Raw genomic sequence first — 115,343 nt, forward strand, 5'->3', positions numbered from 1 at the left:
TGCTTCAGATAACGTTCTTCGAAGGTTTCTGCGGGTACAGCACGGGCATAAAGGAAGCCCTGCCCGATTTCAACGCCCGCCTGCGCCAGCCATTCACGCTGTGCTTCGGTCTCGACGCCTTCCGCTACCATCTGCAGATTCAGGCTACGCGCCAACAGGATAATGGCCGAGATCATGCTGTTATCGTCGGGCAGACCCTCGACAAACATTTTGTCGATTTTCAGCACGTCGACTGGCAGGGATTTCATGTGATGGAGCTGGCGCAGCCCCGCGTAACCCATGCCGAAATCGTCCAGCGCGATACGCACGCCTGCGTTACGCAACGGACGCAGTATCGCCACGGCGGCATGCGGGTCGTCGATCCGCCGACTCTCTGTCACTTCCAGAATGAGCGTGCCCGGCTGGATTCGGTAGCGGTTTAACAGTTCCAGCATGTCTGACACCATATTCGGGTGCATCAACTGGAGCGCCGACAGATTGACCGACAGCGGCAGCGTAATCCCTCGCGCCTGCCAGGCTGCGAGCTGGCGGCAGGACTCCTCCAGCACCCAGTGACCCACGGTAACCATCAGGCCGCAGGACTCAATCCGCTCAATCAGCCCTTCCGGCAATTCCCAGCTTCCGTCCGGCTGTTGCATGCGCAGCAACGCTTCGGCGCTCACCACCTTGCCGCTGCTCATCTCCACCTGAGGCTGTAACCACAGGGCAAAGCGGTGGTTGTCCAGCGCAGTGAGAATATCGCTCTCTTCGGTCAGTCGTTTCTGGGCCGCTTCCATCTGCTCAGGGTCGAAGAACTGAATCTGGTTTTTACCCTTGCGTCGGGCGGTAAACGCCGCAGAGACCGCGCGTCCGTAGAGCTGTTCGGCGCTGAGATCGCCATAATACATCGCCACGCCAATGCAGCAGCTCGGGCGGAGTTGGATCCCCTGCACTGGCAGTCGTTCATTAATGATAGTGAGTACTTGCTGACCTAACGTAATCGCGTGCCACGGCTCTTTGACGCCGTGGGCGATAATAGCAAAATCGTAACCACTGATCTGTGCAAGCACCATTCTCGGCGACAGCACCGATTTTAGCTTCTCCACCAACGTCAGCAGCAGGATTTCCCGCTGTGCCTCTTTCAGCACGCCCGCCGTGTCGCGCAGCGTTTCACAGGTGATAATCATCAGCGCCGTGGTCTGCTGACGCGCTACGACCTGCTCGAGCAGCCCCATCAGGAACGCTTTGTTCGGCAGTTCGGAGACCGGAAAACGCATCGCGTTGTCCGTCTGTTCTTCACTGTGGCGTTGGACCAGTTGCTGGTTGAGGTTGTAGCTGCGCACCAACAGGCCAATCTCATCGTCATGATGCAGACGCGGCAATGCCAGCTGATGACCAATCAACTCCTGTTGCGGAATGTTATTCAGCTCGCGGGCGATGTTACGCAGCGGGTGCAAAATCAGGCGATTCACACACCAGCTAATGGCCACCGTCAGCATCAGGGATAAAAGTAAGTAAATGGTCACTAACGTAGACAGCGTGCTCATCACAAACTTATACATGCGAAATGAGTCGGCCTGGAGCACCAGATACGCCAGTGGCTGTGGATTCGCAGGACGCTCAAGCGAATAGACGGGAAGCGAGATCTGCACCGGCAGTTCAAAGAGTCGGGTTACCATCACCGGCACGGGCCGTTCGGGGATAAAGCTCATGCGCAGCGCCTGAAACTGGTTCGGTAGCACCACATCGGCCCGTTGCACTACGCCGGCGGGTTTGATACTGGCGAGAATCGCTTCGGCTCCGGGGATATCGGCTTTTAAAATTGAGGCAGACAGCGGTTCACGTACCGAACGGGCAATACTTTCCAGTTGTGTCGCCGTGTTATAGCGGTTCTGCTGTACCAGATGAAACAGTAAAACGGTGCAAAACAGAAAAACAAACACCATGACAACGGCAGCCACCATTGCCATCTGCTTAATTGTTAACGAGCGACTGACGCGCAATATTGTCTCCCCCCGGATATCCCAGATTGCCGCCCGAGTATACCCGATCGCGGCGGCATTGAGAGAGGCTGTGTCGGAAAAGGACTTTTCTGATTATTGACTGCCGGATAGCACAGCGCGTATCCGGCCTGCAATCATAACGCTTACCAGTCCGCGTAAGGCACCAGCGGCTGCGGCGGTAGGTCCATATCACCCTGCCATCCTGCGGCGGAATAGCGAACGTACAGCAGCAAATGGCTTGGCGCGTAGTCTTTTGCCTGCTGGATATCCACTGCGGTCCCGATAAACCAGTTAGAGGTCACCCGACGCTCGATCAGCGCCCGCGCGGTATAACCAAAGCCCTGACTGCTGCCGCCAGCGTTGGTTTGTTCGCTGGCTTCCTGACGGTAATCCGATGGAATCAGATTCAGTAACGGGTAACGCGGCATCGTTTTGGTGCGCGAATGCGACCAGGACACCGATCCGCCCAGTTCCCAGGACCAGTTTTCCGTCCGCTGGCGCCACATCACCGGCACCGCGAAGGACAGGTATTCCTGCGGACTGTAGTAGCCGCCGTGGCCCAGTGAATACCCGCTCAGATCTTTGTCGTAGTGCCAGATCATATTGTTCAGGCCCACGGTCACGCGGCGGTTATTCTCGTTGATGATTTTGTAGTAGTAACCGGTCATCCAGCGGACGCGCCAGTTATCCTCAACATTTTTCCCGGTTAACTGATCGGCGCCGAGTGAAGCCCAGACGCCGTTGGCTTCGCCTTTGTCGTAGCTGAGGCTAATCCCGCCGCCATCGGCACGGACGCCGCCCCATTTTTTACCGGTGTTAATGTCGTTGCTGTCGCCATTGTGGCTCTGCGCATCTTTCTGTCCGCCAAAGGCCAGCAGCGAACTGGAAATCGGACGGCGGTGCGCGTTCAGGGTATACCCCAGCGGCCCAATGTCATTGCTGTAACTGACGCCGCCGACCACATCGACGACGTTGAAGCCCATCGGCGTGGTGCCGATATCCCAACTCCAGGTGTCATTCTTCCAGCCAACGGCGACGCTCGCCCCTGTATCCGACTGACTGCGGCTGCCGCTACAGTCTTCCAGCGTACAGGTGCCCCAGTTATTGTCGTAGCGGCCATTCGCATCGGTCGAGAAGCTGCCCACGTTCATGTTGACCAGATCGGTACGGAAGAACATGCGACCGTCTGAATACGGCGCATCCACATGCAGCATGGTGGTGTGCGCTTTCAGATCAGAATAGCCGCCGGTGCCGCTCGATCCCCAATAGTCATGCTCCAGCGTGACGTTCAGATCCTGCTGGCGATATAAATCCGCCGCATCGCTGCGCACGCCGCGCTTGAGCCAGTCATCTTTTTCATCGTTACGGGTCAGACGGGTAAAGGTGTCGTTATCCTGCGGACGCGTTGGCGTGATGCCGGACGCCACCATCGCGTCTTTGTACGTATCCAGCGCCTGCTGCGGCTCGCCGCTCTGCGCCTGGAAATTCGCGGCGTCACGCAGCACCATCGCACTTTCCATTGACGGCGGCTGCGCTTTGGCCTGCGGAATCAGAGTCGCGAAGGTCTGTGTTGCGGCAGCGGTGTCGCCAAGCTGCACCTGCGCCAGCGCTATTCGCCGTTGCATGTTGATCGACGGGGTCTGCGTTGCGGGCAGTTTCGCCAATTGCGCTCGTGCGGCGGGCTTGTCGCCCTGGGCGATGTACACTTCCGTCAGACCCAGCATTGCATCAACGTTGTCCGGTTCACGCGCCAGCACGGCGTCGTAAGAGCCTCGCGCCGCATTGTATTCCCCGCGCTGCTGTGCCCAGTCGGCCAGCGTTAAGTCGAGACGGGTCGACGCGGGCTGTTGGCGTAACAGCGCTTCGGCCTCGGCTTCCCGGCCGCTGTCGCGCAGGCGGTTAGCCGTTTCCAGCACCTGGTTGCTCTGCAACCGGTCTGCCAGTTCCTGAATATTGCTGTTCCACTGACTGCGTGGCAGGCTGTTGATATGCGCCAGCGCCGCCCGATCCTGATTATTGCCGGACAGGTACAGCCCATACGCATAAACCTGTTCCGGGTCGTTGGGTTTCTGACGCGCCAGCGCACTCATCTGTGCGTCAGCCTGGCTGCGCTGTCCGGCCTGCCACAGATCGCGTGACAGACGATAGGTTATCCAGACGCTGCCCGGATCCAGCGCCAGTCGACGGCGTTGCAGTTCCGCCGCCTGAGCCCAGTTGCCCTGGTTCTCCAGCGTTTCGGCCTGCTGCGCCAGGCGATCGTTTTCCAGACCCCGTTCAATATCATCAATGCTGCGGCGCTGACTGGCAGAGAGGGTGGCGATAAACGCGGAGGCTTTCTCCGGCGACTGCGCGCGATAGAGGTTTGCCAGACCGCGTACGGCATTGGTGTTGCCGCTGTCCATGCGCAGCGTCTGCTGATAGTAGCGCTCGGCAGCCGGATAATCTTTGCGCGCCATTGCCGCATCACCCAGCCCCAGTACCGCATAGCTATCGGTATTGTCGATGTTTCTGGCCTGCTGATAGAGGCGTTCCGCCTGGTCAATATTGTTGGTTTTCAGCGCGGCGTCGCCCTGCTGAATCGCCAGCCAGTAGCTGTTCACTTTCAGCAGGCTTTCCCACTTGCTGCGGCTCCCACTTTGCGGATCCATCGCCAGCGCTTTCTTAAACTGCGCAACGGCGCTGGCGCGATCGCCACGCTGAGAATAGGCCTGTCCCAGCGCGCCCACGGCTTCGCTGTCGCTTTGGTTTGCTTTCACCGCCTGCTGTAGTTCTGAGATAGCCTGTCCGCCCTGTCCGGCTTCGACTGCCGCCAGACCCTGCGCACGCGCGCGGAATGTCGGATCGGAGAGCTGTTTTTGCTGTTCGCTAAGCTTGCTGCGCGCAGCGACTACGCTGTCCCCCTCACTGAAGACCGTGAGGTATCTTTGCAGCGCCTTCACGCTGGCGTCGCTGACCGGCAGATCTTTAATCTGGGTGTACCAGATATTCGCGGCGGCATTGCGCCCGGCGTTGGATTTCGCCATCTGCTCCAGAATCACAAAGCCTTCGTCCGGGCGATCGTTATCAAACAGTAACTGCGCCAGCGTATTTTGCAGCGTGTTATTGCCCGGACTGCGGGTGTTAATCGCCTTCAACTGATTGATAGCCTGATTGCGGCGGGCAGGAATTTTGGCCACCGCGCTCCAGTATTCCACTTCCAGGTCGCCTTCCGGCGGGTTGCCCTTGAACAACTTATCGTAGGCGGCAACCGCCTCCTCAGCATGCCCGGTCGTCGCCTGTAGACGCGCCTGTTGCAAAGACTGGCGTCCTTCCGGCGTCGCCAACAGCATGGTCGTGCGGGAAGATTGATAGGCATTGGAGCTCGGCGCTAACTGAGAAAGTCTTTCAAGCTGCTTCTGCGCGCCGTCGTTATCGCCCTGACGCAGCAGGTAGCGAAAACGGGCGGCGACCACATCCGGATTATTCGGGTCAATCAATTCGAGGCGATAGAGTGACTGACGCACCAGATCTTCACGGTGCGTGGCTTCCCCCAGCCGCACCTGCTCCAGCAACTGCTGTTGCGCCGACGGCGCCGCGTCGGCAAAGGGCATCAGGGCAATGCCGAGTGAGACCCCGAGTAAACTTAATTTGAACTTGCGCATTCCTGGCCCCAGTCAGGTAATAGCTCACCTTTAGCGGTGAAGCGATAACGATGCTGATCCCACCCTTCTCCGAAGAGGGTTAGCACGTAGCTATAGTAGGCATCGCTGCCAGGGAAGTGGTCTGTCACGCGCTGTCGCTGCACCGCTTGTGCGTCGCGGTTTTGCAGGAAAGGCAGTAAGGCCGCAGAAAAGCCCACCGGGCCATTGCCCTGCGCTTTGCCGCTGGCGACGTCCACTTTCTCCGGCGGGAGACCGTTTTTAGTTGTCAGGGTGGCCATCGGTTTGAATTTTGCCAGCAGCCGCGCTTTCTGCGGGTCGCCGTCATGCATCATGCCCGCCCACAGGTAGACGCGAATCGCGTCGTAACTGCTGACCAGCGTTTTCTCTGGCTTCAGTTGCCAGCCTTTGTTTTTCTCGTAGCGGACCCAATCCGGCGAGAAACCTTTCGGGGCCGTTTCTAACAGCAGTCGCTGGTTGGTTTCGCGCAGGGTCGACCACGGCGCGCCAAAGCGGGTGAAATACTGCGCCAGTTGCGGCGGCAGATAGCTTGGATTGAAGCGCCAGGTGTTGGCTTCAGCAAAACCAATCTTGCCGGGTAGCAGCATCGAGCCCAGCCCCGGCACCGTCACCACTTCTTCGCTGGCAATCCGTTTCAGCAAGGCTTTGCCGATGTCGGTGTAGCGCGGTTCTTTCCACAAGCGTCCCGCCTCCAGCAGCGACCACGCGATCCAGATATCGCCATCAGAAGCGGAATTGCTATCCAGCACCGCCCAGATGGAAGGATCTTTCTGTCCCCACAGCCAGGCGGGTAGATGCTCCTGCAACGACCCTTGCGCGAGGTTGTTCTGCGTCCAGTCCAGTAACGCATCAAAGGTCTGGCGATCGTTAGCGGCGAGGGCAAAGAACATCGCATAACTTTGCCCTTCCGAGGTGGTGATTTTGCGTGCATCGCTGGGATCAATCACCCGCCCTTCCTGGCTGATGTAATCCTTTTTAAATTGATCCCATGCAGGCCAGGTACAGGCCGCCTGTACACTCAGCGCGGCCAGCATTAACACCATGACTATCCCACTACGCAACGCGTTCATTATTCATCACTCATGATCCGGATCGAGACGGCGGCGACTGATGATGCGCAGCAGACGCCACAGTACCCAGGCCAGTAACACCACGCTGATGGCCGCCAGTACCGCTAACAGCACCGGATGGTTGGCCAGCGCGTACCACAGACGTTCAAACCACGGCAGGTGGCCCACGTAGTAAATATCGCCGACGCGTAAACTGCTTACGCCAGATTCGCGGATCACGGAGACGGAACCAAACATCGTCGCCCGTTTACCGCTGTCATTGATGGCCTGATTCAGTAATTCATAGCCACGCGGGCTGTCTGCCAGCAGTGCCACCACGCTACGCTGATCGTTGAACGGTGACTGGAAGCCGATGACCGCAGCCATCGGTCCACTTGACGTCACCGTCGCCTGCGCATCCGCTTTGCGATCGGCTTCATCCGGCATGATGCTCGGGAACGTCGTCTGGCGCATTGGGGTTTTCACCCAGCTCTCCGCTGCCTGAACTAACAGGTCAATACGCTTGTCGTCTTTCAGTTTGTCCGGGATCGAGCCGATAATCAGGATGTCTGCTTCTTTGCCCTGAATCTGGCTACTGTCATCGGTGATGGTCAGGTTAATCGCCGGGAAACCGGTTTGCGCACCGATAGTCCCGGTCGCGTCGAGCAGGGTTTCCATCTGCGCTTCGTTCGGGGTTTTCGGCATCACGGTGATGGTTTCTGACAGGTCCGCCATACGGCTGAACGGGAAGCCCGCGTTCGCAAACGCACGCAAATCCGGCATCGCAATGAAGTGGTAGTACTTCGAGAAGTCGATGGTGGAGTCGTCGCCAATCACCACGTGGTTCGGCACCGGCTGGAAGGTAATACAATTATCAATCGAGCCGCCCGGCATCGGGTTCATGTACTCGAAGTCAAACCGCAACTGGTTCATCGCACCCAGCTTCAGCGCCGGGATGGCGACATCCGTTTTCCCGTCCAGCAGCCCTTGCAGCACCGGCAGACGCAGCAGCAGACGATTGCTCTTCTCATTGCTGGTCAGACTAAAGGCTTGCAGGAACTGGTTGTTCAGGCTGATATCCATGCGCGAGCTGTCTTTGGTCGGCGGCGTGGTGTAACGGTAATTGAGGTTCATATCAATACCGGTACTGCGCAGCAGATAGAGATCCGGCGGCAGGTTCAGAGAGACGTTGATGGCGGCAGGTTCCATCCCGGTGGACTGCAGTTGCTCTTCATAAGTTTTCAGTTCGCCGAAGGTCACCGGACGATCGGTACGCACCCAGTTTGGCGCATCGTACGGTTTACGCGCCAACAGCGGCTTCACGTCGTTCACTTCCACACTGCTACCGCGGAAGAGGATATTGCCCTGAGCAATCCCTTTCGCCGCCTGCAGCAGATCGTTATCGTCACGACCGAACACCACCAGCAGTTTCACATAAGGGTTATTCGGATGGCTGATCATTTCGATCACCGGCGCTTTCACCGGCGGATGTTCGCGCAGGAAATCAGGACGTTTGTCGTTGGTGGCAAAGACGATCGCATTACGATCCGGCAGCGCGTTGTACAACACCGGGAAGTGCTGACCCCGCCAGCCCGCCCGTGAACCGAACCAGGAAGAAACGATCGACGCCGCCTGTTGCAGGGTTCCGCCTGGCGCCCCGGCAAAGACCATCGGCAGCGTTACCGCACGGTTGTCACGCGGATCGAAGAACGGTATTGGGAAGTGCGAGAGATCGTTTTGCACTTCCAGCGTCTGATAGGTGAGGTCCAGCATGCTGCTGCGCCCAACGTCCAGCCACAGCGTGCTGCTGGCGGGGTTTTCACAAATCTGCTGGTAGTGGCCGACAAACTCCAGCCGCACGCGGTTGAAATCGGTGATAAACAGCGGGTCGATCGGCATTTGCGCCAGCGTCTTTTTACCCAGCTGTTCCTGGGTGACCGGCAGCACGCCCATCAACTCATCATTCAGGTAGACCTTGAGCTGCGACTGTACCGGCAGCAGTGAGGGCGACGGCGTGTACTCCAGGTTCAGTACGGCTCTGGAGACCACCTCATCGCTGCGCATGCCAAACTCAATGCTTCCGTTTGGGTTCACGCCACGTAGCACCATGCTGCCCGGCGGCGGCGCGATCTGCGCAAACGTCAGTTTCACGTCACGGGAAGGGCCATTCTGCGCCACAATCGGCGCATCCGCTCCCGGTACGCCCGGCATCACCTGACCCACCGGCTGATTTGCCTCTGCCTGTGCAGGTTCGGCCGCAGCCGGGACCACCGTTGGCTCAGCATTCATCAGTGGCTGCGTTGCAGGCGTCGCATTCGTCATGAAAGAAGGGATTGCGCTCATCCCCATAACCACTGCACCAATCCAGGAAAGTTTTCTTTTCATCGCGTTATCATCATTGTTGAGCCATAACCTGATCCGGCTGTTGCACCGCCACCTCGTCCTGCTCCGGACGACGTGGAATGAACGACACAACCCAGGAAACCAGAGAAGTCAGAGACCGGAAAATTATTTTGACCGAAGACGGGGAGAACTCCGCAAGATGGCGATAGCCACGGAAACCCAGCTTCAGAATATCCAACAGGCTTTCCAGCGGCTTATCTTCCGGATAGCTGTCCTGCCAGAGCGCCCATGTATCGGCACGGGCAAACGTACACTGCACAAAATCGATATGTTGTTTGGTGGTTAACGGCATCAGTTGTAGCCCCACCTGTTCACCCCAAACGCGCGCCACCTGCGTCGGGAAGACATACTCCTGCTGACCGCGTTTGAGCAGTAAATTTACCTTCTGCCCTTCCAGCACCTGAGCCTGACCGTTGATCTTGATCCCCAGACCACCGTCGGAGAAATCATGAACGGTGCACGAGAACAGGTGTCCGTCTTCACGGGCAATTGCCGCCGGCATGGAAATTTCGACACGGTGTGAGCGGCGAACCTGCTTACTTTCTACCGACACCGCCACCGCGCCGCCGAGGATGATCAGGTTGTAGAACACCCACACCAGGCTGACGATAACAGTCAGCATTTCATTTTCCGGCCCGTAGAAGTAACGCCAGACGCCCACCGCCACGCCGAACAGGTTAATCAGCACGAGGTAGATGTACGGACGGGAAATCACCCAGTCGACATACTCTTCTTCGACCAGCCCGCCCTTCGCGGTGACGTTGAACTTCCCTTTATGCGGGTTGATCAGCGCCACCAGCGTCGGCGGCGCGATATACCAGGCCAACACCGTTTCGTAGATCTCACTCCAGAAAGAGTGACGATACTTACCCTGAATTTTCGAGTTGGTCAGGCTGGCGTGGACCATGTGCGGCAGGACGAACAGCGCAATCATCAGCGCTGGCGCATAGATGATATAGGCATGCAGCAGCAGGAACGCCAGCGGGGCGGTCAGGAAGATCAGCCGTGGAACACCCGACAGGAAGTGGAACATGGCGTTGACGTAACATAATCGCTGGGCGAACTTCAGCCCCTTGCCGGTCAACGGGTTATCGAGACGGAAAATCTGTACCATCCCGCGCGCCCAGCGAATACGCTGACCGATGTGAGCAGACAAACTTTCGGTCGCCAGCCCCGCCGCCTGCGGAATACGCATGTACGCGGAGGTATAACCGCGACGGTGCAAACGCAGCGAGGTATGCGCATCCTCAGTCACGGTTTCAACGGCAATGCCGCCGATTTCATCGAGCGGTTTACGGCGAATCACCGCACAGGAGCCGCAGAAGAAGGTGGCGTCCCACATGTCATTACCGTCCTGCACCAGACCGTAAAACAGCGTGCCTTCGTTCGGCGTCTTGCGAAAACGCCCGAGGTTACGTTCAAACGGGTCCGGCGAGAAGAAGTGGTGCGGCGTCTGCATCATTGCCAGATTCTTGTCTTTCAGGAACCAGCCCATCGTCATTTGCAGGAACGAACGCGTCGGCACGTGGTCGCAGTCAAAGATCGAGACAAACTCGCCTTTGGCATATTTCAGCGCGTTGTTAATGTTCCCGGCTTTGGCGTGTTCATGGGTGGTACGGGCGATATATTTCACCCCCACGGTCTGGGCGAACTGGCGGAACTCTTCACGTCCGCCATCGTCAAGGATCCAGATATTGAGCTTATCTTTCGGCCAGTCGATACCCAGCGACGCGTAAATGGTGTTTTTCACCACGTGAAGGTCTTCGTTGTAGGTCGGCACGAAGATATCGACCGTCGGCCACAGCGACATGTCTTTTGGCAGCGGAACCGGCTGGCGGTTCAGCGGCCAGACGACCTGGAAGTAGCCCAACACCAGCACAATCCAGGCGTAGGTTTCGGCAAACAGCAGGATCAGTCCGCAGACCAGACTCACCGGGTCATCCCAGTTCAGTGTGGAGGTATAGCGCCACCAGATATAACGGCACGATACCGTCAGCGACAGGACAATCAGCATCAGCGCAGAGAAGCGCCCCGGCATGCGGCGCACGATCAGCGCAACGCCCCACAGCAGCATCAGGAAGATAAATTGCGCCAGCGGGTTAAACGGTTGAGTCACACAAATCAGCGCCAGAATCAACGAGAAGGTGACGATAATCCCGATGATAAAGCGACGCGCGCCAGGGCTCAGATGGCCGAGCTCTTTTTGTTTATCCAGATGCGTGGTGTTCTGCGTCACGCGTCCCGGTAGCGCGTCCATCCACTTATGGTAACGCGTTATGAAGCCTTGCAGACGGGAAACGGTCTGCCAGCGGGGCTGCGTCGTCTCCTGACGTGGCGAGGTCGCCATCAGCCAGAGCGTCTGAATAGCGTAACGGGCAGGATCTAAAGGACGCGGTCGCGCGGCGTTAATATGGGGATAGAGCGCCTTACGTTCGGCACGGATCCGCTGCCAGCGCGGATGTTCCAGCGGGATGAAGACCCACGCGAGAATCACCCACAGGCAGCCCAGCGCCGCGCTTAAAGGCGACGCGCCATGACGACGATAACCCTGATAGCGCTCGCTTAAACGGGCGCTGACCGGTGGGATAAGCAACCACCGGGACAGGACACTCATGATGCGCTCCCGACAGGGGTTTTATGGCCTGAGTAATGTAATAAACACCAGTTTGCCAGCGTCAACACTTCTTCTGCAGCCAGCGAGTCGCTGCGGTATTCACCCAAAGGCTGTTTTGTCGCCATGCACTCCGCCACGGCTTCATCACGATGAATCACCATCGGCAGCAGACGACGCTGACTCTGTAGCCAGACCTGGTAGAGATCGTCTTGCAACTGGCTGCCAACGCGTAAATCATTAATCAGAATATGCGCTCCCGCCGGCAGCGACTGCTGATGCAAACGGACATGGCAGTTGGTGTCGGCGTTGACAATCGTCAGCGTATGGTCGCACTCATTGACCAGTTGCCGGGTCAACGGCGCGCACCCCGGGGGCAGATCCAGTAAAATCCACGAGTATCGACCACTCTCTTTCAGAGCACGAATGCCCGCTGCGATGCCGCCCAGTTGTTCCAGCCAGCGGTCGGGGTATTCCCGTTCCTGAGCCGTCAGTTGACCAAACGGCAGTAAATCAAGTTGCGAGGTATAGCGCATCCCCCCTTCCTGCCAGTCACGACCATCGAGCATCGCTCTGGCCCAGCCGTCACGATGGCTGAAATCGACGTTGAATGACAGGCGCAACAAATTATCGGGGCTGGTATCAACAACCAGGACGTTTTCCCCGAGTAATTGCAATGACCAGGCCAGCGCAGCAGCGACCGACGTCGTGCCTACCCCGCCTCGTATGCCCTGAAGTCCCAGAATGGCCATTCATGGCTCCCTTATTGTTGTTGCGCAAATTCAGCCAATAGCGGCCAGCGTTTAATCGCGGCGGCTAGCTGTTCGCGTTGGGAAATATCGGTGTAATCAAATTCTGGCAATGAAAAAGCCTGGCTTAATGCCAGGAAATCGTTTTGAAAGGTATAGCCCAATGTTGAATCAGTTTGCGTGCCGGGTTCGTTGTCAGACATTTCGTTTTATCCCTTTGAATAGACTCGCCATGCTTCAAACATTTTTTTCTTTTCGCATTCCGCTTCATTCTCACCGAAATTCGGCGAGGTCAAATGTTGCTCATTTTCTGACTTGTTGTTTCGTGAGAATACGCGTCATGGAATCGGAAAGGCCGATGTTACAAGGCTTCTTACTCGCCAAATCGATTCACATGCTAAATCTGATACGTTTTAATTTCAATGTTAGGTTTATTTCCTGGCTTTCGCTAGTAAACTGATAAACAGATAAAATAGCGACCCGAGGAACGCTGTGGACCCTGTATTTTCAATTGGCATCTCATCATTATGGGATGAACTACGCCATATGCCAGCCGGTGGAGTCTGGTGGATTAACACTGATCGCATTGAAGATGCTATCAGTCTGGCGAATCAAACGATTGCTTTTCAGACCGGGACTGCAAAAGTCGCGGGCATTTCTATGGGCAGCGATCCCGGAAAAATATTCAAATTAGATGAATCTCACGGCCCGGAAAAAATTCAGCTATTTTCTATGCCAAATTCTGAGAAGGGTCTATACTTTATGACCCGCGATTTGCTCTGTTCTCTGGATCCGACGCATTACTTATTCATTCTTATTTGCGAAAATAACAGTTGGCAAAATATACCAGCTGAACGTTTGCGTCTGTGGCTGGACAAAATGAATAAATGGACGCGTCTCCATCACTGTTCTGTAGTGGTGCTTAACCCCGGGAATAATAACGATAAACAATTCTCTCTTTTAATGGGGGAATATCGTTCGTTGTATGGTCTCGCCAGCATGCATTATCAGGGCGATCAGCATCTGTTTGATATTGCCTTCTGGTGCAACGAGAAAGGCGTCAGCGCTCGTCAGCAACTCACCATCCACCATCATGACGGTCAGTGGGAACTGGCACAGAAAGAAGAAGCTGAAATCCAACCCCGTAGTGATGAAAAACAGATCCTGAGTAATGTCGCCGTGCTGGAGGGGGCACCACCGCTCTCCGAACACTGGAAATTATTCGATAACAACGAAGCTTTATTCAATGAGGCGCGTACTGCCCAGGCGGCAACGTTGATCTTCTCGCTTCAGCAAAACAGCCAGATTGAACCCATGGCGCGTAGCATTCATACCCTGCGTCGCCAGCGGGGAAGCGCGCTGAAAATCCTCGTGCGGGAAAACATCGCCAGCCTGCGCGCCACCGACGAACGTCTGCTGTTAGGCTGCGGCGCCAATATGGTGATTCCGTGGAACGCCCCGCTCTCACGTTGTCTGACGCTGATTGAAAGCGTTCAGGGTCAGCAATTTAGTCGCTACGTGCCAGAAGACATCACGACGCTACTGTCGATGACCCAGCCGATGAAACTGCGCGGTTTCCAGAAGTGGGACGTGTTCTGTGAAGCAGTGAATAACATGATGAGCAACACCCTGCTGCCTGCTGACGGGAAAGGGGTGATGGTCGCGTTGCGACCCGTTCCGGGTATCCGTGTTGAGCAAGCGTTAACGATGTGTCGTCCGCACCGTACCGGCGATATCGTCACGATTGGCGGCAACCGTCTGGTGCTGTTCTTGTCGTTTTGCCGCGTGAACGATCTCGATACCGCGCTCAATCATATCTTTCCACTCCCGACCGGCGATCTCTTTTCTAATCGCATGGTCTGGTTTGAAGATAATCTCATCAGCGCTGAACTGGTGCAGATGCGCCTACTGGCGCCAGAACAGTGGGGACAACCACTGCCACTGACCCAAAATGTGAAACCGGTCCTTAATGCCGAGCATGACGGCAAGACGTGGCGTCGCATTCCACACCCGCTACGCTTACTGGACGATGAAACGGAGCGTTCATCATGATGACCATCAGCGATATCCTGCAAATCATTGTTGTTTGTGCGCTGATTTTCTTCCCGCTGGGGTACCTGGCGCGTCATTCATTACGCCGGATCAGCAATACGACCCGGCTGTTATTTGCAAAACCTCGTTATGTTAAACCGGCCGGAACCTTGCGCCGCACGGTGATTTCCAGGGCAACGAAAAAATGACTCAACAAACGCAAAATGCATCACTGCCTTCACCACTCTGGCAATACTGGCGCGGCCTTTCTGGCTGGAACTTCTATTTTCTGGTGAAGTTCGGCCTGCTCTGGGCGGGCTATCTTAATTTTCACCCGCTGCTGAACCTGGTCTTTATGGCCTTCCTGCTGATGCCTATTCCGCGTTACAGCCTGCATCGCATTCGTCACTGGATAGCCATTCCGATCGGTTTTGGTCTGTTCTGGCACGACACCTGGCTGCCAGGTCCGGAAAGCATTATGAGCCAGGGCTCGCAGGTGGCCGGCTTTAGCGCGGACTATTTACTGGATCTTGCCACCCGCTTTATCAACTGGCAGATGATAGGCGCCGTGTTTGTCCTGCTGGTCGCGTGGCTGTTTTTGTCACAATGGATTCGGGTGACCGTCTTCGTGGTGGCGATCCTGGTCTGGCTGAACGTCCTGACGCTGGCAGGCCCCAGTTTCTCTCTGTGGCCAGCGGGCCAGCCGACGACTACGGTGACTACCACGGGCGGTACGGCGGCAGAAACGGTCGCAACCGCCGGAGGAACGCCGGTCGTCGGTGATATCCCGGCGCAGACCGCGCCGCCGACGTCGGCGAATCTCAACGCATGGTTGAACACGTTCTACAATGCGGAAGCCAAGCGCAAAACGCCTTTCCCGTCAGCGCTTCCTGCGGATGCGCAGCCGTTTGAGCTGCTGGTCATCAACATCTGCTCACTCTCCTGGTCCGATATTGAAGCCGCAGGGTTGATGTCGCACCCGCTGTGGTCACATTTTGATATTCAGTTTAAGCACTTCAATTCTGCCACTTCGTATAGCGGCCCGGCGGCGATTCGTCTGTTACGCGCCAGCTGTGGACAGCCTTCGCACACCAATCTGTACCAGCCGGCAGGCAACGAATGTTATCTGTTTGATAACCTGTCAAAACTGGGTTTCACGCAGCATCTGATGATGGGGCATAACGGCGAGTTCGGCGGCTTCCTGAAAGAAGTCCGTGAAAACGGCGGGATGCAGGCTGAGCTGATGGATCAGAAGGGCTTACCCGCACCGCTGTTGGGCTTTGATGGTTCTCCGGTTTATGACGACACCGCCGTGCTGCAACGCTGGATGGAGACCACGGAGAAAGATAAGGATTCCCGCAGTGCCACCTTCTACAACACGCTGCCGCTCCACGACGGTAACCACTATCCGGGCGTCAGCAAAACGGCGGATTACAAAGCCCGCGCACAAAAATTCTTTGATGAGCTGGACGCGTTCTTCACTGAGCTGGAGAAATCGGGGCGTAAGGTGATGGTTGTGGTTGTTCCAGAACACGGCGGAGCCTTGAAAGGCGACAGAATGCAGGTCTCTGGTCTGCGTGATATCCCGAGCCCGTCGATCACGAATGTCCCGGCAGGGATAAAATTCTTCGGTATGAAAGCGCCGCATCAGGGTGCGCCGATTGTCATTAACCAGCCAAGCAGCTACCTGGCAATTTCTGACCTGGTGGTACGCGTGCTTGACGGCAAGATCTTCACCGAAGACAGCGTGGACTGGGCGAAACTCACCAGCAACCTGCCGCAGACGGCGGCGGTTTCGGAAAACGCCAACGCGGTCGTTATTCAGTATCAGGACAAACCGTACGTCCGCCTGAACGGTGGCGACTGGGTGCCGTATCCGCAATAACGAAGAAGGCCGCAAGGATCGCCCTTGCGGCCTGGTTCGGGCGCATGTTGCCACTGCGGCAGGCAGACGCCCATTAGCGCATTACTTCCTGTTACGTAGCCAGTTCACGACCATTCCCGCAATAATACCGGCAATGGCTGGAGCCGCTAAATCGTGCCAGAAGGCAATGCCTAACTGAGTCAGCGTCATATCGCCGCCTGTGTTGCAATGGCAACCGTTCGCGGCTATCCTTGAGTTGTTCAGGTTCAAGTTTAGCCCCCGTTTAGTTGCCAGGTTTTTACCAAACAACGTGCGGGGGTTTTCTCTTTCCAGCAACTCACGCCGCCAGGGATCAAGCCCCCGCAACGTTGCGCCTCACCGGATCTCCCGGCTTGGGGCAGATTCTACGATAACCCGCCTTGTCCGACATCCGGCACGCTTGAGCTTTGCGTGACGCCTCGCAATCAGCCAACTGGCAGAGACCCACACTCTTCTGTAGAATTGCGTCCCCTCGCGGTCATCAAGCCGTGACGGCTATTTTTGGCAGGGGACTCCATGCAGCACGACACATCACCATTTTCCGTTCACCGCGCATCCGGCAAACCGGCGTCGCAGACGTTACCGTTTACCCGTTACGATTTTGGCTGGGTTTTGCTGTGTATTGGCATGGCGATTGGCGCAGGAACGGTATTAATGCCGGTACAGATTGGACTGAAAGGCATCTGGGTCTTTATTACCGCCTCTCTGATTGCCTATCCAGCCACCTGGATAGTACAGGATATCTATCTGAAAACGCTCTCCGAGAGCGAAACCTGTCATGACTATACCGACGTCATCAGCCATTACCTGGGGAAAAACTGGGGGGTCTTCCTCGGCGTGATTTACTTCCTGATGATTATCCACGGCATATTTATCTACTCGCTTTCCGTGGTGTTCGACAGCGCGTCGTATATCCGCACCTTCGGCCTGACTGACGTCGACCTTTCACAGTCATTAGTCTATAAAGTGGCGATTTTTGCAGCCCTGGTGGCGATCGCCTCCGGCGGTGAGAAATTGCTTTTTAAAATTTCCGGCCCGATGGTGGTGGTGAAAGTCGGTATCATCGTGGTGTTTGGGCTGGCGATGATCCCCCACTGGAACCTGAGCAATATCACCGCCTTCCCGGAGGCCCCGGTGTTCTTTCGCGACGTGTTGCTGACGATCCCCTTCTGCTTCTTTTCGGCGGTCTTCATTCAGGTTCTCAACCCGATGAATATTGCCTATCGCAAGCGTGAAGCGGACAGAGTACTGGCAACCCGCATGGCGATCCGCACTCACCGCATCAGCTACATCACGCTCATTGCGGTGATTCTGTTTTTCTCCTTCTCGTTCACTTTCTCTATCACCCACGAAGAGGCGGTCTCTGCCTTTGAGCAAAACATTTCCGCACTGGCGTTAGCCGCGCAGGTCATACCGGGCCCGATTATTCACATCACCTCGACGGTGCTGAATATCTTTGCCGTACTGACCGCGTTCTTTGGGATCTACCTGGGGTTTCACGAGGCAATGAAGGGCCTTATTTTGAATGTACTGGGTCGCGTCGTTAACGTCGGGGACATTCCTTCGCGCGTGATTACGCTTGGGATCTGCGCCTTTATCGTCACAACGCTTGTTGTCTGGGTTTCGTTTCGCGTCTCCGTGCTGGTGTTTTTCCAGTTGGGCAGCCCGCTGTACGGCATCGTCTCCTGTCTCATCCCGTTTTTCCTGATTTATAAAGTCGCCTCACTGGAAAAGTTGCGCGGTCTGAAAACCTGGCTGATTTTGCTCTACGGGATCCTGTTGTGCCTGTCGCCGCTACTGAAACTGATTGAATAAAAAAAAGCCCGAGAGCGTAACCGCATCCTCGGGCCTGGAGACGTGACGAATTTACGCGACGGGTTTCTGCGTATTTTCATCCTGGTCAACCGCGAAACAGGCAACCAGTTGACCGCTGTAGTCTTTCAGCTGCGGCTGCAACTGGGTGCAGGGTCCGAAACGGCGACGGCAACGGGCGTTGAAAGCGCAGCCCGGCGGCGGATTCAGCGGGCTGGGGAGCTCACCGGTCAGCTTGATACGCTCACGGCGATCGTCCGGGTTCAGACGCGGCGTGGCGGAGAGCAGCGCCTGAGTGTACGGATGGCGCGGGTTGTTGAAGATCTGGTCCTTCGTCCCTTTCTCCACGCAACGGCCTAAGTACATCACCATCACTTCATCAGCAATGTGCTCGACGACCGACAGATCGTGAGAGATAAAGACGTATGACAGCCCCAGTTCCTGCTGCAAATCCATCATCAGGTTCAGTACCTGCGCACGGACGGAAACATCGAGCGCGGAGACGGGTTCATCGGCAATCACTACATCCGGATCCAGCATCAGCCCGCGAGCGATAGCAATACGCTGGCGCTGGCCGCCGGAGAACATATGCGGATAGCGGTCGTAGTGCTCAGTTTTCAGCCCCACTTTCGCCATCATCGCCAGCGCTTTTTCACGGCGCTGTTCTTTGTTGAGCGAGGTGTTGATCAGCAGGGGTTCTTCCAGAATCTGCCCCACTTTCTTACGCGGGTTCAACGAACCGTACGGGTTCTGGAACACAATCTGGATTTTCTGCCGGCGCAGTTTCTGCGCATGCGGATCGTGCTTAAGTAAATCCTGTCCCTGGTAATACAGTTCGCCGCCCGTCGGCGTTTCAATCATCGTCAGCAGACGGCCAAGCGTGGATTTCCCACAGCCAGACTCGCCCACCACCGCCAGCGTTTTACCGCGTTCAAGGGTAAAGGATACGCCGTCGAGCGCTTTCACCAGACGTTCCGGGGAGAAAATCCCCTTCTTCACCGGGTAGTATTTTTTCAGGTCGATTGCCTGCAACAACAGTTGTTGCGAGGTGGCCTCATGCGTACTCATAGTGTGGGCCTCCCGGCATCATCGAGTGGGTAATGACATTTCGACTGGCGACCACCATCCAACTGGGCCAGTTCAGGTTCTTCGCTGCGGCATTTGTCCGTCGCATAGGGGCAACGCGGGTTCAGCAGACAGCCCAGCGGGCGGTCATATTTCCCCGGCACCACGCCTGGCAGCGAGGCCAGTCGCGCTTTATCCTGAGCGAACTCCGGCAGGGCACGCAACAGCGCCTGGGTATAAGGGTGACGCGGTGCGCGGAAAATATCGTGCGCTGCCCCCGTTTCCACCACCTGACCAGCGTACATCACAATGATTTTGTGCGCGGCTTCCGCCACCAGCGCCAGGTCATGGGTGATGAGCACCAGCGCCATGTTCTCTTTCTGCTGCAGTTCCAGCAGCAGTTCGATGATTTGCGCCTGGATGGTCACGTCCAGCGCCGTCGTTGGCTCATCGGCAATCAACAGCTTCGGTCGACAGGCAATCGCCATCGCGATCATCACGCGCTGGCTCATCCCACCGGAAAGCTGGTGCGGATACACGTCCAGGCGCGAGGCCGGATCGGGGATCCCCACCTGGTTCAGCAGGTCAATCGCCCGCTGACGACGGGTTTTCTTGTTGCCGCCCTGATGCACCTTGATCGCTTCCATAATCTGGAAACCGACGGTGTAGCACGGGTTCAGGCTGGTCATCGGGTCCTGGAAAATCATCGCCACTTCGGCACCCACCAGATTACGTCGCTCTTTCTCAGAGATACGCTTGAGGTCCTGACCGTTGAACAGCAGGTTCTCCGCCATCACGCGGCCCGGATAATCAATCAGCCCCATAATCGCCAGTGAACTGACCGATTTCCCTGAGCCAGATTCACCGACAATACCGACCACTTCACCCTGATTCACACTGTAGCTGATGCGGTCTACGGCGCGGAATTCGGAGCCAACATCGCCGAAATGCACCGATAATTTATCTACATTTAATAACGCCATCTCGAGCCTCTTACTGCTTCAGTTTGGGATCGAGCGCGTCACGCAGACCGTCACCCATCAGGTTAAATGCCAGCACCGTCAGCAGGATCGCCAGACCCGGGAAGGTCACGACCCACCAGGCGCTTTGCGCAAACTGCAACACATCCGCGAGCATTGTGCCCCACTCTGGTGTTGGCGGTTGCGCACCCATGCCCAGGAAGCCAAGCGCGGCCATATCGAGAATGGCGTTAGAGAAACCGAGCGACGCCTGAACGATCAGCGGCGCAAGGCAATTCGGGAAGATGTTGATAAACATCTGGCGCATCGCACCGGCACCCGCCACGCGGGAGGCGGTCACGTAATCGCGGTTGACCTCCACCAGCACGGCGGCGCGCGTCAGTCGCACATAGTGCGGCAGCGCGACGAACGTCAGCGCCAGCGCGGCGTTACCAATTGAGGGCCCGAAGACCGCCACCAGCACCAGCGCGAGCAGCAGGCTCGGCAACGCCAGCATGATGTCGACGATACGCATAATGATGTTATCAACGATGCCGCCAAAATACCCGGCAACAAGGCCCAACACCACGCCCATCACCAGCGACAGCACCACCACCAGGCAGCCCACCAGCAGCGACAAACGCGCGCCGTACATCAGGCGCGACAGGACATCGCGACCCACATCGTCGGTCCCCAACAGATGCGCCATGCTGCCGCCTTCCTGCCAGGCAGGCGGTGCCAGCAGGACATCGCGGAACTGGTCTGCCGGGTTATACGGTGCCAGGAAGTTGGCGAATACCGCAATCAGGATCATGATCGCGACGTACACCAGTCCCACCACGGCGCCCTTGTTGCGTTTAAAATAGTGCCAGAACTCCTGCATCGGCGTCATCGGCACCGGTGCAGCAACAACTTTATTTTCAGTAACCTGTGACATGATGGCCCCTTACTTCTTATGTCGAATACGCGGGTTCACCACGCCGTACAACAGGTCGACCAGCAGGTTGACGAGAATAATCATCGTCGCCACCAGTAACACCCCACCTTGTACAACCGGATAATCGCGACGTTGCAGCGCATCAATCAACCAGCGCCCAAGGCCAGGCCACGAGAAAATGGTTTCGGTCAGAATGGCGCCCGCCAGCAGCGTTCCCACCTGCAGACCAATCACGGTCACCACCGGCAGCATGGCGTTACGCAGCGCGTGAATGATGATGACGCGCATACGCGTCAACCCTTTGGCGCGCGCGGTACGGATGTAATCTTCGCCCAGCACTTCCAGCATCGACGAACGGGTCATACGCACAATCACCGCCAGAGGGATGGTGCCGAGCACCATTGCCGGCAGGATCATATGCGCCACGGCATCAATGAAGTTGCCCTCTTCGCCCCAGATCGCCGTGTCTATCAGCATAAAGCCGGTCAGCGGATTAGAGTCATCAAGGAACACCATATCGCTGACGCGTCCGGAGACAGGAGTCAGGTTGAGCTGTACGGAGACCAGCATGATAAGCATCATGCCCCACCAGAAAATCGGCATGGAGTAACCGGTCAGCGCCAGGCCAACAGCGGTATGATCGAAAATGGAACCGCGCTTAACGGCAGCCAGGACGCCCACGGGAATGCCCACGGCGGTGGCGAAAATCATGGCGCAGACACCCAGTTCCAGCGTCGCTTTAAAGCGAGGCACGAACTCGTCCCACACCGGTAAACGGCTTTTCAGCGAGATGCCTAAATCGCCATGCATAACCCCCCAGATGTAATGGAGGTACTGCTGCCACATCGGCTTATCGAGACCGAGTTCAGCCAACAGTTGAGCATGACGCTCAGGGGAGATACCACGCTCACCTGCCATGATCATCACCGGATCGCCGGGGATCATATGGACAAAAGCAAAGGTGAGAAGGGTGATACCGATAAACGTGGGGATGACGAGTCCCAAACGTCGGAGAATGAACTGCAACATAACCCGGATTCTCTCTCATGACACACGGCCTGGAACCGTGAGTCTGTATTGCTCACAAATCTTATCCCCTCCTCAATGAGAAGGGGATAAAGCATTACTGCCAGGTGGCGCGACGCGAACCGACTTAACGGTGCGTAGCGCTCACCTGACGTTGCTTTTAATTATTCGACTGAGACGTTTTCGAAGTGGTGTTTACCTAATGGATCAACCACATAGCCTTTGACTTCTTTACGCACAGGTTCATACACGGTGGAGTGAGCCACGATCAGCGCCGGAGCCTGGTCATGCATCACCACCTGAGCCTGTTTGTAGAGCTCAATACGCTTGTTGTGGTCGTCGGTCGCACGCGCCGGTTGAATCAGGTCTTCAAACGGCTTGTAGCACCAGCGAGAGTAGTTGGAACCGTCTTTCGCCGCAGCGCAGCTGAACAGGGTCGCGAAGAAGTTATCCGGATCCCCATTGTCGCCGGTCCAGCCCATCATTACCGCCTGATGCTCACCCGCTTTGGCGCGTTTCAGATACTCGCCCCACTCGTAGGTCACAATCTTGGCCTGAACACCAATCTTCGCCCAGTCAGCCTGAACCATCTCGGCCATACGGCGAGCGTTCGGGTTGTACGGACGCTGCACTGGCATTGCCCACAGCTCAACGGTAAAGCCCTTATCCTGACCGGCTTCTTTCAGCAGGGCTTTCGCTTTCTCAGGATCGTAGGTGTAGTCTTTAATGTCGTCGTTATAGCCCCACATGGTTGGCGGGATCAGGTTCTTCGCGGCCACGCCCGCACCCTGATAAACGGCTTTGATGATCGCGTCTTTGTTCACCGCGTAGGTCAGCGCCTGACGCACTTTCACGTCATCGAACGGTTTTTTCTCGGTATTGAAAGAGAGGTAACCGACGTTCAGACCTGCCTGTTCCATCAGGTTGATGTTTTTGTCCTGCTTCATGCGGGCGATGTCAGCCGGGTTCGGGTACGGCATCACCTGGCACTCGTTCTTCTGCAGTTTGGCGTAACGCACGGAAGCGTCAGGCGTGATGGAGAAGACCAGACGGTCGATCTGCGGCTTGGTGCCCCAGTAACCTTCGAACGCTTTATAGAGAATACGGGAGTCTTTCTGGTACTGCTGCAACTGGAACGGACCAGTACCGATTGGGTTCAGGTCTACTTTCTCCGGCGAGCCGGCTTTCAGCATGTTGTCGGCATATTCTTTAGAAAGAATAGAGGCGAAGTCCATCGCCAGGTCGGCAAGGAACGGCGCTTCCGGACGCGTCAGCACGAACTGAACGGTGTTGTCGTCCACTTTCTTCACTTCACTGATCAGGTCTTGCAGGCCCATGCCTTCAAAGTATTCATAGCTGCCGCCAGATACTTTGTGGTACGGGTTTTGTGCGTTTTTCTGACGATCGAAAGAGAACACCACGTCATCGGCGTTGAAATCACGGGTCGGTTTAAATTCTTTATTGTCCTGCCACTTCACGCCCTGGCGCAGGTGGAAGGTGTAGGTTTTACCGTCTTCACTGATTTCCCACTTCTCAGCGAGGCCCGGAATCACTTCCGTTGTCCCGGTTTTGAATTCGACCAGACGGTTATAGATGGGTACTGAGCTGGCGTCATAGGTTGTGCCAGAGGTAAACAGCTGCGGGTTGAAACCTTCAGGAGAACCTTCTGAACAATAAACCAGAGTTTTAGCCTGTACACTTGCTGCGACAGTCATAGCCAGAAGGCTCAGACCAAGCTTCAGCATCCCTGACTTCTTCAAGGAAATACTCATTCTTCTGCTCCAAATGTGATGTTGTTGTTTTACCCTTTGCAATGGGTTTGCACCGCCTGGCCTTTTTTGTTTTTTAACCGGCTGGGTCGGCGTGAAGAGGATGGGGATTCCGTTCACATAAGCAACTGAGTAGCAGCGCGGATTCTCCATGAAATGCCCCTCATGCCCTACAATCTGTCAACAGAATGTGAAAACGTCAATACAGGTAACCATGATTTACAACAACGGTGAGAATTAGCAAACAAAGATTAAAAAAACTTCAGGCGGGTATTTTCAGCAGAGAAATTTATGCTACGCCCTGAATGCCAGAATAAATACCTTAATATTTATCAACATTTAGTGATTAACAATTGTGCAGAATAAAAAAAATTTCTGACGAAATGGTGCATATCTGAGCGATAAATCCCACGAACGTTAAAACGCACAGTTGAAAATGCTAGCGCCAGCCATAAGTAACGCAAAAAAAGATCCACGCATAGATAAAAAAAGACAATGGAATATGTCACAAAATCGTTAATGGATAGTGAGAAGTGGTGCGCATTTTTTGTAGCAGAAATGAAGGTCATCCCCAGGGCGGGTAAGGTGCAACCAATTGCCTGATGGCGCTTCGCTTATCAGGCCTACAAATGCAAAAAAACCGGCTCAAAAGCAACGCCACCATTCAAGATGTTTTGAGTGAACGGGATACTGATTTTTTGAGATATGGACGCTCCTCCCATTCAGCCGTCTTCTTTTCTTCGGCAGGATAAACCACTGTGTATTTTCCTCAGCATTTTTGAGATCGTCCCCGGCTTACCTCTCAAACACCGGATAAGTTCATCCTGCATCAGTCTCATTGCCATCACAATGCGAATACCCAGAGGCGCGACTTTCGCTTCCCGCGTTCTCTGGTTCATTGCCACTCTTATCAGGTTACATGCGGTCAACAACCGCCTTCAGAATTCCTGATAAATGCCTTTCTCTAACCCAGAACACTCAATCTATTTATATACAGTAGAATTTAAGAATTAATTTATTATCGCCTTCTAAATCATTCGCATAATTTATATTTCAAGCTTACCAATAATGACTAAACCCGCCTGAACACCTGCTTTCCAGAATTAGACGATTAAATGCTTTTTGTCTGGATAAAAAGCATTACACTAATATTTCCTATTGATGCAACCACTTAGATAGACTCATTTCGATACTCACTCAAACTGAGACGGTATACTTAACGGAAATGTAGAATCTATTTCAAACATTAAATACATAAGGATTGTATATGAATAAGAGTATTATAGGATTAGTTGTATCCACATTATTTATGGTCGCCAACGTACATGCGGAAGACACTTCCGCTGTCGTCAGTATTGCAGGTTCGGTGACAGGTAGCGCGGATATTACCGCGTCATGCACGGTCAACGTTTCGAAGACAATGATTAATCTGTCGACCGATGTGACCAATCTGCGTGAGCAGGGCACGGCAGAGCTTCCTTCAGAGACTATCCAACTGACGATGTCGGGCGATCAAGGTTGTGAAGATCTGATTCTGGCGGGTCGTATTGCCTATAAATTTACCGGCGTAGCGGATGAAGCAACAGGCGAAGTACTCGCGAATACGGATACTTCCGAAGAGGCGGCACAGGGCGTAGGCGTTGGCCTTTATGATTTTTCGGGTAACGCTGTTGATTTAGATGATAATACCTACAATGCCACCGTGGCCGCAGCAATCCTTGGCTTTAACCTGGTAAAATTAACCGGGCAAACACCGACTCAGGGCAATGTGAAAAGCGCATTAACTATCGAAGTTGAACGTCTGTAAAATCACTCCCCCTGCAAAAAGCCGCAACGGATAACGTTACGGCTTTTTTTACTGCTCTTGGGTAGAAGATGGCCGCACAGGAAGTTTGTGCCCCTGTCATGTTGCGATAGACGCCCTTTATTAAATCGAACCTCTGCCCCCGGAGGTTCTTATCCTCTCGGGTTCTGAATGCAAAAAAACCTGCTCGTTGAGCAGGGTTTTGAATTTGGTCGGTGATAGAGGATGACTCGCCACGTCATGGCTTGCCCTTCGGGCCGTTGCTGGCGCAACGTTCTCTCGCTCCGCTCGAGTCGAACCTCTGCCCCCGGAGGTTCTCATCCTCTCGGGCTCTGAATGCAAAAAACCCTGCTCGTTGAGCAGGGTTTTGAATTTGGTCGGTGATAGAGGATGACTTGCCACGTCGTGGCTCGCCCTTCGGGCCGTTGCTGGCGCAACGTTCTCTCGCTCCGCTCGAGTCGAACCTCTGCCCCCGGAGGTTCTCATCCTCTCGGGCTCCGAATGCAAAAAACCCTGCTCGTTGAGCAGGGTTTTGAATTTGGTCGGTGATAGAGGATTCGAACCTCCGACCCCTTCGTCCCGAACGAAGTGCGCTACCAGGCTGCGCCAATCACCGAATGCGGGGCGCATCTTACTGCGCAGGTGCGCCCCCGTCAATCCCTTAGTCGCAAAATGCCATTTGATCGGCGAGAAAGTCGTCAGCCCTTTTACTGAGCGACGCTTTTCGATCCATCAGGGATATGACACCAGTTGTTGTTCTCATTAATTCCGCCATTCGGCGAGGTATAGCCGAGACAACCCATGATGGTGTCGTATAGCTCCACATGACGGCGCGGCACCTTCATTTCCGCTTCCTTCTTCAGATGCGCGAACGCCTGCGCGTTAGTCGGGTTCTCCAGATATTTATCCGACATCCAGACCATCATCGGCACGCGGAACTGCTCCGGTGGCGCCATCTTGCGCGGCGTACCGTGCAGGTGCTCCCGCTCGTTGATCGACTCACCGTGATCGGCTGCGTAGAACACAATTGCTTTCTTATCACGCACCTGATCAATCACCGTATCGATAAAGTGATCGACGTAGGTAACTGAGTTATCGTACGAATTAATCATCAGGTCTTTCGGACACTTACGATCGATAGCGTAACATTCCGGCTTCCACTGGGCGAACTCGCGAGGATAACGCTGGGTGTAGTTGTAGTGAGAGCCCTTGGTGTGCAGCACAATCAGATGCTTACCCTGCGGATTTTCCTGCAGCGAACGATCAATCTCATTCACCAGCAGCATATCATCCACGGCTTTACCCCGGTTACGCGGCTCAGCGGCAATCTGTTCACGATAGGCAATGTTGTCGGCCATCGTGTTGCTGTAGAACCACATCTCACTCTGCATCGCGAAGAGATCGGAGCTAAAACCTAACTGTTTAAGCACCGCAAAGACGTTCTGTTCTTTCAGCGTACGCTGGGGGTTGTCCTCGGCTCCACCCTGACGAACGAACATGCAGCGCAGCGACAGTTTCGTCGCGGTATCGCAGGAATAGCCTCGATACATCACCAGGTTCTTCTCTTTGGCGAGCTTCGGCGTGGTGTCGCGTTCATAACCCAACATCCCCATATGATCCCAACGCGTGGTTTCACCAATGATGAAAATCACGTAGGTGTCATCCAGATTCTGTGTCGGGGTATAGGTGAACTTCTTCGCCGGGTTGATGAGCGATTTGTTATCGGACGATTCATCCACCTGCGCCCAGGCATACAGGCCAAGGGCAGACAGCCAGTTTGACGGCAGATAGGAGTTCGCCAGCACGCCGCCGTAGCTCGGCATATCTACACCAGCAATACGATCGGCACGTTTCTGATGCATCTCCAGAAGACGAATCGGCACCCAAACCAGCAGCCCCGCCATCAGCACGATCAGCGCGCTACGCCAACGCACTTTAGGCGTACAAAGTTGACGCCAGAGGGTATCCGTCGAGCGGTTAAACCAGATAAATATCAGCGGGATAATACTCACCGCCACCAGCCAGAGGACGAACGTCCAGCCGACCACTTCTTTAGAGAGGTCGATATCCGTGGTCATGACCGAGGCCACGATACCGTAACCAATCATCACGTTCATAAAGGTCATGTAATAACTTGCGCCCGCTGAAATCAGCACCAGCAACGAAGCCAGAACACGCCATACTGCCCTGCCGGACAGTGACAGGAGTCGTAAAAAGAAGAACGTTGCCAGCACTGTGCCAGCCAGTTCAACCACCGCGGAGATTCCATTCCAGAGGGTAAAGTCTTGCGCGTAACCGTCAAACCGACGGAGGTAAACCGCGCCATTCATAAACAGACCGATATAGATCGCGAGCAAAAAACTCAGCTTTTGCTGCGACATCGACGTAATGTATCTCATGCAAGCAGGCCCTGGAAATCGAGGGGTTAACACCGCCTGCGCGCGGCGACATCCGCCGGGCAGGTGAAATTGCGAAGGTAGTCAAATAGTAAAATCGACACGCGCGGCTAAGTAGACCACATGCAGCAAAGAAAGTGGCAACAGAGAATGTGATCGAAAGAGATATTTACAAAAAATCAAGTTTGAAAGCGGATTATTCACAGCAAAAATCACAAAAAAGGCCAGCTCGTCGGCTGGCCTGTGGAAAACCTTAGCGGATATCAGGCGTGCGCCATTTCCAGCACATTGCGTGTTGGCTGACGAATGGTGGTGGAGAGCGCCAGTGAGAGAATCAGCAGCGCGAAGATGACGCAGAAGGTAATGTAGAACCCGCCGAACAGCGACGCGATAATCGAACCGCAGATGCTGCCAATCCCGAAGCCCAGGTAAATCACACCGTAGTTTTTCGCCAGGTTGTTCAGACCGAAGAACTCGCTGACCAGTGACGGGAAGACGGTGATAGTCCCACCAAAGTTAAAGGCAATACAGGCAATGGCTGCAAAGAAGGTCAGTGCATTCAGTGGCGCAAACAGCAGAGCGGCCATCCCCACCAACGACACCACCTGACCAATGGTGATCACACGGATACGGGCAATTTTGTCGGACAGGATACCCAGCACCAGGCGACCAGACAGGTTGGCAATCGAAATCACCGTCACCGCATTGGCCGCCGAAGCCACATCCATATGCGCCAGCCCCTGAGCGATATCTTTCGCCACGCCAATCACATACAGCCCGCTCATGCACGCCGTCAGGAACATCACCGCCAGCATCCAGTACTGCGGTTTACGCATAGATTGCGCCAGGGTGTAGTCGTTTTCCACCACGCCGTTTTGCGTTTTGACTTCCTGATTGGGTGCATCTTTCATCAGCGTGGAGCCGAAGACGATCATCACCAGCACAATCGCGCCCCAAATCACAAAGGTGTTTTCCAGACCGACGGTCGCCAGAAGTTGGCTATCGATGAATTTGAACCCCAGGCTTCCGAGACCATAAGAGCCAATGGCAAAGGCGGAGATCAGCCCTTTTCGCTCCGGGAACCACTTCACACAGTTAGACAGCGTTAACAGATAGCCCGCGCCATCCGCCAGTCCCACCAGTACGCCCGCGCTCAGCCACAGCATCGTCAGATTACTGGAGTGTGCGGTCAGGAAAAAGCCCAGCCCGAGCAGTATACCGGACGCCATCGTGACGCGTTTCACGCCAAAACGTTCCTGCAACTTCCCGGCGACAGAAGAGGATATCGCCAGACCTAAGCTCAACAAGCCAAAAGAAAAGGCCACCTGGCTGACGGGCTCACCCAATTTTTCGGAAAGCACGCCATTAAACAGGCTCCAGGTATACACAGAACCTAAGGCGAATTGCGTAATGATAGTACCGATAAGGGTCAACCAACGGGTGCGCTGATACGATGCGGTTTTCATGGCAGTCTTCCTGCATAAGCAAAAGGGAAAATTCTCTGCCGACAACCATAACGAAATGCATTTTATGCAGGGAGAAAACGGCATGAAGTGCCATCAGAACGGAATGAAATGCCTGGAATGCGGAATGAATGACGAGACAAATATTCATTGAATAAATTTTTGCCCCGTCAGTTAGTGCGTACTATCGCCACAGATACTGTTATCACTGGGTTTAAATTGTAAATGACAGGTTAAAACCTGGCACTCACCCCCATCGTGTAGAGGTAGTCGGTACTGTTGGTGGTGTTTTCCGCCTGCGAGAGTGCGGCATAGGCCGCCATATGCTGATTAAGTAGCATATCGGCACCCACGGTCACGTCCAGCCAGTTACTGTCCTGAGTGGTCGCCGTCATTCGACTGAGTCCCGACTGCGCCTTCCAGACATTGTCGCCAAACTGCTGGTTGTAGCTGATTTGCGCCCACGGCCGCAGATCGCCAAATTGCGAATTCACCCGCCAGCCCAGCGTACTGACGCTGGCATGCCATAGCGGGTCGGACGATTGGCTGGTCACACTGTCGCCAAATTCGTTATAAATGGAGGACGTGGTGCCATCGTAATGCAACGCCGCGACTGGCCCGGTTGTTACGCCGCCAGAGACGGGAAAATTCCAGCCCATACTCATGCCGCTGGTTGCCTCCATCGGCGAAGCCTGCTCAAGATTAACGGCCAGACCCGGCACACTTTGTGTCGTCCGGATACGTTCAGCCAGAATGTCGTCATAGCGCGGTTGGTGATCGCTGTCCCATGTATAGCGTTCAGTCGTATATCCAGACGTGGTATCAACGATATATTCTTGCTGCCAGGCGCGGGCTGTGTTGATGTAAAGCGAACAGACCACGACGCTCGCCAGGAGAATGATTTCCCGGCGACCACTGCATTTTTTTATCATCATCAATGCGACTCCAGAAGAGAGCCGAAATCGGCGATATTATTGTCATTGTAATTTAAGGATGACAGGCGAAAGCCCTGTATTAAATATTGTCTTTTTCGCTGGCGCGTCAAGGTGCCCGGAACGATATTTTTATGGCAAGTCAAAGAGCGAGGGAAAGTATGGAACGTTGCGGTTGGGTCAGTCAGGACCCGCTTTATATTGCCTACCATGATAACGAATGGGGCATGCCCGAGCACGACGGTAAAAAACTGTTCGAAATGATCTGCCTGGAAGGTCAGCAGGCCGGACTTTCGTGGATTACCGTCCTCAAGAAGCGCGAAAATTATCGCACTAACTTCCACCACTTCGATCCCGTACGCGTGGCAGCCATGCAGGAAGACGATGTGGAAAGATTGCTGCTTGATGCCGGGATTATCCGCCATCGGGGGAAAATTCAGGCCATCATCGGTAATGCCCGGGCGTATCTGGCGATGGAACAAAACGGCGAACCGTTTGCCGACTTTGTCTGGTCATTTGTGGAAAATCAGCCGCAAATCACCCGCGCCGCCACGTTGGGCGAGATCCCAACCTCCACTCCCGCCTCGGACGCCTTGTCAAAAGCGTTAAAAAAACGGGGATTTAAATTCGTCGGTACGACCATTTGCTACTCCTTCATGCAGGCCTGCGGACTGGTCAATGACCACATCACCGGTTGTTTCTGTCATCCAGGAGATAAAAATGATTCGCGAGTTTCATAATGCTGACATGACGGCACTGCTGGAGCTATGGCTGGAAAGTACCATCTATGCGCATCCTTTTATCCCTGAACGTTACTGGCACGAGAGCGAAGAGGTTGTGCGCGATGTTTACCTACCCGCTGCCAGAACCTGGGTCTGGGAAGAGAAAGGGACGCTGAAAGGGTTTGTCAGCGTCATGGAACAACGCTTTCTCGGGGCGCTGTTTGTCGCCCCGGATACGTTACGCAGTGGGATTGGTAAAGCGCTGGTGCAGCATGTTCAGCAGCGTTTTAGCGTACTGAGCCTCGAGGTATATCAAAAAAATCAGAACGCGGTGAATTTCTACCATGCGCTGGGCTTTCGTATTGAAGACAGCGCATGGCAGGAAGATACCCAACATCCCACCTGGATTATGGGCTGGCGGGCGGATTAAACGCAGTAAGCGTAAGCGCTGGTCCGCTGTATTTCTCCAGCCACGCCAGCGCGGTATTGCCCGCACAGCCGTTCCCCAGACGCGAACTGGGCAGATCCTTAGTCAGTACGTTCACCGCGCCATTTTTACAGATGCCGCCGGCCGTCGGGTCGAGATCCGGCCATGCCCCTTCATGAATGCAGATCACGCCGGGTTTGATGCCGTCGGTAACCACTGCACCCGCAAGGATCTGACCACGGTGATTCCAAATACGCACCGTATCGCCCTCGCGTATACCGTGCGCCTGCGCATCCTGCGGGTGAATCGTCACCGGCTCGCGGTTCGCGACGGCGTACCGTTCACGCAGGTGACTGTAGTTAAGCTGGCTGTGCAGACGATGCGCCGGGTGCGCCGACACGACCTGTAGTTGCCCCGGTTCGGCATTGCCGTGCCACTCATCCGGCTCCAGCCACATCGGATGTCCGGGGCAGTCCGCATAGCCGTAACTGGCAATCCGCTGCGAGTAAATCTCAATCTTACCGCTGTCGGTTTTCAGTGGATGCGCGTCCGGGTCACGACGAAAATCAGCAAAGCGGATGAACTGCGCGTTGGCCGGATTATCCGGCATTTCAATCAGTTGGTTAGCAGCCCAGAATTCGGCAAACGGCGGCAGCGTCACCTGCTGGCTGGCCCCGCGCTGCCCGGCAATAGCATAGAACGTTTCCAGCCATTCCAGTTCGTTCTTCCCTTCTGTGAAGCGTTGATAACCGCCCGCTTCCCAGCGCTCGCTCAGTTCGGCAAAGACGTCAAAATCATTGCGCGCTTCACCCTGCGGCGGCACAACCTGCTTCATCGGCACCAGATGCTGGTTGCTGTAATCCCCGGTCATGGTGAGATCGTTGCGTTCAAAAGAGGTCGTCGCCGGCAGCACAATATCGGCATGCTTCGCGGCAGCGGTCCAGAAGCATTCCGAGATGACCACCAGCTCCGGTTTTTGCCAGGCGCGAATCAGTCGATTCGTGTCCTGATGATGGGTAAAATTCGCCCCGCCCGCCCACCAGATGAAGCGGATATCCGGGAAGTGGCGATTCATTCCGTTGTGCTGATACGGCGCACCGGGGTTTTCCAGCGCTTCCACAATGCGCGCTACCGGGATTTTCTCCACCGCGTCAGTACCGCCTTGCAGACTGCCCTGCATTGACGCCAGTACGGCAGAACGACGCGTCGGGTTGCCGCCGTTGGCAAAGTGATAGGAAAGGCCAAAACCGCCGCCGGGTGTACCTGGTTGTCCCAGCATGGCGGCCAGAGTGACAATCATCCAGTGCTTTTGTTCGCCAAACTGCTGACGCTGCATGCCCCAGCCAACCATCAGCATAGTGGTATTTTTATGGAATAATTCCGCCAGTTCACGGATTTTCACCGCCGGAACGCCGCAAATCGTGGCCGCCCACTCGGCCGTTTTAGCGATCCCGTCGCTCACACCCAACAGATAGTCTGAGAAGACCGCATAACCCGTGGTACAGCGGGCGAGAAACGCCTCATCATGCCAGCCATTTTCCACCAGTGTATGCGCGATGCCGAGCATCAGCGCCACGTCGGTGCCCATATGCGGCGCAATCCATTCCATCTTGTCGCCGAAGAAATCGACACTTTCCGATCGCATGGGATCAATACAGATCAGTCGTTTTCCGCTTTCGCGCAGTGCATCGAAGTAAGGTATCCCCTGCTCATCCGACGCGTTCCAGGCAATCTTCAGTGTATTCAGTGGGTTGGCACTCCACAGCACCACCACATCGCTGTGTTCCAGAACCACCGGCCAGCTGGTCTGCTGCTGGTAAACTTCACTGCCGCCCACCACGTACGGCATGATGGCCTGCGCCGCGCCGGTAGAATAGTCGCCCAGATGTCCGGTGTACCCACCCGCCAGCGCCATATAGCGTTGCAACAGCGTCGCCGATTTGTGCAGGACGCCGTTGGAACGCCAGCCGTAAGAACCGGCAAAAATTGAGGAGGGTCCCCAGGTGTCGCGGATCCGCTTATGCTGCGCATGAATCAGCGCCAGCGCATCGTCCCAACTCACGCGCACAAACTCATCCTGTCCACGTACGCCCTGCGGCTGTGCAGGCGAGGCAAGAAACCCTTTACGCACCATCGGATAACGCACCCGGGTTTTACTGTGTACCTGATCGTGGACCGCGCTTTGCAGTGAATTCGGATGCGAGGTGGGCAGCGCGCCACGGGAGGAGAGCACCTTTTCTCCGTCCGTTTCGACAAGAATGGGTCCCCAGTGGGCGGCGGTTAACACCAGATTGCGCGTCGTCAAGCCAGGTACTCCTGCAGATGTATTACGGCGTTCAATGTTACTTACAAATTTCGGAGAGATCCCTGGAATTTTCTTCATCTTCACACGTCATAATCAACCGCCACGGTCGCTGTGGCAAAAAATAATAATGTCATTAAGGAATTAAGATGAAGAAACGTGTTTTAGTCATTGCCGCTATCGTGAGCGGCGCCCTGGCGGTTTCTGGCTGTACAACCAACCCTTACACCGGCGAACGCGAAGCGGGTAAATCCGGCATTGGCGCGGGCATTGGATCGCTGGTCGGCGCGGGTATCGGCGCCCTCTCTTCCTCGAAGAAAGATCGCGGTAAAGGCGCACTGATTGGCGCAGCGGCGGGCGCGGCGCTCGGTGGCGGCGTCGGTTATTACATGGACGTGCAGGAAGCAAAACTGCGCGACAAAATGCAGGGAACCGGCGTGAGCGTGACGCGAAGCGGTGATAACATCATCCTGAACATGCCGAATAACGTCACCTTCGACAGCAGTAGCGCGACCCTGAAACCGGCGGGCGCAAACACGCTGACCGGTGTGGCGATGGTGCTGAAAGAGTACGAAAAAACGGCCGTCAATGTGATCGGCTATACCGACAGTACCGGCGGCCAGGACCTGAATATGCGTCTGTCGCAACAGCGTGCGGACAGCGTGGCCAGCTCGCTCATCACTCAGGGCGTTGCCGCCAACCGCATCCGCACCAGCGGCCTGGGCCCGGCAAATCCGATCGCCAGCAACAGCACGGCGGAAGGGAAAGCTCAGAACCGTCGCGTCGAAATTACCTTAAGTCCGATTCAGTAACGGTCGTGCCGGGTGGTGACGTTACTACCCGGCATGAATCAACTTGCCATCGTCAATTTTCGCGTTAAGGTGTTCTCACTTTCAGGCGAGAGAACTTCCCATGGCAAAATCAACACGCCCCACCATCAGCGATGTCGCGAAAGCGGCAAAAACCGGTAAAACCAGCATTTCGCGTTATCTCAACGGCGAAAAACACCTGCTCTCTGATGCCCTGCTGGCGCGTATTGAAAAAGCTATTGCCGATCTCGACTATCGCCCCAGCCTGATGGCTCGCGGCCTGAAACGAGGTCGCACCCGCCTGATTGGCCTGATCATTGCCGATATCACCAACCCCTATTCCGTCCACGTCTTAAGTGGTATCGAAGCCGCCTGTCGCGAGAAAGGCTTTACGCCACTGGTCTGTAACACCAATAACGAGGTGAACCAGGAACTGCACTATCTCGATCTGCTGCGCAGTTATCAGGTAGAAGGCATCGTGGTCAACGCCGTGGGGATGCGCGAAGAGGGGCTGAATCGCCTGCAACAGTCTGCGTTGCCAATGGTATTGATCGATCGCAAAATCCCTGACTTCGCCTGCGACGTCGTCGGACTGGACAACACCCAGGCCGCCACCACGGCCACCGAGCACCTGATTGAACAAGGCTTTGAGGCCCTGCTGTTTCTCAGCGAACCGCTGGGCATGGTCAATACTCGCCGTGAACGGCTGAGCGCTTTTCGGGCAACGCTGGCACGCTATCCGGGCGTTGTCGCCGAAAACGCCGAAGTCCCGCTCAGCGAGAATATGAAGCTCGATAACACCTTACGCCAGTTCCACCAGCAGCATCGTGGGATGCGCAAGGCGGTGATCTCTGCTAATGGCGCGCTCACCCTTCAGGTCGCCCGCTCGCTGAAACGCATTGGTCTCAACTGGGGCAGCGATATTGGTCTGCTGGGGTTCGATGAGCTGGAATGGGCCGAACTGGCTGGCGTCGGGATTACGACCCTGAAACAGCCCACATGGCAGATTGGTTATGCCGCCGTCGAACAGGTGGTACGCCGGATTGAAGGCAGTAGCGATACTATTCATGAACAGGTTTTTTCCGGCGAACTGATCGTTCGCGGTTCCACCGCCCGCTAATTTTCCTTCGTGATGGTGATCATAATTTCGACACATCGCGCTTTTCTTTGGAACCGGTTCCATCTAGCGTAATCACAATAGCGTTAGTTCTGGAGTTCCCATGCAGAGAAAAATTATGGTGGTTACCGCCGCCTATGGCTACGACACCGTCCGCGCTGCCGGCGGACAAACCGCAATGCTACCGGTCATTGCCGGTGCAGGCGCAGACGGCGTCGAGATTCGCCGCGAACTGTTTACTGACGCTGAACTCAGCGCCCTGCCCACACTGGCTTCAGCCATCGAACGCGTCGATCTGCTGGCCTGCTATTCCGCGCCACAGCCGCTGTTCATGGAAGATGGCCGCCTTAATCCGCAACTGCCGTCGCTGCTTCAGGAAGCGCAAACGCTGCGCGCGCTGTGGCTGAAGGTTTCACTGGGCCATTTCGTCCATGCAGATCAGTTTGACACCCTGCGCGACTGGCTGGAAAGCAGCGGTATGGCTCTGGTGGTAGAAAATGACCAGACCTCCTGCGGACAACTGATTCCCATGCAACGTTTTAACGCTGCCTGTCAGCAACATGCGCTGCCGATACAACTGACGTTTGATATGGGCAACTGGCTGTGGGTGGGCGATTCGCCGGAAGAGGCCGCGCGTCAACTGGCCGCGTCAGTCGGTTATGTCCACGTCAAAGCCGCCATCGCGCACCACAACAGCTATCGCGCCGTCCCCCCGGACGACGCCGGGTCTCGCTGGCTCGAACTGCTCAACCAATTGCCCACCGACGTTCCACGCGGCATTGAATTTCCGCTGGAAGGGGCCGATCTGACTGCGGTCACCCGCCACTACGTCGAATTGTTACGTAAGGAGTAAGGCATGAAGCATTCACTGGATGTCATCACGATCGGCGAAGCGATGGCGATGTTTGTCGCGACACAGACCGGCGATCTGGCCGAGGTCGAGCCGTTTATCAAGCGCGTCGCCGGTGCCGAACTGAACGTCGCCACAGGCCTGGCGCGACTGGGTCTGAAAGTGGGCTGGGTGAGCCGCGTAGGCAACGATAGTTTTGGTCGCTTTGTTCTCAACTCGCTGAAAAAAGAGGGGATTGATGCGCAAGGCGTGACGCTGGACGAGCGTTACGCGACAGGCTTTCAGCTGAAATCTAAAGTTGAAAATGGAACCGATCCCATTGTGGAATATTTCCGCAAAGGCTCCGCCGCCAGCCATCTGTCCGTGGAGGATTATCACGACGCGTACTTCTCCAGTGCCCGCCATCTGCATCTGAGCGGCGTCGCAGCGGCACTTTCCGCCAGCACCTATGAACTACTGGCACACACGGCGCGCACCATGAAAGCCCAGGGCAAGACGCTCTCTTTTGACCCCAACCTGCGCCCGGTGCTGTGGAAAAGTGAAGCCGAGATGGTTGAGAAACTGAACCGTCTCGCCTTCCAGGCCGACTGGGTGTTACCCGGCCTGAAAGAAGGGATGATTTTAACCGGACAACAGACGCCGGAAGGGATTGCGGATTTCTATCTCCGCCACGGCGTGAAAGTGGTGGTGCTGAAAACGGGCGCAGACGGTGCCTGGTATAAAACCGCCGACGGTGAAAAAGGCAGTGTCGCCCCGGTAAAAGTAGACAACGTGGTCGATACGGTCGGTGCCGGCGACGGCTTTGCAGTCGGCGTGATCAGCGCTCTGCTGGAAGGCCGTACGCTGCATCAGGCCGTCACTCGCGGCAACAAAATTGGCGCGCTGGCCATTCAGGTACAGGGCGACAGCGAAGGCTTACCCACACGTGAAACGTTAGGCGAATAACGTTACGTAATGATAACAGCCCCCTGTACCCTACAGGCAGCGGCGGCAGAAACCACAGAGGTTGATTATGGCAAACTCAACAAATGCAGCAAAACGCTGGTGGTACATCATGCCTATCGTGTTTATCACGTATAGCCTGGCGTATCTTGACCGTGCAAACTTCAGCTTCGCATCCGCTGCGGGCATTAATGAAGATCTCGGCATCACCAAAGGGATCTCCTCCCTGCTCGGCGCCCTGTTCTTTCTCGGCTATTTCTTCTTTCAGATCCCCGGCGCGGTGTATGCCGAACGCCGGAGCGTGCGCAAACTGATCTTTGTCTGCCTGATTTTATGGGGCGGTTGCGCGTCGCTGACCGGGATGGTCAGCAATATCCCGGCACTCGCCGCCATTCGTTTTATTCTCGGGGTGGTAGAAGCCGCCGTCATGCCAGCGATGCTGATTTACATCAGTAACTGGTTTACGAAATCGGAGCGTTCGCGCGCGAATACCTTCCTGATCCTCGGTAACCCGGTGACGGTCCTGTGGATGTCAGTGGTGTCCGGTTACCTGATCCAGGCGCTCGGCTGGCGTGAGATGTTCATCATCGAAGGGGTTCCCGCCATCCTGTGGGCCTTCTGCTGGTGGGTGCTGGTGAAAGATAAACCGGCGCAGGTCGGCTGGCTGACCGCGTCAGAAAAAACGGCGCTGCAGACACAGCTCGAACAAGAGCAGCAGGGTATTAAGGCGGTACGCAACTACAGCGAAGCATTTCGCTCTCGCAACGTGATCCTGCTTTGCATGCAGTACTTCACCTGGAGTATTGGCGTCTACGGCTTTGTGCTGTGGTTGCCGTCAATCATCCGCGAAGGCGGCGCGAATCTGGGGATGGTCGAAGTGGGCTGGCTCTCTTCTGTACCGTATCTGGCAGCTACCGTGGCGATGATTGTCGCCTCCTGGGCCTCGGATAAACTGCAAAACCGCAAGCTGTTCGTCTGGCCTCTGCTGCTGATTGCTGCGTTCGCCTTTATTGGTTCTTGGGCCGTCGGTACGAATAACTTCTGGGCGTCTTATACCCTGCTGGTCATTGCCGGTGCGGCGATGTACGCTCCGTATGGCCCGTTTTTCGCTATCATTCCGGAGATGTTGCCACGCAACGTTGCCGGTGGCGCGATGGCGCTTATTAACAGTATGGGCGCGCTCGGTTCGTTCCTCGGATCGTGGTTTGTCGGTTACCTCAACGGTGCGACCGGCAGTCCATCCGCCTCGTACATTTTTATGGGAGTGGCGCTTTTCGCCTCAGTATGGCTAACTCTAGTCGTCAAACCCGCGAATAATCAGCAAGTACCCGCTGGCGCACGCCACGCGTAAACGTTACCTCATGGAGAGTCGTATGAAGCCGTCCATTATTCTCTACAAAGCGTTACCCGACGATTTACTGCATCGCCTGGAAGAACATTTCACCGTCACGCAGGTGCCGAACCTGAGCCCGCAGACGGTTGAACAACACGCGCAAGCCTTTGCCAGTGCCGAAGGTCTGCTGGGCTCCAGCCAAACCGTCGATACCGCACTGCTGGAGAAAATGCAGATGCTCCGCGCGACCTCAACAATCTCCGTGGGGTATGACAACTTCGATGTGGATGCGCTGAACGCACGCAAGGTGCTGCTGATGCATACGCCTACCGTACTGACGGAGACCGTCGCCGATACGATCATGGCACTGGTGCTGTCGACCGCTCGCCGCGTTGTAGAAGTGGCCGAGCGCGTGAAGGTTGGCGAATGGACCTCCAGCATTGGCCCCGACTGGTTTGGTATCGATGTGCACCACAAAACGCTGGGCATTGTCGGTATGGGACGCATTGGCCTTGCGCTGGCGCAGCGCGCCCACTTCGGCTTCAACATGCCGATTCTCTACAACGCCCGCCGCCACCATCAGGAAGCGGAAGAACGCTTCAACGCCCGCTACTGCGACCTTGATACGCTGCTGCAGGAATCGGACTTTGTCTGCCTGATCCTGCCGCTGACCGACGAGACGCATCATCTGTTTGGGGCAGAACAGTTCGCCAAAATGAAGTCCTCTGCCATCTTCATCAACGCCGGACGCGGTCCGGTCGTCGATGAAAATGCGCTGATTACCGCACTGCAAAACGGCGAGATCCACGCTGCGGGTCTGGATGTGTTCGAACAGGAGCCGCTGCCGGTTGACTCACCGCTGCTGTCGCTGAACAACGTCGTGGCGGTACCGCACATTGGTTCGGCTACGCATGAGACGCGCTACAACATGGCGGCCTGTGCGGTCGATAACCTGATTGATGCGCTGCAAGGAAAGGTCGAGAAGAACTGCGTGAATCCGCAGGTCGCGGGATAACAACACTGCCGGGAGGCGCTATCGCCTGCCCGGCAACTTCATTACTGGATGGCGTTTACCGCCGCAGTCCAGGCCTGATTAAATGCCTGATGCTGCGAAGCCAACGGCCCAATCAATGTGTTGTACTGACTTGCCTGTTGTGACGTCGGGAACTGAATGCCATTCGCCACAAAGCTAACCTGCGTATCCTGCTGCGCGACAAAGTCACCCACCTGGACAAGTTGCTGAGTAAAGATCTGCGCGGCCGGGATCAGCGGTTGTAATGCATCTGCTGGCGTTGTCACCACTTTCTTATACACCTGGTCAAACACCGGCTTCAGGTCTTCGGTCTGTTTCAGTGCGCCATGCGCCGCATCCGCCTGCAGTTTCGCATTTTGCAGCTGCTGGCCCAGTACGCCGAGGGAGCCGTTCAGGTCGCGTAGCGGCCCACGTTGCGTCACATAATCCTGTGGTACACGGATGGCGTTAACGCTATCAACGACCGGACGCAAAGCGGAATCCATCGCCTGGTTTACCTGCTGCGAGTAGCCATACAGAATCGCGTAATCAGAAACAAACGGGCCGAACTGTTTTTTCTGATCGGCAGTCAGAGTAGGTAGACGTTCGCCGCTACGCATCACCGTATTCTGTAGAAAATCGACAAATGCTTTACGCTGATCGCCTTCTTTATCAAAACACCCACTCAGGCTAACAACCATTAATAACGCCGCAAGAGGCGCAAACCAGCGAGAGCAGGACTTACCTGTCGCCATTTTAATACTCCTTTCACCCAAAAATGCGCACAACGCAACGCGCGTGCCTTACGGCTTACAAGGATAGTCCAGGTCAGGCTCGCAGGATACCCCTTACGCGTAATCTTGTGGCGGAAATTCGCATGGCAGAACGGCGATCGTTTATTTGTTACTTTATTGTTAATCGCATCACATTTACCGCCTCTGCCATGCGGGCATTACCATAAGGTAGTTCTATGATTTTAATAGAATTTCATCGTTATCTCAGTCAGTACAGGAGCAATTCGTACGATTATCGCACGCTTACCACGGCGGGATGATTGCCGAACAAGGGCTTCGATGTTTTGATTAGTTGAACGATTACCGAATAAACGTTCGATAATCGCACAATTAATCCAAACGCTTGCGGTGGAGAAAATAAAAACGCCCTCTGTCCCCCGCTTTGCTTTCGCAGGAATGACCGCATGACAAACAGAACGACTGATATTCAAGCGTTTATTAACGAGCATCCCTTTTCAAAATACCAGTGGATGATTCTCGTGCTGTGTTTTGTGACCGTCGCGATGGACGGGTTCGATACCGCGATTATCGGGTTCATCGCCTCCGATCTCGTTCAGGAGTGGGGCGTTGAAAAATCCGCGCTCGGCCCGGTCATGAGCGCCGCGCTGGTGGGACTTGCCGTGGGAGCGCTCACCGCGGGTCCACTGGCTGACCGCGTCGGTCGCAAAAAAGTTCTGATCATGTCGATTCTGGTGTTTGGCGGCTTCAGCCTGCTTACCGCCTTTGCCGGCACGCTGAACCAACTGACGGCGCTGCGCTTTTTAACCGGCCTGGGTCTGGGGGCCGCGATGCCCAATGCCGCGACCCTGATGAGTGAATACGCACCAGAACGCCGTCGCGCGTTGCTGGTGAATCTGATGTTCGTCGGATTCCCGATTGGCTCGTCGATGGGCGGGTTTGTCTCTGCCTGGCTTATCCCGCATTACGGCTGGCAAAGCGTGCTGATCCTCGGCGGCGTAATGCCACTGGCGCTGGCGGTGGTACTGATCTTCCTGCTGCCCGAATCCGCCCGTTATCTGGTCGTAAAGAATAAATCACAACAGCAGATCGGCACGATTCTGCGCCGTATCGCCCCGCTGCCGGAAGCAACGCACTTTGTCCTGCGTGAAACTGGGCAGATTAAAGAGAAATCGGCGCTGGGCGTCATCTTCTCGCCGCGTTACGCGCTGGGTACGGTGATGCTGTGTCTGACCTATTTTATGGGGTTGCTGATCTTCTATCTGCTGACCAGTTGGCTGCCGTTGCTGATCCGTGAAACAGGGGCCACGCTGAGTCAGGCGTCCATCATTACCGCCCTGTTCCCGCTGGGCGGCGGGATTGGCGTTCTGGTGCTGGGTGCGCTGATGGACAAATTCAACCCGAACAAAGTGGTCGCGGTCGGTTGGTTGCTGACCGGGGTGTTCGTCTGCCTGGTCGGGTTCTCCACCAGTAGTCTGATGCTCATGGGAGTGATGGTCTTTATCGCCGGGACGATCATGAATGGCGCACAATCGTCCATGCCCGCGCTGGCGGCCGGTTTTTACCCCACGCAAGGCCGCGCGACCGGCGTAGCATGGATGTTAGGTCTGGGCCGTTTTGGCGGTATTCTCGGCGCGTTTAGCGGCGCCTTCCTGATGCAGGCACAGCTCGCGTTCGAAACCATCTTTACGTTCCTTGCGATTCCGGCACTGGTGTCCGCATTGGCTTTGATGGTGAAATACTGGGTCGGTAAACGCCAACTCTCTGCTTCCTCAACACTTGCAGAGTCGCCGACTCACGCCGCGCAAAAAGCCTGATCTCCCCTTCCAGGCAGGTAACCGCCTGCCTGGAAATAGTCAGATTTTCGTAATCTTTACAATTCTTTTTACGACGCGGGATATAGTGCCCGTTATCAGATCGTTAGCAAGCTACAAATCCGCCGTCTCCTCGTCGCTGAAACGAGTCTTGTCCCCCTCTTAAACTGTGACGCCCACCGCGCTTTCTCATTTACGACTATTCTTAACTGGCTTCGATGAAATTCACGATCCCGCAGTGTGATTTAGAGGAGTTCTCAATGGAATCTAAAGATCCGATGTTTGAGCTGCTGAGCAGCCTGGAACAAATTGTTTTTAAAGAAGAATCATCAAAAATCGCCCTGACACATAAGCCAAGCCCCTTTAGCGAATTTGAACAGCTACGACGGGGTAGCGGACTTGAAACAGATGATTTCGCCAGAGCGTTAGGCGTAACGGTTGCACTGGTACAGGAGTGGGAATCAAAACGCGTTAAACCCTCCAGTACAGAATTGAAGCTGATGCGACTGATACAGGCTAACCCGACGTTGAGTAAGCAGTTGATGGAATAGTCGACAATCGTTGATGAACGGTCCTGATACAGGGCCGTTTTCTGACCACTTAAGCTGCCTGGAGCAAAATAACAGTTGCATCAACTGGCGTTACATGAGTTAATGCGTCCCACGGTTTGACGTACAGACCATTAAAGCAGTTTAGTAAGGTAGTCCCCTTCAAGAGTTATCGTTGATACCCCTCGTAGTGCGCATTTCCTTAACGCTTAAAAAATCTGTAGAGCACGCCATATCGCCGAAAGGCACACTTATTTTTTAAAAGGTAATACACTATGTCCGGTAAAATGACTGGTATCGTAAAATGGTTCAACGCTGACAAAGGCTTCGGCTTCATCACTCCTGACGATGGCTCTAAAGACGTGTTCGTACACTTCTCTGCTATCCAGAACGAAGGCTACAAATCCCTGGACGAAGGTCAGAAAGTTTCCTTCACCATCGAAAGCGGCGCTAAAGGCCCGGCAGCTGGCAACGTAACCAGCCTGTAAGCTTAAAAAGCTCAGAATTCAAGATCCCTGCCAGACGGCGGGGATTTTTTTTATCTCTCCCCCCACCTTTTGCCATCCCACTTCCCCTTCTTTGCATTACTTTACCTGTTCAGGCTTTGACCTTTCCCTAAGGGTAAGCTTTATAGTAAAAACCCTGTTTTACACATGGAATTGACGCTATGTCCAGACTCCCTTTGTTCCTTACGTTAGGTTTGCTCACCAGTGGTACCGCGTTTGCTGCATCACCAGAAGCCGCGTTCCTTGCCGAACATGGTCTTGCCGGTAAGTCAGTTGAACAGATCGTGGATACCATCGATCAAACGCCGCAGTCCCGTCCGCTGCCGTATTCAGCTTCCATCACCAGTACCGAGTTAAAACTCGCCTCTGATGGGCAGATGTATACCCTGCCGCTGGGCGAAAAGTTCTATCTCTCCTTTGCGCCTTACCAACAACAGACGCATCCGTGCTTTAATCACAGCCTTTCCGGCTGTCAGGGCGAAATGCCGGATACCACGTTCAACGTTAAAGTGACGGATAAGAAAGGCGATGTGTTGATTCAGAGACCGATCAAAAGCTATCAGAACGGGTTTATCGGCGTCTGGTTGCCGCGCAACATCGAAGGGACAATAGAAGTGAGCTACAACGGCAAAACGGCGTCACACGCGATTGCCACGAAGGATGACAGTCAGACCTGTCTGACGGAACTGCAGTTGCAGTAACTCTTCCTGTCCGTCCATAAAAAAACCTGCCCGAGGGCAGGTTTCAGCGCGTTGAAAACACATGCGATAGTTTTTGCCGGATGATGGCTGACGCCTTATCCGGCCTACACTGTGTTCTGTAGGCCCGATAAGCTTGCGTCATCGGGCGCTTCAGCGTTTGTATGCGGTGGTGACTTGCGCGATGTTTACTGCAGCAGCGAAATATCCGCCACGCGCAGGAACAGCTCGCGCAGTTTCTCGAGCATCGAGAGACGGTTAATACGCAGGTCTTTATCCTCGACGTTCACCATCACTTTTTCGAAGAATAAATCAACCGGCTCACGCAGTTCAGCCAGTTCCACCAGCGCGTCCTGGTAACGACCTTCGGCAAAGTACGGTTCAAGCTTGTCACGCAGCACGACAACCTGCATCGCCAGCGCAATCTCTTCCGGCTCTTTCAGCACCGCGGCGTTAACACGCTCGTTCAGCGTCTCATCAGACTTCGCCAGAATGTTGGAAACACGCTTGTTGGCAGCCGCCAGCGCGGATGCCGCTTCCAGAGTGCGGAAGTGGGAGACCGCCTTCATGCGCGCATCGAAATCAGCCGGACGGGTCGGACGACGCGCCAGCACCGCCTGGATGATATCCACCGTGTAGCCTTCATCCTGATACCAGGCACGGAAGCGACCGAGCATAAAGTCGATGACGTCATCAACGACGTTAGCGTTGGTCAGCTTATCACCGTACAGACGCACTGCTTCTTCGGTCAGCGTCTGCAGGTCGAGGTTCAGGTTCTTCTCGACGATAATGCGCAGCACGCCCAGCGCCGCACGACGCAGAGCGAACGGGTCTTTGTCCCCTTTCGGGTGCTGACCGATACCGAAGATACCCGCCAGGGTATCCATCTTGTCCGCAATCGCCAGTGCGCAGGCAACCGGGTTAGACGGCAGGTCATCACCGGCAAAGCGCGGTTGATACTGTTCGTTCAGGGCAACAGCCACATCTTCCGCTTCGCCATCGTGGCGGGCGTAGTGCATCCCCATCACGCCCTGGGTGTCGGTGAACTCGAAGACCATGTTGGTCATCAAGTCACATTTCGACAGCAGGCCCGCACGGGTAGCATGGTTAACGTCTGCGCCAATCTCACGGGCGATCCAACCAGACAGCTCCGCGATACGATCAGTTTTGTCACGCAGCGTACCTAATTGTTGCTGGAACAGCACGGTTTGCAGACGCGGCAGATTGTCTTCCAGACGTTTTTTACGGTCGGTATTGAAGAAGAACTCGGCATCCGCCAGACGCGGGCGCACCACCTTCTCGTTACCGGAGATGATTTGCTGCGGATCTTTCGATTCGATATTCGCAACGAAGATGAAGTTCGGCAGCAGTTTGCCGTCGTTGGCGTAGACCGGGAAGTACTTCTGGTCGCCTTTCATGGTGTACACCAGCGCTTCAGATGGCACCGCGAGGAATTTCTCTTCAAATTTCGCCGTCAGTACCACCGGCCATTCCACCAGCGAAGTCACTTCTTCCAGCAGACTTTCGCTCAGATCGGCATTCCCGCCAATGGTACGCGCCGCGTCTTCCGCATCCGCTTTGATTTTGGCTTTACGCTGTTCGTAGTCGGCAATGACCTTACCGCGCTCCAGCAGGATCTGCGGGTACTGATCGGCGTTGTCGATGGTAAATTCCGGCTCGCCCATAAAACGATGGCCACGAATCACGCGATCGGACTGGATGCCCAGAATGGTAGCCGGAATGACTTTATCGCCCAGCAGCAGGGTAACGGTGTGCACCGGACGCACGAAGTGCACGTCGCTTGCTCCCCAACGCATCAGTTTCGGGATCGGCAGTTTCGCCAGCGACGTGGCAATCATGTTCGGCAGCAGCGCTTCGGCGCTTTCGCCTTTCACGTGCGCACGATACAGCAACCATTCGCCTTTATCGGTCGTCAGACGCTCGGCCTGATCAACGGTGATGCCGCAACCCCGTGCCCAACCTTCTGCCGCTTTACTCGGTTTGCCTTCGGCATCAAATGCCTGGGCTATCGCCGGACCGCGTTTTTCAACTTCGCGATCGGGCTGGGATTCTGCCAGATTAGCGATTTTCAGCGCCAGACGACGCGGCGCCGCAAACCATTCAACATGACCGTGCGCGATGCCAGCGTTGTCCAGCTCCGCAGTCACATTCGCAGCAAAGGATTCCGCCAGGCTGCGCAGGGCTTTTGGTGGCAGCTCTTCAGTGCCGATTTCCACCAGGAAAGTTTTCTCAGACATGGCCGCCTCTTATTTGTCTTTATTGCACATCGGGAAGCCGAGGGCTTCACGGGAAGCATAGTAAGCTTCTGCCACTGCTTTGGTCAGGGTACGGATACGCAGAATGTAGCGCTGACGTTCCGTGACGGAGATGGCTTTACGCGCATCCAGCAGGTTGAAGCTGTGGGCGGCCTTCAGAATACGCTCGTAGGCAGGCAGCGGCAGCGGGGTTTCCAGCGCCAGCAGTTGCTGCGCTTCTTTCTCATACTGCTCAAAGCAGGTGAACAGGAAGTCCACATCCGCGTATTCGAAGTTATAGGTGGATTGCTCCACTTCGTTCTGATGGAACACATCGCCGTAAGTGGTTTTACCCAACGGGCCGTCGCTCCAGACCAGGTCGTAAACGCTGTCTACGCCCTGAATGTACATCGCCAGACGTTCCAGACCATAGGTGATTTCACCGGTGATCGGCTTACATTCCAGTCCGCCAACCTGCTGGAAGTAAGTGAACTGCGTCACTTCCATCCCGTTCAGCCACACTTCCCAACCCAGACCCCAGGCACCCAGCGTCGGGTTTTCCCAGTTATCTTCCACGAACCGAATGTCGTGAATGGTGGGATCCATACCCAGCTCTTTCAGCGACCCGAGATACAGCTCCTGGATGTTGTCCGGAGAGGGCTTAATCACCACCTGGAACTGATAGTAGTGCTGTAAACGGTTCGGGTTTTCGCCGTAGCGTCCATCAGTGGGACGACGAGAAGGTTGCACATACGCGGTTGCCATCGGTTCTGGCCCCAGCGCGCGCAGGCTGGTCATCGGGTGCGAGGTACCTGCGCCCACTTCCATGTCCAAAGGTTGAACAATGGTGCAGCCCTGACGGGCCCAGTAATCCTGTAATGTCAGGATCAGGCCCTGGAAGGTCTTGGTATCAAACTTTTGCATAGTATTTCGTGCTGGATACGTGTGGTTTTAAAAGGAAGGGATCAGTATACCCGCTGACTGCAAGATATACAGTACGAAACGGGAAAAAGGCAGGGCTCAACGCATGGAAAGATGTAAAAACTGCCCATCCGCGTCAAAAGAGCAGACAAAACTCTCTTTACGGAAGGTAGCGCCGCGCATCTCATAACTCCCCTGAAATTGTTCAAAACCTGTGACATCAATTTTCTGTGCGCCGGTGTTATAGCGTCGGGCGGCCTGATCTTTGCACAACGCTTCCATATCCAGCGTGCGCGTGGGGCTGACTTTCACTTTCTGCGCCTTTTGCATCGGCGGTTGTTGGGAGGTGGTGCATCCTGCCAGCAGAAGCATCACCATTGCCGGAAAGAAAGATTTCATCATCATTTTATTACCGTCTAATTTACTGATCAGTCTTATTATTATTACGTTCGATGTGACAGACGCATTTTGCGAATCTCATCGGACCATCACAAGCTTTAGTGTAAAAACTCAGATTAATCCAGCGAGACAGGCTGCCGAAATGTGAGTCAGACCATTTTTGAAACGAAAACAGAGGAACTGATGCAGCCCAAAATTTTCTGGATTGATAACCTGCGAGGGATCGCCTGTCTGATGGTGGTTATGATCCACACCACAACCTGGTACATCACAAATGCACAGAGTGTCAGTCCCGTTAGCTGGGATCTTGCCAACATACTGAATTCGGCATCACGCGTCAGCGTACCGCTGTTTTTTATGATTTCGGGTTATCTCTTTTTTGGCGAGCGCAGCGCGCAATCGCGCCATTTTTTACGCATCGCGCTGTGCCTGTTGTTCTACAGCGCCGTCGCCCTGCTCTACATCACGCTGTTTACCTCGATTAACGCCGGACTCTCCTTAAAAAACCTGCTGCAAAAACCGGTGTTCTATCACCTGTGGTTTTTCTTCGCGATCGCCGTGATCTACCTGGTCTCACCGCTGATTCAGGTAAAAAACGTCAGTGGCAAAATGCTGTTGGTACTGATGGTGGTCATTGGCATCCTCGCTAACCCAAATACCGTGCCGCAAAAAGTGGGCGGGTTCGAATGGCTCCCCATTAATTTGTATATCAACGGCGATACCTTTTACTACATTCTGTACGGAATGCTGGGGCGCGCTATCGGCATGATGGAGACACAAAAAAACGCGCTTTCCTGGCTATGCGCGGGACTCTTCGTGGTTGCGGTGTGGGTCATATCGCGTGGGACGCTGCATGAATTGCAGTGGCGCGGTAACTTTGCCGATACCTGGTATCTCTATTGCGGACCGATGGTTTTTATCTGCGCCGTCGCACTGCTGACGTTGGTCAAAAACACGCTGAACAGACGAACCGTCCCTGGACTGGGATTGATCTCCCGCCATTCGCTCGGCATTTATGGTTTTCATGCGCTCATTATTCATGCGTTGCGCACTGGCGGACTGGAAATCAAACGCTGGCCGCCGCTGGATATGCTGTGGATCTTTAGCGCCACCCTCGCGGGCAGTTTACTGCTTTCAATGCTGTTACAACGACTCGATACGCGCAGACTGGTCAGTTGACGTTGAAATGCCCGGTCTTTTGAACCGGGCATTGGGGGGAAATCAGGTTGAGCGGCGAAACAGAGAGCAGGCCGCAGCAGCGTGCTGTTATTTAATGACCAGAGACCCGAACCACGCGTGCGAGTCCCAGTAAACCCACGAACAGCGCCACGAGATAGATTGCCCGCTCACTCAGCGAAAGCGGCGCATTGATAACCCCAACCAGAAATAAGCCAAGCGTAATCAGCGCCACCATTTGACACGTGGAGACAAAGCGGTGGTCGAGCTGCTCACGTTTTGCTTCACGCAGATAAACGTACGTAACAAACATTGCGGTCACCAGGACACTGAGAAAGTAGCCCTTTCCGCTCAGAGACGGACATGCCATCCATAAGCCGATAACGTAAGTCGATGTGCCAGAAATGAGCAACAACCATGAAATTAACGTTGAGCTTTTCACTGAATCCCCTTAGCCAATAGGGGATCAGATTAGGGATAACCCCGTAAAGACAGCAACGAAAAATAGCATTGTCAGGAGAATTCAGAATTCATTCATGCTGTTAATCTATGAGTTTGTTTTTTTATCGATTGGGTAAATCCCTCCTGTGACCAGGAGGGATTCAGGCTCAGGACATGAGCGGAAGTAATTGCTGATAAAGACGACGGAAGGTTTCGCGACGCTGTTGATAAACGTGATGGCGTTGCGCATCGGGCCTGTGCGTCTGCTCAAGCGAGAGTTGTGGCAGCAGTTCCACTAGCGGTATCTCCGGGTTCATCGCAATTTGCGCCAGACGAGCAGCTCCCAGCGCCGGCCCCACATCGCCGCCGGTACGATAATCCAGTTGCAGACCGCTGATATCCGCCAGCATCTGCCGCCAGTATGCGCTGCGTGCTCCTCCTCCTATCAGCGTGATGCTACGCGGCTTAACGCCACAGGCGTGTACCACGTCCATTCCGTCAGCCAGCGCATATCCCACGCCTTCCAGCACTGCCCGCGCCAGTTCAGCCGGTCCATGCTGATGGGTCAGACCAAAGAAAACGCCTTTCGCCTGAGGATTGTTATGCGGCGTACGCTCACCTGAAAGGTAGGGCAGAAACCAGACAGGGTCTGCGGCATCATCAGCCTGCTGCGCCGCATTAATCAGCGCTGGCACCGTCTCCAGACCGGTTAACGTCGCCGCCCAGTCCAGACAGGAGGCCGCACTTAACATCACCGACATCAGATGCCAGCGCTCAGGCAACGCATGGCAAAAGCTGTGCACCGCGCTTTCAGGCTTGCTCAGGAAACCGTCGCTGACGGCAAAATAGACGCCAGACGTTCCCAGTGACAGCATGGCCTGATCGGCATTGATCATCCCTACCCCCACCGCACCGGCGGCATTGTCGCCACCGCCCGCAACGACAGAAACCGCGGGCATATCCCATGCCAGCGCGACATCAGGCAGCAACCTGCCGGTAATCTCATTCCCTTCGAATAGCGCGGGCATATGGTCACGGGTCAGGCCACAGGCATTCAGCATCACGTCACTCCAGTCACGTTTTTCCACATCCAGCCACATCGTTCCCGCAGCATCAGACATGTCGCTGGCAAACTCGCCCGTCATGCGTAAACGCAGATAGTCTTTCGGCAGCAGCACTTTCGCCACCTGGCGGAAAACCGCCGGTTCGTGACGCTGTACCCACAGCAGCTTCGGTGCCGTGAATCCGGGCATCATCAGGTTACCGGTGATGGCCCGCGACTGCGGCACCTTTGACTCCAACAACGCGCACTCCTCGCCGCAGCGTCCGTCATTCCACAGAATGGCCGGTCGCAGTACCTGCTGCTGGCTGTCGAGCAGCGTCGCGCCGTGCATCTGCCCGGCAATCCCCAGCGCTTTCACTTTGCTTAATGAATGCTGTTTGCCTAATGCTTTCAGCGCGCGGTCCGTCGCCAGCCACCACTGTTCGGGATCTTGTTCCGACCAGAGCGGATGAGGACGGGAGACGGTGAGTTTTTCCGTTTGCGATGCGACCACCTCGCCTTGCTCATTGAGCAAAATCGCTTTCACGCCCGAGGTGCCAAGATCGATCCCGATATACATAACGTGGGTTCCTTAAACTGAAAATGCCCGGTGGCACAACGCTCACCGGGCCAGTAAAAAACGACCGGCCGGGAAAACGCAGCGCCACCCGGCAACGTCGATTACTTATCGAACAGGTAATGATTCACCAGGTTTTCCAGTTGCTCCTGATGGCCACTCTGATGCACCGGTGCCAGGTTGTGCTGTTCAGCATAATGTGCCAGTTCGCTTAGCGACATCTGACCTTTCAGGATCTGCTGGCCCAGTTCGCTATTCCAGCCGGCATAACGCTTCGCGACGCGCTTATCCAGTTCGCCACCCTCAATCATGCGTGCCGCGATTTTCAGCGACAGCGCCATCGTGTCCATCGCACCGATATGGCCATAGAACAGATCGTACTTATCCGTGCTCTGACGGCGTACTTTGGCGTCAAAATTCAGACCGCCGGTAGTGAAACCGCCCGCTTTGAGGATTTCGTACATCACCAGCGCGTTCTCTTCTACGCTGTTCGGGAACTGGTCGGTATCCCAGCCCAGCTGTGCGTCACCCCGGTTGGCATCCACAGAGCCAAACAGACCCAGCGCAATTGCCGTCGCGATTTCGTGGTGGAATGAATGACCCGCCAGCGTCGCGTGGTTAGCCTCGATATTCAGTTTGATCTCTTTTTCCAGACCGAACTGCTTGAGGAAGCCGTAAACGGTCGACGCATCGTAGTCATACTGATGCTTGGTCGGTTCCTGCGGCTTCGGCTCGATCAACAGCGTGCCCTGGAATCCCGTTTTGTGTTTGTGCTCAACCACCATCTGCATGAAGCGGCCAATTTGCTCGCGCTCCTGACGCAGGTCGGTATTGAGCAAGGTTTCGTATCCTTCGCGACCGCCCCACAGCACGTAGTTTTCACCCCCCAGCTTGTGCGTGGCATCCATCGCCGTCACCACCTGAGTGGCCGCCCAACTGAAGACTTCCGGATCCGGATTCGTGGCCGCCCCGGCGCCATAACGTGGGTTGGTGAAGCAGTTTGCCGTGCCCCATAGCAGCTTCACGCCGCTCTGTTCTTGCTTCTCAGCGAACACATCCACCATTTGGGCGAAGTTATTTTTGTACTCTTTCAGCGACGCGCCTTCCGGCGAAACATCCACATCGTGGAAACAGTAGAACGGAACGTGCAGCTTGTGGAAAAACTCAAACGCGACATCGGCTTTACGCTTCGCTAACGCCAGCGCATCGCCCGGTTGCTGCCACGGACGATCAAACGCCCCGACACCAAACATGTCAGCCCCGTTCCAGCAGAAGGTATGCCAGTAGCAGGCTGCAAAACGCAGATGATCTTCCATCCGTTTACCCAGAACGATCTCATCAGGATTGTAATGACGGAATGCTAACGGATTAGTGGAACGGGGGCCTTCATAACGAACGCGATCGAGTTGGTCAAAATATGCCTGCATAATGAACTCCATAATCAGGGAATACGGCGGTGATAGGTTATGCAGTAATATTGGGCACTCCATTCCCGTTGCTCAATTATGTTATTTCACACTGCTATTGAGAGAATTCACAAGTGTGCGCCACCTCGCAAAATAAAAATATCCATTTGCAAAAAATGGCTACTCTGCTGGCATAAGTGCAACATTCAGTCTCCACGGTAAAAAGTAAGATCCTGGTCATAATTCAGGAAATAAACCAAATTTCGTAACTGCAAGATAAAAATCTGTAATTGTCTTCCCCGTATGAATTGCTAAATTCTGCAACGTCTAATGCTGTGATTGTTACTTTTATTGTTGCTCCCTCTAACAAAAGGCATCACGATTATGAAGATGAAGAATCTCTTACTCACCGTCTGCACCTCTCTTTTGCTTACCAGCGTGGCAGGACATGCCAAAGAAATAAAAATCGGTATGGCGATTGATGACCTGCGTCTCGAGCGCTGGCAGAAAGATCGCGATATTTTCGTCAGCAAGGCCGAATCGCTTGGCGCAAAAGTTTTTGTGCAATCCGCGAATGGGAATGAAGAGACCCAGATGTCGCAGATTGAAAATATGATTAACCGAGGGGTGGATGTCCTCGTTATTATTCCTTATAACGGACAAGTATTAAGTAACGTGGTTAAAGAGGCGAAACAGGAAGGAATTAAAGTTTTAGCTTACGACCGCATGATCAACGACGCTGACATTGATTTCTATATTTCATTTGATAACGAAAAAGTTGGCGAATTACAGGCTAAGGCATTAGTTGAGCACGTCCCTCAGGGAAATTATTTTTTGATGGGTGGCTCGCCAGTCGATAATAATGCCAAACTCTTCCGCGCCGGGCAGATGAAAGTCTTAAAACCGTATATTGATTCCGGAAAAATAAAGGTAGTTGGCGATCAGTGGGTTGACGGCTGGCTGCCGGAAAATGCGCTGAAAATTATGGAAAACGCCTTAACCGCGAACAATAACAACATTGATGCCGTGGTCGCCTCCAATGACGCGACGGCAGGCGGGGCGGTTCAGGCGCTCACTGCGCAGGGGCTCTCAGGAAAAGTCGCGATTTCAGGTCAGGACGCCGACCTTGCGGGTATCAAGCGCATTATCGCGGGAACACAAACCATGACCGTCTATAAGCCGATTACGCTGCTGGCCAATACCGCTGCCGAAATCGCCGTTGAACTGGGTAACGGACAGCAACCTAAAGCCGACGCCACGTTAAATAACGGTCTGAAAGAGGTTCCTTCCCGCTTATTGACGCCGATTGACGTTAACAAAAACAACATTAATGAGACCGTGATTAAAGACGGGTTCCATAAGCAGAGCGAACTGTAAGCGCAGCGCCCCGGCAACCGCTGAGGGCGCGCATTTCCCACCACGCCGGGATCTCTCATTGGCTAATGCGGAGTCGCTATGTCCTGTCTACTTGAAATGAAGAACATCACCAAAACCTTCGGTGTCGTCAAGGCGATTGATAACGTCAGCCTCAGACTGAATGCCGGTGAAATTATTTCATTATGCGGCGAGAATGGCTCAGGTAAATCGACGCTGATGAAGGTGCTGTGCGGTATTTATCCCCATGGTAGTTATGAAGGTGAAATTACATTTGCCGGAGAAACGCTACAGGCCACCCATATTCGTGATACCGAACGCAAAGGGATTGCCATCATCCATCAGGAGCTGGCGCTGGTTAAACACTTAACCGTGCTGGAGAATATTTTTCTCGGCAGCGAAATAAGTCGTCATGGCGTCCTTGATTACGATCTGATGACCCTGCGCTGCCAAAAACTGCTCAATCAGGTCAACCTGTCTATTTCACCCGATACCCGGGTGGGCGATCTGGGCCTCGGTCAGCAACAGTTGGTTGAAATAGCAAAGGCGCTAAATAAACAGGTGCGTTTGCTGATTCTGGATGAGCCGACAGCGTCACTCACCGAGCAGGAAACAACGGTGTTGCTGGAGATCATCCGCGATCTGCAACAGCACGACATCGCCTGCATCTACATTTCACACAAACTGAATGAAGTGAAAGCCATTTCCGACACGATCTGCGTGATCCGCGATGGCAAGCATATTGGCACCCGTGACGCGGCTGGCATGAGTGAAGACGATATTATCACCATGATGGTTGGTCGTGAGCTCACTGCACTCTACCCCAGCGAACCTCACCTCACGGGTGAAGAGATTTTACGCGTTGAGCATCTCACCGCCTGGCATCCCGTTAATCGCCATATCCGGCGCGTAAATGACGTTTCCTTCTCGCTTAAGCGCGGTGAAATCCTGGGGATCGCCGGTCTGGTGGGCGCAGGACGCACGGAACTTGTCCAGTGTCTGTTTGGCGTATGGCCCGGGCGCTGGGAAGGTGAAGTCGTGATTGACGGCCAGTCCGTAAACATCCGCAACTGTCAGCAAGCCATCGCCCACGGGATCGCCATGGTGCCGGAAGACCGCAAGCGTGATGGCATTGTGCCGGTCATGGCGGTGGGGAAAAACATTACCCTCGCCGCACTCGATCGGTTTACCGGCAAGGCGAGCCAGCTGGACGATGCTGCCGAACACAAGTGCATCCTCGAATCCCTGCAACGTCTGAAAGTCAAAACCTCCTCGCCTGAGTTGGCGATCGGACGTCTGAGCGGAGGGAACCAGCAAAAAGCCATTCTGGCGCGTTGCCTGTTGCTCAACCCGCAAATTCTCATCCTTGATGAGCCTACCCGGGGTATCGACATCGGCGCAAAATATGAAATCTACAAACTCATTAACCAGCTCGTTCAGCAGGGCATCGCCGTTATCGTCATCTCGTCGGAATTACCCGAAGTGCTGGGGCTCAGCGACCGCATTCTGGTGATGCACGAAGGAAAACTGAAAGCCAACCTGGTCAATCATAACCTGACGCAAGAGCAGGTGATGGAAGCCGCTTTGAGGAGCGAACAACATGTCGAAAAACAATCCGTCTGAAGTCAAACTCTCCGCCCCACTGACGGGCGTTTTTCCCGGGGTTAAATCGCTGAATCTCCAGGTGTTCGTGATGATCGCGGCCATCATTGTGATCATGCTGTTCTTTACCTGGACAACGGACGGCGCGTATCTCAGCGCGCGTAACGTCTCCAACCTGCTTCGCCAGACCGCGATTACGGGGATCCTGGCGGTCGGCATGGTGTTCGTCATCATCTCAGCGGAAATCGATCTCTCTGTCGGTTCTATGATGGGACTGCTGGGCGGTGTCGCGGCTATCTGCGACGTCTGGCTGGGCTGGCCGCTGCCTTTCACCATTATCGTGACGCTGGTGCTGGGATTACTGCTCGGCGCCTGGAATGGCTGGTGGGTCGCCTACCGCAAAGTCCCGTCGTTTATTGTGACTCTGGCCGGGATGCTGGCGTTTCGCGGTATCCTGATCGGCATCACCAATGGTACAACCGTATCGCCGACCAGTTCTGCTATGTCGCAAATTGGGCAAAGCTACTTATCCAATGGGTTGGGCTTCACCCTCGGCGCGATCGGGTTGATGGCGTTTATCGGCTGGCAGTGGCGTGGACGCATGCGCCGACAGTCCCTGGGTCTCGGCGCTCCTGCATCAACCAGCGTCGTGGGTCGCCAGGCGTTGACCGCCATCATTGTGTTAGGCGCCATCTGGTTGCTGAATGATTATCGTGGTGTGCCGACGCCCGTTCTGCTGCTGGTGTTTTTGCTGCTCGCCGGGATGTTTATGGCCACGCGAACCGCATTTGGCCGACGTATTTATGCCATCGGGGGCAATCTGGAGGCCGCCCGTCTTTCCGGCATTAATGTCGCACGGACCAAACTGGCGGTATTCGCCATCAACGGTCTGATGGTGGCGATTGCCGGGCTTATCCTCAGTTCGCGTCTCGGTGCCGGGTCGCCATCGGCGGGAAATATCGCCGAGCTGGATGCTATTGCCGCCTGTGTTATTGGCGGAACCAGTCTGGCTGGCGGTGTCGGCAGCGTTGCAGGCGCGGTCATGGGCGCATTTATTATGGCTTCTCTGGATAACGGAATGAGTATGATGGATGTCCCAACCTTCTGGCAGTACATCGTGAAGGGCGCGATTCTGTTGCTGGCAGTATGGATGGATTCAGCGACAAAACGCCGCGCCTGAACTGCAGAAAAATAGGGCTATTTTCATGCCGGTCGCCACTGTCCGGCATTGTCGTTTATGAAAGATTGAGCAGAGACAGAAACATGTTTGATAAACGTCACCGTATTACCCTGTTATTTAATGCCAACAAAGCCTACGACCGTCAGGTGGTGGAAGGGGTCGGTGAATATCTGCAAGCCTCGCAATCCGAATGGGACATCTTCATTGAGGAGGACTTCCGCGCCCGCATTGATAACATCAAAGAGTGGTTAGGTGACGGCGTTATTGCTGACTATGACGACGATGAGATCGCGCGATTGTTAGTTGATGTCCATGTACCGATCATCGGCGTGGGAGGCTCCTATCATCTGGCGGAAAATTATCCCCCCGTCCATTACATTGCCACCGATAACCATGCCCTCGTTGAAAGCGCCTTTCTGCATCTGAAAGAAAAAGGCGTCAACCGTTTTGCCTTTTACGGCTTGCCCGCCTCCAGCGGAAAGCGTTGGGCTGCGGAACGCGAGCATGCCTTTCGCCAGTTGGTGGCGGAGGAGAAATATCGTGGCGTGGTGTATCAGGGGCTGGAAACAGCGCCTGAACTCTGGCAACACGCGCAGAACCGCCTGGCGGACTGGCTGCAAACCCTGCCGCCGCAGACGGGCATTATTGCGGTCACCGACGCCCGCGCCCGTCATGTGCTTCAGGTCTGCGAACACCTGCATATTCCAGTACCCGAAAAACTGTGCGTCATTGGCATTGATAATGAAGAACTGACCCGTTATCTGTCTCGGGTTGCGCTGTCATCGGTGGCTCAGGGCGCGAGGCAAATGGGTTATCAGGCGGCAAAGTTGCTGCATCGCCTGCTGGCAAATGAAGAACTGCCGCTTCAGCGCATTCTGGTCCCTCCGATACGCGTCGTTGAACGCCGCTCGACAGACTACCGTTCCCTCTCCGATCCCGCCGTCATTCAGGCGATGCACTATATCCGTAACCACGCCTGCAAAGGCATCAAAGTGGATCAGGTTCTGGATGCGGTCGGAATTTCACGTTCCAATCTGGAGAAGCGGTTTAAAGAAGAAGTGGGAGAGACGATTCACGCGGTGATCCACGCAGAAAAGCTGGAGAAAGCGCGCAGCCTGTTGATTTCCACGACGCTTTCGATCAACGAAATCTCGCAGATGTGCGGCTATCCTTCGCTGCAATATTTCTATTCCGTCTTTAAGAAAGAGTACGACACAACGCCGAAAGAGTATCGCGATCTGAACAGTGAAGTATTGGTGTGAGGCGGTAAGTCGAAACAAAAACGCCTTCTGCGAAGAAGGCGTTCGGGGATTACATATGGGCTGCGATTAATCGCTGGTTATCCTGGTACATCGCGAACAGATAGTTGTTGTAACTCTGTCCCTTCGTTGAATAACCCTTCAGCTTATGAATCATTGCCGTCGCCGTCACTTCCTGATCCGCTTTGCGCAGTTGCGCGCGCGATTTACGGAAAGAGGCGTAAGCCGGATGCGTATTCAGGTTGATCACATAGGCGGTGACCGACTCTTTGACGGAATCGAACTGAGAGTAACCTTTCACTTTACCTGGCGCATTGTTACAACTCCCTTTCGCACACTTCATGCCGAACAGGTTGTTATTGCTACGCGCAAGCTTAGAGGTACCCCAACCGCTTTCTGCCGCAGCCATCGTCGCCACCATGCTGGTCGGGATAATGTCTACGCGTTCCAGCAACGTATTCCACGGAATGCTCCGCGTGTTGCCAGACCATTTCACCTTGTAGCGCTTCGCGATATCTTTCATACGCGCACGCTCGGTCGGTGACCAACGGTTCTGATACTGCTTTGAAATCAGCCAGTTACGATCGGCCGTGATCGCAGCATTTTGACTGGTAATATAAGGCATCACGGTCCGGAGAAACGCTTTTTTCCTTGGTGTTCCGGAAGGGTATTTTCGCAAATCAGGAAGTGAACTGCTCTTTGCACTATTGCGAGAATACTCTTGTTTACTGCTTACCTGTTTATTACTTGTCTTGGTTACGTGGGACTTCTGACTCGATGTTGTTGTGTGCGTCTTTGCCAGCACCTCACCCGAAAATACGATGGTGAGTAACATAAGAATCATTGCCCCATATCGTCGCATGGGAGTCAATATCATTAGGTCTCCTGGTCGGATTGAATCATTCCAACACCTTTTATTTTTCACAATTTTGAGAGTTGAATCTCAAATCATATCAAAAATAGCGATCAAGAGCACGCTAATGAATAGGCCAATTCCGAAACCATGTCACGCACAAACTATCCCGCAAGGGACTAATTCGAAAGATTTGTGGTGGTTATCGCAAATTAAGGTTATTTTTTGCCCAAAATCACTCATCCGTACCCCTCATCCTGGCTGAATGCGGTTGAAGGATGAGTTTCGTCAGCGGGTTCTCAGGCAAACTGGTTAAAATCGCCGCAAAAAGGACCGCACAATGAAACTTGCCGCCATTGCTCTCGCGCTGCTGCCAGGTATCGCGAGCGCCGCAACATGGACGTCTCAGGGCTTCCCCTCCTTCACCGCCGAGGGAACCGGTAAGTTTGCTAGCCACGCTGAGTTAACGAAGGGTACTCGCTCATTAACGCTAAATTTTGACCAACAGTGCTGGCAGCCGGCTAACGCGATAAAACTCAATCAGATGCTTTCGCTTACCCCATGCGAAGGCACCCCGCCACAGTGGCGTTTGTTCAAAGACGGCAATTACACGCTGGAAATCGATACCCGCTCTGGCACGCCAACATTGATGATTACGGTGCCGCGCGAGGCCGAACCAACAGCAAATGTGGTGCGCCAGTGTCCGACGTGGGATGGTTCGCCACTGACGTTAGAGGTCGCGCAGACCTTCCCGGAAGGCAGCGTGGTGCGCGATTTTTACAGCGGACAGACCGCCACGGTTAAAAACGGACGGATAACCCTGCAACCCGCTCCCGCCAGTAACGGTCTGTTACTGCTGGAACGGGCAGAGACCGACGCCCCAGCACCGTTCGACTGGCACAATGCCACGGTCTATTTTGTGCTGACCGACCGCTTCGAAAACGGCGATCCCTCTAATGACCAGAGTTACGGTCGCCATAAAGACGGCATGGAGGAAATCGGTACGTTTCACGGCGGTGATTTGCGCGGTCTGACCCGCAAACTGGATTATCTGCAACAACTGGGCGTGAATGCGTTGTGGATAAGCGCGCCGTTCGAACAAATCCACGGCTGGGTGGGCGGCGGCACAAAAGGCGATTTTCCACACTATGCCTATCACGGTTATTACACTCAGGACTGGACCACCCTGGATGCCAACATGGGCAACGAGGCCGATCTGCGCGCGTTGATTGACGGCGCACATCAGCGCGGGATCCGCATCCTTTTTGATGTGGTGATGAACCATACCGGCTACGCGACGCTTGCAGATATGCAGGAATATCAGTTCGGCGCGCTGTACCTTTCTGGTGATGAGTTGAAAAAAACGCTCGGCGATCGCTGGACAGACTGGAAACCCGCTGCCGGACAAAGCTGGCACAGCTTCAATGATTACATCAACTTTAGCGATAAGGCCGCCTGGGAAAAATGGTGGGGGAAAGCGTGGATCCGCACTGACATTGGCGATTATGACAACCCTGGCTTTGACGATCTCACGATGTCGCTGGCTTTTCTGCCGGATCTGAAGACCGAATCGACGATCCCCTCCGGATTGCCGGTGTTTTATCAACATAAAGCCGATACGCGCGCGAAGGCCATTGAGGGCTACACGCCCCGGGATTACCTGACCCACTGGCTGAGCCAATGGGTGCGCGATTACGGTGTCGATGGATTTCGTGTCGACACGGCGAAACACGTCGAACTTCCGGCCTGGCAACAGTTAAAAACGCAGGCCAGCGCGGCGCTGGTGGAATGGAAAAAAGCCAACCCGGACAAAGCGCTCGATGATAAGCCGTTCTGGATGACCGGCGAGGCCTGGGGCCACGGCGTGATGCAGAGCGATTACTATCGCCACGGTTTTGACGCAATGATCAACTTTGACTATCAGGAGCAGGCCGCAAAAACCGTCGATTGCCTGTCTGGTATGGATCTCACCTGGCAACAAATGGCGGAAAAATTACAGGGTTTTAATGTGCTGAGTTACCTCTCTTCGCACGATACTCGCCTGTTCCGCGAAGGTGGTGATAAAGCGGCTGAGTTGCTGCTGTTAGCCCCCGGCGCCGTTCAAATATTCTATGGCGATGAATCCTCGCGGCCTTTCGGCCCTACCGGTTCCGATCCGCTACAGGGCACGCGTTCAGATATGAACTGGCAGGATGTCAGCGGTAAAGTAGCCGGCAATGTCGCCCACTGGCAGCGCCTCGGTCAGTTCAGAGCCAGACATCCGGCTATCGGCGCGGGCCGACAAACCACGCTCTCGCTCAAACAAGGGTACGGCTTTGTGCGCCAGCACGGCGACGACACCGTGATGGTCGTCTGGGCGGGTCAGCGTTAACGTGAACCGGCGTCTGAGGGCTGAAGTCCTTCAGACGCCGCAAAATAAAATACCACTTTTACATAAATTATAAGCATAAAACTTCAAAACCCTTGTTTCCGCTCGATTTGCACCCTGCCAGTGCTAGCGTTAAGGTAACTCACTTCGACTCAGCGTTTGACAGACCATCCGTTATGACATTTTCACTTTTTGGCGACAAATTCACCCGCCATTCAGGCATTACCCGCCTGATGGAGGACCTCAACGACGGTTTACGCACCCCAGGCGCAATCATGCTGGGTGGCGGAAATCCGGCACAAATCCCGGCGATGCAGGATTACTTCCATACGCTCCTGACGGAGATGCTGGAAAACGGCAAACTCACTGATGCGCTTTGCAATTATGACGGTCCGCAGGGGAAAACCGATCTGCTGACCGCACTCGCTTCGCTACTGCGTGAGAATCTGGGTTGGGATATCGAACCACAGAATATTGCGCTAACAAACGGCAGTCAGAGCGCATTTTTCTACTTGTTTAATCTTTTTGCCGGCCGTCGCGCCGACGGGACCACCAAAAAGGTGTTGTTCCCTCTCGCGCCGGAATACATCGGCTATGCGGATTCCGGGCTGGAGGAGGATCTGTTCGTCTCAGCGCGACCGAATATTGAGCTGTTGCCAGAGGGCCAGTTCAAGTATCACGTTGACTTCGAACATCTGCACATTGGTGAAGAGACCGGGATGATCTGCGTCTCCCGACCAACCAATCCGACGGGCAACGTCATTACAGATGAAGAGCTGATAAAACTCGACACGCTTGCCAACCAGCACGATATTCCGTTGGTGATTGATAATGCCTATGGCGTGCCGTTCCCGAGTATTATTTTTAGCGAAGCGCGTCCGCTGTGGAATCCCAACATTGTGCTGTGCATGAGCCTCTCCAAGCTGGGACTGCCTGGCTCGCGCTGCGGTATCATCATCGCCAATGAAAAAATCATCACGGCTATCGCCAATATGAACGGCATCATCAGCCTCGCCCCTGGCGGGATTGGCCCGGCGATGATGTGCGAGATGATTAAGCGTAATGACCTGATGCGACTATCAGAAACGGTTATCAAGCCGTTCTACTTACAGCGCGTTCAGCAGACCATTGCGATCATCCGCCGCTATTTACCTGAAAGTCGCTGCTTAATTCACAAACCTGAAGGGGCGATTTTCCTCTGGCTGTGGTTCCAGGATCTGCCCATCACCACCGAGTTGCTCTACCAGCGCCTGAAAGCGCGCGGTGTGCTGATGGTTCCGGGACATTACTTCTTCCCGGGACTCGATAAGCCCTGGCCGCACACGCACCAGTGTATGCGCATGAACTATGTTCCCGATCCGGAGAAAATTGAAGCTGGGGTGAAAATTCTGGCTGAAGAAGTAGAACGCGCCTGGACGGAAAATCAGTAACGCGGTCCCGGCCCAACCAGGCCGGGTGACGCGCTTATAAAGGCTGAGCGTGTAGGCGCTGACGTTGCACGCTCGCCGCATCCAGACAGTTCAATGCCCCCGTCGGACAAGCCTCCACACAGGCAGGTCCCGTATCACGATGCCAACAGAGATCGCATTTCACCGCCTGAACCTGTGAGGTTTGCGCAACGACGTTCATTGCGCCGAACGGGCAAGCCAGCATGCAGCTTTTACAGCCGATACAGCGCGCCTGTTCAACAAAAATGTGTCCGCGATCGCGACGAATGGCCTGTGTCGGGCAGACATTGGCGCACGGCGCATCTTCACACTGGTGGCAGGCAACGGCGGTGGTAAAGGTATTTTCCTTAATAACCCGGATGCGTGAGACAAAGTGCCCTGCTGACACCGCGGCACAGTCCTGATTCTCCTGATGCGAAACCACGCATGCGACTTCGCAGGTACGACAACCAATACACTTTGCCGCATCCGCCATGATAAACCGGTTCATTGCTCCCTCCCCCCGCCGTAAAACCACAGAGTGCCAGAGAGAATGGCGCGGCTGCCTTGATCAAACAAGGGAAATGGTCGAATTTTGTCAGATGCCTGAAACGTTCAGGGAATTCGCCTTATACTGGCGCCCCACTTTCTGCCTGACGTATAAAAAAAACCCTGGGCGTTGACGTCCAGGGGTAATAATCCGCAGGCGACATCACGCTACGGAATAAGCTGGCACCCGATTGAGTGATATCTATATTTGATAATCTGCCTCATCGACCACACTGTAGAGCGGTTGAATATTATCCAGTGCCAGTATGTATCCACTTCCTTTTACGCTGACGATGGAATGCTGGGGTAATCCCAGCAAATATAATTTATTGTTGAGATTTTTTACCATCGTGGACAAACGCTGTGTGGAAGCACTTAATTCATTTTTTTCCCAGACGTTGACGAGTAACTCATCTTTTGAAACATAATGGGTCCGGGCGTTCAGTAAAAGATAAACAAACAAGCGTAACATCGTGTGGTTAAAAAACACGCCACCAAATGCAATTACACTGTCCATTTTATTTACCGGAAGCCTGAAAATTCTCGACTCATTGATGTCAAAAAATATTTCCCGACCTATCATAAATCCATGTAACTGGTATTCCATCATTACATACTCACGTTTTACTGAACTATCGATAGCTAAACATGTGTAAGTCCTTGTAGATATTGTCTTACGCAAGTTTAAAAAAAATAGAGTTAATTTCAATAGATACCTGAAGCGATCATTTTAATCGCGCTGCAGGCAAAGTGTAGACTGAATATCTGAAGGATAAATCCAGGCGCTGTTAAATAATATCTAAAAACAAATTATCAGTGCGTTACTCTATTTCAGTGCGAATATTCGACAGTGCAAGTTAAACGGGCATATTTATCACAAACTACAGATTAATATGCTGCATGGATCAACTATGCTTTATGGAGAGGGAACGTGAATCCCGGCAACAGGCCGTTCCGGGACAATAACTATTACAGTGTAGTTCTCTTATCAAAATAGCGGTAGAAATATGCCGAATGGCGGCAGACCTGTGGATTGAATCAATCCCAGGCCGGGGCAATGGCCGCCACCCGGCAAGTCGTCTCACATCTTTAGAAGCGCCAGCTCACGCCTGACACGAAGGTGAAACTGTCGTCGCGGTCAATCATCGGACTGTCTTTAATTTCATCCGGCAGCGCGCTGTAAGCTGCGCTCGCCATCAGAACGATATTGTCGGTGACGGGGTATTTTGCGGTCAGACTGACGTAAGGAACCCAACTGTCCTGCGCGGAATAACGGTCTAAACCGCTGCGGCGGGATTCGCTGCCTGACACACCATAATAGTAGTCGTTGAAGTTTTCATCGTAGTAGAGCACGCCGACGGACGGGATCAGAGAAAGTTGGCCGACTGGAATTTTGCGGAACAGAGATAATTCCCCTATCCAGCCATTGCTGTTATCCAGGACATCGGCAGCCGCAGAAACCTTCACGCTGCCCCAATTCTCGTGGTGATACCATGCCGCGCCCGCCATCATCGTACTATCACGCTTGTCGAGCTTTTTCATGGCGTGGTCGTCGTTATCGGAAGGATCAAATTCCAACGGCATCCAGGAAGCGGTCAGGCTGAATTCATTTTGTTCACTTTTAGACAAAATGTAGCCCAGCGTGGTCTGGCGGACATAGAATGATTCACCTTCATAACTAATGAGGGGAATGACATGGGTATTTTCATTATACCCGCGATAGGGAGATTCATTATATACCGCCCCCGCACCAATGGATAATTCTGAAGCCGATGCACTGGCGATAAAGGATAAAGAAAATAATGCCACTATATTTCGTTTAATTAACATGCCCGACATTCCATTTTAAATAAGCCACAAAGCGTCGGAAATAATAATGCTTACAAATTCTTCGGTGCAAGGCACATATTTATATAGTAATATATAAAAACTTATATATATTGGGCTGCTGTGATGAATAAATTACAACTCAAGCACCGGGAATTAAAGATCATCTCGGTAATAGCTGCCAGTGAAAACATCAGTCATGCCGCTACCATTCTTGGCATCGCGCAGGCCAATGTCAGCAAGTATCTTGCTGATTTTGAATCAAAAGTTGGTCTTAAGGTCTTTGACAGGACAACCCGGCAACTGACCCTGACGCCTTTTGGCGCGGCGCTTCTACCCTACATTAATGACATGCTCGACAGAAACGAGCAGCTTAACCATTTCATTGCTGATTATAAGCACGAAAAGCGGGGGCGGGTAACGGTGTACGCGCCGACAGGCATCGTCGCATACTTGTCAAAAAAGGTTATCGCCAGAATTAAAGACATTGGCGACATCTCTCTGTCGTTGAAAACCTGCAACCTCGAGCCAAAAGCTTTTTACGAAGGCGTCGAATTTCCTGACGACTGTGACGTGTTAATCACCTACGCCCACCCGAAAGATGAATCACTGGTCGCCAGTTTTATTACTCAATACGCGGTAACGGCTTTTGCCAGTCGCTCCTATCTGGATAAGCATCCGCTGAGCCACCCGGAAGACCTGGAGCACCATTCCTGCATCCTGATCGATTCCATGATGATTGATGATGCCAACATCTGGCGCTTCAACAACGCCGGCAGTAAAGAGATGCGGGATTATCGTGTGACGGGGAACTACGTTTGTGACAATACGCAGTCGGCGCTGGAACTGGCGCGTAACCATCTGGGTATTGTGTTTGCGCCAAACGAAAGTGTGCAAAACGACCTGAAGGCCGGGACGTTAGTCCCCTGTTTTTCAGAGCAGCACGAGTGGTGGCTGGACCTGGTTGCGATCTTCCGCAAGCGGGAGTACCAGCCCTGGCGAGTGCAGTATGTACTTGATGAGATGCTGCGTGAAATCCGCAACCAACTTGCTCAGGCGCACTTATTGCGGCCCGAGCAAACATCCGTCAGCGACAATTAATGGTCGAGATAGAGGTAATGTACCCAACTTGTCATGCGTAACAGCACCTTACGCATGACAGAGACATGGCTGAAATGGTCAGAGTAGACCGCTACCTGCGCATAGATCCCATCCGGTAGCGCGCTTAAATCAGCATGTTCGTTCAACTCGATCGTCGCAATAACGCCTTCCGATCCCGGCACCGTATTCAACGACTGCAACGTTCCGCCTGGCTGGTACGTCCCGCCAGGTACCGCCGGGCTGATGGCGGCCAACTTACCGCTGAATACCTTGCCCGGCAAGGCATTGAATACCACTTCCGCTTCATCGCCGGGTTCCAGTCGCAGCAGTGAATTCTGGCGGAATTGCGCGACAATTTGTCGCTTCTGAGCAGGAATAAATACCATCACCGGGCGCAGAGGCAACGAGGCCGCATAGGTTCCCGGGCGAATCAGCACCTGGGTTACATAGCCATCGCTCGGCGCGCGAACGATGGTCTGTTCAAGGTTGTATTCCGCCTCGGCCAACTGCGCTTTCAGGCTGGCGATTTGCGAGTGCTCTCCCAACACCAGGCTGTCTAACTGGCTTTGAATCTGCTGTTGCTCCGCCGTTGACGATTTCACCGAGGCCTCTTGTGCCAGGTAGTTCTGCCGTGCGACATCAATATCGCGCTCAGAAAACGGATTCACCTTCGCCTGACTCCCCTGCGCATAGCGTTGATACTCTTTCGCAAACTTGTCCCGCGTGGCTTTTGCCTGCTGTGTATTGGCGGCCATTTCATCCAGTTCAGCACCTAACGCATGCTGCTTATGCTGTGCCGTCACAATATCCGCTAACAGACGATCCACCCGGGCCTGATAACGCGTGGGATCAAGCCTGAACAGCACTTCACCTTTTTTTATCAGCGTATTTTTCTTGTCCGTCACGTCAATCACCACGCCTGTGACCTGCGGAACAACAGGAATAGACACCACCGCTTTTTGCGCTTTAAACGTATAAGGGTGGTTATAATTCATTAATAAGATTAAGCCGCTGACAATAAATATCCCACCCAGTGCCGCCGTCGGGATCGTCCATTTATTAGCGGGAATTTTGAAGATCTTAAAAATCGCCCATGCTAAAGCCACATAGGTCAGAATAATCAGTAAATCCATAATTAATACCCGGCAGTGGAGGATTTCAGGTCAGCCAGCTGTTTTTCCAGACTGGTAATACGTTCCTGGAGTTGCACAACGCCAGTCTCAGGGCCTTGCATTCCCCACCCGCGCTCCGGGCGATAGAGCGTTGCCCAAATCCACAAGAAAGGCCAGATAACATGTAAAGTAAACAAACTTACCCACCCCGCGACATGAATGGCATCGGCATGAGGATGATTGCGCTTTTTCGCAATTAAATAGGGAATATCATGTAAAATAATAATCCCATAAAAAATGACCAGGAATACAAAAATCAGCACCCCAAGTGCAAAATAGTCGAGAAACATATTCCCCCCCAGAGAATATAATAAAAAAGAGTTTAAGAATGATAGTGGAATGACCAGATGCCATGCAATTCTCATATTTATATATCGACATATGGTTTTTTATATACTGTACTTTTTTTAGTGTATTGTTTTTTATGCAAGTCGCAGTTTATTATGTTTTAACACCAGGACAACAGGAACAAAAATGAACAACACGGAAGCCTCATCCACCGTCAGCCTCAAGCGTATCAAAGCGGCCATCATCTACCGTTTATTACTCATTGGTTTGGGTATCCCGATGATATCCTTCAGTTTTGTTTGCGGTGTTCTGAGTCTCTTTGGTTTCGACCTGGTGAAATGGAACGATCAACCCGTACACGGTTTGCTGGCTATTCCTGCCGCGCTGTTCAGCGGTGTGTTTATCACGGTACTGTTCACCGTTTTCATCGGGTCGATTGCTTGTCTGGGACTGTGGGTCTACAGCCGTTTCCGTCCGTTACAGGTTAAGGTGATAGATTAATCGTTATGCCCGACAAGCAAAGCGCCATCGGGCATAACGCCGTCAGTTAAAAAAGTCCCAGCGGTTTATCGGAGTAGCTCACCAGCAAACATTTCGTCTGCTGATAGTGTTCCAGCATCATTTTGTGGGTTTCGCGTCCGATCCCCGACTGCTTATAGCCGCCAAAGGCCGCGTGGGCCGGATAAGCATGGTAGCAGTTGGTCCATACGCGTCCTGCCTGAATGCCGCGTCCCATTTTATACGCCAGATTGCCGTTACGGCTCCAGACGCCTGCACCAAGACCGTACTGGGTATCGTTAGCTAACTCCAGCGCCTCGTCCATGGTTTTGAACGTTGTTACCGCCAGTACCGGGCCAAAGATCTCCTCCTGGAACACGCGCATATTGTTCTTGCCAAACAGGATGGTCGGTTCGAGGTAATAGCCGTCTTTCAGCTCACCTTCAAGCTGCTTACGCCGCCCGCCGGTCAGGACATCCGCTCCCTCTTTCTTGCCGATATCGATGTAATTCAGGATGGTTTCCATCTGCCCATGAGAGACCTGCGCCCCCATTTGCGTCACGCTATCCAACGGGTTACCGCTGCGGATGCTTTCTACGCGGCGAATGGCGCGCTCCATAAAGCGTTCATAGATGGATTCCTGCACCAGTGCGCGACTCGGACAGGTGCAGACCTCCCCCTGGTTAAAGGCAAAGAGCGCAAAGCCTTCCAGCGCCTTATCGAAGAAGGCATCTTCTTCGTCCATCACATCGGCGAAGAAAATGTTTGGCGACTTCCCGCCCAACTCCAGGGTGACCGGGATGATATTCTGCGTGGCGTACTGCATGATCTGCTGCCCGACTTCCGTCGAGCCAGTGAAGGCCACTTTGGCAATGCGTTTCGAGGTCGCCAGATACTCACCAATCTCACCGCCAGCGCCGTTCACTACGTTCACCACGCCGGGTGGAAGGAGATCGCCAATCACTTCCATCAGCAGTAAAACGGACAGCGGCGTCAGACGCGCGGGCTTAAGCACCACGCAGTTTCCTGCCGCCAGCGCGGGTGCCATCTTCCAGCTCGCCATCAATAAGGGGAAGTTCCACGGGATAATTTGCCCGACCACACCGAGCGGTTCGTGGAAATGATAAGCCACAGTATCGCTATCCACTTCACTGATCCCGCCCTCCTGGGCGCGAATACAGGAGGCGAAATAGCGGAAGTGGTCGATCGCCAGCGGAACATCCGCCGCGCAGGTCTCACGGATCGGTTTACCGTTATCCCAGGTTTCCGCCGTCGCCAGCAGTTCGAGGTTCTGCTCCATACGGTCAGCAATCTTGAACAGAATCGCCGCCCGATCCTGAACAGAAGTATGCGCCCACTTGTCTTTCACCTTGTGAGCCGCGTCGAGCGCCAGGTCAATGTCCCTTTTACCGGAAGAAGCCACTTCGCATAACAGTTGCCCGGTAACGGGCGTCAGGTTCTGGTAATACTCGCCATCACTCGGGGCAACCCAGCCGCCACCGATAAAGTTGTCGTAACGGGCCTTTAACTTCAGGGGAAAACCATACTCGCCGGGTTGAATACGGGGGGGATTATTGGTCATGATCGTCTCCTTGCTACAGGGGTATAACAAGGGTAGTCGCCGCTGGCGATTTTTTCGCCAGGGTGTGATAGCTTTACGACTGTGGTCACGTTATCCGGCCTGCAAATCCAACCCGATCGGCAAGCCAGATAATCAGCTAAACGAATTACATCGCCGCGTGATAGATAGCCATGATTTCGTCATGTGTGGCCTGGATTGGGTTGGTCAGACCGCAGGCATCTTTCAGCGCATTGGTCGCCAACATCGGGATATCCTCTTCTTTCACGCCCAGGTCGCGCAGGCCTGCCGGGATATTGACCTGCCGCGCCAGCGCGCGGATCGCATCGATACAGGCTTTAGCACCTTCGGCGTCGGTCATCCCCGCGACATGCACGCCCATTGCTGCCGCGCAGTCACGCAGACGCGCCGCGACCACCTGACTGTTGAACACCTGAACGTGCGGCAGCAGAACGGCATTACACACGCCGTGCGGCAGGTCATAGAAACCGCCTAACTGGTGCGCCATTGCGTGGACGTAGCCTAATGACGCGTTATTGAAAGCCATACCCGCCAGGAACTGCGCATAGGCCATCGCTTCACGCGCATGCACATTGCCGCCCGATTCCACGGCGATGCTCAGATTGTCAGAAATCATGGTCATCGCCTTCAGCGCGCAGGCATCGGTGATCGGCGTGGCGGCCACCGAGACATACGCTTCGATAGCATGGGTCAGTGCATCCATGCCGGTCGCCGCCGTTAACGATTTCGGCATGCCGATCATCAGCAAAGCGTCATTCACCGACAGCAACGGCGTGACGTGTTTATCCACTATCGCCATTTTGATGTGACGATCGACGTCAGTGATAATGCAGAACCGCGTCATTTCAGACGCAGTCCCTGCCGTGGTGTTAATTGCAATCATCGGCAACTGCGGCTTTGCCGAACGATCAACACCTTCATAATCACGAATATCTCCCCCATTCGCGGCCACCAGCGCAATCCCTTTGGCGCAATCATGCGGGGAACCGCCGCCCAACGAAATAACGCTGTCGCAGTCATTTTCTTTCAGGATCTTCAGGCCGTCGGCGACGTTTATTGTCGTCGGATTAGGATGTGTACCATCAAAAATGACGCTGAAAATATCGTGTTCCTGCAATGACTTTTGAATATCACCCGCCATGCCTAACTGCGTCAGCACGCTGTCCGTAACAATTAGCGTCCGGCGAAAGCCATATTCCGCCATTGTATTCATTGCATCTCTTAATAAATCAGACCCTATTATATTCACCGAAGGAATATAAAATATTGAAGCGGCCATATGATCAATCCTTAATAATTTTAGTAGGGATTGCAGCATACGAACGAATTTCAGGAGAAAATATGATCGCAGTAGTTATTTATTTAATGAAAAAATAAAAGAGCACATTAGGCTACAAATTAATGGGCTCTTTTCGTTTCAAACTATTTATTGTATCAATTCATTTTTATTTTAATAAATTGCATTATCCTTTTGCCGGAAATAATAATGCATCACGTAATAGATGATCATTTCCACGGCGACGAGTAAAGCCAATCCGGTCAAAGTATTCCAGTATTTGAATCGCCAGTTTTCGTCCTACGCCCAATCGATCGCGAAAATCTGCTGCGCAGGTTGAGCCTTTCTCCAGATCCAGTTCGCGGATCATGCTGGCGAAAGCCACAATGCGATCGTTACGGTAGTAACGATCTTTTACGATCGCCGTAATCATCCCCTGCTGCGCTGCCTGTCGCAACACCAGACGCATTGTTTGCTCATCGGTGGCGGTTTCGCGGGCGAGATCGCGGACCCACCAGGGTTCGTCACCAAATAACGGCGCGGTCTTAAGCCAGATAGTCTGCTGTTCGTCAGTAAATCCGGCCTTGTGATCCGGCAGATGCAGCCAGCCGTGGTGGCTGTGAATATCGCCGCTGTCGCGCATTTGCTCAATCAACAACAGCACCAGCGCTTCATCTTCCATCGGCAGCGCCATGCGGCGCAGGCGTTCACGCCCCGGGCCTGGCTCATCACGATGCTGTTCATGGTAAGTCGCCAGCGTGTCGAGAATTTTGCGCTGCCAGCGCGCGGCGACCGCCGCATTCAGCAGGCTGTAACCCGCCTGAATAAAACCATGCTGGTGAATGAGTGAGCGCATGCCGTCGCCATTCAACTGGCGCGCCCACGCAAAGTCAGGCAAATTTACCGCCCCACGTTGCAGATGCACAGCCAGTGCGGCACTGTCATCTTTCGCCGCCGCCAGTGATGCCAGCCATTGCAGATACTCCGGTTTACGTTTACCGCGACGTGGCGGATTAAGCGCAACCACCCGCGCTCCGGCAAGCGTCGCGCGCGCGGAGATATCACGCAGCACCAGGCGGTCGTTATCAGCCAACAACAGCGGTGCATCAAACACCAGTTCCGCCAGATTATCTTCCAGCAGCGATACGCGCCCGGTCACATGGCTGGCTGCATGGTGAATATGTAGCGGCTGCCACTGCGTAAGCGGAACGTGGCTTTCCAGCGCCACAATCACCCGCGTAAACGGTTCAGGCGGGGCGTCTGAAAGCAACCAGTCACCCCGGTTAAGCTGTTCTTTTTCGGCATCGCCGACGATATTTAACGCAATGCGCTGCCCGGCATGGGCATGCTCGCTCGCCTGGTTTTGCGCATGAATCCCGCGCACACGCACAGACGTATTCACGCCAGTCAGCCACAACGTATCCCCGACGTTCACTTCACCGCTCAGCGCGGTGCCGGTCACCACCAACCCGGCACCTTTTACGGTAAAGGCGCGGTCGATAGCCAGGCGGAACGTCTGATCCCGGGCGTGTTCGCGGGCGGGCAATTGCTGCAAATGTTCGCGCAACGCGTCAATTCCACGGCCTTCATTAGCGGCCGTCACAAATAACGTCGCCTGGGCAAAGCCATACTCGCGCAGAACTTCCTGCACCTGCTGTTGAACCTCCTGCACCCGCGTGTCATCCACGCGGTCGGCTTTGGTCAACGCCACTGTCAGCGTTGGATTCCCCGTCAGTTGCAGAATCGCCAGGTGTTCACGCGTTTGCGCCATCACGCCATCGTCGCAGGCCACCACCAGCAAGGCATGATCGATACCGCCCACGCCCGCCAGCATGTTTGAGAGAAATTTCTCGTGACCGGGGACATCAATAAAACCCAGCACGCGCCCGTCCGGCTGCGGCCAGTAGGCATAGCCCAGGTCAATGGTCATTCCGCGCTTTTTCTCTTCCGGCAGGCGGTCGGCATTTACGCCGGTAATGGCCTGTAGCAGCGTCGTTTTCCCATGGTCGACATGTCCGGCGGTCGCAATAATCATTTCAACAACATCTCCATAAACCGGGTTTCATCTTCAAGACAACGTAAATCCAGCCACAGGCGACCTTCGTAAATCCGACCGATGACCGGAACCGGCAACTCACGCCAGCGGGTCGCCAGGGCTTCAAGACGGCTTCCGCGACCGTCGTGCGGTGTAAAGGTTAATGCCGCGCTGGGGAGCCTATCAACCGGTAAAGAACCGCTGCCGATTTGCGACAGGCAGGGCAACACCTTTACCGCAAACTCGGCGTCGTAGTGCGCGGCTAACGGCGCCAGAAGCCGCTCCGCCTGAGCCAGAATCGCGTCTTTGCTTCGGGTTAACAGACGCAACGTCGGCAGTCTCTCGGCCAGCGCTTCCGGGTGCAGATACAGACGCAACGTCGCTTCCAGTGCCGCAAGGGTCATTTTATCCGCTCGCAGCGCGCGCTTAAGCGGATGACTCTGCAATCGTGCAATCATCTCTTTCTTACCAACGATGATCCCGGCCTGCGGACCGCCCAACAGCTTGTCGCCCGAGAAGCTCACCAGGCTAACGCCCGCAGCAATCAACTGCTGCGGCATCGGCTCTTTCGGCAGACCGTACTGACTCAAATCGACCAGCGAGCCGCTGCCAAGATCGGCCACGACCGGAATATCCAGCGTCTGGCCGATTTGGGCCAGTTCCGTTTCATCAACCGTGTGGGTGAAGCCTTCGATGCTGTAATTACTGGTATGCACCTTCATCAGCAGCGCGGTGTTTTCATTCACCGCTTGACGATAGTCGTCGGCATGCGTCCGGTTGGTGGTTCCGACTTCATGCAGCGTGCAACCCGCCTGACGCATCACATCCGGGATACGAAACGCGCCGCCAATCTCCACCAGCTCACCGCGTGAGACCACCACCTCTTTACCGGCGGCGGAGGCCGCCAGCATCAGCAGCACCGCCGCCGCGTTGTTATTTACAATACAGGCATCTTCCGCACCGGTGATGCGGCACAGCAATTCTGCCAGCGCGCGGTCGCGATGCCCGCGTCCCGCACCGTCCAGGTCATACTCCAGCGTTACCGCCGAGCGCATGGCCTGTGCGACAGCCGCAACGGCCTCTTCGGCCTGTAAGGCGCGTCCCAGATTCGTGTGCAACACCGTGCCCGTCAGGTTAATCACCGGACGCAGCGCACTCTGGGCCTCTTTTTCCAGCCGGAAATTCACTTCCTGCGCCCAGTCTTCGCACCACGCAGGCAACGCGTGCGTATCGCGGATCACTTCTCTCGCTTCATCAAGCAGTTGGCGGAGCAGGTCAACAACACGGGTATGTCCGTGAGTCTCACGGAGGGTAAGAAATTCACTTTCACGCAATAAGCGATCAATGGCGGGGAGCTGACTGTAGAGCGAACGCGTTTCGGTCGTCATGAAAAGGCCTGGCTGTTGGTGGCCCTCTCCACAACGGAGAGGGATATCGACATAGAAGGGATTGTAACGTGAGATTGCTCAGACGGACATAATACGCATCAAGCCTTTAGCGAATAGGCTTCAAGTCTTTGGCGGTTCAGTTCGGGCAAAACTTTCGCGCTGGAACAGCGTCTCCACCAGCTTGACCAGGTGGGGTCTGCTCACGCACCAGCCCGGTGAGACGCGGCGGAAATTGAGATAGCCCACCGCGCAGGCGATAGCGATAGTTGCCAGATTGACCGTGTCAGGTTTAATCGTCCCGTCCACCAGATACCCTTCCAGCGCATCCAGACTGCGGTTAATTTTCTCGCGCTGGCGCAACAGTTCGGTTTCCGATTGCTGCGCGGCAGGACGCGCCTGTTCTCGCACCGACACCAGACCGGCATCCATTACGCCATCGGCCAGCGCCTCAAGTTGTCGGACTCTCAGCGAGGCCAGCGAGTCGCGAGGCAGCATTGCTGGCGCAATATCCAGCAGTTCAATGTATTCCGCGATAATCGGCGAATCGAACCAGTACTCTCCATCGTCAGTCACCAGCGCCGGGACTTTTCCTAGCGGGTTGTACTGCGCGACACCGTTTTCCGCGTTATAGGGCAGTTCATTAACAAATTCGAAAGTGATGCCTTTTTCCAGCAGCAGGATCGAAATTTTACGTACAAACGGGCTGGTGTAGCTACCAATGAGTTTCATGATCGGTCCTTTTCGCCAACACAAAACAATGAGTATGGCTCACGCAGCGGGAAAAGGCAGGTGACAGAGTTCTCAATGATCCAAATAAAGGTAGTGCATCCAACTGGTCATGCGCAGCAACACCTTGCGCATCACTGAAACATGGGCGAAATGGTCGGAATAGACCGCCACCTGTGCGTAGATGCCGTCGGGTAACGCATCCACATCGGCATTCGGATCCAGTTCAATCGTCGCCAGGACGCCATCGGTCCCGGGTACCACCGTCAGGGATTGTAGTGCGCCCTGAGCCTGATACGAACCGCCCGGTACCACGGGCAGTATGCTGGTCAATTTGCCGTGAAAAACCTGACCTGGCAGCGCGTTAAACACCACCTCCGCGTCATCGCCAGGTTCAAGGCGAAGCAGCGAGTTTTGCCGGAACTGAGCGACAATTTGCCGTTTTTGTTCAGGGATAAAGACCATCACCGGACGCAATGGCAGCGCAGCGGCGTAAGTACCGGGCCGGATCAGCACCTGGGTAACGTAGCCGTTGCTGGGGGCACGAATAATGGTCTGATCAAGATTGTATTTGGCCTCTGTCAGTTGCGCCCGCAGGCTGACAATCTGCGACTGTTCGCCGTTGACCATGCTGTCCAGTTGGCTTTGGATTTGCGCCTGCTCAGCCACAGAACCTTTTACCAGCGCATCCTGCGCCAGATAGTTTTGCCGCGCCGTATCAATATCGCTTTCCGAGAAGGGGTTCACCCGAGCCTGACTGCCTTTCAGGTAACGCTGATAATCTTTATACAACCGATCGCGCTCGGCAGAAACGCGCGTTGTATTGGCCTGCGCTTCTGCCAGTTGGGCTTTAAGCGTCTGGATATTGTGCGTTGCGGTGACCAGATCGGCCTGTAGCCTGTCCACGCGCGCCTGATAGCGAACAGGGTCGAGTTTAAACAGCACTTCCCCCTTTTTAATCAGCTGGTTATTTCTCTCGGTAACCTCGCTGACAACCCCGGTCACCTGCGGCGTAATGGGAATGGAAATCACGGCTTTTTGCGCAGTAAAAGTGTACGGGTGGTTATAATTCATTAACAGGATCAGACCGCTTACCAGAAATACGCCGCCTAATGCCGCCGTTGCCAGAGTCCATTGATTTACCGGAATACGAAATAGCTTGAAGACCGCCCACGCCAGCGCCACATAGGTTAATACAATCAACAGATCCATGGTCAGATCTCCGGAAACGTCGTCTCATCAGCCGTTTGAACCCCGGCCAGTTTTTTTTCGAGTTGCGTAATACGTGCGGATAACGCCGCGATTTCCGGATCGGTCTCCTGTCCTGCAGGCGTAGCATGAGACTGCATGCCCCAACCGCGTTCTGGCTGGTAGAGAGTTGCCCAAATCCACAAAAACGGCCAGATCACATGGAGCGTAAACAAACTCACCCAGCCTGCGGTATGAATAGCATCGGCATGCGGGTGGTTGCGTTTCTTCGCAATTAAATAGGGAATGTCATGAATGGCAATAACGCCGTAAAAGATCACCAGAAAGACAAAGATCAGCACACCCAACGCGAAATAATTTAGAAACATATCTGCCCCGGCTTCACGCTAATCAGAATGTTAATTGCAGGCAGCCGAAAGCAAATTGGCTGATGATTTGAACATAATTCGAGTTCTGCATTTTCGCCATCACGCCAAAGACTATTTTTCACACTGAATGGTTACTTAATGACATCCGGCGATGTCACGGCGAGAAGAATCTGCTCAGGATCACATTGGGGCAAAGCCAGACGAAAGTTTCTTGTGATTAAGATCACAAACATTCAACAAATCGTCGAAGATAAAACGTGATGTTCATCACAAATTAATGTCAACAATGGGTTAAAACTGAGGTTTGTTGTTTTTATACACAACCATTTTGTGATTCACATCACATCAATTACCTCCCTACCCCCTATATTTATGTGACATATATCACACCAAAGACCGTTGACTGGACAGTTTACCGATTCAGTGCCAGATTTCGCAGTATCTACAGGGTCCGGCTACCTCTGCCGCTACATTAACAAAACCTCGGGCTTTCAGCCTGCGCGTCAGCAAACACATAAGAAGGGGTGTTTTTATGTCATCCGATATTAAGATCAAGGTGCAAAGCTTTGGTCGATTCCTCAGCAATATGGTGATGCCAAATATCGGCGCGTTTATCGCGTGGGGTATTATCACCGCACTATTTATTCCGACAGGGTGGTTGCCAAACGAAACGCTGGCGAAGCTGGTCGGCCCAATGATCACCTATCTCCTGCCGCTGCTGATCGGTTTCACCGGCGGTAGACTGGTGGGCGGCGATCGTGGCGGCGTGGTGGGTGCAATCACCACCATGGGCGTTATCGTCGGCGCAGACATGCCGATGTTCCTCGGCGCGATGATCGCCGGTCCGCTGGGCGGCTGGGCAATCAAACATTTCGATAGCTGGGTAGACGGTAAGATCAAATCCGGTTTTGAGATGCTGGTGAATAACTTCTCCGCTGGCATCATCGGTATGATCCTCGCCATTCTGGCATTCCTCGGCATTGGTCCGGCGGTTGAAGTTCTGTCAAAAATACTGGCAGCGGGCGTTAACTTCATGGTTGTCCATGAGATGCTGCCGCTGGCGTCTATCTTCGTTGAACCGGCGAAAATCCTGTTCCTGAACAACGCCATCAACCACGGTATTTTCTCACCGCTGGGTATTCAGCAGTCTCATGAGATGGGTAAATCCATCTTCTTCCTGATTGAAGCCAACCCGGGTCCGGGGATGGGCGTTCTGCTGGCGTACATGTTCTTTGGTCGCGGTAGTGCTAAACAGTCTGCGGGCGGTGCGGCAATCATCCACTTCCTGGGTGGTATCCACGAAATTTACTTCCCGTATGTGCTGATGAACCCGCGTCTGATCCTCGCCGTTATCCTCGGCGGTATGACTGGCGTGTTCACGCTGACTATCCTGAACGGTGGTCTGGTTTCTCCGGCTTCTCCGGGTTCTATCCTGGCCGTGCTGGCGATGACGCCAAAAGGGGCTTACTTCGCTAACATCGCGGCAATCTGTGCGGCAATGGCGGTCTCCTTCGTTATCTCTGCCATTCTGCTGAAAACCAGCAAAGTGAAAGAAGATGACGATATTGAAGCCGCGACCCGTCGTATGCAGGACATGAAGTCAGAATCCAAAGGCGGTACTCCACTGTCAGCTGGCGATGTCACCAACGACCTGAGCCACGTACGTAAAATCATCGTTGCCTGTGATGCCGGTATGGGTTCCAGCGCAATGGGTGCCGGCGTACTGCGTAAGAAAGTGCAGGATGCGGGTCTGAGCCAGATCTCTGTCACCAACAGCGCAATTAACAACCTGCCGCCGGATGTTGACCTGGTCATCACCCACCGCGATCTGACCGAACGCGCGATGCGTCAGGTCCCGCAGGCGCAGCATATTTCGCTGACTAACTTCCTCGACAGCGGCCTGTATTCAAGCCTGACCGAACGTCTGGTTGCCGCTCAGCGCCACACTGACAACGAAGTCAAAGTCCGCGACAGCCTGAAAGACAGCTTTGATGAAGGGGAAAACAACCTGTTCAAACTGAGCGCGGAGAACATCTTCCTCGGCCGCACAGCAGCCACCAAAGAAGAAGCGATTCTTTTTGCTGGTGAACAACTGGTGAAAGGCGGTTACGTTGAGCCGGAATACGTACAAGCGATGCTGGATCGCGAAAAACTGACCCCAACCTATCTGGGTGAGTCTATCGCAGTGCCGCACGGTACGGTTGAAGCGAAAGACCGCGTACTGAAAACCGGCGTCGTGTTCTGCCAGTATCCGCAAGGCGTTCGCTTCGGTGAAGAAGAAGACGACATCGCCCGTCTGGTGATTGGTATCGCTGCCCGTAATAACGAGCACATTCAGGTGATTACCAGCCTGACCAACGCGCTGGATGACGAATCCGTCATCGAACGCCTGGCTAATACCACCAGCGTGGATGAAGTGCTGGCGCTGCTGGCGGGTCGTAAGTAAACCCCGTAAGCCCGATGGTGCTACGCTTATCGGGCTTACAAAATCCTCTCCCTCGTGGAGAGGGTTTGGGTGAGGGCCTTCCCCCTCACCCCAGCCCTCTCGGGTAAAAACATTAATGAAGGTTAATACTATGAAAGCATTACATTTTGGCGCAGGTAATATCGGTCGTGGCTTTATCGGCAAACTGCTGGCGGACGCGGGGATACAACTGACATTCGCTGATGTAAATCAGGTCGTGCTTGACGCCCTGAATGCCCGTCATAGCTATCAGGTTCATGTCGTGGGTGAAAATGAGCAGGTGGATACCGTGACCGGCGTCAACGCGGTAAGCAGCATTGGCGATGAGGTTGTTGAGCTGATCGCGCAGGTTGACCTGGTCACCACCGCAGTGGGTCCGGTCGTGCTGGAGCGCATCGCCCCAGCCATCGCCAAAGGCCTGGTCAAACGCAAAGCGCAAGGGATCGCCACCCCGCTGAATATCATCGCCTGTGAAAACATGGTACGGGGCACCACCCAACTGAAAGGCCATGTGATGAACGCGCTGGCAGAAGACGACAAAGCCTGGGTTGAAGCCCATGTTGGTTTCGTGGATTCCGCCGTTGACCGCATCGTGCCGCCTTCTGCCTCTGCGACCCACGATCCGCTGGAAGTGACCGTCGAAACCTTCAGCGAGTGGATCGTCGACCAGACCCAGTTCAAGGGCGCGTTACCGAACATCCCAGGAATGGAATTAACTGATAACCTGATGGCATTTGTCGAACGTAAACTCTTCACGCTGAACACCGGGCATGCTATAACCGCGTACCTCGGAAAATTGACCGGTCATCAGACCATCCGTGACGCGATTCTCGACGAGAAAATCCGCGCCGTGGTCAAAGGGGCGATGGAAGAGAGCGGCGCGGTGCTGATCAAACGCTACGGTTTTGATGCCGAAAAACATGCGGCATACATTCAGAAAATCCTCGGTCGTTTTGAAAACCCGTATCTGAAAGATGACGTTGAACGTGTTGGCCGTCAGCCGCTGCGTAAACTGAGCGCGGGCGACCGTTTGATCAAGCCGCTGCTCGGTACACTGGAATACCACCTGCCGCACGCTAACCTGGTCAAAGGGATTGCTGCCGCGATGCATTTCCGTAGCGAAGACGATCCGCAGGCGCAGGAACTGGCCGCGCTGATCGCCGACAAAGGCCCACAGGCTGCGCTTGCTCAGATTTCCGGACTGGATATCAACAGTGATGTCGTTGCCGAGGCCGTTAGCACTTATAACGCAAATTAATGCTGCAGGAACTGGCGCAGGAGTCCCTGCGCCTGATTAATAGATTGTCAGATATGCAGGCAATAATGGAACAAACCCAGGCCTTTGAAAATCGTGTGCTTGAGCGTCTGAATGCTGGCAAAACCGTACGGAGCTTCCTGATCACCGCCGTGGAGTTACTTACCGAGGCGGTAAATATTCTGGTGCTTCAGGTGTTTCGCAAAGATGACTACGCAGTGAAGTACGCTGTAGAACCGTTACTCGACGGCGACGGACCGCTGGGCGATCTGTCTGTGCGCCTGAAACTGATCTACGGTCTGGGCGTGCTGAGTCGTCCTGAGTATGAAGATGCCGAACTGCTGATGGCGATGCGTGAAGAGATGAATCATGACGGCAATGAGTATGCCTTCACCGATGATGAAATTCTCGGACCGTTCGCAGAGCTCCATTGCGTCGTCGCGTTACCGCCACCGCCACAGTTTGACGCCGCCGACCCCAGCTTGTATGCGATGCAAATCCAGCGCTACCAGCAAGCGGTGCGCTCGACGATGGTTCTCTCCCTGACTGAGCTGATTTCTAAAATCAGCTTAAAAAAAGCCTTCCAGAAGTAAGCCTCTCCCTGCCTGCTACTCCTTTTCCTGCACTGGCTGATACAGGCGCCGATAATAATTCAGCCGTTGCAGGTACATCTGCGCATTTTCTGCAGGCACTTCGCTCGGAACGTCGTCACGCTCAGGCATTTTATTCAGATACTCTTTAAACGCCTGACTTGAGGCCATAAAATCCACAGCTTTATCAATCAGAAGCGGAACGTTCTCACCCATTTTCGCCATGTTACATCCTCCATACGTTCCCGCTGTGCTTAAGCGCAACGGTCAATTTTAGTGTAGGATCGTCCGCGTCATGACATTAAGGAAAACGTGCTTAATCCATCGGCGGCAAATTATCTCTTACATGATCCTGTTATCGTCTAAAATTCTTAACTAATCAGTCCATTAGAAAAATAGCCAGCAAATGAATACTCGCGGCATTTGATTATTCTTATCCCATGAGTTGTGAATAAACCCGCTCTGCGCGCATACTATAGGCTATTCACCTTATTTCTATCAGAAGCCATCCCATGAAAGAAGTCGAAAAAAACGAAATCAAACGTCTGAGCGATCGCCTCGATGCCATCCGCCACCAGCAAGCCGATCTGTCACTGGTTGAAGCCGCCGATAAATACGCTGAGCTGGAAAAAGAGAAAGCCACGCTGGAAGCAGAAATCGCCCGCCTGCGTGACGTTCACAGTCAGAAACTGAGCAAAGAAGCGCAGAAACTGATGGACCTGCCGTATCGCCGTGCGATCACCAAGAAAGAGCAGGCCGATATGGGCAAGCTGAAGAAAAGTGTGCGGGGTCTGGTGGTGGTTCACCCGATGACCGCCTTAGGTCGCGAAATGGGCCTGAAAGAGATGACTGGCTTCGCAAAGACCGAGTTCTGATTTTCTACCGGGCAGCGCGTTCGCTGTTCGGTCTCCCTTCAATTGGCCCTACCAATCCCCACCTGTTACGACCACTGGTTCACAATTCATTAATTTGAACCTACACTATCGTTGCCAATAAATAACATTTGATTAACCATTCGTTGTCATTATCCCTACACAACAATATTGGCAGGACCACTTTTACACAGAATGTGACAAACAGATGAGCACAGACTCATTGCATTGTGTGCGTGGCCCTCAGGAGACCTGCAATGAATCTCTGGCAACAAAACTACGATCCGGCCGGGAATATCTGGCTTTCCAGCCTGGTAGCATCGCTCCCGATTCTGTTCTTTTTCTTCGCGCTGATTAAGCTCAAGCTGAAAGGCTATGTTGCCGCCTCGTGGACGGTGGTTATTGCGCTGGCCGTGGCGCTGCTGTTCTACAAAATGCCGGTCGATCACGCGCTGGCCTCGGTGGTGTACGGTTTCTTCTACGGTCTGTGGCCCATTGCCTGGATAATCATTGCCGCGGTGTTCGTCTATAAAATCTCGGTGAAAACAGGCCAGTTCGACATCATCCGATCATCGATATTGTCGATCTCTCCTGACCAGCGTTTGCAGATGCTGATTGTCGGGTTCTGCTTCGGCGCATTCCTTGAGGGGGCAGCAGGTTTTGGCGCTCCGGTAGCGATTACCGCCGCACTGCTGGTCGGTCTCGGTTTTAATCCGCTGTATGCCGCCGGACTGTGCCTGATTGTCAATACTGCACCGGTGGCGTTTGGCGCGATGGGGATCCCGATTCTGGTCGCCGGTCAGGTCACCGGGCTGGACAGCTTTGAAATCGGCCAGATGGTCGGTCGTCAGTTACCGTTCCTGACGATTATCGTGCTGTTCTGGATCATGGCGATTATGGACGGCTGGCGCGGTGTGAAAGAGACGTGGCCTGCGGTCATGGTGGCGGGCGGTTCGTTTGCTATCGCCCAGTATCTCAGCTCTAACTTTATCGGCCCGGAACTGCCGGACATCATCTCCTCGCTGGTATCGCTGGTCTGCCTGACCCTGTTCCTGAAACGCTGGCAGCCGGTTCGCATTTTCCGCTTTGGCGACATGGGCGCATCGCTGGTCGATCAGACGCTGGCACGCACGAACTACAGCTCCGGACAGGTCGTCCGCGCCTGGTCGCCGTTCCTGTTCCTGACGGCCACCGTGACCCTCTGGAGCGTTCCGCCGTTTAAAGCCCTGTTCGCCCCCGGTGGCGCGCTGTACGACTGGGTGATTAACATACCGGTCCCGTTCCTCGACAAGCTGGTTGCCCGCATGCCGCCGGTGGTTCACGAAGCCACCGCCTACGCGGCCGTGTATAAATTTGACTGGTTCTCTGCGACCGGCACCGCAATCCTGTTCGCTGCGCTGCTGTCCATCGTCTGGTTGAAGATGAAGCCTTCCACCGCCATTCAGACATTCGGCAGCACGCTGAAGGAACTGGCGCTGCCAATCTACTCCATCGGGATGGTGCTGGCCTTTGCGTTTATCTCCAACTATTCCGGACTCTCCTCGACACTGGCATTAGCGCTGGCGCACACGGGCAGCGCCTTTACCTTCTTCTCGCCGTTCCTCGGCTGGTTGGGGGTGTTCCTGACCGGTTCAGATACCTCTTCTAACGCGCTGTTTGCCGCACTCCAGGCGACTGCCGCACAGCAAATCGGCGTGTCCGATGTATTGATGGTGGCGGCCAATACCACCGGTGGTGTCACCGGCAAGATGATTTCGCCACAGTCCATCGCCATCGCCTGCGCGGCGGTCGGACTGGTCGGCAAGGAGTCGGATCTGTTCCGTTTTACCGTCAAACACAGCCTGATTTTCACCTGCATGGTGGGCGTGATCACCACGCTTCAGGCTTACGTCTTAACCTGGATGATTCCATGATAGTGATGCCCAGACGCCTGTCGGACGAGATAGCCTCTCGTGTGCGGGCGCTGATTGAAGAACAACAGCTGGAAGCGGGCATGAAACTGCCCGCCGAGCGTCAGCTGGCGATACAGCTTGGCGTGTCGCGCAACTCGCTGCGCGAAGCGCTGGCGAAGCTCGTCAGTGAAGGCGTACTGCTCAGCCGTCGCGGCGGCGGCACGTTTGTCCGTTGGCAGCATGAAGAGTGGTCTGAACAAAACATCGTTCAACCGCTGAAAACCCTGATGGCCGACGACCCGGATTACAGTTTCGATATTCTCGAAGCCCGACACGCCATCGAAGCCAGCACGGCCTGGCATGCGGCGATGCGCGCCACCACCGCCGATAAAGAGAAAATCAAACTCTGCTTTGACGCCACGCTCAGCGAAGACCCGGATCTCGCCTCACAGGCCGACGTTCGTTTTCATCTGGCTATCGCCGAAGCCTCGCACAACGTGGTGCTGTTACAAACGATGCGTGGGTTCTTCGACGTGCTGCATTCATCGGTGAAGCAGAGCCGACAGCGCATGTATCTTGTTCCGCCCGTCTTTTCCCGGCTGACGGAGCAACATCAGGCCGTATTAGATGCCATTCTCGCGGGCGACGCCGACGGCGCGCGTAAGGCGATGATGGCGCACCTCAGTTTCGTCCATACCACCATTAAACAATTCGATGAAGACCAGGCCCGCCAGGCGCGCATTACCCGCCTGCCCGGTGACCACAATGAAAATTCCAGGGAGAACAAAGCATGATTATTTCAGCCGCCAGCGATTATCGCGCCGCAGCCCAGCGCATTCTGCCCCCGTTCCTGTTCCACTACATCGATGGCGGAGCGTATGCGGAACATACCCTGCGTCGTAACGTGGAAGACTTATCGGACGTGGCGCTACGCCAGCGCGTGCTGAAGAACATGTCTGACTTAAGCCTGGAAACCACACTGTTTAACGAAAAACTGTCGATGCCAGTGGCGCTGGCGCCGGTCGGCTTGTGCGGCATGTATGCCCGTCGCGGCGAAGTACAGGCCGCAGCGGCCGCCGATGCGAAAGGGATCCCGTTTACCCTTTCCACCGTCTCCGTGTGTCCGATTGAAGAAGTCGCGCCAACCATTAATCGTCCGATGTGGTTCCAGTTGTACGTTCTGCGTGATCGTGGATTCATGCGTAACGCGCTGGAACGCGCAAAAGCGGCGGGCTGTTCAACGCTGGTCTTTACGGTTGATATGCCAACACCGGGCGCACGCTATCGTGACGCCCACTCCGGGATGAGCGGCCCGAATGCCGCACTGCGTCGCTACTGGCAGGCGGTTACCCATCCGCAGTGGGCCTGGGACGTCGGCCTGAACGGTCGTCCGCACGATCTCGGTAATATCTCCACGTACCTCGGCAAACCGACCGGGCTGGAAGATTACATCGGCTGGCTGGCCAATAACTTTGATCCGTCAATCTCATGGAAGGACCTTGAGTGGATCCGGGAGTTCTGGGACGGCCCGATGGTGATCAAAGGGATCCTCGATCCGGAAGATGCCCGCGACGCGGTTCGTTTTGGTGCCGATGGGATTGTGGTTTCTAACCACGGTGGCCGTCAGTTGGACGGCGTACTCTCTTCCGCGCGCGCCCTGCCCGCTATTGCCGACGCGGTGAAAGGCGATATCGCCATTCTGGCGGACAGCGGTATCCGCAACGGGCTGGACGTGGTGCGTATGATTGCGCTGGGTGCTGATACCGTTCTGCTGGGCCGTGCGTATCTGTACGCGCTGGCAACAGCGGGCCAGGCGGGTGTGGCCAATCTGCTGAATCTGATTGAGAAAGAGATGAAGGTTGCCATGACGTTGACCGGCGCGAAATCCATTAGTGAAATCAGCCATGATTCTCTGGTGCAGGAGCTGGGCAAGAGTCTACCTGCCGCGCTGGCTCCGCTCGCCCGTGGCGATGCCGCCTAGTCCTGCCCTCACATAACCCCTGCCGCTAAAGGGTCGGTCTGTTTTTCAGCCCGACCCATTTTTATTCAAAATTAACGATTAGTTAACAGTTGCGACCAATATATTTGACAAGTTTTTATTCGCCTGTCAAATGTATAGACAAGCTAATACAAGAATAAAACACACAACATCGACAATCATAACGGGCGAGGGCGACATGGTTTATACCGGAAAAGTGAATATCCAGCAGGCGATAGATGACAGTCCTTTTTCACGCTTCCACTGGGTCATTATTGTCCTGGGTTTTCTGATTCTGGCCATTGACGGCTTCGATACGGCGGCGATGGGCTACATTGCTCCCACGCTCTCAGCCGACTGGGGCATCAGAAAACAGGATCTTGGGCCGGTATTAAGTGCTGCGCTGTTGGGACTCTCATTTGGCGCACTGCTGGCCGGGCCGATTTCGGATCGCATGGGCCGTAAGCGCGTGCTGGTCTTTTCCTGTCTGTTTTTCGGCCTTGCCAGTCTGGGCACCGCGTATGCGCAATCGCTGAATATGCTGACGCTCTGGCGGTTTCTCACCGGGCTCGGGCTGGGTGCGGCAATGCCTAACGCCATCACCCTGGTGTCAGAATTTGCGCCTAAGCGCTGCCGCTCAATGGCCATTAACACCATGTACTGCGGCTTTCCTCTTGGCGCCGCGGGAGGTGGCGTGATCTCTTCCTGGCTCATTCCTAACTACGGCTGGCACAGTGTACTGCTTGCCGGTGCGATCGCACCGCTGGTGCTCACCGTGCTGTTGGTGCTGTACCTGCCAGAGTCGGTGAAGTATCTCGTTCATCGTGGTAAAGGAGTAGCGCACGTCAAGCGTATTGCCCAACGTTTTATGTCGGGGAATCTGGAGCAGGTCACCCAGTTTTATCTGGATGAAGAGCGCGTCACGACCCAAAAAGGCAGCGTGGCGCAACTCTTCAGCATGCCGTGGTTACCGGGCACACTGATGCTCTGGATGACCTATTTTATGGGGCTGGTTATCTATTACGTACTGCTCAGTTGGATGCCAACATTGATGCTGGGAATGGGTTATCCGCTAGCGGAATCTGCCTGGCTGACGTCGCTGTTCACGTTCGGCGGTACGGCGGGGATCCTGCTGGCCGGCTGGTTGATGGACCGCTGGGAAGCACACAAAGTGGTCTCGCTCGGTTTTGTCCTGACGATGCTGTTTGCCCTCGCGCTTGGGTTTGAAAACAACCACATCGTCCTGTTCGGGGCATTAATCTTCCTGATGGGAATTACCATGAACGGCGCACAATCTGGACTCCAGACGCTGGCCGCCACGTTTTATCCTACCCACTGCCGCGCGACGGGCATTGCCTGGATGCAGGGCGTGGGCCGCTTTGGCGGTGTTGCCGGGACCATGATGAGCGCCCAGTTGCTTTCCCTGCAATGGCAGGCTGACAGTATATTGATGTTCCTCAGCCTTCCGGCGCTGGTCGCTGCTGCCGCGACGATTTATAAGCTGCAACGCTATAAACCGCACCGTCTGACCGTCGCATAGTACCCGCCATTTCTGCTATTCTGCCCCCCGTTATTAAGGGGGCAGCATGCTTAACATCGTTTTATTTGAACCAGAAATCCCGCCGAACACCGGCAACATTATTCGCCTTTGCGCCAATACCGGTTTTCGTCTGCATATCATTGAGCCGATGGGCTTTACCTGGGACGACAAGCGTCTGCGCCGCGCCGGTCTGGATTATCACGAGTTCGCAGCTGTCCAGCGCCATCACGATTATGACGCCTTTGTCGCCGCAGAAAATCCGCAGCGCCTGTTTGCCCTCACCACGAAAGGAACGCCTGCGCACAGCGCGGTGAGCTATCACGATGGCGATTACCTGATGTTTGGTCCGGAAACGCGCGGCCTGCCTGCCAGCATTCTCGATGCTCTGCCCGCTGAACAAAAAATCCGTATTCCGATGATGCCGGACAGTCGCAGTATGAACCTGTCAAATGCGGTGTCGGTGGTGGTGTATGAGGCGTGGCGCCAGTTGGGATATCCTGGCGCCGTATTGCGCACACTTTGAATTGTCGGATGGTGGCTGTCGCCTTATCCGACCTACGGTTTTGTAGGCCCGGTAAGCACAGCGCCACCGGGCAAGAGGTCAGATACCATCGCCGTATTCGAAAGTATGGTGGATCCCGTTGAAGTGCTGATCCATATCCATTGACGGCTTATCGCTGTCTGGCTTACCGACAATGCGCGCCGGAACGCCTGCGGCGGTGGTGTGCGGCGGAACGGGCTGTAACACCACGGAACCGGCACCAATTTTCGCCCCACGTCCGACTTCGATATTGCCGAGGATTTTCGCCCCCGCGCCAATCATCACACCTTCACGAATTTTGGGATGGCGATCGCCGCTGGTTTTACCGGTACCGCCAAGGGTGACCGATTGCAGGATCGACACGTCATCTTCGATCACCGCCGTCTCACCGACCACGATGCCGGTGGCATGGTCGAGCATGATCCCACGGCCAATTTTCGCCGCCGGGTGAATATCCACCTGGAACGTCACGGAGACCTGGTTTTGCAGGAAGATCGCCAGTGCGCGACGGCCTTCATTCCATAGCCAGTGACCAATGCGGTAGGCCTGCAAGGCATGAAAACCTTTCAGGTACAAAAGCGGAGTGGAGTATTTATCGACCGCCGGGTCACGCGTGCGCACGGCCTGAATATCACAGGCTGCCGAGGCGATCATTTCCGGGTCTGCCGCGTAGGCTTCTTCGACCACTTCACGAATCGCAATGGCGGGCATAATGGGCGATGCCAGTTTGTTCGCCAGCATGTAGCTCAGCGCACTGCCCAGATTCTCATGCTTGAGTAGCGTTGCGTGGTAAAAACTGGCCAGCATAGGCTCACAGTCTGCCAGAGCGCGGGCTTCGGCTTTTATATTGTTCCAGACGATATCCAGTTCTTCACACGGCATTGCGGGCTCCAGGTAATGAGGCTAACGACCGGCCCGTTCTTCGCGGGCCGGGTCGTTTTTAAAAACGGATCCTTGAGACTAGTGGCGGCTCAGCTCGTCCTTGCGTGCACGACCTAATAACGTCAATGCTGCCTCGCGCGCGTTTTTTCCGCAATATAATACTTGATAAATTTCCTCGGTTATTGGCATTTCGACACCAAAACGGTGCGCCAACTCGCGAACTTCTTTCGTATTACGGTAGCCTTCAACCACCTGTCCAATCTTGTCCTGCGCGCCTTGTACATCCATGCCCTGACCGAGCATCATGCCAAAACGGCGGTTTCGCGACTGGTTGTCGGTACAGGTCAACACCAGATCGCCTAACCCGGCCATTCCCATAAAGGTTGCCGGATCGGCACCCAGCGCCGCACCCAGACGTGACATTTCTGCCAGACCGCGAGTGATCAGCGCGGTACGAGCATTCGCGCCAAAGCCAATGCCGTCAGACATCCCTGCGCCAATCGCAATCACGTTCTTCACCGCGCCACCTAACTGGACGCCGATGAAATCCGGGTTGCTGTAGACACGGAAACTCTTGCCGCAGTGCAACAGTTGCTGCAAATCGTCAGCAAAGGTGTCGTCAGTAGACGCCAGAGAGATGGCCGTCGGCATTCCTGCCGCCAGTTCTTTCGCGAACGTCGGGCCGGAAATCACCGCCAGCGGGATTTGATCGCCCAGCGCTTCACGGGCAACGTCCTGCAACAGGCGTCCCGTCTCCGCTTCCAGCCCTTTGGTCGCCCATACCAGGCGCGCGTCAGGACGCAGCAGCGGTTTAATCTGGCGCAGCACTTCGCCAAAGACGTGGCTTGGCACCACCACCAGGATATCGCGACTGGCCGCCAGCGCAGTGGCTAAGTCACTTTCGAGGCGCAGCGTATCGGGAAAAGGCACATCCGGAAGGAACGCGACATTGCAGCGATCGTGCTCCAGGGTCGCGATATGTTTAGGATCGTGGCCCCACAGAACAACCTGGTGGCCATTTCTTGCCAGGGTGATGGCAAGAGCGGTGCCGTACGAGCCGGCACCGATCACAGTCATTGAAGCATTACTTTGGTTCATCAGGCATCCTGATGTTCTTCAGTACCTTCGCCAGACTGCTGCTGTAAATAGTTCATGAACAGCGCATCAAAGTTAACCGGCGCAAGGTTCAGTTGCGGGAATGTACCGCGTGATACCAGGCTGGTGATGCATTCACGGGCATACGGGAACAGGATGTTCGGGCAGTATGCGCCCAGGCAATGCGCCATCTGGGTGCCTTCGATTCCGCTGATAGAGAAGATACCGCCTTGCTGAACTTCGCACAGGAACGCCGTTTCTTCACCCAGGGAAGCCGTTACGGTAACACGCAGCACCACTTCGTATACGTCGTCTGCCAGTTGGGTAGATGCCGTATCCAGATCAAGTTTAACCTCTGGCTGCCAATCTTTCTGGAAAACATGCGGCGCATTTGGCGCTTCAAAAGAGACATCTTTGGTGTAAATACGCTGGATCTGGAAAGCCATTTCGGTGTTGTTTTGTTCTGACATGTGTAGAAAACCCTTTAGTGTTGTCCTTAAATACCGCTTGATGCCAATAACCTGGCCCAGCGTTAGCTCAGCAGGGGATCAAGTCCACCACGCGCATCCAACGCATACAAGTCGTCACAGCCACCAATGTGCTGTGCATCAATAAAAATCTGCGGAACCGTCGTACGACCACTGCGCTTGATCATCTCTTCACGCTTCACGGCATCGCCGTCGATCGGAAGTTCCTGGAAGCTCACGCCCTTGCTGTTCAACAGCGCTTTCGCACGATGGCAAAACGGGCAGGTTGCTTTGGTGTAGATCTCGATGTTGGCCATACTTATCTCCAATTTCTTTTTACCCTGGGGATTTCATATTGCAGGCAGCCCTGCGCCACGAAAGACGACGGGTAAATTACTTACCGCGAACCAGCGGCAGGTTCTCACCGCTCCAGCCCGCAACGCCTTCTTTCAGCACAGACACTTTCTCAAAGCCCGCTTTGAGCAGCGCGTTTGCCGCTTCCTGGCACTGCATACCGGAACCATCGACGACGATAACCGGTTTGTCTTTGTGCTTTTCCAGCTCGCCCACGTTGTTGGCTTTGATTTCGCTCGGCAGCAGGTTAATGGAACCCGCGATATGGCCTTTGCGGAAATCGTCACGCTGACGTAAATCCACGATAACAGCGTCTTCTTTGTTAATAAGACGCGTGGCTTCGCCGCGAGTGATAACCTTAACTTTCGACGTCAGGCCTTTAAACGTGGTGAACAAAACCGCCACCAGTAACGCAATCCAGGCGATACTCAGTATGGGATGGCGGCTAACAAATTGCATAATTTCTTGCATGGGGGGTAACAACTCCCGACTCAGTGATTAAAAAAACCAGGACAGGAGTATACCTGCGCGTTGGCGCAAATACAGCCAGCGCGTGCAATGGATTGCATTTTTGCGGGGCGCTACGGAAAAAAAAGTGCAAATCCTTGCCATCCATGAACCACCCTGCCCCATTCTTTGATCTTCTGAGGCTATTTTATCGATTCAGCTGTAGTAAAATTACGCAATTATTTTGTCTCTTGAGTGTGAGGTTTCGCAATGTCGGTTTCTAAAAAACCTATGGTACTGGTGATTCTGGATGGCTATGGCTACCGTGAAGACAGCCAGGACAACGCCATTTTTAATGCCAAAACCCCGGTAATGGATGCGCTGTGGGCAAAACGCCCGCATACCCTGATCGATGCTTCCGGTCTGGAAGTGGGCCTGCCCGATCGTCAGATGGGTAACTCCGAAGTCGGTCACGTTAACCTGGGCGCGGGCCGCATCGTGTATCAGGACCTGACCCGTCTGGACGTTGAAATTAAAGAACGGACTTTCTTTGCTAACCCAACGCTGACCGCGGCGGTTGACCAGGCGAAAAACACCGGTAAAGCCGTGCACATTATGGGCCTGCTCTCTGCCGGCGGCGTCCACAGTCACGAAGATCACATCATGGCGATGGTTGAACTGGCAGCAGAGCGTGGCGCAGAAAAAATCTATCTGCACGCTTTCCTCGACGGTCGCGATACGCCGCCGCGCAGCGCAGAGTCCTCCCTGAAAAAATTCGAAGAGAAGTTTGCCGCGCTGGGCAAAGGTCGCGTTGCTTCCATTGTGGGTCGTTACTACGCCATGGACCGCGACAACCGTTGGGATCGCGTGGAAAAAGCGTATGACCTGATGACGCTGGCGCAGGGTGAATTCCAGGCCAATACCGCCGTGGAAGGTCTGCAGGCTGCCTATGCCCGCGATGAAAACGATGAATTCGTGAAAGCGACCGTGATCCGCGCGGAAGGTCAGGCCGATGCCGCCATGGAAGATGGCGATACCCTGATTTTCATGAACTTCCGTGCTGACCGCGCGCGTGAAATTACCCGTGCCTTTGTTAACGCTGACTTCGACGGCTTCGCACGTAAGAAAGTGGTTAACCTGAATTTCGTCATGCTGACCGAATACGCGGCCGACATCAAAACGGCCGTTGCCTATCCGCCGGCTTCGCTGGCGAACACGTTTGGCGAGTGGATGGCGAAGAATGACAAAACGCAGTTGCGTATCTCCGAAACCGAAAAATACGCCCACGTCACCTTCTTCTTCAACGGCGGTGTTGAAGAACCGTTCACCGGTGAAGACCGCATCCTGATCAACTCTCCGAAAGTAGCAACCTACGATCTGCAGCCGGAAATGAGCTCCGAAGAGCTGACCGAAAAACTGGTTGCGGCTATCGAAAGCGGAAAATACGACACCATCATCTGTAACTACCCGAACGGCGACATGGTCGGTCACACGGGTGTGATGGAAGCGGCGGTTAAAGCGGTTGAAGCGCTGGACCACTGTGTTGAGCAGGTGGCGAAAGCGGTTGAATCCGTTGGCGGTCAACTGCTGATCACCGCTGACCACGGCAACGCCGAGCAGATGCGCGATCCGGCAACCGGTCAGGCGCACACCGCGCACACGAACCTGCCGGTTCCGCTGATTTATGTCGGCAGCAAAAATGTGAAAGCGGTGGAAGGCGGTAAACTTTCCGATATCGCCCCAACCATGTTGACGCTGATGGGCATGGAAATCCCGCAAGAGATGACTGGTAAGCCGCTGTTCATCGTGGAATAATCCTTCCCCATGAGGGGAAAGACGATAAATAGCAAAAATGGGGCCATGAAACCAAGACGGTTTTCAGTCAGGCCTCTGATTTACGCCAGCGTGGTGAGCGCTGGCGTATTGTTGTGCGCCTTTTCCGCCCACGCGGATGACCGCGATCAGCTTAAATCCATTCAGGCGGATATCGCCGCTAAAGAACGTGCCGTACGTCAACAACAGCAACAGCGTTCTGGCCTGCTTGCGCAACTGAAGGCGCAGGAAGAGGCCATCTCCGCCGCCGCACGCCAGTTACGTGAAACGCAAAACACGCTCGCGCAGTTGAACAAACAAATCGATGAAATGAATGCGTCTATCGCGAAGCTGGAACGGCAGAAAGCCAACCAAGAGCGCAGCCTCGCCGCGCAGCTGGACGCGGCTTTTCGCCAGGGTGAACACACCGGTATTCAGCTTATCCTCAGCGGTGAAGAAAGTCAGCGCGGCCAGCGCTTGCAGGCCTATTTCGGTTATCTGAACCAGGCGCGCCAGGAGACGATCAACGAACTGAAGCAGACCCGCGAAGCGGTCGCCGCCCAGCGCGCTGAACTGGAAGAGAAGCAGAGTCAGCAACAGACCCTGCTGTATGAACAGCGCGCCCAGCAGGCGAAGCTTGAGCAGGCGCGCAACGAACGTCAGAAAACCCTTGCCGGGCTGGAGTCCTCCATTCAGCAGGGCCAACAACAGCTCAGTGAACTGCGCGCCAACGAATCCCGTTTGCGCAATAGCATTGCCCGCGCCGAGGCTGCCGCCAAAGCACGCGCCGAACGCGAAGCCCGCGAGGCGGAAGCGGTACGTAATCGCCAGAAAGAAGCAACCAGCAAAGGCACCACTTACAAGCCCACTGACAGCGAGAAATCGCTGATGTCGCGTACCGGCGGACTGGGTTCGCCACGCGGTCAGGCATTCTGGCCGGTTCGCGGTCCTACGCTGCATCGTTATGGCGAACAGCTGCAAGGTGAGCTACGTTGGAAAGGGATGGTTATCGGGGCGTCTGAAGGCACCGAAGTGAAAGCCATTGCCGATGGTCGTGTCATTCTGGCGGACTGGCTGCAGGGATATGGGCTGGTTGTCGTCGTTGAACACGGCAAGGGCGATATGAGTCTTTATGGCTACAACCAGAGCGCGCTGGTCAGCGTCGGTACGCAGGTTCGCGCCGGTCAGCCTATTGCGCTGGTGGGTAGCAGCGGGGGTCAGGGCCGACCCTCGCTCTATTTTGAAATTCGTCGCCAGGGTCAGGCCGTCAATCCACAACCGTGGTTGGGAAGATAAGTTTTGCCTCAATTTCGCCGTACCGTTCTTTCATTCGCCAGCCTGCTGGCATTCGCATCCCCTGTTTTTGCTGGCAAACTCGCCATCGTCATTGACGATTTTGGCTATCGTCCGCATTACGAAAATCAGGTTCTGGCGATGCCGCCCCAGATCTCCGTTGCTGTTTTACCGAATGCGCCTCATGCTCGCGAAATGGCAACCAAAGCGCACAACAGCGGTCATGAAGTGCTGATCCATCTGCCGATGGCACCGCTGAGTAAACAGCCGCTGGAGAAGGATACACTTCGTCCGGAGATGAGCAGCGACGAAATTGAACGAATCATTCGCGAGGCGGTTGGTAAAGTGCCTTACGCGGTGGGGCTTAACAACCACATGGGCAGCGCAATGACCTCCAGCCTGTTTGGTATGCAGAAAGTGATGCAGGCGCTGGAACGCTACGATCTCTATTTTCTCGACAGTATGACCATCGGCAACAGTCAGGCGATGCGTGCCGCATCCGGGACCGGCGTGAAGGTGATTAAGCGGAAAGTGTTTCTTGATGACACGCAAAACGAAGCGGACATTCGCCGCCAGTTTACCCGCGCGATAGATCTGGCTCGCCGCAACGGTTCCGCCATCGCGATAGGCCATCCTCATCCATCGACGGTGCGTGTGTTACAGCAAATGGTGTATAACCTGCCAGCCGACATCACGCTTGTCCGTCCGAGCAGCCTGCTCAATGAGCCACAGGTGGATACCTCCACGCCGAATCTGACACCGCCGAAAACCAATGATGCCCCGCGAAATCCGTTCCGCGGCGTGAAGTTGTGTAAACCGAAGAAACCGTTAGAACCGGTCGACACCCGTCGATTCTTCAGCGTGTTAAGCGAAAGCATCAGCCAGAGTACGCTGGTGAACTGGTTCCAGAATCAGTGGCAGGGCTGGGGAAAGTCGCCCCGCGACAACACCGCTAACCCAGGTTAAGCGTTTGACGCGCGGTACGATGGTGCGAACGCGTTTTGTCGCGCCATTGGTACAATCGTAATGACCACAGTAACGTCTGATAGGCGACCTTGGCGCTACGCACGTTCATCACCATACGTTTATACATCCCCGAGGTAAAAATCTCGGCAATCATTCGCTGGCGCGTCAAAATATCCGGCTCTTTGCGCACGGAATGACAAACACGCAACGCTTCGTACGTTATTTGTTGATGAAATTCAGGATAGATCGTAATCCGGTCGGCATAATTCCGGTTCAGCTTCTCTAATAAGCGGGTGATCTTAATGTAATGCCGCTGATAGTTCAGATTTTTATTACCCTGACGTTTCAGTCGGCTGACAGAATTATTATGCAGAAAATACTTATACAAGGATTCTTCGGTATAACGCGCACGCAGCGTGTTAAACATAAACTCTGTGGTCCACACAATATCCTGATGATGCAATCCGGGAATAAAGCGGATGTTATTCTTTTCAATCACATCCCGACGGTAAACACCCATCCACACCACATGGGTCCAGCGACGAGAAGAGAGCGCCATACGCAACCAGTCCGGACCCGTTAATACGCCGGTTGAGCGGATACGGTCGGTTGGAATAGATTGCCAGGTCACGCCGGTATCCCGCTCGCTCCAGTCGGCATTGCACTGTGCGACGTCAAGATCGTCTTCCAGCGCCATTGTCATCAGCGTTTCGTACATGTGTGGGTAGACAAGGTCATCCGCATCGACAAACGCGATGTACTTGCCGGTCGCCACCTCCATCCCGCGGTTACGGGCAACCGAAGCGCCGGCATTCGCCTGGTGCAACAGTCGGACATGGGAATAGTTTTCGGCGTAATACTTTGCTATATCAACAGAATTATCCGTTGACCCATCATTTACAATAATAATTTCCAGGGCAGTCCATGTTTGCGCGATGAGAGATTCCATGCAGGCTTTAAAATCATTACCCGCATTATATAACGGAATAATAACACTGAGTCTGTTTGTACTATTCATCATAATAAATTACCGAATGCCTTTGAAGTTATCTGTCTTTTTACAGCCTTTGTATTAAGAAACGATTAAGGCTGAAAATAATATTTGTAAAGGTTCCAGGAGACTTCAACGTAGAGGTATCAGGCAAACAGCAATATAAGACTACGACGCAATTACGAATTATTTATGACAATGACAATTCTTTACAACTTTCCGGATATTCCTCAGGAAATAAGGCCGGATTTTCCGGCCTTTTCTGATTAATTCCAGCTGAGAATGACTTTCCCGGACTGGCCTGAACGCATTGCGTCAAAGCCTTTCTGGAACTCATCAATCGAGAAGCGATGGGTGATGATTGGTGACAAATCCAGACCAGATTGTATCAGCGCAGCCATCTTGTACCAGGTTTCGAACATCTCGCGACCGTAAATGCCTTTAATGAACAGCCCCTTAAAGATCACTTTTGTCCAGTCGATAGACATGTCCGAGGGAGGAATACCCAGCATGGCAATCCGGCCACCGTGGTTCATGGTGTCCAGCATCGCCCGGAAGGCTGGCGGCGCGCCGGACATCTCCAGACCGACGTCAAACCCTTCGGTCATGCCCAGTTCTTCCATCACGTCGCTCAGGCTCTCTTTTGACACGTTGACCGCACGGGTGATGCCCATCTTACGCGCCAGCTCAAGGCGGTACTCGTTAACGTCGGTGATCACCACGTTGCGCGCACCCACGTGCTTCGCCACCGCAGCCGCCATGATGCCAATCGGACCGGCACCCGACACCAGCACATCTTCGCCGACCAGGTCGAATGACAGCGCCGTGTGTACCGCATTGCCAAACGGGTCAAAGATGGAGGCCAGATCATCAGAGATATTGTCCGGAATTTTGAACGCGTTGAACGCCGGGATCACCAGATATTCGGCGAAACAGCCCGGACGGTTCACGCCCACGCCCGTGGTATTACGGCACAGGTGGGTGCGTCCGCCACGACAGTTACGGCAGTGTCCGCAGGTGATGTGACCTTCGCCAGACACGCGGTCGCCGATCTTAAAGCCTTTCACTTCCTGACCGATACCGACCACTTCGCCAACGTACTCATGGCCGACAACCATAGGAACCGGGATGGTTTTTTGCGACCACTCATCCCAGTTATAGATGTGAACGTCAGTGCCGCAGATGGCTGTTTTACGGATTTTAATCAGCAAATCGTTGTGGCCGACTTCCGGTTCCGGAACGTCGGTCATCCAGATGCCCTCTTCCGCTTTCAGTTTGGATAACGCTTTCATCTCACATCCTCAGGCAATAACGCCCAGTTGTTTACCAATGCGGGTGAAGGCCTCCACCGCGCGGGTGATTTGTTCCGGGGTGTGCGCCGCAGACATCTGAGTACGAATGCGCGCCTGACCTTTCGGAACAACCGGATAGAAGAATCCTGTGACGTAAATGCCCTCTTTTTGCAGCTCGCGGGCAAAGTCTTGTGCAACGACCGCATCGCCCAGCATTACCGGGATAATCGCGTGATCGGCACCGGCCAGGGTGAACCCGGCGGCAGACATTTGCTCACGAAACTGGCGTGCGTTTGCCCACAGGCGATCGCGCAATTCACCGCCAGACTCGACCATCTCCAGCACTTTGATGGACGCGGCGACAATCGCCGGCGCCAGCGAGTTGGAGAACAGATAGGGGCGAGAGCGCTGACGCAGCCACTCAACCACCTCTTTGCGCGCGGCGGTATAGCCGCCAGAAGCCCCGCCAAGCGCTTTACCCAGCGTCCCGGTGATAATGTCCACACGGCCCATCACATCGCAATATTCGTGGGAACCACGGCCGTTCTCACCAACAAACCCCACGGCATGAGAGTCATCGACCATCACCAGCGCGTTGTATTTATCTGCCAGATCGCATACGCCCTTCAGGTTGGCTATCACACCGTCCATTGAGAACACGCCGTCGGTAGCAATCAGCACATGACGAGCCCCGGCTTCGCGCGCCTCTTGCAGACGGGCTTCCAGTTCCTGCATATCGTTGTTGGCATAGCGGAAGCGCTTCGCTTTACACAGACGCACACCGTCAATGATGGAGGCATGGTTCAGCGCGTCAGAGATAATCGCATCTTCAGCCCCCAGCAACGTTTCAAACAGACCGCCGTTGGCATCAAAACAGGAAGAGTAAAGAATGGCATCTTCCATGCCGAGGAACGCAGCCAGTTTTTGTTCCAGCTGTTTATGGCTGTCCTGGGTGCCACAGATAAAGCGCACCGACGCCATCCCAAATCCATGAGAGTCCATACCGGCTTTCGCCGCGGCAATCAGCTCCGGATGGTTCGCCAGCCCCAGGTAGTTGTTGGCACAGAAGTTAATGACGTGGCTACCATCCGCCACGGTGATATCTGCCTGCTGAGCAGATGTGATAATGCGCTCTTCTTTAAACAATCCTTCCGCACGGGCGGTTTGCAGATCGTTAGTTAACTGTTTGTAAAAATCCCCACGCATTGCGATTCTCCAGACTGGGCAAATTTCAGCACATCTTACCTAACCCTGGACGCTGATACGAGATGACGCATTATCACTTCTTTAAAATGCAGGATAAATCACGCGTACCCACACGACCATTCGGTGAATGGCTGAAGCCAACGCTATGTAGTGATATGATAAGAGATATTCGTGTCTGAGATTGTCTCTGACTCCATAATTCATAGGTTACAGTTATGATCATCGTTACCGGCGGCGCGGGCTTTATCGGCAGCAACATCGTTAAATCCCTGAATGATAAAGGCATTACCGATATTCTGGTGGTGGACAACCTGAAAGACGGCACCAAGTTTGTTAACCTGGTGGATCTGAACATTGCCGACTACATGGATAAAGAAGATTTCTTAATCCAGATTATGGCGGGCGAAGAGTTCGGCGAGATCGAAGCGATTTTCCACGAAGGAGCCTGCTCTTCCACTACCGAGTGGGACGGCAAGTACATGATGGATAACAACTATCAGTACTCCAAAGAGCTGCTTCATTACTGCCTGGAGCGCGAAATTCCGTTCCTGTATGCCTCTTCCGCGGCCACCTATGGCGGTCGTACTTCTGACTTCATCGAATCCCGCGAATATGAGAAACCGCTGAACGTCTACGGCTACTCCAAATTCCTGTTTGACGAGTACGTGCGTCAGATCCTGCCAGAAGCCAATTCACAGATCGTCGGATTCCGTTACTTCAACGTCTACGGACCGCGTGAAGGCCATAAAGGCAGCATGGCGAGCGTGGCGTTTCATCTCAACACGCAACTCAATAATGGTGAAACGCCGAAGCTGTTTGAAGGCAGCGAAAACTTCAAGCGCGACTTCGTGTACGTCGGCGATGTAGCAGACGTCAACCTGTGGTTCTGGGAAAACGGCGTCTCCGGTATCTTTAACCTGGGCACTGGCCGTGCAGAATCCTTCCAGGCTGTAGCCGATGCCGCGCTGGCGTACCATAAGAAAAGCGAGCTTGAGTACATTCCATTCCCGGAAAAACTAAAAGGTCGCTACCAGGCATTTACTCAGGCCGATCTGACCAACCTGCGCGCGGCGGGCTACGATAAGCCCTTCAAGACCGTTGCCGAAGGCGTAACAGAATATATGGCCTGGCTGAACCGCGACGCGTAAGAAGAAACATGAAGATACTGGTGATTGGCCCGTCATGGGTGGGCGACATGATGATGTCGCAAAGTCTCTATCGCACGCTCAAGGCGCGCTATCCCCAGGCGATAATCGACGTGATGGCACCGGCATGGTGTCGTCCGTTGTTATCGCGGATGCCGGAAGTCAACGAGGCGATTGCTATGCCGCTCGGTCATGGCGCACTCGAACTCGGCGAACGCCGCAAACTCGGTCACAGCCTGCGTGAAAAACGCTACGACCGGGCTTATGTACTGCCCAACTCGTTTAAATCCGCTCTGGTTCCTTTTTTTGCTGGTATCCCTCACCGTACGGGCTGGCGCGGCGAAATGCGCTACGGCTTGCTTAACGACGCGCGCGTACTGGATAAAGACGCCTGGCCCTTAATGGTCGAGCGCTACGTGGCGCTGGCCTACGACAAAGGCGTGATGCGTACGGCAAAAGATCTGCCGCAGCCGCTGTTGTGGCCGCAACTGCAGGTGAGCGAAGGTGAGAAATCATTGACCTGTAGCGCGTTTTCGCTTTCTGACGAACGCCCGATGATTGGCTTTTGCCCCGGTGCAGAGTTCGGTCCGGCAAAACGCTGGCCGCACTACCACTATGCAGAGCTGGCGAAACAGCTCATTGATGAAGGCTATCAGATTGTGCTGTTTGGCTCGGCGAAAGATCATGAGGCCGGAAACGAAATTCAGGCAACGCTAAGTAACGAACAGCAGGCCTGGTGCCGTAATCTGGCAGGCGAAACACAACTGGAACAGGCGGTCATATTGATTGGCGCGTGTAAGGCCGTTGTCACCAACGATTCTGGTCTGATGCACGTCGCTGCAGCGCTGAACCGTCCGCTGGTCGCGCTGTATGGGCCGAGCAGCCCGGATTTTACCCCTCCGCTGTCACATAAAGCGCGCGTGATTCGCCTGATTACGGGCTACCACAAAGTGCGTAAAGGTGATGCCGCCGAGGGCTATCATCAGAGCCTGATCGACATTACGCCTGCGCGCGTGCTGGAAGAACTCAACAGTCTGTTACTGCAAGAGGAAGCCTGACGAATGCGGGTTCTGATCGTCAAAACATCCTCCATGGGCGATGTGCTGCATACGCTGCCCGCGCTCACGGATGCGCAACAGGCCATCCCGGGAATTCAGTTTGACTGGGTGGTTGAAGAAGGATTTGCACAGATACCGTCCTGGCATGCCGCCGTGAACCGCGTCATCCCCGTGGCGATTCGCCGCTGGCGTAAAGCCTGGTTTTCCGCACCCATTAAAGCGGAACGCAAAGCCTTTCGTGACGCCGTACAGGCCGAACGCTATGACGCCATCATCGATGCCCAAGGGCTGGTGAAAAGTGCGGCGCTGGTCACGCGTCTGGCGCAGGGAACAAAACACGGCATGGACTGGCAAACCGCGCGTGAACCGCTGGCCAGTCTGTTCTATAATCGCCGCCATCACATCGCCAGACAGCAGCATGCCGTAGAGCGTACGCGTGAACTGTTTGCAAAAAGCCTGGGCTATCAGCAACCGACGTCGCAAGGCGATTACGCCATCGCGCAGCATTTCCTTACCTTCGGAAATACGGATGAACAGCCCTATGCGGTATTTTTGCATGCCACTACGCGCGATGATAAGCACTGGCCGGAGTCGAACTGGCGAGCGTTAATCGGTCTGTTGGCTGACAGTGGGGTAAGCATTAAATTGCCCTGGGGGGCGCCTCATGAAGAAGCACGGGCGAAGAGGTTATCGGAAGGATTCGCTCACGTTGAGGTATTACCGCGAATGACGCTGGAAGGTGTTGCTCGTGTGCTGGCAGGGGCAAAATTTGTCGTTTCAGTCGATACGGGGTTAAGCCATCTGACCGCCGCACTCGATCGACCCAATGTCACGTTGTACGGTCCTACCGATCCGGGGCTCATTGGGGGTTATGGGAAGAACCAGGTGGCGTGTCGCGCGCCAGGAAATCAATTAGCCATGTTAAGTGCTGATTCCGTCCGCGACAAGCTCACATCATTATTATAAAAGGTAAATGAATGCCAACCTTGAGTCTTATAAGTCCGTGGCGTCGCTACGCCACGAAGACGTCTTCAGCACTGGAAATCACAACCTATTTGCTCTGCACCATCACGCTGATTGTTGCCCTGTTTGATAATACGCTGAGCATGAAGCTCTATAATGTCACCGCAATACTGGGTCTGTTAGCGCTACTTTTGCGCGGTAAACCGGAAAGCTATTCGGTACAGTACTGGTTGCTGCCGCTCGCTATTTTTATCATCGGCACGCTGGACGTCGCCTGGTATTCCGCCTTTAAGGTTGATCATTCTCCCTTTCGCGCGACTTACCACAGTTACCTGAATACCGCGAAGATCTTTCTTTTTGGCGCTTTTCTTACCCTGCTTGCGTTAACGTCAAGAATTCGCTTTAAGAAAGAATTACCGCTTTATATCCTGTATTCGCTGTCATTTTTTATCGCGGGATATGCATATTATATAAAAACCACCACCGGTATAATTCGTCTTGATTTCGGCATTGGTTCGGCCACCGGCGCAGCCTACTCTATTATGTTTGTCGGGATTGTCAGCGGTATTTCGATTCTCTACAGCCAACGGAAGCACCCAGTATTATTTTTACTGAATGCCATTGCGACATTCTATGCCCTGGCACTTACCCAGACGCGCTCCACCCTGCTGATCTTCCCGGTAATCTGTGCGCTGTCGTTGGTCGCCGGGTATATCAAGTCGCCCAAGAAACTTTTCTTTTCAGTGATCGGCTTTTTCATCGCGCTGGTTGTGTTGGTTGCCCTGTTCAGTCAGCCGATTTATAAACGCTACCACGAAGGTGTCTCGGATCTGACGCGCTATAGCCAGGGCAATAGCAAGAGTTCTCTGGGCGCGCGACTGGCGATGTATGAAATTGGCTTCGACATCTTTAAAGAGGCTCCGCTTGCGGCAAGGTCAGCCGATACACGGGCCCAGCGGATGAAAGAACTCGCAAGTGAAAACAAATACCTGCAAGGCGCACTGGAGTTTTCGAATGTCCACTTACACAACGAGTTTATCGAAGCTGCTTCCCTGAAAGGGATCGCCGGGGTACTGTCGACGCTATTATTCTATGTCGCGCTGTTCTTTACGGTCTATTACCACCGTTCGCTGGGACTCTTTGCATTAACGTTAGCGATCATCGGAACGGGGCTCAGTGATGTTATTCTCTGGTCGCGTAGCGTACCCATCATCATCATAACCGCGATCGTTCTGATGCTCTTCCTCAAGAAGAACAGATTACACGACGAGATTGCGCCACAATAAGCTGACCGTCAGAAGTGGGCAACACCCTCACTTCTGACGTTTTGACAACAAATCCTCGACCGATTCAGCCAGAACGTCCAGGCTTATATCCTTCACCGTATATGTCGGAGAGACCACCTGTAACGCATTGCAGTTGTTCGGTGCCCAGATAAGATGCGAGGGGTAGGTCGTTTGTCGCGCATTCGGATAAAGTGCGAGCGTGGGGATTTCATATGCCGATGCAATATGGACCAGTGCGGTGTCTACTGAGATCACGTACTGACTGAATTTTGTCAGTGCGACGGTATAAATGAATTCCTTAAAGGGAAGTGATTCAATACCCGACAGCGGAATAGACCGAATGTCTTCGGCTAAACCAGTAAAGATAATCCTGTATTCCGGGTAATGCTCACAGAGATGCGAATAAATCGAACTAATCTGTTCATCGGATAATCGACAGATTTTTTTTGCGCCTAGCGCATTGATAATAATTATTTTTGAGTCGCCGACAAAGTTCAGAACCTCTTTTTCAACCGACTCCGGCAACGGTAAATCATAACTCACATCAAATTCATTACGTTCATCGCCATAAAAATGCCGCAGTATCTCATTTGCCCGCGTACACATATGCGCCGTTAACATCTCATCATGCGGATGGTAGACGGTGTAGTAACGTTTATACCACTTGTCAAAACCCAGGATATGCGAGTGTCTGACACCAGACAACAACACGCTATGACTAAAGGAGGGCATGGTTTCAAAAGGGTCAAGTACGATGTCGAAGGACTCGCCGGAAAGTTGTTTTCGTAATGCCAGGACATCACTGATAGCATTTGATTTTTTAATATAAAATTGGTGTATTTTGCTATTACCAGAGAGAAATGCTTTTCCCGTTGCCGTGGTTAAAATTGACAGTTTGACGCCACGATTAGACAGTTCACGATACAGCGAGCTCAAAACAATTAAATCACCTAACTTGTTGTTATCATGGATCAGCAAGCAGGTCTGAATATTTTCTGCATTAATTTTTTTATTCTTTTTCCGGGAGAAGAAAAAAGACAAAAAATTAATCTTAATTTTATTAATGCAGTATCTTTTTTTCTTATGGAAAGCACCTAAACCCATGCGAGTTACCACACTACAATAAAAAAGACGTTAACACTAACTTACATAAGAATCGGCACGATCGTGGAGATCATGCGCGTTGTTCATAATGCGCGGTTTGGATGACAAGGTTGCGACATCCTTTGCCTTGATATAAGGAATAATATCGTAGCTAATTGCGGTATCGTCAGACAAATTGTAGATCCTAAAGTCGTCAACATTCTCACACATAAACTGGAAAAACGGCAGGATTTTGACTAAATCCTTGCTCAATTCAGAAGGCATGGGGTTACGACTCTCATCATAAAAACGCGCGCAGCTCCCTGTGATATCTAACCCGGAGCAGATCGTGTTGTCATAACCTAATGAGTACGCAATCTGCATCGCCGTATACGCCACGGTATGGCATGAACAGTAACCTAAGCTGATATCCTTACTAAATCCAACCAGTCTTTTACGTTTAGAAACGGGCACGCGAATCAATAATTTTTTGTTCCATTTTGAAAGCATTTCCAGTTTCAGCTTCTTGAACAAACCGCCCTTTTCACGCTTATAAAATGCACGCAAAATAAAACAATGAGCACGCATATATTTCTTATCATCTTCCGTAGCAGCTTCATAAACATCCATGTTAACAACAGTGAATTTACTCGCCCGACTGAATTGATAAAAATCATGACGTCTTTGTAGCAAAAAACGTGCATCTGTTAAAACATAAATAAAGGGAGTAATACTATTACTGAGCAAGTATTCCGCAGCACCGTTAACGGTAATGACATCATTGTTCTGCAAAAGAGAAAGCGGAGTCCCTCGGGAAGTAGGTCCCGATAAGAAAATGATCACGTTATCAGATGTTCTGCTGGCAATTAGTTGCTGAACACCTGCTCGAGTTATAAACTTAACATTACTCATATGAAACCTGTAGGTTTGTCATGCAACTTAAATCACGATGAATCTTTAAGGAAAGCGTTCATGGTTTATCTTTAGCGAGGATGAACAAAGTAGGGTGAACAGACTTGCTCACAAAATATACAAATCCATTTTTGCATTTAGAACAACCAAATGCAATATTCACAATGAAACTTAGCGCACACTTTTACCTTTCAGACGACGCAGGAAATTTCGCCACTTTTTCTTATAAATCAGGAGATAAAAACCTAAGTCTTTTCTATTATTTTCAATACCATAGTGGCGTTCTAAATCAATACGATCTTTCGCCATTCTCTGTCTGGAAGGTCTTTTTCCGGACAGATCGATTATTCTTATCTCATCACCTTGTAATATGAAGTTACCTTTATGCGGGTCACCTGAAACCATACCATGCTGATGTAATCCTTGAATGGACTTTTTTATCTTCTCTTTCACATCAGAAGAAATGACAGGCAAGTCAACCAGCTCAACACCCTCGATATACTCAATAATCATGATGTAAGTATGCACATAACGCAGGGTCTTCACTTCGGCAAGCAGATAAAAATCATTTAACGCGTCAAAACCTTCCTGTCGAACGCGGTCGGTCTGATAAAAAAGCTTTTCGTAGTAGTCCCCTTTGACCAGTGACTTAAAAAATCTCTCCGTATTTTTTACTTTAGGGTGGAAGACTTTCAGGATATATTTTCCATGGTCAGTATCGATTAACACGACCTTAGTATCCTCAATACTACGAAAGACCTTTAGTACTTTAAGATTATGTGTTAAAAAATCATTGAAAATATCAATGTATTTTTCACCATCTTGTTTTACGAATACCGTATAGTTTTTAATTTTTGTTTCAATGATCATAATTATAAAGTTATCATTTTGCTAAAATTTTACGATAGAGGTACGCTACACCCGCAATCACTCCCCGTAGATAATGTTTTTGAACCAAAAGATGTTTATATCTTTTTTTATACTCAACCATTGTTCGGGCGTCCTTGGCAGGAACATCTTTCCACGGTGATTTAATAAAGGCATTGGTATAATAAATTACGGAAGGATAGTTTGCCCAGGCATGCCAGGGTTTTGTCGCCCCCGTAAAGTGAATCAACTTTGTATCAGCATGGATCGTATTTAAATACTTTTCATGCGTTTTATCACTTAACTCACTTTTAATGGTGTAAATCGTATTATATTCGCGAGGTAAAAAATAAACTTTATCACGCAGTAATATATTCAGGACATCCTGATCGGGATATTTAAAAAATGTTGCACTCCCATCTTCACCCGTTAACAGGGATAATGCCCTTTCAGTCAATCGATTCTCAGCCCATTGCTGGAGGTTTACCAAAACAACACCGGAGTTAAAATATTGTCCCTGAAGATGAAAAGAAGGGAGTCTTTCATTTACTCTGGACTGAATGGAGTCAACGTCTTTTACTACAGCGGCGACATGATCATTAAGGTCAAGGGACAGAAGATAATCGAGAGGACCTTTGCAGATGACATCTGCATCAAGATACAGCAATTTATCCAGTTTCTGATGCAGATAATCAAAAGCGAAAAGTCGAAAGTACATGGCTCTCGACCAGACCTGTGTTTTCGGCAAAACCTCAAGACATTTGACGTTGATAAGATATAATGAAATCTTAATCTTATATTCTTGTGCCAGTACTTCAATCTTATCAACGAAATTTTTTGTATATTTATCACAGATGATATGAAAATCAACATTAATATCATTATGAATTAACACCGAGGTAATAGACACCCCGACGCCATCAAGATAGTTCTCATCGATTCCATAAGAGATATGTAATGTTTTACCATTCTGATCATAGCGCTCATCAAAAACTTTATATTCTGCTATCTCTATTTCAGGAAAGGAGTCCACTGCGTCACCTATAATTATTTTTATTTAACAATCTTGCTTTTAAAGTAAAGTGCATAATCAATCAGACCAGCGAAGTACTGATTCTGATTAAACATATGCTTTGCTGCATAACGTAACTGATGACTGTTTTTAGGTTTCAGCAATTCAACATCACACCAGGGTGATAATTTTTTCGCATTCAAAAAGCTCTGCGCAATGGGGTAGTTGCCCCATTGATGCCAGGGCTTAGTCGGACCAATATAATGAATGAACACCGTGTTTTCATCCACGGGATTGACCACATCACGCTTTAACTCGTAATTGATGCTGAACTGGGTGTTAAACTTTTTGCCGATAAAACGCGCCTTGCCAACCAGTAACATGTTCAGCACATCCTGATCCAGGTGAGTGATGCGCTGTACCACATCCGGATCGCGTAACATCTCAATAGCCTTGCGGGAAATATCCTCAGCGGTCCAGACGGGGAGGTTAATCAACAAAAAACCCGCATTAAAGTAACCAGAAATCAGTCCCGGCGTTGCCAGACTGACTGAGCGCTTAGTCCACCACTCTGACTCGCCCTCCGCAACCACAGCCGCAATTTCATGTTCAGAAAACTGGAGGTCAATCAACTCCTGTACACTTCCCTGGCAGGCAATATCCGCATCCAGATACAGCACTTTATCCATTTTTTCCGCGAAGTGGTCAGCGATAATAAATCGGAAGTACGTTGCGTAAGACCAGTTTTTGGTACTCGGTAACGATTTCAACTGCTCACAGTCAACGAGATACACAACAATTTGGCTGGAGTATTGCTTTGCAAGCGCATTAAATCGCGCCTGTTCTTCATTGCTAAATGAATCGGTAAATACATGAAAAGCAAACGGGGTTTTAGGGTTGGCAATCAGTATCGACGCAATGGATACACCGCAACCGAATAGGAAATTTTTGTCTATACCATAGGCAATATTAAACGTCTTATCATCACTATGTCCTGCATAGTTATAATCTAAAGTCTGCTGAATGACTTTTTCTTCAAAATACGTTTGAGTCATAGTGATCACTTATTGATTTTGGAAAATATTGCACTTCTTAAATTTTGAAAATAGACTTCATTATAGAAGTTGTCTATCGTGGCGGGAATCAGATTGTTATCATACTTTACTTGACCAGAAAGGATTTGGTTAAGCAGTCGGATAAACTGGTTGAGATCCTTTGGTGGATACAAATCACCATTAATACCGGGTTTAATCATATCCCTGGGGCCGGACATACAGTCTGAACTGATGCACGGGATACCATACGACATGGCCTCCAGCAGGGTCATCGGAAAGCCTTCGAATGACGATGTCAGCAACAGTGCCGTGACGTTCTTTATCTTGTTTTGCACAACATCCCAGGGAGAGACCTGCCAGCCATGCCAGGTAATACAATTGTCAATCCCCAGTTCTAGCCCATAGGCCTGGCATTTTTCAAAATCAGAACCATCACCAATGACATGCAACCGCCACTCACCTTCCACATGAGATAACCCATCCAGCAGATCCTTAATTCTTTTTTGTCCTTCAAACTTCATCCTTCCGACATACAGAAAGACGGCAGGCTGGCCCTCTTCTGGTTGCGGAATAATCTCTGATTTCCTGGAGACGGGATTATAAACAACCGTAATATTTTTTTGGCCAATACCGCGCGCGATCATTTGTTGTTTGATACCACTGCTGATTGCCAGATGATAATCAGCCCAGCTAACACAGTCAGCGTGTTTTTTATGATCCAGCGAAAAATGCGGCCAGGAGAATATCGTGAAATCCAGACCTGATTTCTTCCGCGCTTTGCTGGCGAACAGGCAAGACAACACATCAATACAGATCACCACATCGGGTTCTGTTTTCTTTAACCAATGGCTAAATGTATGGATATGCTTTGCCCGACGTAAGAACCCCAGACGGATTGTAGAGAACGAACACGAGTAGTTAATCCCGCTTAACCATGCCTTATCCATTTTGTCATGTCGGCAAAAGAAAAACATTTCACACTGGATTTCAGAATGTTCGGCCTGAAAGTTATTGATAACATCCCGGATGACCGTTTCCATTCCGCCAAAACCGGAAACAGCCTCACCAACAAATGCAATTTTTAACGTGGGACGAACCTGCATTTCATTCATATATGATCACAGTCTCTCTTTTTGCCATCACAGCTATAATTCTATATTGTTAAAATCGAATCCAAGGTGCTGATTGAAGCATTCCTTTAACAAGGAACTTTTTATATTATAATTCTCGACGCAGGCTATATTTTCCAGATTAATTTGCACCGTAGTATTAAACCCATATAGCTCAAGTCTAAAACCCTGCTGTAACAGATTCAATAGAATATCTTCTGCTATTAATTGCGAATTAATGTTTTCCACATTGTCAAATTTATATGATAACTCTCGTGGATGAGGAATATAGAGATCTATTTTTTTGCTATTGATAAAATTTTGTATTTTTTGTATTAACTCGTCTACTTTGTGCTTCTTATTAATTGCATCTGAATAGACTGTACCCAGCAATACCTTTTTAACAACATGTGAACCAGAAGTTTCACTATAATAATCAATTAATTTAATCGCTTCTGTTCTTTCTATAATATTAGATTTCCCAGGAAACAAAGTATAATGTTTTTTGTCAAAATTGAGGATATCTTTTTTATGATACTTCCTGCCCAGAAGTCTTCGTATATTTTTTGATAAGGGCTTAACTGGAGAATCCTGATACATCATACTTTTTTTATTTATGTTGTTCGTGCCATCATCGAATGTTCTTATTTCATTAAAAGAAATCACTGATAGTATATGATGAATAAGTGGAACATGATAATTCGCAAAAAAAACAATATCATATTTTTTCTTATATGGTGTCATGATTTTTTTTGCATACCATGTTCTTTTCAATGTTTTGCAAATTGATGTCTTTTTTGCACACACTTCGAGACTAACATGCTGGCATAATGGTTTAATTTTATTTATATAATAAATATTTTTCTCATTTTTAACATCGCCAATAAACAATAGTTCAACATTATCCAGTCGTTCTTTTTCAATAATGGCTTTAGCGATAAGCAACTGCAAATTAGTCATGCATATGAAGAGAAACATTTAGCATCTTTCGTCCTAAATAATTATAATTTCTTCCTCAGTGTTCGTTCTTTTATTCGCTCTGCTTTTGCTTCTGCCTGGATTAACAGGTCTGCTTCATTACGAAATATATCGCGTAATGGAGCCGAAAAATAAACCTGCATAAACCGCCAGATATCCCGCTGCGTCAACCCGATGTTTAGCGACGAAAAATAGAGGCCAATCAGGTCTTTGTCACGCCAGCGGCGAGGAACTGTCGTACGAATCTGTGCCCTGTGTAAATCAATAACCGAAATCTTTAAATCTTCTTTATTGCCTGAAAAAGGCAGATGCAGCAGGAAGTGGCAGATATAACAATCACGGTGATTGATCCCACCCGCATGCATCTTACGCACCATCGTGGCTACGCGGTCAATGAGCATCCGCTTCACGTTTACATCCGGCGGATTCGCAGCCCAATCCGCACAGTAATCTTCCAGACTGATGGTTGGCGTGAGATCTTCGGTAATAATGAACGAGGTTTTGGTCAGAGGGTTGAGCCCCTTCTCACCAAATCCCACCCCATACATGGTATCGACCCCCAAATCCTGGAGGCGATGAATAGCATTCCACTCTCTGTCGGCACCCAAAACCGGCATACGCAGCGAGAGAAGATTTTTGACGATTTCTTTGAGAGAAGTACCCCGATGCCATTTAAGGAAATAGCTTTTCCCTGCCAGTTCAAATCGCAGCGTACGGCGGGTTTCCAGTTCCCTGAAGACTTCCCCCTGCAGCGTTTTGACTTCCTCAAACGCATCTTTTCCGCGCCATAACGTGGCTAACGGCTCTTTCAACTCAACCATCCAGACCACCTGTAATAATGTCCGCCGCTTTTTCCGGCAAACTGTACAAATCTTGTGTATCCGCAAAATGCCGTGCGTTTTCTGCCCATGCAGCGCGCAACGACGGCTGGGTCAATGCTTTACGTAAAATGTCGTTCAACGCGTCCTGCCGCCAGGGCTCATCAATGACGTCCCCACAGTTAGCCTGTGCAATATAATGCGCATAGCCACATACGGCGGAGGTCAACACCGGCAGACCAGCGGTAATCGCCTCAAGCAGAACAATACCTGCCGCTTCCTGATAGGCCGGGTGCAGTAACACATCGGCTGCGGCCATCAACTCAGCGACATCATTGCGCCCGGAGAAAAAGTGCACGTTGCTGCGCACACCGCGTTTTTCCGCCAGTGTTTCAAATTTTCGCGGCTTATCCTGGCCGACAATATACAGAAGCGTATTGTGCCGCAGCGCCGCCGGCAGCGAAGCAAGCGCTTCAATCGAGCGATCCACCCCTTTGCGGGTAAAATCAGAACCGACCTGCAACAATAAGTTTTGCTGCTCCGTAATACCGTTTTTCTGGCGAACTATTTCGCGGGCATTTAGGATTTGCGCGCTGTATTTTCTGTCCGGGTAAATCCCCGGCGGGAGAATATGAAAACGCTCCGCTTCGGTTTGATAGTGCTTCTGAAAATCAGCAATCTGCGTATCAGTCAGCATTAATAACTGCGTTGATTTACCCTGTTCAAACGTTGCCCGTTCAAACGCCGCATAATGGCGATAACGAGAGGTCAGGCGGTAGAAAAAGCCTTTTTCCTGTGCAACCTTTTCGGCGTAACAAACATCAGCGGCAAAATAGACATCCAGGCCGGGCATCTTGTTAAAACCCACAACCCGATCAACAGGGTGTTCACGTAAATGCGTCTGCACCCAGGCGAAATATTCTGCATTGCGCCCATGGTTGGTTCGCGATTTAACCGGTACAAGAATGAGCTCAAAAGCATCCGGGCATTCTCCGTCCCAGGATTGGGTATAAATACGGACCTGATGGCCACGTGCGGCAACGGTCTGCGCAATACGCATAAAGTCACGTTGTAATCCGCCGAACGGAAAATACTTATACAAACAAAAAGCCACGATCATACTGGCGCATCCATTTCAATAAGTTGCGCGTTCTGCGGCAACATTTTTTCCGTTGCCGCAATCACATCCTCAGCGGGAATAACGGACATATATTTTTTGTCACGGTCCAGTTCAGATCGTTTAGGCATGGGCTGATAGTCGCCAGCCCAGAACTGAATAATATTGTCAGTCCAGGGACGCCAGAAGACGTGATCTGTCGCGCCAAACAGACATATCACCGGCGTTTTGACTGCCGCAGCGATATGCCCGGGCGCTGAATCGACGCCAATAAAAAGCGCGGCATGATCAATCAGCGCGCCTAATTCCGGGAATCGGGTTTTGCCCGCCAGCCCGGTGACCGGCTTGGTTTCGCACCCCTGCGCAATCTCTTCCACACAGGCTAAATCGTCTGCAGAAGGACCCGATGTCAGCACTACCTGGTAGCCGCGACGCTCAAGAGCATCAATAACGCGGGAAAATTTGTCATTATCCCAGCACTTAAACAACTGCCTTGCCGTGGGTTGAATCACCACATACTGACGATTCACGCCGAGTTGATGCAACTGTCGACGCATATTTTCCCAGTGCTCAGGCCGATAGCTCATGGTCGTTTCGGTAACAATATGCTCCAGCTCCAGCGGTTTGAGCGCTGACAGCGTGCGTTCGACGACGTGTTCACCGGAATAGGGAACGAGATGGGTAAAACTCTGTTTCCAGAATGCAGACTGCCGGTTGGCGAAATCCTGGGATATTTTTACTCTTGCACGTAAAAAACGGACAATCAGCGCCACAATCCACTGATCGGTCAGATTGATGACCAGATCATATTGGTTGTTGCGTAAAGTCTTAATCAGCGAAAGCGTATTTTTAATTTTCTCTGCCGCCCCCGTTCCTTTATTACTGATGCCATAGAGGGCATTAATCTCGGGGTTTTCAGACAAAATAGGCATCGTATCCTGGTAAAGAAGCATATCGATTTTGGCGTCAGGATAGTTCTGCTTCAGCGTACTGATGACGGGAGTGGTTAATAGCATATCCCCGTGGAAACGCATCTTGATGACCAGAATTTTTCGAAAAGGCTTTTCCACACGCGACTCTTTTGTTGTGATTGTCCGATAAAGTTAAGCAGAAAACAGCACGCTACCGCCCCGGGCTCAACAGCTACCCGATCACTGATATTGCACTGACTTTTACGCGCTAGTGTATCACTTCTTTCGCTGCGATCCGACTCGAATAAATTGACCGCAAAGAGGGCATTTTTCTTTTTTAAATCAAATTGATATTAATCTAATCATCGCTTTTTGCGTCACTGATTGACTCTGCAAACAACGGCAAGAGCGGCAAAAATCAATAAATGGCATAAAAATGCAAAAAATCTGAGCCAGCCTGACGGAATTAGTCGGACTTAAAGCTATTTAAGTCAAAAACAGGAAAAGTAATGGTAAAGCCCTGGCTAAATACATAGAATCCCCAGCACATCCATAAGTCAGCTATTTACTATGCTCGAATTGCTTTACACCGCCCTTCTCTACCTAATTCAGCCTTTGATCTGGATACGGCTTTGGGTGCGCGGACGTAAGGCCCCGGCCTATCGTAAACGCTGGGGTGAACGCTACGGTTTTTATCGCCGCCCGCTGAAACCAGGCGGAATTATGCTCCATTCCGTTTCTGTCGGAGAAACACTGGCAGCAATTCCTTTGGTTCGCGCGCTGCGGCACCGCTATCCTGACCTGCCGATCACGGTCACCACGATGACGCCGACCGGCTCCGAGCGTGTTCAGTCCGCCTTCGGCAGCGATGTTCAGCACGTCTACCTGCCTTACGATTTACCCGATGCGCTGGGACGCTTCCTGAATCAGGTCGATCCGAAGCTGGTACTGATTATGGAAACGGAGCTGTGGCCGAACCTGATTGCCGCGCTGCATAAACGCCATATTCCACTGGTCATCGCCAATGCGCGTCTTTCTGCTCGCTCCGCTGACGGTTATGCGAAGCTGGGGAAATTTATCCGCCGAATCCTCCGTCGTATTACGCTAATTGCGGCGCAAAATGAAGAGGATGGTCAGCGCTTTGTGACGCTGGGCGCGAAGAACAATCAGGTGACCGTCACCGGCAGTCTGAAATTCGATATTTCCGTGACGCCACAACTCGCTGCGAAGGCGGTTACGCTCCGTCGCCAGTGGGCGCCGCATCGCCCGGTGTGGATAGCCACCAGTACCCATGATGGCGAAGAGAGTATTATTATTGCCGCGCATCAGGCATTGTTACACCAGTTCCCCAATCTGCTATTGATTCTGGTCCCGCGTCATCCGGAACGCTTCCCGGATGCGATTAACCTCGTGCGTGAAGCCGGGCTAAGCTATATAACACGTTCCTCCGGCGAAGTACCATCTGCCAGTACGCAGGTCGTTGTGGGTGATACGATGGGTGAACTGATGCTACTTTACGGAATTGCCGATCTGGCGTTTGTCGGGGGATCTCTGGTTGAGCGTGGCGGACATAATCCGCTGGAAGCCGCGGCCCACGCAATTCCCGTGCTGATGGGACCTCACACCTTCAACTTCAAAGATATCTGCGCCCGTCTGGAGCAGGCCAGCGGTTTGATTACGGTCACGGACGCCACAAGCCTCGCCAAAGAGGTTTCCTCTTTACTGACCGATGCCGATTATCGTAATTTCTATGGTCGTCACGCAGTTGAAGTACTCTATCAAAACCAGGGTGCGCTACAGCGCCTGCTGCAACTGCTGGAACCTTATCTGCCACCGAAAACGCATTGAGGGCTGTTATGCAAAAACGGGCGATTTATCCAGGCACTTTTGATCCGTTGACGAACGGCCATATCGATATCATCACGCGTGCTACGCAGATGTTTGACCATGTCATTCTGGCGATTGCGGCGAGTCCTGGTAAAAAACCAATGTTCACCCTTGAGGAGCGCGTTGCGCTGGCTCAGCAGGCCACAGCCCATCTGCCTGGCGTTGAAGTACTGGGCTTTAGCGATCTGATGGCAAATTTTGCGCGTGAGCAGCAGGCCAATATCCTGATTCGTGGATTGCGCGCCGTCGCGGATTTTGAATACGAAATGCAGTTGGCCCATATGAATCGTCATTTGATGCCAGAACTGGAAAGCGTCTTTCTGATGCCTTCGAAAGAGTGGTCCTTCATCTCGTCGTCACTGGTGAAAGAAGTGGCCCGCCATCAGGGTGATGTCACCCACTTCCTGCCAGAGAATATTCATCAGGCGCTGCTGGCCAAACTCAAATAGCGTCCCTGAGCCGGGACGCTTCACCCTACTTCTGGCACTGGCGGCAATAATACGTCG

Annotated in this window: 101 protein-coding genes, 1 tRNA gene, 2 other RNA genes and 1 pseudogene (2 of these 105 running past the window's edge); 44 read left to right on the forward strand and 61 right to left on the reverse strand. The window is 53.3% G+C overall.

Annotated elements, in window-relative coordinates; genetic code table 11:
* From hmsP to bcsR, 7 genes are all read right to left on the reverse strand, one after another.
* Window positions 1-1,982 carry the 5' portion of a biofilm formation regulator HmsP gene (gene hmsP / locus F384_RS19125; RefSeq protein WP_046491904.1) on the reverse strand. Its footprint begins 7 nt before the window's first position, so 1,982 of the gene's 1,989 nt are visible here — the first part of the coding sequence; its start codon is at window positions 1,980-1,982; the stop codon falls past the left edge of the window.
* A gap of 143 nt (window positions 1,983-2,125) precedes the next feature.
* Entirely contained in the window at window positions 2,126-5,623 is a 3,498-nt protein-coding gene (bcsC, locus tag F384_RS19130) for a cellulose synthase complex outer membrane protein BcsC (protein WP_046491905.1), read from the reverse strand.
* Window positions 5,605-6,711 carry a cellulose synthase complex periplasmic endoglucanase BcsZ gene (bcsZ, locus tag F384_RS19135; protein WP_046491907.1) on the reverse strand — a complete coding sequence of 369 codons (1,107 nt, stop codon included), beginning with the start codon at window positions 6,709-6,711 and terminating at the stop codon, window positions 5,605-5,607. The genes bcsC and bcsZ overlap by 19 nt, the downstream gene beginning before the upstream one ends.
* Before the next feature lie 6 nt (window positions 6,712-6,717).
* Window positions 6,718-9,075: a cellulose biosynthesis cyclic di-GMP-binding regulatory protein BcsB gene (gene bcsB, locus F384_RS19140; protein ID WP_046491909.1), complete on the reverse strand. Its 2,358-nt coding sequence runs from the start codon at window positions 9,073-9,075 to the stop codon at window positions 6,718-6,720.
* A gap of 10 nt (window positions 9,076-9,085) precedes the next feature.
* Entirely contained in the window at window positions 9,086-11,707 is a 2,622-nt protein-coding gene (gene bcsA, locus F384_RS19145) for a UDP-forming cellulose synthase catalytic subunit (RefSeq protein WP_046491911.1), read from the reverse strand.
* On the reverse strand, window positions 11,704-12,456 hold the full coding sequence (gene bcsQ, locus F384_RS19150) for a cellulose biosynthesis protein BcsQ (RefSeq protein ID WP_046491913.1): 753 nt from the start codon (window positions 12,454-12,456) through the stop codon (window positions 11,704-11,706). The genes bcsA and bcsQ overlap by 4 nt, the downstream gene beginning before the upstream one ends.
* Before the next feature lie 11 nt (window positions 12,457-12,467).
* On the reverse strand, window positions 12,468-12,656 hold the full coding sequence (gene bcsR / locus F384_RS19155) for a cellulose biosynthesis protein BcsR (RefSeq protein ID WP_042323607.1): 189 nt from the start codon (window positions 12,654-12,656) through the stop codon (window positions 12,468-12,470).
* 289 nt (window positions 12,657-12,945) lie between these two features.
* Between bcsR and bcsE the strand changes: the two genes are divergently transcribed.
* The 3 genes from bcsE to bcsG are packed head-to-tail and all read left to right on the forward strand — an operon-like array spanning window position 12,946 to window position 16,369.
* Window positions 12,946-14,505 carry a cellulose biosynthesis c-di-GMP-binding protein BcsE gene (gene bcsE / locus F384_RS19160; protein WP_046491915.1) on the forward strand — a complete coding sequence of 520 codons (1,560 nt, stop codon included), beginning with the start codon at window positions 12,946-12,948 and terminating at the stop codon, window positions 14,503-14,505.
* Entirely contained in the window at window positions 14,502-14,693 is a 192-nt protein-coding gene (gene bcsF / locus F384_RS19165; protein WP_042323160.1) for a cellulose biosynthesis protein BcsF, read from the forward strand. The genes bcsE and bcsF overlap by 4 nt, the downstream gene beginning before the upstream one ends.
* On the forward strand, window positions 14,690-16,369 hold the full coding sequence (gene bcsG / locus F384_RS19170) for a cellulose biosynthesis protein BcsG (RefSeq protein WP_046491917.1): 1,680 nt from the start codon (window positions 14,690-14,692) through the stop codon (window positions 16,367-16,369). The genes bcsF and bcsG overlap by 4 nt, the downstream gene beginning before the upstream one ends.
* Before the next feature lie 81 nt (window positions 16,370-16,450).
* Here the strand turns inward: bcsG and F384_RS19175 are convergent, their stop codons facing one another.
* Window positions 16,451-16,558: a type I toxin-antitoxin system toxin Ldr family protein gene (locus F384_RS19175; protein ID WP_046491919.1), complete on the reverse strand. Its 108-nt coding sequence runs from the start codon at window positions 16,556-16,558 to the stop codon at window positions 16,451-16,453.
* A 345-nt stretch (window positions 16,559-16,903) separates the two neighbouring features.
* Between F384_RS19175 and F384_RS19180 the strand changes: the two genes are divergently transcribed.
* Window positions 16,904-18,202, forward strand: coding sequence for an amino acid permease (locus F384_RS19180; RefSeq protein ID WP_046491921.1), 1,299 nt, complete (start codon window positions 16,904-16,906; stop codon window positions 18,200-18,202).
* Between the two features lie 51 nt (window positions 18,203-18,253).
* Here the strand turns inward: F384_RS19180 and dppF are convergent, their stop codons facing one another.
* The 6 genes and pseudogenes from dppF to F384_RS30470 all read right to left on the reverse strand — a co-directional run.
* Entirely contained in the window at window positions 18,254-19,267 is a 1,014-nt protein-coding gene (dppF, locus tag F384_RS19185) for a dipeptide ABC transporter ATP-binding subunit DppF (protein WP_046491923.1), read from the reverse strand.
* Complete coding sequence (gene dppD, locus F384_RS19190; RefSeq protein WP_046491925.1) at window positions 19,264-20,247, reverse strand: dipeptide ABC transporter ATP-binding protein; 984 nt, start codon at window positions 20,245-20,247, stop codon at window positions 19,264-19,266. The genes dppF and dppD overlap by 4 nt, the downstream gene beginning before the upstream one ends.
* Before the next feature lie 10 nt (window positions 20,248-20,257).
* Window positions 20,258-21,160, reverse strand: coding sequence for a dipeptide ABC transporter permease DppC (dppC, locus tag F384_RS19195; protein WP_046491927.1), 903 nt, complete (start codon window positions 21,158-21,160; stop codon window positions 20,258-20,260).
* A 9-nt stretch (window positions 21,161-21,169) separates the two neighbouring features.
* Window positions 21,170-22,189: a dipeptide ABC transporter permease DppB gene (gene dppB, locus F384_RS19200; protein ID WP_042323173.1), complete on the reverse strand. Its 1,020-nt coding sequence runs from the start codon at window positions 22,187-22,189 to the stop codon at window positions 21,170-21,172.
* A gap of 161 nt (window positions 22,190-22,350) precedes the next feature.
* Window positions 22,351-23,958, reverse strand: coding sequence for a dipeptide ABC transporter periplasmic-binding protein DppA (gene dppA, locus F384_RS19205; protein WP_046491929.1), 1,608 nt, complete (start codon window positions 23,956-23,958; stop codon window positions 22,351-22,353).
* Window positions 23,959-24,600: 642 nt separating this feature from the next.
* A pseudogene (locus F384_RS30470) lies at window positions 24,601-24,887 on the reverse strand (IS4 family transposase); the annotation flags it as partial.
* 335 nt (window positions 24,888-25,222) lie between these two features.
* Between F384_RS30470 and F384_RS19210 the strand changes: the two are divergent.
* Window positions 25,223-25,762, forward strand: a complete 540-nt coding sequence (locus F384_RS19210) for a fimbrial protein (protein ID WP_046491931.1) — start codon at window positions 25,223-25,225, stop codon at window positions 25,760-25,762.
* A 206-nt stretch (window positions 25,763-25,968) separates the two neighbouring features.
* Here F384_RS19210 and F384_RS28300 read toward each other — a convergent pair.
* The 6 genes from F384_RS28300 to F384_RS19235 all read right to left on the reverse strand — a co-directional run bounded on the left by F384_RS28300 (window position 25,969) and on the right by F384_RS19235 (window position 30,553).
* A non-coding RNA gene (locus F384_RS28300) (RtT sRNA) lies at window positions 25,969-26,101 on the reverse strand.
* Between the two features lie 32 nt (window positions 26,102-26,133).
* A non-coding RNA gene (locus F384_RS28305) (RtT sRNA) lies at window positions 26,134-26,266 on the reverse strand.
* Between the two features lie 32 nt (window positions 26,267-26,298).
* Window positions 26,299-26,375: transfer RNA gene (locus F384_RS19220), tRNA-Pro, on the reverse strand.
* 91 nt (window positions 26,376-26,466) lie between these two features.
* Entirely contained in the window at window positions 26,467-28,158 is a 1,692-nt protein-coding gene (gene eptB, locus F384_RS19225) for a kdo(2)-lipid A phosphoethanolamine 7''-transferase (RefSeq protein ID WP_046491935.1), read from the reverse strand.
* 260 nt (window positions 28,159-28,418) lie between these two features.
* The gene (locus F384_RS19230) at window positions 28,419-29,621 is read right to left on the reverse strand and encodes an MFS transporter (protein WP_046491937.1); all 1,203 of its coding nucleotides are present in this window, start codon (window positions 29,619-29,621) and stop codon (window positions 28,419-28,421) included.
* Window positions 29,622-29,851: 230 nt separating this feature from the next.
* Window positions 29,852-30,553: an autotransporter domain-containing protein gene (locus F384_RS19235; RefSeq protein WP_046491939.1), complete on the reverse strand. Its 702-nt coding sequence runs from the start codon at window positions 30,551-30,553 to the stop codon at window positions 29,852-29,854.
* Window positions 30,554-30,711: 158 nt separating this feature from the next.
* On the opposite strand from F384_RS19235, the gene tag reads away from it, so the two are divergent.
* Both tag and F384_RS19245 read left to right on the forward strand, forming a co-directional pair.
* Window positions 30,712-31,290, forward strand: coding sequence for a DNA-3-methyladenine glycosylase I (gene tag / locus F384_RS19240; protein WP_046491941.1), 579 nt, complete (start codon window positions 30,712-30,714; stop codon window positions 31,288-31,290).
* Entirely contained in the window at window positions 31,271-31,702 is a 432-nt protein-coding gene (locus F384_RS19245; protein WP_046491943.1) for an N-acetyltransferase, read from the forward strand. The genes tag and F384_RS19245 overlap by 20 nt, the downstream gene beginning before the upstream one ends.
* Here F384_RS19245 and F384_RS19250 read toward each other — a convergent pair.
* Entirely contained in the window at window positions 31,680-34,004 is a 2,325-nt protein-coding gene (locus F384_RS19250) for a molybdopterin guanine dinucleotide-containing S/N-oxide reductase (protein WP_046491945.1), read from the reverse strand. The two genes, F384_RS19245 and F384_RS19250, sit on opposite strands and share 23 nt — an antisense overlap.
* Window positions 34,005-34,150: 146 nt before the next feature.
* On the opposite strand from F384_RS19250, the gene F384_RS19255 reads away from it, so the two are divergent.
* The 6 genes from F384_RS19255 (at window position 34,151) to ghrB (ending at window position 40,067) form a co-directional block, all read left to right on the forward strand.
* Window positions 34,151-34,813: an OmpA family lipoprotein gene (locus F384_RS19255; protein WP_046491947.1), complete on the forward strand. Its 663-nt coding sequence runs from the start codon at window positions 34,151-34,153 to the stop codon at window positions 34,811-34,813.
* 100 nt (window positions 34,814-34,913) lie between these two features.
* Window positions 34,914-35,930, forward strand: coding sequence for a LacI family DNA-binding transcriptional regulator (locus F384_RS19260; protein ID WP_046491949.1), 1,017 nt, complete (start codon window positions 34,914-34,916; stop codon window positions 35,928-35,930).
* Window positions 35,931-36,030: 100 nt separating this feature from the next.
* Window positions 36,031-36,780, forward strand: coding sequence for a sugar phosphate isomerase/epimerase family protein (locus F384_RS19265; protein ID WP_046491952.1), 750 nt, complete (start codon window positions 36,031-36,033; stop codon window positions 36,778-36,780).
* Between the two features lie 3 nt (window positions 36,781-36,783).
* Window positions 36,784-37,722, forward strand: a complete 939-nt coding sequence (locus F384_RS19270) for a sugar kinase (RefSeq protein ID WP_046491954.1) — start codon at window positions 36,784-36,786, stop codon at window positions 37,720-37,722.
* Window positions 37,723-37,789: 67 nt separating this feature from the next.
* Window positions 37,790-39,070, forward strand: coding sequence for an MFS transporter (locus F384_RS19275; RefSeq protein ID WP_046491956.1), 1,281 nt, complete (start codon window positions 37,790-37,792; stop codon window positions 39,068-39,070).
* 22 nt (window positions 39,071-39,092) lie between these two features.
* Window positions 39,093-40,067 carry a glyoxylate/hydroxypyruvate reductase GhrB gene (gene ghrB / locus F384_RS19280; protein WP_046491958.1) on the forward strand — a complete coding sequence of 325 codons (975 nt, stop codon included), beginning with the start codon at window positions 39,093-39,095 and terminating at the stop codon, window positions 40,065-40,067.
* A gap of 41 nt (window positions 40,068-40,108) precedes the next feature.
* On the opposite strand, the gene F384_RS19285 is transcribed toward ghrB, so the two are convergent.
* Window positions 40,109-40,819, reverse strand: a complete 711-nt coding sequence (locus F384_RS19285) for a DUF3053 domain-containing protein (RefSeq protein WP_046491960.1) — start codon at window positions 40,817-40,819, stop codon at window positions 40,109-40,111.
* A gap of 443 nt (window positions 40,820-41,262) precedes the next feature.
* On the opposite strand from F384_RS19285, the gene F384_RS19290 reads away from it, so the two are divergent.
* From F384_RS19290 to cueP, 4 genes are all read left to right on the forward strand, one after another.
* On the forward strand, window positions 41,263-42,633 hold the full coding sequence (locus tag F384_RS19290) for an MFS transporter (protein ID WP_046491963.1): 1,371 nt from the start codon (window positions 41,263-41,265) through the stop codon (window positions 42,631-42,633).
* A 257-nt stretch (window positions 42,634-42,890) separates the two neighbouring features.
* Window positions 42,891-43,181: an HTH-type transcriptional regulator gene (locus F384_RS19295; protein ID WP_046491964.1), complete on the forward strand. Its 291-nt coding sequence runs from the start codon at window positions 42,891-42,893 to the stop codon at window positions 43,179-43,181.
* Between the two features lie 272 nt (window positions 43,182-43,453).
* Entirely contained in the window at window positions 43,454-43,666 is a 213-nt protein-coding gene (gene cspA / locus F384_RS19300; RefSeq protein WP_004126446.1) for an RNA chaperone/antiterminator CspA, read from the forward strand.
* A 179-nt stretch (window positions 43,667-43,845) separates the two neighbouring features.
* Window positions 43,846-44,385, forward strand: coding sequence for a copper-binding periplasmic metallochaperone CueP (gene cueP, locus F384_RS19305; protein ID WP_046491967.1), 540 nt, complete (start codon window positions 43,846-43,848; stop codon window positions 44,383-44,385).
* Window positions 44,386-44,570: 185 nt separating this feature from the next.
* On the opposite strand, the gene glyS is transcribed toward cueP, so the two are convergent.
* From glyS to F384_RS19320, 3 genes are all read right to left on the reverse strand, one after another.
* Entirely contained in the window at window positions 44,571-46,640 is a 2,070-nt protein-coding gene (gene glyS, locus F384_RS19310; protein ID WP_046491969.1) for a glycine--tRNA ligase subunit beta, read from the reverse strand.
* A 9-nt stretch (window positions 46,641-46,649) separates the two neighbouring features.
* Window positions 46,650-47,561: a glycine--tRNA ligase subunit alpha gene (gene glyQ / locus F384_RS19315; RefSeq protein WP_042323214.1), complete on the reverse strand. Its 912-nt coding sequence runs from the start codon at window positions 47,559-47,561 to the stop codon at window positions 46,650-46,652.
* A gap of 96 nt (window positions 47,562-47,657) precedes the next feature.
* Window positions 47,658-47,963, reverse strand: a complete 306-nt coding sequence (locus tag F384_RS19320) for a YsaB family lipoprotein (protein WP_046491972.1) — start codon at window positions 47,961-47,963, stop codon at window positions 47,658-47,660.
* Between the two features lie 177 nt (window positions 47,964-48,140).
* Here F384_RS19320 and F384_RS19325 point away from each other — a divergent pair, with 177 nt between their 5' ends.
* On the forward strand, window positions 48,141-49,136 hold the full coding sequence (locus F384_RS19325; protein WP_046498416.1) for an acyltransferase: 996 nt from the start codon (window positions 48,141-48,143) through the stop codon (window positions 49,134-49,136).
* A gap of 91 nt (window positions 49,137-49,227) precedes the next feature.
* On the opposite strand, the gene yiaB is transcribed toward F384_RS19325, so the two are convergent.
* The 3 genes from yiaB to xylA all read right to left on the reverse strand — a co-directional run bounded on the left by yiaB (window position 49,228) and on the right by xylA (window position 52,620).
* Window positions 49,228-49,575 carry an inner membrane protein YiaB gene (yiaB, locus tag F384_RS19330; protein ID WP_046491974.1) on the reverse strand — a complete coding sequence of 116 codons (348 nt, stop codon included), beginning with the start codon at window positions 49,573-49,575 and terminating at the stop codon, window positions 49,228-49,230.
* Window positions 49,576-49,741: 166 nt separating this feature from the next.
* Window positions 49,742-51,196 carry a xylulokinase gene (xylB, locus tag F384_RS19335; RefSeq protein ID WP_046491976.1) on the reverse strand — a complete coding sequence of 485 codons (1,455 nt, stop codon included), beginning with the start codon at window positions 51,194-51,196 and terminating at the stop codon, window positions 49,742-49,744.
* 101 nt (window positions 51,197-51,297) lie between these two features.
* Entirely contained in the window at window positions 51,298-52,620 is a 1,323-nt protein-coding gene (gene xylA / locus F384_RS19340; RefSeq protein ID WP_046491979.1) for a xylose isomerase, read from the reverse strand.
* Between the two features lie 363 nt (window positions 52,621-52,983).
* Between xylA and xylF the strand changes: the two genes are divergently transcribed.
* From xylF to xylR, 4 genes are all read left to right on the forward strand, one after another.
* Complete coding sequence (gene xylF / locus F384_RS19345) at window positions 52,984-53,976, forward strand: D-xylose ABC transporter substrate-binding protein (protein ID WP_046491981.1); 993 nt, start codon at window positions 52,984-52,986, stop codon at window positions 53,974-53,976.
* Between the two features lie 78 nt (window positions 53,977-54,054).
* Entirely contained in the window at window positions 54,055-55,596 is a 1,542-nt protein-coding gene (locus tag F384_RS19350; protein WP_046491983.1) for a xylose ABC transporter ATP-binding protein, read from the forward strand.
* Window positions 55,574-56,755, forward strand: coding sequence for a xylose ABC transporter permease XylH (xylH, locus tag F384_RS19355; protein ID WP_046491985.1), 1,182 nt, complete (start codon window positions 55,574-55,576; stop codon window positions 56,753-56,755). The genes F384_RS19350 and xylH overlap by 23 nt, the downstream gene beginning before the upstream one ends.
* A gap of 83 nt (window positions 56,756-56,838) precedes the next feature.
* Complete coding sequence (gene xylR, locus F384_RS19360) at window positions 56,839-58,017, forward strand: D-xylose utilization transcriptional activator XylR (protein ID WP_046491987.1); 1,179 nt, start codon at window positions 56,839-56,841, stop codon at window positions 58,015-58,017.
* Window positions 58,018-58,066: 49 nt separating this feature from the next.
* Here xylR and F384_RS19365 read toward each other — a convergent pair whose 3' ends face one another.
* On the reverse strand, window positions 58,067-58,891 hold the full coding sequence (locus tag F384_RS19365; protein WP_046491988.1) for a protein bax: 825 nt from the start codon (window positions 58,889-58,891) through the stop codon (window positions 58,067-58,069).
* A 316-nt stretch (window positions 58,892-59,207) separates the two neighbouring features.
* Between F384_RS19365 and malS the strand changes: the two genes are divergently transcribed.
* The gene (gene malS, locus F384_RS19370; RefSeq protein ID WP_046491990.1) at window positions 59,208-61,238 is read left to right on the forward strand and encodes an alpha-amylase; all 2,031 of its coding nucleotides are present in this window, start codon (window positions 59,208-59,210) and stop codon (window positions 61,236-61,238) included.
* 173 nt (window positions 61,239-61,411) lie between these two features.
* Window positions 61,412-62,665 carry a valine--pyruvate transaminase gene (avtA, locus tag F384_RS19375; RefSeq protein WP_046491992.1) on the forward strand — a complete coding sequence of 418 codons (1,254 nt, stop codon included), beginning with the start codon at window positions 61,412-61,414 and terminating at the stop codon, window positions 62,663-62,665.
* 34 nt (window positions 62,666-62,699) lie between these two features.
* On the opposite strand, the gene F384_RS19380 is transcribed toward avtA, so the two are convergent.
* The 3 genes from F384_RS19380 to F384_RS19390 all read right to left on the reverse strand — a co-directional run bounded on the left by F384_RS19380 (window position 62,700) and on the right by F384_RS19390 (window position 65,041).
* Window positions 62,700-63,173: a 4Fe-4S dicluster domain-containing protein gene (locus tag F384_RS19380; protein WP_046491994.1), complete on the reverse strand. Its 474-nt coding sequence runs from the start codon at window positions 63,171-63,173 to the stop codon at window positions 62,700-62,702.
* 240 nt (window positions 63,174-63,413) lie between these two features.
* Entirely contained in the window at window positions 63,414-63,821 is a 408-nt protein-coding gene (locus tag F384_RS19385; RefSeq protein ID WP_226991609.1) for a winged helix-turn-helix domain-containing protein, read from the reverse strand.
* Window positions 63,822-64,300: 479 nt separating this feature from the next.
* The gene (locus F384_RS19390; protein WP_046491996.1) at window positions 64,301-65,041 is read right to left on the reverse strand and encodes a MipA/OmpV family protein; all 741 of its coding nucleotides are present in this window, start codon (window positions 65,039-65,041) and stop codon (window positions 64,301-64,303) included.
* Between the two features lie 123 nt (window positions 65,042-65,164).
* On the opposite strand from F384_RS19390, the gene F384_RS19395 reads away from it, so the two are divergent.
* Window positions 65,165-66,139, forward strand: a complete 975-nt coding sequence (locus F384_RS19395; protein ID WP_046492003.1) for a LysR family transcriptional regulator — start codon at window positions 65,165-65,167, stop codon at window positions 66,137-66,139.
* On the opposite strand, the gene F384_RS19400 is transcribed toward F384_RS19395, so the two are convergent.
* The gene (locus F384_RS19400) at window positions 66,136-67,272 is read right to left on the reverse strand and encodes an HlyD family secretion protein (RefSeq protein WP_046492005.1); all 1,137 of its coding nucleotides are present in this window, start codon (window positions 67,270-67,272) and stop codon (window positions 66,136-66,138) included. The genes F384_RS19395 and F384_RS19400 overlap by 4 nt on opposite strands.
* 2 nt (window positions 67,273-67,274) lie before the next feature.
* Window positions 67,275-67,601: a DUF3302 domain-containing protein gene (locus F384_RS19405; RefSeq protein ID WP_046492007.1), complete on the reverse strand. Its 327-nt coding sequence runs from the start codon at window positions 67,599-67,601 to the stop codon at window positions 67,275-67,277.
* A gap of 184 nt (window positions 67,602-67,785) precedes the next feature.
* Here F384_RS19405 and F384_RS19410 point away from each other — a divergent pair, with 184 nt between their 5' ends.
* Complete coding sequence (locus F384_RS19410; RefSeq protein ID WP_046492009.1) at window positions 67,786-68,100, forward strand: hypothetical protein; 315 nt, start codon at window positions 67,786-67,788, stop codon at window positions 68,098-68,100.
* 46 nt (window positions 68,101-68,146) lie between these two features.
* Here F384_RS19410 and aldB read toward each other — a convergent pair whose 3' ends face one another.
* The 7 genes from aldB to F384_RS19445 form a co-directional block, all read right to left on the reverse strand.
* Window positions 68,147-69,679, reverse strand: a complete 1,533-nt coding sequence (gene aldB, locus F384_RS19415) for an aldehyde dehydrogenase AldB (RefSeq protein WP_046492011.1) — start codon at window positions 69,677-69,679, stop codon at window positions 68,147-68,149.
* 145 nt (window positions 69,680-69,824) lie between these two features.
* Window positions 69,825-70,976, reverse strand: coding sequence for an L-threonine dehydrogenase (gene yiaY / locus F384_RS19420; protein WP_046492013.1), 1,152 nt, complete (start codon window positions 70,974-70,976; stop codon window positions 69,825-69,827).
* A gap of 184 nt (window positions 70,977-71,160) precedes the next feature.
* Window positions 71,161-73,008 carry a selenocysteine-specific translation elongation factor gene (selB, locus tag F384_RS19425; protein WP_046492015.1) on the reverse strand — a complete coding sequence of 616 codons (1,848 nt, stop codon included), beginning with the start codon at window positions 73,006-73,008 and terminating at the stop codon, window positions 71,161-71,163.
* On the reverse strand, window positions 73,005-74,396 hold the full coding sequence (gene selA / locus F384_RS19430; protein WP_046492017.1) for an L-seryl-tRNA(Sec) selenium transferase: 1,392 nt from the start codon (window positions 74,394-74,396) through the stop codon (window positions 73,005-73,007). The genes selB and selA overlap by 4 nt, the downstream gene beginning before the upstream one ends.
* Window positions 74,397-74,516: 120 nt before the next feature.
* Complete coding sequence (locus F384_RS19435; RefSeq protein ID WP_046492019.1) at window positions 74,517-75,125, reverse strand: glutathione S-transferase; 609 nt, start codon at window positions 75,123-75,125, stop codon at window positions 74,517-74,519.
* 72 nt (window positions 75,126-75,197) lie between these two features.
* A complete protein-coding gene (locus F384_RS19440) occupies window positions 75,198-76,334 on the reverse strand; it encodes an HlyD family secretion protein (protein WP_046492021.1) in 1,137 nt (378 codons plus the stop codon).
* A gap of 2 nt (window positions 76,335-76,336) precedes the next feature.
* Window positions 76,337-76,699 (reverse strand): DUF3302 domain-containing protein, encoded by a 363-nt coding sequence (locus F384_RS19445; protein ID WP_046492023.1) that lies wholly within the window; start codon window positions 76,697-76,699, stop codon window positions 76,337-76,339.
* A 532-nt stretch (window positions 76,700-77,231) separates the two neighbouring features.
* Here F384_RS19445 and mtlA point away from each other — a divergent pair.
* From mtlA to mtlR, 3 genes are all read left to right on the forward strand, one after another.
* Window positions 77,232-79,145 (forward strand): PTS mannitol transporter subunit IICBA, encoded by a 1,914-nt coding sequence (gene mtlA / locus F384_RS19450; RefSeq protein ID WP_046492025.1) that lies wholly within the window; start codon window positions 77,232-77,234, stop codon window positions 79,143-79,145.
* Window positions 79,146-79,275: 130 nt separating this feature from the next.
* A complete protein-coding gene (mtlD, locus tag F384_RS19455) occupies window positions 79,276-80,421 on the forward strand; it encodes a mannitol-1-phosphate 5-dehydrogenase (protein WP_046492027.1) in 1,146 nt (381 codons plus the stop codon).
* A complete protein-coding gene (gene mtlR / locus F384_RS19460) occupies window positions 80,421-81,011 on the forward strand; it encodes a mannitol operon repressor MtlR (RefSeq protein ID WP_046492029.1) in 591 nt (196 codons plus the stop codon). Before mtlD ends, mtlR begins: the two co-directional genes overlap by 1 nt.
* A 15-nt stretch (window positions 81,012-81,026) precedes the next feature.
* Here mtlR and F384_RS19465 read toward each other — a convergent pair whose 3' ends face one another.
* Entirely contained in the window at window positions 81,027-81,233 is a 207-nt protein-coding gene (locus tag F384_RS19465) for a hypothetical protein (protein ID WP_046492033.1), read from the reverse strand.
* Between the two features lie 287 nt (window positions 81,234-81,520).
* On the opposite strand from F384_RS19465, the gene F384_RS19470 reads away from it, so the two are divergent.
* The 6 genes from F384_RS19470 to trmL all read left to right on the forward strand — a co-directional run bounded on the left by F384_RS19470 (window position 81,521) and on the right by trmL (window position 87,813).
* Entirely contained in the window at window positions 81,521-81,883 is a 363-nt protein-coding gene (locus F384_RS19470) for a YibL family ribosome-associated protein (protein WP_046492037.1), read from the forward strand.
* Window positions 81,884-82,137: 254 nt separating this feature from the next.
* On the forward strand, window positions 82,138-83,793 hold the full coding sequence (lldP, locus tag F384_RS19475; RefSeq protein WP_046492039.1) for an L-lactate permease: 1,656 nt from the start codon (window positions 82,138-82,140) through the stop codon (window positions 83,791-83,793).
* Window positions 83,790-84,566: a transcriptional regulator LldR gene (lldR, locus tag F384_RS19480; RefSeq protein WP_046492043.1), complete on the forward strand. Its 777-nt coding sequence runs from the start codon at window positions 83,790-83,792 to the stop codon at window positions 84,564-84,566. Before lldP ends, lldR begins: the two co-directional genes overlap by 4 nt.
* On the forward strand, window positions 84,563-85,753 hold the full coding sequence (gene lldD / locus F384_RS19485) for a quinone-dependent L-lactate dehydrogenase (protein WP_046492046.1): 1,191 nt from the start codon (window positions 84,563-84,565) through the stop codon (window positions 85,751-85,753). Before lldR ends, lldD begins: the two co-directional genes overlap by 4 nt.
* A gap of 196 nt (window positions 85,754-85,949) precedes the next feature.
* Window positions 85,950-87,290: an MFS transporter gene (locus tag F384_RS19490; protein ID WP_046492048.1), complete on the forward strand. Its 1,341-nt coding sequence runs from the start codon at window positions 85,950-85,952 to the stop codon at window positions 87,288-87,290.
* Window positions 87,291-87,336: 46 nt separating this feature from the next.
* Window positions 87,337-87,813, forward strand: a complete 477-nt coding sequence (gene trmL, locus F384_RS19495) for a tRNA (uridine(34)/cytosine(34)/5-carboxymethylaminomethyluridine(34)-2'-O)-methyltransferase TrmL (RefSeq protein ID WP_046492050.1) — start codon at window positions 87,337-87,339, stop codon at window positions 87,811-87,813.
* A gap of 78 nt (window positions 87,814-87,891) precedes the next feature.
* Here trmL and cysE read toward each other — a convergent pair whose 3' ends face one another.
* The 5 genes from cysE to F384_RS19520 all read right to left on the reverse strand — a co-directional run bounded on the left by cysE (window position 87,892) and on the right by F384_RS19520 (window position 91,100).
* Window positions 87,892-88,713, reverse strand: coding sequence for a serine O-acetyltransferase (cysE, locus tag F384_RS19500; protein ID WP_022646641.1), 822 nt, complete (start codon window positions 88,711-88,713; stop codon window positions 87,892-87,894).
* A 78-nt stretch (window positions 88,714-88,791) separates the two neighbouring features.
* The gene (gene gpsA / locus F384_RS19505) at window positions 88,792-89,811 is read right to left on the reverse strand and encodes an NAD(P)H-dependent glycerol-3-phosphate dehydrogenase (protein WP_046492079.1); all 1,020 of its coding nucleotides are present in this window, start codon (window positions 89,809-89,811) and stop codon (window positions 88,792-88,794) included.
* Complete coding sequence (gene secB, locus F384_RS19510; protein ID WP_042323288.1) at window positions 89,811-90,278, reverse strand: protein-export chaperone SecB; 468 nt, start codon at window positions 90,276-90,278, stop codon at window positions 89,811-89,813. The genes gpsA and secB overlap by 1 nt, the downstream gene beginning before the upstream one ends.
* Before the next feature lie 62 nt (window positions 90,279-90,340).
* Window positions 90,341-90,592 carry a glutaredoxin 3 gene (gene grxC, locus F384_RS19515; RefSeq protein WP_012908148.1) on the reverse strand — a complete coding sequence of 84 codons (252 nt, stop codon included), beginning with the start codon at window positions 90,590-90,592 and terminating at the stop codon, window positions 90,341-90,343.
* A gap of 76 nt (window positions 90,593-90,668) precedes the next feature.
* Window positions 90,669-91,100: a rhodanese-like domain-containing protein gene (locus tag F384_RS19520; protein WP_046492084.1), complete on the reverse strand. Its 432-nt coding sequence runs from the start codon at window positions 91,098-91,100 to the stop codon at window positions 90,669-90,671.
* Window positions 91,101-91,346: 246 nt separating this feature from the next.
* On the opposite strand from F384_RS19520, the gene gpmM reads away from it, so the two are divergent.
* From gpmM to F384_RS19535, 3 genes are read left to right on the forward strand one after another with little or no spacing between them, the layout of a single operon-like run.
* Window positions 91,347-92,891: a 2,3-bisphosphoglycerate-independent phosphoglycerate mutase gene (gene gpmM, locus F384_RS19525; protein WP_046492086.1), complete on the forward strand. Its 1,545-nt coding sequence runs from the start codon at window positions 91,347-91,349 to the stop codon at window positions 92,889-92,891.
* A gap of 9 nt (window positions 92,892-92,900) precedes the next feature.
* Window positions 92,901-94,184 (forward strand): murein hydrolase activator EnvC, encoded by a 1,284-nt coding sequence (gene envC / locus F384_RS19530; protein ID WP_046492088.1) that lies wholly within the window; start codon window positions 92,901-92,903, stop codon window positions 94,182-94,184.
* Between the two features lie 3 nt (window positions 94,185-94,187).
* A complete protein-coding gene (locus tag F384_RS19535) occupies window positions 94,188-95,147 on the forward strand; it encodes a divergent polysaccharide deacetylase family protein (RefSeq protein ID WP_046492090.1) in 960 nt (319 codons plus the stop codon).
* On the opposite strand, the gene F384_RS19540 is transcribed toward F384_RS19535, so the two are convergent.
* The 3 genes from F384_RS19540 to kbl all read right to left on the reverse strand — a co-directional run bounded on the left by F384_RS19540 (window position 95,134) and on the right by kbl (window position 98,636).
* Entirely contained in the window at window positions 95,134-96,168 is a 1,035-nt protein-coding gene (locus F384_RS19540; protein ID WP_046492092.1) for a glycosyltransferase, read from the reverse strand. The genes F384_RS19535 and F384_RS19540 overlap by 14 nt on opposite strands.
* Before the next feature lie 236 nt (window positions 96,169-96,404).
* Window positions 96,405-97,430, reverse strand: coding sequence for an L-threonine 3-dehydrogenase (gene tdh, locus F384_RS19545; RefSeq protein WP_046492094.1), 1,026 nt, complete (start codon window positions 97,428-97,430; stop codon window positions 96,405-96,407).
* 9 nt (window positions 97,431-97,439) lie between these two features.
* The gene (gene kbl / locus F384_RS19550) at window positions 97,440-98,636 is read right to left on the reverse strand and encodes a glycine C-acetyltransferase (protein WP_046492096.1); all 1,197 of its coding nucleotides are present in this window, start codon (window positions 98,634-98,636) and stop codon (window positions 97,440-97,442) included.
* A 215-nt stretch (window positions 98,637-98,851) separates the two neighbouring features.
* On the opposite strand from kbl, the gene rfaD reads away from it, so the two are divergent.
* Genes rfaD through F384_RS19570 form a run of 4 tightly spaced genes read left to right on the forward strand, consistent with a single transcriptional unit; the run spans window position 98,852 to window position 103,088 of the window.
* Window positions 98,852-99,784, forward strand: a complete 933-nt coding sequence (gene rfaD, locus F384_RS19555) for an ADP-glyceromanno-heptose 6-epimerase (protein ID WP_046492098.1) — start codon at window positions 98,852-98,854, stop codon at window positions 99,782-99,784.
* Window positions 99,785-99,792: 8 nt separating this feature from the next.
* A complete protein-coding gene (rfaF, locus tag F384_RS19560) occupies window positions 99,793-100,839 on the forward strand; it encodes an ADP-heptose--LPS heptosyltransferase RfaF (RefSeq protein WP_046492101.1) in 1,047 nt (348 codons plus the stop codon).
* 3 nt (window positions 100,840-100,842) lie between these two features.
* Entirely contained in the window at window positions 100,843-101,805 is a 963-nt protein-coding gene (rfaC, locus tag F384_RS19565; RefSeq protein WP_046492104.1) for a lipopolysaccharide heptosyltransferase RfaC, read from the forward strand.
* 11 nt (window positions 101,806-101,816) lie between these two features.
* Window positions 101,817-103,088: an O-antigen ligase family protein gene (locus F384_RS19570; RefSeq protein WP_046492107.1), complete on the forward strand. Its 1,272-nt coding sequence runs from the start codon at window positions 101,817-101,819 to the stop codon at window positions 103,086-103,088.
* A 27-nt stretch (window positions 103,089-103,115) separates the two neighbouring features.
* On the opposite strand, the gene F384_RS19575 is transcribed toward F384_RS19570, so the two are convergent.
* From F384_RS19575 to rfaQ, 10 genes are all read right to left on the reverse strand, one after another.
* Window positions 103,116-104,192 (reverse strand): glycosyltransferase family 9 protein, encoded by a 1,077-nt coding sequence (locus tag F384_RS19575; protein ID WP_046492109.1) that lies wholly within the window; start codon window positions 104,190-104,192, stop codon window positions 103,116-103,118.
* A gap of 36 nt (window positions 104,193-104,228) precedes the next feature.
* On the reverse strand, window positions 104,229-105,083 hold the full coding sequence (waaZ, locus tag F384_RS19580) for a 3-deoxy-D-manno-oct-2-ulosonate III transferase WaaZ (protein WP_046492112.1): 855 nt from the start codon (window positions 105,081-105,083) through the stop codon (window positions 104,229-104,231).
* A 171-nt stretch (window positions 105,084-105,254) separates the two neighbouring features.
* A complete protein-coding gene (gene rfaY, locus F384_RS19585) occupies window positions 105,255-105,953 on the reverse strand; it encodes a lipopolysaccharide core heptose(II) kinase RfaY (RefSeq protein WP_046492115.1) in 699 nt (232 codons plus the stop codon).
* Between the two features lie 13 nt (window positions 105,954-105,966).
* Window positions 105,967-106,983: a glycosyltransferase family 8 protein gene (locus F384_RS19590; RefSeq protein WP_046492118.1), complete on the reverse strand. Its 1,017-nt coding sequence runs from the start codon at window positions 106,981-106,983 to the stop codon at window positions 105,967-105,969.
* A 20-nt stretch (window positions 106,984-107,003) separates the two neighbouring features.
* Window positions 107,004-108,017: a lipopolysaccharide 3-alpha-galactosyltransferase gene (waaO, locus tag F384_RS19595; RefSeq protein WP_046492122.1), complete on the reverse strand. Its 1,014-nt coding sequence runs from the start codon at window positions 108,015-108,017 to the stop codon at window positions 107,004-107,006.
* Between the two features lie 5 nt (window positions 108,018-108,022).
* Window positions 108,023-109,120 carry a lipopolysaccharide 1,6-galactosyltransferase gene (gene waaB, locus F384_RS19600; RefSeq protein ID WP_413541472.1) on the reverse strand — a complete coding sequence of 366 codons (1,098 nt, stop codon included), beginning with the start codon at window positions 109,118-109,120 and terminating at the stop codon, window positions 108,023-108,025.
* A gap of 42 nt (window positions 109,121-109,162) precedes the next feature.
* Complete coding sequence (locus F384_RS19605; RefSeq protein WP_046492127.1) at window positions 109,163-110,104, reverse strand: glycosyltransferase family 52; 942 nt, start codon at window positions 110,102-110,104, stop codon at window positions 109,163-109,165.
* Window positions 110,105-110,127: 23 nt separating this feature from the next.
* Window positions 110,128-110,925, reverse strand: coding sequence for a lipopolysaccharide core heptose(I) kinase RfaP (gene rfaP / locus F384_RS19610; protein ID WP_046492130.1), 798 nt, complete (start codon window positions 110,923-110,925; stop codon window positions 110,128-110,130).
* Window positions 110,918-112,042 carry a glycosyltransferase family 4 protein gene (locus F384_RS19615; protein ID WP_046492132.1) on the reverse strand — a complete coding sequence of 375 codons (1,125 nt, stop codon included), beginning with the start codon at window positions 112,040-112,042 and terminating at the stop codon, window positions 110,918-110,920. The genes rfaP and F384_RS19615 overlap by 8 nt, the downstream gene beginning before the upstream one ends.
* On the reverse strand, window positions 112,039-113,109 hold the full coding sequence (rfaQ, locus tag F384_RS19620) for a lipopolysaccharide core heptosyltransferase RfaQ (protein WP_080949989.1): 1,071 nt from the start codon (window positions 113,107-113,109) through the stop codon (window positions 112,039-112,041). The genes F384_RS19615 and rfaQ overlap by 4 nt, the downstream gene beginning before the upstream one ends.
* A gap of 411 nt (window positions 113,110-113,520) precedes the next feature.
* Between rfaQ and waaA the strand changes: the two genes are divergently transcribed.
* Together waaA and coaD are read left to right on the forward strand one after the other, a co-directional pair.
* On the forward strand, window positions 113,521-114,798 hold the full coding sequence (waaA, locus tag F384_RS19625; RefSeq protein ID WP_046492134.1) for a lipid IV(A) 3-deoxy-D-manno-octulosonic acid transferase: 1,278 nt from the start codon (window positions 113,521-113,523) through the stop codon (window positions 114,796-114,798).
* Between the two features lie 8 nt (window positions 114,799-114,806).
* Complete coding sequence (gene coaD, locus F384_RS19630) at window positions 114,807-115,286, forward strand: pantetheine-phosphate adenylyltransferase (RefSeq protein ID WP_046492137.1); 480 nt, start codon at window positions 114,807-114,809, stop codon at window positions 115,284-115,286.
* A gap of 25 nt (window positions 115,287-115,311) precedes the next feature.
* Here the strand turns inward: coaD and mutM are convergent, their stop codons facing one another.
* Window positions 115,312-115,343, reverse strand: the end of a protein-coding gene (mutM, locus tag F384_RS19635) for a bifunctional DNA-formamidopyrimidine glycosylase/DNA-(apurinic or apyrimidinic site) lyase (RefSeq protein WP_046492140.1). Its footprint extends 778 nt past the window's final position; only the last 32 of its 810 coding nucleotides appear in the window; its start codon lies beyond the right edge, outside the window; its stop codon occupies window positions 115,312-115,314.

The organism is Citrobacter amalonaticus Y19 (assembly GCF_000981805.1).
GTDB classification, from domain to species: Bacteria; Pseudomonadota; Gammaproteobacteria; order Enterobacterales; family Enterobacteriaceae; genus Citrobacter_A; species Citrobacter_A amalonaticus_C.

Coding starts and splice junctions, on each gene's coding strand:
- bcsC (WP_046491905.1), bottom strand. CDS start 5,623: ATGCGCAAGTTCAAATTAAGTTTACTCGGGGTCTCACTCGGCATTGCC.
- bcsZ (WP_046491907.1), bottom strand. CDS start 6,711: ATGAACGCGTTGCGTAGTGGGATAGTCATGGTGTTAATGCTGGCCGCG.
- bcsB (WP_046491909.1), bottom strand. CDS start 9,075: ATGAAAAGAAAACTTTCCTGGATTGGTGCAGTGGTTATGGGGATGAGC.
- bcsA (WP_046491911.1), bottom strand. CDS start 11,707: ATGAGTGTCCTGTCCCGGTGGTTGCTTATCCCACCGGTCAGCGCCCGT.
- bcsQ (WP_046491913.1), bottom strand. CDS start 12,456: ATGGCCATTCTGGGACTTCAGGGCATACGAGGCGGGGTAGGCACGACG.
- bcsR (WP_042323607.1), bottom strand. CDS start 12,656: ATGTCTGACAACGAACCCGGCACGCAAACTGATTCAACATTGGGCTAT.
- bcsF (WP_042323160.1), top strand. CDS start 14,502: ATGATGACCATCAGCGATATCCTGCAAATCATTGTTGTTTGTGCGCTG.
- bcsG (WP_046491917.1), top strand. CDS start 14,690: ATGACTCAACAAACGCAAAATGCATCACTGCCTTCACCACTCTGGCAA.
- F384_RS19175 (WP_046491919.1), bottom strand. CDS start 16,558: ATGACGCTGACTCAGTTAGGCATTGCCTTCTGGCACGATTTAGCGGCT.
- F384_RS19180 (WP_046491921.1), top strand. CDS start 16,904: ATGCAGCACGACACATCACCATTTTCCGTTCACCGCGCATCCGGCAAA.
- dppF (WP_046491923.1), bottom strand. CDS start 19,267: ATGAGTACGCATGAGGCCACCTCGCAACAACTGTTGTTGCAGGCAATC.
- dppD (WP_046491925.1), bottom strand. CDS start 20,247: ATGGCGTTATTAAATGTAGATAAATTATCGGTGCATTTCGGCGATGTT.
- dppC (WP_046491927.1), bottom strand. CDS start 21,160: ATGTCACAGGTTACTGAAAATAAAGTTGTTGCTGCACCGGTGCCGATG.
- dppB (WP_042323173.1), bottom strand. CDS start 22,189: ATGTTGCAGTTCATTCTCCGACGTTTGGGACTCGTCATCCCCACGTTT.
- dppA (WP_046491929.1), bottom strand. CDS start 23,958: ATGAGTATTTCCTTGAAGAAGTCAGGGATGCTGAAGCTTGGTCTGAGC.
- F384_RS19210 (WP_046491931.1), top strand. CDS start 25,223: ATGAATAAGAGTATTATAGGATTAGTTGTATCCACATTATTTATGGTC.
- eptB (WP_046491935.1), bottom strand. CDS start 28,158: ATGAGATACATTACGTCGATGTCGCAGCAAAAGCTGAGTTTTTTGCTC.
- F384_RS19230 (WP_046491937.1), bottom strand. CDS start 29,621: ATGAAAACCGCATCGTATCAGCGCACCCGTTGGTTGACCCTTATCGGT.
- F384_RS19235 (WP_046491939.1), bottom strand. CDS start 30,553: ATGATGATAAAAAAATGCAGTGGTCGCCGGGAAATCATTCTCCTGGCG.
- tag (WP_046491941.1), top strand. CDS start 30,712: ATGGAACGTTGCGGTTGGGTCAGTCAGGACCCGCTTTATATTGCCTAC.
- F384_RS19245 (WP_046491943.1), top strand. CDS start 31,271: ATGATTCGCGAGTTTCATAATGCTGACATGACGGCACTGCTGGAGCTA.
- F384_RS19255 (WP_046491947.1), top strand. CDS start 34,151: ATGAAGAAACGTGTTTTAGTCATTGCCGCTATCGTGAGCGGCGCCCTG.
- F384_RS19260 (WP_046491949.1), top strand. CDS start 34,914: ATGGCAAAATCAACACGCCCCACCATCAGCGATGTCGCGAAAGCGGCA.
- F384_RS19265 (WP_046491952.1), top strand. CDS start 36,031: ATGCAGAGAAAAATTATGGTGGTTACCGCCGCCTATGGCTACGACACC.
- F384_RS19270 (WP_046491954.1), top strand. CDS start 36,784: ATGAAGCATTCACTGGATGTCATCACGATCGGCGAAGCGATGGCGATG.
- F384_RS19275 (WP_046491956.1), top strand. CDS start 37,790: ATGGCAAACTCAACAAATGCAGCAAAACGCTGGTGGTACATCATGCCT.
- ghrB (WP_046491958.1), top strand. CDS start 39,093: ATGAAGCCGTCCATTATTCTCTACAAAGCGTTACCCGACGATTTACTG.
- F384_RS19285 (WP_046491960.1), bottom strand. CDS start 40,819: ATGGCGACAGGTAAGTCCTGCTCTCGCTGGTTTGCGCCTCTTGCGGCG.
- F384_RS19290 (WP_046491963.1), top strand. CDS start 41,263: ATGACAAACAGAACGACTGATATTCAAGCGTTTATTAACGAGCATCCC.
- F384_RS19295 (WP_046491964.1), top strand. CDS start 42,891: ATGGAATCTAAAGATCCGATGTTTGAGCTGCTGAGCAGCCTGGAACAA.
- cspA (WP_004126446.1), top strand. CDS start 43,454: ATGTCCGGTAAAATGACTGGTATCGTAAAATGGTTCAACGCTGACAAA.
- cueP (WP_046491967.1), top strand. CDS start 43,846: ATGTCCAGACTCCCTTTGTTCCTTACGTTAGGTTTGCTCACCAGTGGT.
- glyS (WP_046491969.1), bottom strand. CDS start 46,640: ATGTCTGAGAAAACTTTCCTGGTGGAAATCGGCACTGAAGAGCTGCCA.
- glyQ (WP_042323214.1), bottom strand. CDS start 47,561: ATGCAAAAGTTTGATACCAAGACCTTCCAGGGCCTGATCCTGACATTA.
- F384_RS19320 (WP_046491972.1), bottom strand. CDS start 47,963: ATGATGATGAAATCTTTCTTTCCGGCAATGGTGATGCTTCTGCTGGCA.
- F384_RS19325 (WP_046498416.1), top strand. CDS start 48,141: ATGCAGCCCAAAATTTTCTGGATTGATAACCTGCGAGGGATCGCCTGT.
- xylB (WP_046491976.1), bottom strand. CDS start 51,196: ATGTATATCGGGATCGATCTTGGCACCTCGGGCGTGAAAGCGATTTTG.
- xylA (WP_046491979.1), bottom strand. CDS start 52,620: ATGCAGGCATATTTTGACCAACTCGATCGCGTTCGTTATGAAGGCCCC.
- xylF (WP_046491981.1), top strand. CDS start 52,984: ATGAAGATGAAGAATCTCTTACTCACCGTCTGCACCTCTCTTTTGCTT.
- F384_RS19350 (WP_046491983.1), top strand. CDS start 54,055: ATGTCCTGTCTACTTGAAATGAAGAACATCACCAAAACCTTCGGTGTC.
- xylH (WP_046491985.1), top strand. CDS start 55,574: ATGTCGAAAAACAATCCGTCTGAAGTCAAACTCTCCGCCCCACTGACG.
- xylR (WP_046491987.1), top strand. CDS start 56,839: ATGTTTGATAAACGTCACCGTATTACCCTGTTATTTAATGCCAACAAA.
- F384_RS19365 (WP_046491988.1), bottom strand. CDS start 58,891: ATGATATTGACTCCCATGCGACGATATGGGGCAATGATTCTTATGTTA.
- malS (WP_046491990.1), top strand. CDS start 59,208: ATGAAACTTGCCGCCATTGCTCTCGCGCTGCTGCCAGGTATCGCGAGC.
- avtA (WP_046491992.1), top strand. CDS start 61,412: ATGACATTTTCACTTTTTGGCGACAAATTCACCCGCCATTCAGGCATT.
- F384_RS19380 (WP_046491994.1), bottom strand. CDS start 63,173: ATGAACCGGTTTATCATGGCGGATGCGGCAAAGTGTATTGGTTGTCGT.
- F384_RS19385 (WP_226991609.1), bottom strand. CDS start 63,821: ATGATGGAATACCAGTTACATGGATTTATGATAGGTCGGGAAATATTT.
- F384_RS19390 (WP_046491996.1), bottom strand. CDS start 65,041: ATGTTAATTAAACGAAATATAGTGGCATTATTTTCTTTATCCTTTATC.
- F384_RS19395 (WP_046492003.1), top strand. CDS start 65,165: ATGAATAAATTACAACTCAAGCACCGGGAATTAAAGATCATCTCGGTA.
- F384_RS19400 (WP_046492005.1), bottom strand. CDS start 67,272: ATGGATTTACTGATTATTCTGACCTATGTGGCTTTAGCATGGGCGATT.
- F384_RS19405 (WP_046492007.1), bottom strand. CDS start 67,601: ATGTTTCTCGACTATTTTGCACTTGGGGTGCTGATTTTTGTATTCCTG.
- F384_RS19410 (WP_046492009.1), top strand. CDS start 67,786: ATGAACAACACGGAAGCCTCATCCACCGTCAGCCTCAAGCGTATCAAA.
- aldB (WP_046492011.1), bottom strand. CDS start 69,679: ATGACCAATAATCCCCCCCGTATTCAACCCGGCGAGTATGGTTTTCCC.
- yiaY (WP_046492013.1), bottom strand. CDS start 70,976: ATGGCCGCTTCAATATTTTATATTCCTTCGGTGAATATAATAGGGTCT.
- selB (WP_046492015.1), bottom strand. CDS start 73,008: ATGATTATTGCGACCGCCGGACATGTCGACCATGGGAAAACGACGCTG.
- selA (WP_046492017.1), bottom strand. CDS start 74,396: ATGACGACCGAAACGCGTTCGCTCTACAGTCAGCTCCCCGCCATTGAT.
- F384_RS19435 (WP_046492019.1), bottom strand. CDS start 75,125: ATGAAACTCATTGGTAGCTACACCAGCCCGTTTGTACGTAAAATTTCG.
- F384_RS19440 (WP_046492021.1), bottom strand. CDS start 76,334: ATGGATCTGTTGATTGTATTAACCTATGTGGCGCTGGCGTGGGCGGTC.
- F384_RS19445 (WP_046492023.1), bottom strand. CDS start 76,699: ATGTTTCTAAATTATTTCGCGTTGGGTGTGCTGATCTTTGTCTTTCTG.
- mtlA (WP_046492025.1), top strand. CDS start 77,232: ATGTCATCCGATATTAAGATCAAGGTGCAAAGCTTTGGTCGATTCCTC.
- mtlD (WP_046492027.1), top strand. CDS start 79,276: ATGAAAGCATTACATTTTGGCGCAGGTAATATCGGTCGTGGCTTTATC.
- mtlR (WP_046492029.1), top strand. CDS start 80,421: ATGCTGCAGGAACTGGCGCAGGAGTCCCTGCGCCTGATTAATAGATTG.
- F384_RS19465 (WP_046492033.1), bottom strand. CDS start 81,233: ATGGCGAAAATGGGTGAGAACGTTCCGCTTCTGATTGATAAAGCTGTG.
- F384_RS19470 (WP_046492037.1), top strand. CDS start 81,521: ATGAAAGAAGTCGAAAAAAACGAAATCAAACGTCTGAGCGATCGCCTC.
- lldP (WP_046492039.1), top strand. CDS start 82,138: ATGAATCTCTGGCAACAAAACTACGATCCGGCCGGGAATATCTGGCTT.
- lldR (WP_046492043.1), top strand. CDS start 83,790: ATGATAGTGATGCCCAGACGCCTGTCGGACGAGATAGCCTCTCGTGTG.
- lldD (WP_046492046.1), top strand. CDS start 84,563: ATGATTATTTCAGCCGCCAGCGATTATCGCGCCGCAGCCCAGCGCATT.
- F384_RS19490 (WP_046492048.1), top strand. CDS start 85,950: ATGGTTTATACCGGAAAAGTGAATATCCAGCAGGCGATAGATGACAGT.
- trmL (WP_046492050.1), top strand. CDS start 87,337: ATGCTTAACATCGTTTTATTTGAACCAGAAATCCCGCCGAACACCGGC.
- cysE (WP_022646641.1), bottom strand. CDS start 88,713: ATGCCGTGTGAAGAACTGGATATCGTCTGGAACAATATAAAAGCCGAA.
- gpsA (WP_046492079.1), bottom strand. CDS start 89,811: ATGAACCAAAGTAATGCTTCAATGACTGTGATCGGTGCCGGCTCGTAC.
- secB (WP_042323288.1), bottom strand. CDS start 90,278: ATGTCAGAACAAAACAACACCGAAATGGCTTTCCAGATCCAGCGTATT.
- grxC (WP_012908148.1), bottom strand. CDS start 90,592: ATGGCCAACATCGAGATCTACACCAAAGCAACCTGCCCGTTTTGCCAT.
- F384_RS19520 (WP_046492084.1), bottom strand. CDS start 91,100: ATGCAAGAAATTATGCAATTTGTTAGCCGCCATCCCATACTGAGTATC.
- gpmM (WP_046492086.1), top strand. CDS start 91,347: ATGTCGGTTTCTAAAAAACCTATGGTACTGGTGATTCTGGATGGCTAT.
- envC (WP_046492088.1), top strand. CDS start 92,901: ATGAGGGGAAAGACGATAAATAGCAAAAATGGGGCCATGAAACCAAGA.
- F384_RS19540 (WP_046492092.1), bottom strand. CDS start 96,168: ATGATGAATAGTACAAACAGACTCAGTGTTATTATTCCGTTATATAAT.
- tdh (WP_046492094.1), bottom strand. CDS start 97,430: ATGAAAGCGTTATCCAAACTGAAAGCGGAAGAGGGCATCTGGATGACC.
- kbl (WP_046492096.1), bottom strand. CDS start 98,636: ATGCGTGGGGATTTTTACAAACAGTTAACTAACGATCTGCAAACCGCC.
- rfaD (WP_046492098.1), top strand. CDS start 98,852: ATGATCATCGTTACCGGCGGCGCGGGCTTTATCGGCAGCAACATCGTT.
- rfaF (WP_046492101.1), top strand. CDS start 99,793: ATGAAGATACTGGTGATTGGCCCGTCATGGGTGGGCGACATGATGATG.
- rfaC (WP_046492104.1), top strand. CDS start 100,843: ATGCGGGTTCTGATCGTCAAAACATCCTCCATGGGCGATGTGCTGCAT.
- F384_RS19570 (WP_046492107.1), top strand. CDS start 101,817: ATGCCAACCTTGAGTCTTATAAGTCCGTGGCGTCGCTACGCCACGAAG.
- F384_RS19575 (WP_046492109.1), bottom strand. CDS start 104,192: ATGGGTTTAGGTGCTTTCCATAAGAAAAAAAGATACTGCATTAATAAA.
- waaZ (WP_046492112.1), bottom strand. CDS start 105,083: ATGAGTAATGTTAAGTTTATAACTCGAGCAGGTGTTCAGCAACTAATT.
- rfaY (WP_046492115.1), bottom strand. CDS start 105,953: ATGATCATTGAAACAAAAATTAAAAACTATACGGTATTCGTAAAACAA.
- waaO (WP_046492122.1), bottom strand. CDS start 108,017: ATGACTCAAACGTATTTTGAAGAAAAAGTCATTCAGCAGACTTTAGAT.
- waaB (WP_413541472.1), bottom strand. CDS start 109,120: ATGCAGGTTCGTCCCACGTTAAAAATTGCATTTGTTGGTGAGGCTGTT.
- F384_RS19605 (WP_046492127.1), bottom strand. CDS start 110,104: ATGTTTCTCTTCATATGCATGACTAATTTGCAGTTGCTTATCGCTAAA.
- rfaP (WP_046492130.1), bottom strand. CDS start 110,925: ATGGTTGAGTTGAAAGAGCCGTTAGCCACGTTATGGCGCGGAAAAGAT.
- F384_RS19615 (WP_046492132.1), bottom strand. CDS start 112,042: ATGATCGTGGCTTTTTGTTTGTATAAGTATTTTCCGTTCGGCGGATTA.
- waaA (WP_046492134.1), top strand. CDS start 113,521: ATGCTCGAATTGCTTTACACCGCCCTTCTCTACCTAATTCAGCCTTTG.
- coaD (WP_046492137.1), top strand. CDS start 114,807: ATGCAAAAACGGGCGATTTATCCAGGCACTTTTGATCCGTTGACGAAC.